We start from the raw sequence: 100511 nt of genomic DNA, 5'->3' as shown, positions 1-100511 counted from the left end.
CGACAACCCGCGCCCCTTCCGCTGGACCAAAACCGCAGACGAAATCCTGAAATCCCTCGCCGACTACCTCGCCAAAATCAACCCGACAACACCCCCAAACTAATCAACAACTTACTTGCCTGATTTCAGGCGCGACACACTAGTGCCGCGTCCGGGAACCTTTGCCCTGTTTCGTAGGTGACGCACCGGTGGAGATCCCTGTGTGGATCGTGTGGTGGGTTCAGGCTGTCGGGGTGGCAGAACGAGTTCGGGTCCGTGAGCTTGATGATGACGAGGGCCGCAGGCTGCTGCGGATCATCCGCAGGGGCACGGGGTCGGTGGTGACGTGGCGGCGTGCGCAGATTGTGCTGCTGTCGGGCCAGGGTATGCCGGTCGCCAGGATCGCCGAGGTGACCTTCACTTCAACACCGACGGATTCGCGTCGCTGTATCCGAAATACAAGGGCGGGCGGCCGAAAGCATTCACCCTGGCAGAGCGTCGCGAGATCAAGAAGATCGCCAAGTCCACGCTGGTCGAACACGGCCTGCCGTTCTCGACCTGGAGCCTGGCCAAGCTGGCCGACTTCCTGGTCGCCGAGGGGGTGGTCGACGACATCAGCCATGAGGGCCTTCGGGTCCTGCTCCGAGAGGAGGGCGTGTCGTTTCAACGCGTGAAGACCTGGAAGACCTCCCGCGATCCCGACTACGCGGTCAAGAAGGCGCGCGTCGAGCACCTTTACGCGATCGCTGACGGCGAGGTCGCACCCGACGACGGCGAGCCGAGGGTGATCTACTGCCTCGATGAGTTCGGACCGCTGAATCTGCAACCGCATCCGGGCAGGCAGTGGGCCGAACGCGGCGGCAAACACAAAGATCCCGACAGGGGGCCTCGGCCGCGGCGGCGCGCCACCTTCAACCGGCCGCATGGCGTGCGGCACCTGTTCGCCGCGTTCGACCTGCGAGCGGACAAGCTCTATGGCCACGTCAAGCCACGCAAGACCCGCACCCAGTTCCTCGAATTCTGCCGCTACCTGCGGACTCTGCACCCACCGCATGTGCCCATCGCCATCGTCTGCGACAACTTCGCACCGCATCTGAGCACCCGCATCGACAGCCGCGTCGGCGATTGGGCCGAGGTCAACAACGTCGAAATCGCCTACACCCCAACCAATTCCTCGTGGCTCAACCGCATCGAAGCCCAATTCACCGCCCTGCGGTACTTCGCCCTGGACGGTACCGACCACGCCAGCCGCCGAGAACAGGCCAGCATGATCCGCCGCTACATCATCTGGCGCAACAAGCACGCCACCGACCAACGACTACGACAGATCATAGACAAGGCGAACGTTGCCTGATGCGGCACTAGAGCGCGGTCGTGGGGTAGGTAGACCAGATGCCCCGCTGACTTGAAGATCGGTAAAGAACCTAGATGGATTCTGTCGGGGGCAACCGGAACCTGGTACCAGCCGGTGTCGCCAGCGCGCGTCGGCGGAGCGGATGGCACACCCCTGGCACCGGTGTTCGCTGCGGTGCGGGGTGGCACCACGCTTCGAGCCTGCTGGGCTCGGTTGATCGCCGCCGCTGCCATTCCGGTACTGCTGCTCGCCTGTGGTACGAGCTCGACCGCTCAACCGTCATGCAGCACCGCTCATTGTGAGCGGACGACAATCATCGGGACCTCCGCCGAATGCAGCAGGGCATTGCTGGTGGAGCCCAGCAGCATACTGGCGAATCCGCCACGGCCATGACTGCCGACGACAACGAGCTGGGTGTTCGCGGATTCGTCGAGAATCGAGCGAACCGGTCGGTCGGCCACCACTCTGCGCCGCACCAGAACATCTGGGTAGCGTTCGCCCCAGCCCGCGAGGCTCTCGGCGAGGTCTGCTTCAGCCGACTGTTTGGCGGCATCCCAGCCCGGGACCGGCACGTCGAGACCGCTGGTGTCGCTCCAGGCGTGTAGGGCGATCAGACCGACCTTGCGGCGGGAGGCTTCCTCGAACGCGAGTTCGACAGCGGGAACGCTGTTGCTGGTTCCATCGACACCGACCAGCACCGGTTGCATGGCGGACACCGCGTCGATCGCCGAGATGCCATGGATTACCGCGACCGGGCAGTGCGCATGATGGGTGGTCGCGGTGCTGACCGACCCGAGCAGCCCACGCTGGAACGCACCCAGGCCACGGCTGCCGACCACCAGCATCCGCACCTGTGTCGAACGCTCGATCAGTGTCGGAATGACCAGCTCGAACGTCATTTCGGTGGTTATCTCCGGGTCTTCGCCCGCCGCCGTGTGCGCCACTCGAGTGGCTTCGGCAAGAACCCGCTCCCCTTCTCCGCGCATCCACCCGATATCTGCCTCGCTCAACATCATCCCCGGTCCGAAGCTGGTCTGGACCGCCATCGAGGTGAGAATGTGCAGTGGGCAGCTGTGCAGCGCCGCCTCGACCGCGGCCCAAGCGGCCGCCTGATAGGAGCTGGCCGAGCCGTCGACGGCAACGAGGATCGGGGAGTTGAGTTGTTTTGAATGCGAAACACTTTCACCTACCACGGTCTGTCCTCTCTGACCGGACGGCTCATCTGCCGCCACTCGCTCGCCCAGGCGGCGCTGCGGCGCCGGTCGAGCAACCATCCGACGCCAGTCACCAGGCACCAGCCGCAGAGCCAGGTACCTGCCAGCGCAACGACACCGGCGCCGATCCCCGCCATCGCCGCATCGTCCCCGTCACGGGGTTCGGTGGTGGGCGCACCGTCGGGCCCGATCCAGACCGTGACGTGATCGCCGGGCCGAGCCCCACGCCGCACCGGCAACCGCGCGTCACCGGGCCGGCCGTTCTGGTTCCACTGCGTTGTCGCCTCGATGTGATATGGGCCGATTTGCACCGGTTCGTCTGTGATCACGGCCGTCACTGCGGATTTCGTCACGTTCTCCACGCGAATTCGCGCGGCGACCTCGATATAGGTCCTGGTCCCGAGCGCACCCGCGATCGGTACTGCGATCAAGGCTGCCAGCACGACCACGGCTATGACGGCGCCCTCCCAGCGATCCGACGTGCGCAACAGCGGATTGGAACTCCAGGGTCGCCGCGACCACAGGCGGGCCAGACGCGTCAACCACCCGAGGATCGGAATAGTCTCGGTATCGGACATCGCCAGGCACCTCTTCTCGATGGCGTGCATCCCTAATCGAGCATCTCCCCCGTGGCTGTGCTCGGGCAGAGCAGAAGGTCATCGTTCGTGGGGCCGAGGGGCTCGCTCGTCGGGCAGATCCTGCTTGACCCGCGCCATCGGCAACACGGTGCCGCACCTCGCCAACTCGTCGCGAACCGCCGTTCGGAGCGAGTCACGGCTCGCCTTATCTGATCGGCGATTTTCCCGGAACCCGGAAATAGACTGTGGCGAGGACCTTTCCACTGTGGCCGGGTCCCGCGCTGCTGTGCGACGACCACATGCGCAAGGAAATCGCCCGCACAGGCGAAGTAACACCGGATCGGCACCGACGGCGTCGGCCTGTGCTTCCCGCCGGCAAGGCGCGGATCGGCTCCGAGCTACTCGACCAGGCGAGGACGCTGCTGGTCGCCCGACGCCGTCGCGCTGGATATGGACCGGTCGACGAGATGGTGGCTGAGGCAATGCGCACCGGGCTTGTCCGAGCAGCATGGTCAGAGCGGCGGTCTGCAGATATCCACCGGCCCTGTCAAGGGGCTTCGGTCACGTTCCATCGTCGAGTTCGGCACGCTCGTCCCAAGGCCGTGCCGCCAACGGCAGGGAGGGTCGCGGAATGCGAGCGTCGTTGAGATCGGCTCGGCCGAGGCCGCCTGCGTGGGACGTGGCGCGAACCTACACATCGGCGATGACCTGCGGTCTTTCGGCCCGCAAGACCAGGACCAACGCCAGCAGTCGATCCGGTTCGAGGATTTCTACCGTACAGATGGCAGTCGACTTCTCGATTCCGAAGGGACAGCAACATGGATACGAAGCGCGAGAATCCGCATCTACAGACGACGGCCCCCGTGGTCGTTGGAGTCGATGGCTCCGAGGGCAGCGATCTGGCCGTCCGCTGGACCGCCGAAGTGGCCGCCCAGCGCGGCCGTTCATTGCGCATAGTGCATGGTCTCGATATCGCCGCGCTGCAATCAGTGCTCGGCTTCTATGACGTCATGGACACTTCGGCCATCGAAATCGCCCATCACCGTGGCACGGAAATCGTCGACGACTCGGCCAGGCTGGCCCGGGACGTCGTCTCGGAGCTCGACATCGCCACTGAAGTCTCCGACGATTCCCCCGCCCGCGTGTTGATCCATCACTCGAAAACCGCGCATTTCGTCGTGCTCGGCGCCACCGGCACTGCGGGTACCTTCGCCCACCTCGGTTCCACGCTGCTGGCGGTTGCCAGTCACGGGCACGGCTCGATCGTGGTGGTCCGCGATACCGGCACCGAGCAGCACATCCGCCGGGACGGACCGGTCGTGGTCGGTATCGATGGCAGTGCGGTGAGCGAGGTCGCCATCGCCGCAGCATTCGCCGAGGCAGCCGACCGCAGGGCCGAACTGGTCGCGCTGCATGCGTGGAGTGACTGGGACTTCGGCGAATTCGCCGGCAAACCCACCCCAGGCTTCGACACAACCGAGTTGGAGAAAGCCGAGTACGCGATCCTTGCCGAGCGCCTGGCAGGTTGGCAGGAGAAGTATCCCGACGTCCACGTCGCCCGCAAAGTACACGTGGCAGGGCCGACCGGGTTGCTGATGCAATGGTCGAAGTCCGCCCAGCTGATCGTCGTCGGCAGCCGCGGCCGCGGCGGTTTCACCGGACTGCTGCTCGGCTCCACCAGCAATTTCCTCGTCCAGCACGCCCACTGCCCAGTTCTGGTCGCACACCCCGCATAACCACGGTCCCCAACTACAACGGTCCACTCGTCTGGCGGGTAGACATTGCGCGTCAGCGTGCACTGGGCGGCTGCAGCGTCATCGAGACAGATCGCGACACATCCGCACGCGCGTCGACGTGCGGGCGCCCGGGCAACGGCGATCACCACTCCGACTGCTCGCTCAACCCGCTCGGCCCAGCAGTCTCGACCGCATTGGACAACCCGTCGGTGCGTCGGCGATGAGTTGTGGTGGAAGTTCGGGTGTACTCGCTGGTAATTCGGCGACCTGACGTGGAATACCCTCCACAGCGCGCATGAGGATGGTCCAGCGTCAGGCGATTTCCCGTCCGCACTCGACTCATCGAGGCACTACCCTTCCACGCGGGGCACCACGGCAGCTAGGGAGCTGTCGGCTGCGCGAATTCGCCCACGCCGCCATCGGATCCGTCTGCCTGCCCGAGCTCCCGGTACAGCTCGGCGATGGTCTCGCGCCGTCCCGGACCGGTGCCTGGGGTGGCAAGCGCCGCAGTCGCGGCGGCAATACCCAAGCGCACCGCGTCGGCCAATGCGTATCCCCGGGCCAACCCGACGGTGGTACCCCCGACCATCGCGTCACCGGCGCCGATCCCGCTGCGCACCCGCGCCCTGATCGGCCCGAACCACTCGTGCGATTCTCGGGTCACCACCAGCGCTCCAGCCGAACCGAGAGACAGCAGCACGATCTCGGTCAGCCCCGAGATGATCAGCCGGCGGGCCGCCGACAGCTGTTGCGCACGCTCGGGCAGCAGGTGACCGACGTAGTCACCGAGTTCCCGAACGCTCGGCTTGATCAGGTACACGCCGCGGTGCACCCCGCGCAGCGCGGCACCCGAGGTATCCAGCACCACTCGGATACCCAGGTCACCCATCAGGTCGGTGAGGATCTGGTAGAAGTCCGGGGACGCCCCCGGCGGCAGACTTCCGCTGGCGACGAGGTAAGACGCGCCGCGCACCGCTCGCTCCACCTCGACCAAGCAGCAGTGCTGTTCCGGATTTGTCAGCCGCGGACCAGGAAACACGAACCGGTACTGCTCTCCGGTCGCGGCGTCGGTGACCGCGAGACTCTCCCGTGTCGACTCGGCCACCGGAACCGGGCGCACCGGCACTCCCGCATCGCGCACCAACTGCTCGAGCCGCGAGCCGTTGGGCCCACCGGAGGGAAACACTGCTGTGACTTCCAGCCCGAGCGCGGCCACAGTGCGCGCGACGTTCAATCCTCCCCCACCGGGATCGAATCGCGGAGTCGCACAACGCATCTTGTCGACGGCCATGACTCTGTCGACCTGGGTCGAGAGATCGACCGCAGGGTTCATTGTCAAGGTAACGATAGGACCCATAGAATCCTCCTCGAACCGGCCCTGATCCAGCCTCTGCGGGGAGCGAAGCCGACCCTCTGGACCGCCTACTTCCACCGCCAGCGGTACGGTGTGGCGCTGGGCGACAATCGGTTGCGTCTCATCACCGCTGGTGCGCGGCGTCCTTGGCGATGGTCCGCTGTCCAGCGATCGGGACGGTCACGGTCAGGACGCCTTTGGCGCCCTTCACGTCGATGCCCTCGTTTTGCGCCGCCGCGCAGGGGGACGGTGTGATCGGCTCTGATGGTCAAGCACCCGTCCTGCGTGGAGACCCCGGTCTTTGTCCGCATCGACACCGGGGTTTTGCGTGCACCACGTAGTGGTCTGTCCTCGATGGTGTCCTTTACACGGATAAGGTGTCCGCCGACCCGGTATACCCGAGAAATTGATATGCCAGCCCATCGTCGCCCCTGTTGCCCGCAAGCTCGCTGATCGTCTGGCGTAGTCCGCCCGGCGGCCGCAATGCCACCAATACTGCCGAGGCACAAGCCCGGTGCCTCGTGCCAGGTGGTCACTCCGTTTCCGCGGGCTCGCCGATTCACTTCGTTCCATAACTCGAATTCTTCGCTCGGTGCCAGTCCTGTCCTAGAAGCGAAAGTCACCATTCCGGTAGCCACCGTGACCTGACAGCACTTTGCACAAGGCCGCGGGCGCAGGGGGTATTGTTCCCGAGCCAGGGGGTAGGACGTCGCGCACAAATCACTTCGCATTCGGTCACGCTGGACATGTGCCCTCGGACGAGGTCTCGTGTGTCGCTGTCTGCGCAACGAGGCGCGAGGTACGGAGTCCGTGCGACCGAAACGCGGTTACGCCGCGGGCCGACGCTGTCGCACGATGGCACCCTCCACGAGCACCCATCGGTGAGGTGATTGCGCTGCACACCTGACATCCTCAGCAGGCATGTCGTGACATGCAGCCCGAAACGCCGTTGAGTGAGGCTGACCGGGCGTGATTTCGCCGTACTCCCGATAGTCGACAAGCGTGACCGGGTGGTCGGCATGCTGTCCGAATCCGATCCGCTAATAGTTGGTCCCAGTATGACGACCGCCACCGTCGAAGCGGTGATGCCGGTAACGGTCGAGGCGATTCCGGTGGTGCAGGCCGTCGACGGTGTGCGAAGAGTCGAGGTAATCGATGAGGTCAGAGCCATGCCCCGTCGCCGAACCGCCGCATCAGGCGCTCAGCGGTCCTCGGTGAGGAAATCGACGCTGGAATGGATCGTCGAGAGCCGGGGGTAGTCACTCTCCTCGACCCGGCGGCACGCGTCGGAGAGACGCTCGACAAAGGTGAGAAAGTCGATCGAGTCCAGTTCCAGAGTGCTGCGCAGCGGTTCGTCTTCGCCGAGGGCCGCGATCTCGGCCTCGGTGGCGAATCCTCGCAGCGCGTCGCGGACGATGTCTTCGGCCATCTCGCGGGATATAGTGCGGGGCATCACGGTCACAACTCCTCTGGCTTCTGAAGAAGTTCGGAGACAATGGTGAGGAAGCGAGCACCCACCGTGCCGTCGCTGGCGCGATGATCAGCAGAGAGGGTCGCGGTCAGCTGCGGGCGTACTCCTAGAAGTCCGCCCACCGCACAGGGGTGGTCGGAGATGGCGCCGAAGCCTACGATCGCGACCTGCGGCGCAGCGATCACGCCGAAGACCGAATCCACGCCCTGGTCGCCGAGATTGGTCACCGTGATAGTGGCCGGAATGGCGTCCGAGGACCGTAGTCTGGCCGTGCGGGCCCGGGTGACCACTCCGCGCATCGCGTCCATCATCTCTGGCGGAGCCAGCGTGTCGGCGTCTGGAATGGTGGGCACCATGATGCCACTGCCGCGCACCGACACCACAACCCCGAGATGGACGGCTAACGCTGGTCGGAACTCGTCATCCAGCCAATGTCCATTCAGTTCCGATACCGTCTTCGCGGCCCGTGTTGTGGCGCACAGCAGCAGAGCCGCCGCCAAAATGCGGGCGGAAACAGGCGCCCGCCGGTTTTTCTCCGCCAGCCAGCGCAACGCAGCATCCATATCGAAGGTGCTCGACAAGTAGTAGTGTGGCACGGTCCGCTTCGAACGGGTCATGGCCGCGGCGATCAATTTCCGGATGGCGACCGGATCACGTTCCGGTACTTCGGAAGCTCTTTCACCAGGCTCACCGACCGGTTGGATGTGTGCGGATTTCTGTGCTGGAGAAATCGTTTCGCGATCGAAGCCTGCTGCACGCACGTCCTTGGCCTGTACGGCACCAGCAGGTCCGGTACCCGGGATACTCGATAAATCGACTCCCGATTCGGCGGCCAGCCGACGCGCATACCCGGAGGCGCGCGCCACATCCGTTGGCCGCGACGGTGCTTCGGACTTCTGGAGTTCGGCAGTTGCTTGGTGAGGCATTGTCGTCCTGCTGGCAGAAACTTCGACCTCGTGGTCGGCGATGGCGCCAGGGCCATGCAGCCCAGCATGGTCTCCGGCCGAGATCGTGTGCTCTACATCTGCGCGCACGATCCGTCCGCCGGGCCCCGATCCATGCAGTGTCGCCAAATCTATTCCGGCCTCTGCGGCCAGCTGCCGAATCAGCGGCGTCGCACGCGGATCGCCGTCCCTGGGACTATTCGCGTTCCGCGCCGGCGCGGTGGAAGCCGGTTCGAGGCGAGGCGGCCACCCGTTTTCGACCGCCGCGGGTTCAGCTCGAGGATGCTCACCGGGCTCGGTGTCGGACTCCCTGCGTCCGGATTCTGCGGTCGCCCCGCCTTCACCGGTGCGGCGATCCGTCTCCACGGTTGTTTCGATCGTCGCCAGCGCAGTGCCCACCGGTACCGTCGTGCCTTCTGGTACGAGAATCGTCCCGACGACGCCGTCGTCGAAGCATTCGACTTCGATCGCTGCCTTGGTGGTGTCCACCTCGGCGACGACGTCTCCTCTGTGCACCAGATCACCGGAATGCACGTGCCAGTGCAGCAGTGTGCCCTCGACCATGTCGGCACCGAGTGACGGCATCCGGAACTCGGCCACGTCAGCTCACCGCCTTGTGAACCGCGGCGGCGACGGCTTCCGGCTGCGGCAGCGCCGCCTCCTCCAACTGCCGCGCGTACGGAATCGGCACCTCTGCGGTACACACCCGGGCAATCGGGGCATCGAGTTCGTAGTACGCGTGTTCGGCCGCGCGGGCGGCGATTTCGGCCGCGATCCCGACGCTGCGCCAACCCTCGTCAACGATCACCAGGCGGTGCGTACGGGCCACCGATTCGAGCACCGTGGTCTCATCCAACGGCCGTAGGCTGCGCAGATCGATCACCTCTGCGGAGATTCCCTCGCCGGCTAGTCGTTCGGCGGCCGACTCGGCGATCGGCAGCGTCCCTCCCGAAGCGACAACAGTGACATCGGTTCCCGCTCGCCGCAGCACCGCTCGGTCTATGTCGACCGCACCCGAGTCCGGGGGCAGCTCGCCTTCGCTGTTGTACAACGCGATCGCTTCGAAGATCACCACCGGATCGGGATCCTGCAGCGCGGTCCACAACATACCGCGGGCATCGGCTACGGTGGCGGGTGATACCACCCGAAGCCCCGGAATATGCGCGTAGAAGGCTTCCAGGCTGTGCGAATGCTGGGCAGCCAACTGGCGGCCGGCGCCGGTCGCCATCCGAATCACCAAAGGCACTCCGAGCTGACCACCGGACATGTGCCGCAACGTTGCTGCGTTGTTGAGAATTTGGTCCAGCGCCAGCAAGCTGAAGTTGCCGGTCATGATTTCGACGATGGGACGCATACCGCCCAGCGCCGCGCCGATTCCGGCACCGACGAACGCCGATTCGCTCAATGGCGTGTCCCGGATCCGGTGCGGGCCGTACTCCTCGAGCAGCCCACGACTCACGCCGAAGCAGCCGCCATAGGCCCCGACGTCCTCGCCCATCAGGAATACACGTCCGTCACGATCCAGTGCTTCCCGCAGGGCTTCGCGCATCGCGTCGCGGTAGGTGATCATGGTCGTTCCGCGTAGACGTGACGGGTCAGATCGGCGACCGGCTCGCGCGGTCCCGCCTCAGCCTCGGCGATCGCATCGTCGAGTTCGGCCTCGGCGGCGGCCTCGAGGGCGGACAGGTCCTGCTCGTCCAGTTCTCCCGCCGCGCGCAGTTCGGTGGACAGCCGTGGGATGGGATCACGCGCTTTCCATCGTTCGACCTCGGCTTTGTCCCGATATCGGTCGGCGTCGTAGAGCGAATGCGCGCGGAACCGGTAGGTCCGCATTTCCAGGAAGCAAGGTCCGCTCCCACCCCGGATCGACTGCACCGCCCGCCGAGCGGCCGCCGCCACTGCCTCCGAGTCCATGCCGTCGACGGGCCACGCCATCAGCCCGTAGGTCGCGGCGCGCAGTGCCAGATCCGTGACCGCGTGCTCGCGGTGCAGCGCGGTGCCCATCGCGTAGCGGTTGTTCTCACACGCGAACAAGACCGGAAGCCGCCACAGCGCGGCCAGATTCAGGCATTCGTGGAATTCGCCCTCGGCGACGGCGCCGTCACCGAACAGGCATACCGTCACAGCCGGTCGGCTCTGTAGGGCGTCGGCCAAGGCGAGTCCGACCGCCAGCGGCAGCCCACCGGCGACGATCGCGTTCCCGCCGTAGAAGCGGCGTCCGGCGTCGAACAGGTGCATCGAACCGCCCCGGCCGCCACTGCATCCGGATGCCCGCCCGAACATCTCGGACATCAGTTCGGACATCGGAATGCCGCGGACCAGCGCGTGCCCGTGCTCTCGATAAGTCGACACAACGGCGTCCTCCGGCCCGATCTCACGCAGCAGCCCGGCCGCTACAGCCTCCTCGCCCACGTACAGGTGCAGGAAGCCGCGGATCTTCTCGGCGCTGTAGAGCCGAACACAGCGTTCCTCGAACCGCCGGATACGAATCATCTGCCGCAGCAACTCGACCCGCTCGGTGGGAGTGAGGGACACGCGATCACCGACCAGATCCGGCAGCTCGGTGGCGGTCATTGCGTGCCTTCCAAGGTCGATAGATCGCCTTCGGGCAATCCGAGTTCACGAGCCTTCAGCAGTCGTCGCATCACCTTGCCGCTGCGGGTGTGCGGCAAGTTTTCGGCGAACGCGATCTCTTTGGGCGCTACCGCACCAAGGGCCCGCCGGCCGAACACGATCAGGTCGTCGCGTAGCCGTTCAGAGGGAGCGTATTCCGGCCGCAGCAGCACGAACGCCTTCACCAGTTCACCAGCGACCGGATCCGGTGTGCCGATCACGCCCACCTCGGCCACCGCCGGGTGCGCCATCAGCACGCTCTCGACTTCGAACGGCCCGACGAGGTGACCAGCAGACTTGATTACGTCGTCGGTTCGACCGACGAACCAGTAGTAACCATCGGCGTCGCGGCGGGCCAAGTCGCCGGACAGATACCAGCCGGCGCAGAATGCCTTCGCGTACCTGCTGGCTTCACCCCAGTAGCCGCGGAACATCGAGGGCCAGTCCGCCCGCAGTGCGAGTTCACCCACCTCGTCGGTCTCAGCGTGTCGAACGGCCCCGTCGACGTCCGCTGCTCGGCCATCCGGTCCACGGCGCAGGATCGTGGCCTCGATGCCAGGCAGCGGCCGTCCCATCGAGCCGGGCCGCACCTCCTCCGCGGCGAGATTGGCGATCATGATCGCGCCGGTCTCGGTCTGCCACCAATTGTCGTGCACCGGTCTGCCCAATACCCGCTGGCCCCACACCACTACCTCGGGATTCAGTGGTTCGCCGACGCTGGCCACGAACCTCAGGCCCGACAGGTCTGTGCCGCGGGGTAGTTCGTCGCCGCGGCGCATCAGCATGCGTAGTGCCGTGGGCGCGGTGTACCACACCGAAACCCGTTCCGCAGTGAGGATGTCGTACCAGCGTCGGGCATCGAAATCGGCTTCGTCGCTGATCACGGTGGCGCCCAGGCTCAGCGGTGCGATCACTCCGTACGACATCCCGGTCACCCAGCCCGGGTCCGCCGTACACCAGAACACGTCGCCCGGCCGCAGATCCAACGCGTAGTGGGCGGTGATCCGGTGCGCGAGAACCGCACCGTGCACATGAACCGCGCCTTTCGGCTTTCCGGTCGTTCCGCTGGTGAAATACAACAGCGCCGGATCTTCTGGGCCGGTGCGCACGATCGGGAAATCGGCTTCGGCGGCGACCATGGCCAGCGACAAGTCGATGGTCCCGCCCGCCGGCTCGGCGTCGGGGACGGCGTCAGTGACCAGCACATGCCGCAGTGTCGGTAGCCCGTCGCGGATCGGTGCGACCTTGCGTCGATAGAAGTCCGTTGTGGTCACCAGCACGGTGGCCTCGGAGATGGCGAGGCGCTGTCGCACCGGTTCCGGCCCGAAGGCCGAGAACAGCGGCGACACCACACACCCGGCCTTCCATGCGCCGAGCGCGGACACATACAGTTCGGGAGTGCGGCCCAACAGAATGCACACCCGTTCGCCCGGGCGCACTCCCAGTCCGCGCAACACCCCCGCGAATCGGTTGCTCGTGGCGGCGAGGTCGGCATAGGTCAGGGTGGAGCGTCCACCCGCCGCGCGCAGTGAGCGCAATGCGATCGCGTCCGCGAGCGGGGTGCCCAGGTGCCGGTCGACCGTCTCGTGGGCGATGTTCACTCCCCCCGCCGGGCAGCCCCGCCACACTGACTCGCGCCGCTGCCCAATCGAATGTTTGACAGGACATTCGATAATCGGTCAGGTTCGCCCCGGCGCGGTCGGAGGGGGACTTCTCGATCGGCTGCCAGTGTGTTGGCACGTCATGGCTAACAGTTCGCATCGCGGCCTCCGTAGTCCAGCCAACGACGCACACCCGCTCACCGACAGGGCGCAAAGACCATCGTGGATAGTGACATCTGTCGTTTCCCGGGTCATGACGCCGATAGCGCCACATAGGCGGCCCTACGTTCCGGCAAAGGTCTGGGCCGCGGGCGATGGTCGCAATCGGTGCACTGGCCGGTGATTGCCGCTTCGCGGTGAACGACGCCGTGGTCTGTGTGCTAGCCGTGGTCTGGGTGCTACATAGACTGCCGCAGCGAACCCACTCGGCAGACCGCGCCACCGGCTCGGCTCAGCGCTGACGCACGACAATCATCGGGCACTCCACCGAATGCAGCAATGCGTCGCTGGTGGAACCGAGCAGCATGCCGGTGAACCCGCCACGGCCGTGGCTACCCACCACGAGCAGCTGGGCATGTTCCGATTGGTCGAGCAGAGACCGAACCGGCCTATCGCGCACCAGCACCCGCCGCACCGACACATCCGGGTAGCGTTCGCCGAAGCCGGCGAGATTTTCCGCGAGCAACACGTCCTCCCGCTCCCGTACGGCATCCCAGCCGGGTACAAGGTCGATTCCGCTGGCATCGCTCCACGCGTGCAGTGCGATCAGTCCCACCTTGCGTCGCGAAGCCTCCTCGAAAGCAAGTTCGATGGCGGGCACGCTGTTGGCGGTGCCGTCCACACCAACGAGTACCGGTTTGCCCGAAGAGAAGGCATCGGTCGCCGAAGTCGAGTGCACGACCGCGACCGGGCAATGTGCGTGCCGGGAGACCGCCGTGCTGACCGAGCCGAGTAGTCCGCGGAGGAACGCTCCGAGCCCGCGGCTCCCGACGACTAGTGTTCTGGCCCGTCGGGAGCAATCGATCAGGTGGGGAACGATCGGCTCGAAAATCAGTTCGGTGCTGATCGCCAGCGCCTCGCCGGACGCTACGGTCCGGCCTACCTGGGTGGCATCGGTCAGTACCCGCTCACCGTTCTTGCGCTCCCACGGCACATCGGCGTCGGTCAGCGCGGAACCAAGACCGATGCCGGACCGGATGGCGGCGGAGGTGACGATGTGCAGCCCACAGCGATGCACTGCTGCGTCCACTGCTGCCCACGCCACCGCGTGGTATGAGGTGGCCGACCCGTCGACAGCGGCAACGATCAGATGATCGGGCTGCCGGTCATGTGCGATCGCAGTCCCCGTCATCGTCACGAACCTGCCGTATCCAGTGGGTATAGGAACTCGTCGAGCGGTCGGCGCGGAGTGGCCGGCACCGGGTCGGCACTCGTCACCGCCCAACCGATCCGGACGATGATCTGCGGATATCCGGTGTTGTCCAGAACACGCGTGCGAATCCGGCTCCTGGTGTCGGTCAACTCCATCGGCTCGGTGAGCGGACAGGTCGCCAGACCGAGTGTCGTGGCGGTCAGCAGCACCGCGCTCGCGGCCTCGCCTGCCCGCAGTTGAGACAACCGATCATCGCTGCTGGTGCTCAGCAGCATCATCCGGTCCGCGGCGTCGATGTCGCGGACAACCGCCTGAGGCAGGCCCGGATCCGAGAACGGCCGCACGGTCGGATCGTCGGCAGGCAGTACCGCGTTGCGTGCGGGAACTCCCTGCGGAGCCGCGTGCCTGCCACTCCATTGCGCGAGTTCGACGCCGTAGGACAAATCGCGGGCATGTTCCCGCGCCGCCTGTTCGAATGCCCGCAGCAATTGTGTCCGAGCCGGTTCGGAATCCACATCGCGCACGAGTACTCCATGCGCGGCGCCGGCGGCGATGATGGCCTCGACATGTGCGTCCGGCACCTCCCAGGAGGTGTAGCGGCGCCGATCGGTGCGGCGCGCATTGATAGCGCGCGCCATTTGCTCGTCCTCCGGGGTGAATGTGGTGCGATGGAATTCGACGGCGGCGAGATGCTCGGGTACGGCCGGATCCGGCAACCGATGGATCAACACGTCCCATCCGAATGCGCGAGCTGCGACCTGTAGATGATGCAGTGCCGCACCACAACTCAGCATTAGATCGCGACTATCCGGGTCCGTGTGCTGCAGCTGTCGGCTCTGGTCGGCATACAGGTGCACCGACTCGTCACCGAGCCGCCATCGCCACGGCTGGGTGTTGTGTACCGAGGGCGCCCGCGCAGCCAAGGCAAGCGCGGATCGTAGAGTTTCGGGATCGGGGTGTGTTTTCGGCATGGAGTACCCCTATCGGGATTCGTTCGGAAGGCCAAGAACCTGACCGGCGGTGGCGCCGCCGTCGAGCACGAATTCCGAACCGGTCGAGTAGGTGGCCTCGGTGACCAAGAATCGCACCATCGCCGCGACCTCCTCGGGCTCACCGAAGCGGGCCAGTGGCTGGGCCGCCGCAAGGGGTTCGCCGGTGCCCTCGCTCGTCGGCGTATGGATGGGGCCGGGATGTATCGAACACACACGCACATTCGCCTGCCCGAGCTCCAAGGCAGCCGCCTTTGTCAGACCCCGCAAACCCCATTTGCTAGCCACATAGCCGCCGATACCCGCGTACCCGATGAGCCCGGCGGTGGATGAGATGTTGACGATCACCCCACCGCCCGCGGCGCGCATCCGCGGCGCCGCCAGATGCATGCCGAGCCATGCGCCGTAGAGATTGACACCGATGACATGCCGAAACATCGTCGGAGATTCGGATTCGACGCCACCGTATTCGATGATGCCGGCGTTATTGACCAACACTCCCAATGGACCGAACTCCGTCTCGGCGTCATCCAGGACCGCACGCCAGCTGGCCTCGTCGGTCACATCCAGTCGGCGGAAGATCACGCTCGGTCCCAGCGTATCGGCCAGCGCGGTGCCCTCACCTTCGAGCAGATCGCCGATCACAACGGAGATGTGCTCCTTCGCCAACATAGCCACCACGGCCGCGCCGATACCGTGCGCACCTCCGGTAACAACCGCGCTTCTGCCTCCGAATTCGGCCACGACAATCACCTCTCAGCCGTCTATCGCCGCACGCTTCGTGACTTCAGCATTGCGCGACGCAGGGGCGCAGATGACGGCCGAAAGTCACCGAATCCCGGGCCGTCCGGCCACGATAGGCCCACACAGGCCACCACCGCTCGATGTGGCGCCGCCGATTGACCCGCTGACGGTCGTGCCACTGTCTCGGACAGGATACGAACCGATGTCACAACCGTGTGTCTGATCTCGAGCCGCGGTCGACGACCGGCGTGGGTGCCAGCTGCTTCACCAACCAGTCGCGGGCAAGTTCGGCGACCTTCTCCAACGCGCCCGGCTCGGCGAACAGATGGGTGGCACCAGGTACCACCGCCAGCACGGTTTCGCAGGACATCCCCTGCGCCGCACTACGATTCAGCTCGAGCACGACATGGTCGTGGCCGCCGACGATCAGCAGCGTCGGTGCCCGCACCGCGGCCAGTTCGGCACCGGCCAGATCCGGCCGACCGCCACGAGACACCACTGCGGCGACATCCGCCTCCGGGTCAGCAGCCGCCCGAAGCGCCGCGGCAGCCCCCGTGCTCGCCCCGAAGTACCCGATCCGTAGGCCGGTGACATGTTCTTGGTGGGTCAACCAGCAGGTCACATCGACAAGCCGCCGCGACAGCAGCTCGATATCGAACACCCGCGCCCGATGGATCTCCTCATCCGGCGTGAGCAGATCGAAAAGCAATGTGGCCAGCCCGGCTAGATTCAGCACCCCTGCGACATAGCGGTTACGCGGGCTGTGGCGGCTGCTACCACTGCCGTGAGCGAATATCACCATTCCGATCGGATTCTCCGGAACGGTGAGATGCCCCGCCAGTTCCACCTTGTCTGCGAACACTCGCACCTCTTCGTCGCGCAGCGGTGGATCACCCGCGGGAGCCGGCTGCGGTTCGGGGAGATCTCCCGCGACCCGACTCAGCAGATCGGCGACCGCCGCGTCGGAGACCTGGCCGAATCGGCGATACCAGCAGCCGACGGCGCCGAACCACACAGGCACCTCCAGACAGATCACCTCGTCGGCGTCGTCCGCCAGTACCTCCAGCGTGTCGCGGGGTGCCACCGGAACGGCCAGCACGACGCGCTGCGCGCCCTGCGCCCGCGCCACCTGGCAGGCGGCGCGGGCGGTCGCCCCGGTAGCGATGCCATCGTCGACGACGACCACAGTGCGGCCCAATAGCGGGACACGCGGGTGCGTGCGCCGTAACCGGCCCGCACGCCGCGAGAGTTCCTCGCGCTCATGGTGTTCCACCGCCGCCATCTCCTCGCGGGCAAGCCGTACGTCTGCGACAACGACATCGTTGATCACCTGGACGTCGCCCTCGCCGATCGCGCCGAACGCGAGCTCCGGCTGGTGTGGGACGCCGAGCTTGCGCACCACGATCACATCCAGCGGCGCCCCCAGTGCACGCGCGACTTCGTAGGCGACCGGTACACCGCCGCGCGGCAGGCCGACCACGACAACGTTTTCGTCCCGGAGATACTTCAACCGCGCCGCCAGCCGGCGGCCGGCGTCACGGCGGTCATCGAACAGCATCGCAAACCTCCTCAGGGATCTTTCCAGTCTGGGCTGCGATACGGCATCGCGGCAGGACCGATCGTCGCCGAGTCGAGAGGAATTGGTCCCGGGCAGGCGTGCGAGAGACCGGTGGCGATAAACGCCCGGCAGAGTCGACACCACGGCCTGCCACCGTATGCGCCGGCAGGCCGTGGTGTCGACGGCGATACCTTCGTCGACGGTGAACGTGTCGCGGCACGCCAGTGGGCGCTGTGCAACCGCACTGAACTCCTCGTCGAAGCGATCCGGCGCGATGGCTCGCCCGCAGTATTCGGTCTTCAAATCCCGGTAAGGCTTGTCGGGCTTCTTCCTCTCGGCGACGAAGTGCCCAGCGGGTGGTGTCGTTCGGCTCTGTGAGAGCGGTGTGTGGGTGCGCATTCTGAAGGTGGGTAGTCGTCTCGCGCGGGTGTCCGCGTCGAGCGAGCCTTGGTGGTCGCTATGTAGGCATTCGGCGGCGGCACCGTCAACCACCTTCGTTTCGGATGCCGACGCGAGTTCGCGTCGGTGAGGAGAAGTCATGAACGCACTCGTGATTGCTTTCGCAGTGTTCATCGCGGCATTGATCGTGGCGTGGCTGTCGATTCGGGTGGTGACTCAGTACGAGAAAGGAGTGTTGTTCCGTCTCGGACGCGTGATCGCGGTCAGGGAACCTGGTCTGAGGGTCATCATTCCGGTGATCGATCGATTGCGGAAGGTGTCGATGCGTATCATCACGATGCCAATTCAATCCCAAGGCATCATCACCCGTGACAACGTCAGCGTAGATATTTCCGCTGTTGCCTACTTCCGTGTTGTCGATGCCGAGAAATCGGTCGTCGCCATCGAGAATGTCTATGCCGCCATCGATCAGATCGCCCAAACCACGCTCCGCAAGGTCGTCGGGCAGCACACCCTCGACCAAGCATTGGCCGACACCGACGCCATCAACGCCGACATTCGGCAGATTCTCGATACCACTACTCTGGAGTGGGGTGTCGAAGTAACCCTGGTCGAATTAAAGGACATCCAACTGCCCGAGACCATGAAACGGGCCATGGCCCGTCAAGCCGAAGCGGAACGGGAGAAGCGAGCCAAAATCATTGCTGCCGAGGGCGAATCCCTGGCGGCCGCAGCACTCGGTGACGCCTCCGACACCATGATGGCCCATCCGCTGGCTCTGCAATTGCGCAACCTGCAGACTCTGCTCGAACTGGGCGTCGACAAGAACACCACCGTGGTGTTCCCGGCGCCATTGATGAGTGCGATCGGTGATATCGGCGCGTTCTTCGCCCGCGAAAGCACCACCTCCGCGACCTTGACCCCCACGGCCAAGACGCCGCCGACGACCCCGCCGGTCTCGACACCGACCCACAACGGGACGGCGAGCACCGCAGTCGAGGTGCACACGCCGGATTGACCTGCCGCGGATCCTTCGGGTCTTGTGGACGAGGCAGTGTGGAAGATCCCGCCCCGGATATCGGGCGATGTCGATATTTTCCTTCTGAAAATATTCGCGATACACGTCGGCGTAGGAGTCGTGCGGCGGAACGACCGGATCGGACGGTGTCAAAAGTCCCGAAATCGACAGGCCGGTGACCCAGGCGTTCCGGACGTTGCGCCCTTCCGGCTGGATAGAGGCATCGGCGATTATCGAGTGGTGGTAGGTATGAACGCGGAACGGCCACCACAGCTCCGCTTTCCTGGTCTGTGGTGGCAGTCGACTCTGGTCGAGGGCCGCACCGCCCGATTCGCGGTCGGCGGGTCCGGTGCTGGGGTGCTGTTCCTGCACGGGTGGGGACTCGGCGGGTCAGCGTATGCCCGCCCGCTCGAGCAGCTCATCCGGATGGGAGTGCGCGTGTACATCCCGGCGCTTCCCGGGTTCGGCGGCACCGCCAGTCTGCCGGTCGAGCAGCGAACCCTTGCCGGATACGCGCGGTGGGTCGGCCGGTTCGCCGACGCGATCGACCTGGCCCGACCGGTGACCGTGGTCGGGCACTCCTTCGGCGGCGGCGTCGCGATCAAAGCCGCCCACGACCTGCCCGACCTCGCCGAGCGGCTCGTTCTCGTGAACTCCATCGGCGGCTCGGCGTGGACCGACGGCCGTGGAGTGCTACGCGCGCTGCGCGAACGTCCGTTGTGGGACTGGGGCCTGCACCTACAGGCCGACCTGCTCCTCGGTCGACAACTGACCCGGGTCCTGCCGGTGATCTTGCGCGATGCGGTGCCGAACATGCTGCGGAACCCGACCGCGATACGGGAAGTCGCCCACATCGCCCGAACTGCCGACCTGGCCCCCGAACTCGCTACCCTCGCCGAACGCCGGCTGCCCATCTTCGTGGTGTGGAGCAAGCGGGACACGGTCATCCCCGAAGCAACCTCGATGTCGTTGCAGACCGCCCTCGGTGACCCTCACACCATCACCGTGCCCGGCGGGCACACCTGGCTCATGGACGACCCCCACGCCTTCGGCGAACTCATCACCAACGTGATCGGCGAACCAGTTACCGGCCCCGACGCCACCACCGCCCGACCCGCAGCGCAACGATCAAGGACATCACGCCGTCCAGGCCCTGGTCCGGCGCCAGCGTCGGCTGACGACACCAGCAGCAGCAGACACCGCAGAACTTCACGGGGCGAGGTCTTCGGACCCTAGGACGACGGTGCAGACCTACCCGGTGCCCATCCCGAGGACCCTCGTCCCCGAGGGAATGACCGTCGGCCCTACTGCCGCGGCGCGGTGAGCGAGTGCAATCGAAGTGTCATCGTTTGTTCCCGTCTCGTTGGAGTTGACATGAGCACCCTTTCTCCCCACCGCCAACGCCAGTCCTGGTTGTCGAATCTGCCTGCCATGCCCGATTGGCCGGATCTGATGGCCAGACTCGAGTCGATGCCCCCGTGGACGTCGCTCGAGGGCCACATGATCCGCGTGGAAGAAGACGTCGAGAGCGGCCGTTACACCCTGCGCGCCGAACTACCCGGTGTGGACCCGACAAAGGACGTCGACGTCAGTGTCCGCGACGGACAACTCACGATCAAGGCCGAACGCAGCGAAGAAAAGAAAGAAGGCACCCGATCGGAATTCCGATACGGCAGCTTCTACCGCTCGATCCCGTTGCCCGCCGGAGCGAAGGAAGACGACATCGACGCCACCTACACCGACGGAATCCTCACCGTGTCGATGCCGATCACCGAACCGCAGACGGCCGAAAAGCACATCGAGGTACACCAAGTCACCGCACACCAATCGAAAGCCAAGGTCACCGGCAAGAAGTCCTGACGAGCCGTCGAGGAGATGAGCACATGTCGACACCCACGCACACCCCGATCCACACCCACCCCGATATCGTCGCGTTGCGTGAGCGCTACGACCAAGCAGCTGAACAACCCGTCGCGCAGGTCGCCGACGGGCTGATGCTGCTGTCCGGCTTGTATGCCGCGGCGTCGGCCTGGATCATCGGCTTTTCCGGCCAGACGTCGTTGACAATGACCAACCTGGTCTGCGGTATCGCGGTCGCATTGCTGGCATTGGCATTCGGGTCCGCATACGGCCGCACTCACGGTATGGCATTCGTCGCCCCGCTGCTCGGGGTCTGGATGATCGTTTCCCCGTGGATCGTCTCCGGTGTCGATACCACCACCGCGATGATCTGGTCCAACGTCGTCGTCGGTGCGGTGGTGTGCGTACTGGGCCTGGGCGCCGCTGCTGTGGGAATGCGGCGGCCCACCCGGCTGCAGCCACCACGATGACCGACCGCTCAGGGACAAGAGGTAGACCAGGCGCTGCTGGAGCCCAGCCCCCCGAATAGCATCCAGAACGTCCTCTTGTGGCTGGATACGCGCGGTCCTGAACACTTATCCGGCGTCCGCGGCGGGAGGCCATGCTCGATCTCGGCTATCGTGCGGTTGCATGGGGCGGACCGTGGCGCGCGACGGCCAACCCCGCGCAGTCCGGCGCACGATCAGCTCGTAGACGTCGACGATCGACGTGACCGATCGCGAAAGCGATGGCCTCGACGAAGGCCGAGGCCGGTATCGGCAGCTGCTGGGCACTAGCGGCGGCCTGGGCCTCGGCCGAGTCACCTTGGTCGGTCAGTTCGCTCTGTGTGCGACCGGGTCTGACCACTGTGAAGCGGACGTCGCGGCGCACCACGCGCAGGCCCGCGGAGCGCGCTGCCCCCGACGAACTGGGTGTCGCTGTAGATGCCGCAGTCGATTCCACCTGGTGCCCGGATACCGCGAAACACGTCGACAATGTGCCCGCCATACTGCTTCTTCGTCTGGGACAGCACCGTCGACTGAATTCCTGGTCGGCACGGAGTCGGCTGCCAACGGACGATCTGCAGGGGCTTTCGCCTCTAGCCGCGTCGGGAGCCGCGCAGTGAGATGAAGAAGGGAGGCTGGTCATGACGCAGAATCCGATGGTGACTCCGGCGAGCCTGAGCACATCCGTGTGTCTGGTCGATCGGTAGCACCACTCAGCTCGCTCGTCAGATTTGCCGATCCCTGGCACTTGGTTCCATCCTGGAGGTGAATCTCGTGTATGCCCGCGATATTTTCAGCCGACCGGTCGTTACGGCGCGGCCCGACACACCACTGCCCGAGGCTATTTCGCTACTGACCGAAGGCGGATTCGCTGCGCTACCGGTCGTCGATGAACAGGACCGTGTGATCGGCATGCTGTCGGAAGGTGATGCGCTGGCTGCCCGAATCGCGCACCGGACCGCGACCGTAGCGGCGGTGATGACGGTCCCGGCCGAGGTGATCCAGCCGGGTACGACCGTCTCTGCCATCGCCTCCCGGATGCTCACCGGAAACCTGCGGTCGATGCCGGTGGTCGAGGCGGGGGTGCTTGTCGGCATTGTCGCTCGTCGTGATCTACTGCGCGCCCTGGCCCGCAACACGATGGCAGTGGAAGCCGATATCCACGCCCTGCTCGACAACTACGTTGGTAGTAGACGGCAATGGTCGGTCGAGATCGCCGAGGGCCGGGCGATCATCCGGGGTCGCTTCGCCGACGAGGATGAGCAGCGCACCATCGCGGAGCTCGTGCGCACCGTCAACGGCGTCGATGACGTGGAGATCGTGGCCGACCCGCCTCTGTCGACGCGGCCGCCGACGATGCCGTTGACGGAATGGCTGCAGCACCGGGCAGACGACTCCATCGTGTAACCGAAACCGCCACTGTGGAGCGTCAGCCCTTCCCGTGGCGATCAACAGCCCCGGCCACGCTCTGATCTACTCTTACCGACGGCAGTCGCCCGATGTCGACCAAGCAGGGAGGAGACGGTCTGAGTCAGAACCGCACCGTGCCGCCTGCCTCGAGTCGGTAACGTTTGTTGCGGCATTCGATCTCAACGGCCTGCGCGTGATCGGGGTCGGAGGCCACTTCTACAGTGTCGGCGTCGATTCGGACCGTGAGCCGATGGCCGCGGTAGACGATCGGGAAACTCAGGGCTCCCAGGCTCTGTGGCCATCGTGGGTTGAAAATCAATCGCCCGCCGCGAATCTCCAGCCCGGTGAAGCAGCGCTGCAACAAGTCGACGCTGCCTGCCATGGCGGCCAAGTGAATACCTTCGGCGGTCGTGCCTCCTTGGATGTCTGCGATATCGGACTCCAGCACGGTTGCGAAGAAATCCATGGCGCGGTCGCGGTTGGCGCGTGCCAACACCCATGAGTGCACCACGGCGCTGAGTGTGGATCCGTGTGAGGTGCGAGCCCGGTAATAGTCGACGGTGCGGGGGATCATCTCGCCTGGCAGTTCATATCCCATTCCGCCCAGCAACTCTCGCAGTTCGTCCGCTGATAGGAGGTAGAACAGCATCACCACGTCGGCTTGCTTGGCGACGCGGTAGCGGTTCACGTCGTCCCCCTCGGCGTCGAGGATGCGGTCCAGACGTCCGATATCGCCGTAACGACGGCGATAGCCGTCCCAATCGAACTCGGCCAGTGCGTCGTATCCCGCGAATTGGCTGATCACCCCGTCGTGAAACGGTATGAACATCCGGTCGGCGATCTCCGCCCAGTGCGCTGGCTCCGACGGCGGGATCTGTAGCGACTCCAGCAGTTCGGCTCGAACACGCGGCGCGAGTTGTCGCAGCGCATCGTGGGCCCGACGAATCACCCATGCCGACATGACATTGGTGTAAGCGTTGTCATCGACCCCGTCGTCGGGCGCATGCGGATATCCGGAGTGGAACTCGTCGGGGCCGATCACGCCGCGAATGTGGTAGCGGTCGTCGCCGCGATCGTAAGTGGCGCTGCTTGCCCAGAATCGTGCGATCTCCACCAAGAGTTCGGCGCCGGATTCAGCGAGGAAACCGGTATCACCGGTCACCTGGTAGTACTGCCAGACATTGAAGGCGACCGCCACACCGGCGTGGTGGGCGCGGTTGCTCGAGTCCGGATTCCAGCGTCCGGACCGCGGATTCAGGTGCAATTGCTGGCTTTCCTCGCGGCCATCGCTGCCGGACTGCCACGGAAACAACGCACCGAGGCGCCCGAGTGCGCGGGCGCTACGCCGGGCCTCTGGCAGCCGACGATAGCGGTAGCGCAGCAGCGATCGGGTCAGGGTCGGAAAGTGAATGTTGAGCACGGGCAGCACGAACAGCTCATCCCAGAACACGTGGCCGCGATAGGCTTCGCCGTGCAAGCCGCGTGCTGGAACGCCGACGTCGAGGTCGATGGTGTGCGGAGACAGGGTCTGCACCAGGTGCAACAGATGCAGCCGGACGGTGCGCACGGCATCGGCGCTGCCGTCGAGGTCGATACGCATGCGTGCCCAGAGGTGCTCCCACACAGCGGTGTGGCTGGCCAGCAACTCAGTCCAGCCGCCGAGGTCGTCGAGGGTCCGCAGCGCCTGTTCACCAGGCGCCGACACCGCATGATCGCGGCTGGTGTAGATCGTGACGACCTTCTCCAGGGTGACTGTCTGCCCCACATCCATCTCGATACCGACATCGTGCCCGACCAGTCCCGCGCTCTCGACGTCATGCGTTGTAGTGGAGACGATTTCGCCACCCCTGCGCAGTGTGCTTCGAACTGCGGTGGCGATCTCGACGTGGGACTGGTTGGTCTCGACAACGGCCAGGACTGTGCGTGGAGATGGCCGGGTGAGAACGATCGGCGAGAGGTGGTCGCTGGACAGGTCTCGATAGCGGTCCACAAGCGTGTTGCCCACGGCAGCGTCGACACCGGAACGGAACGTCAGCCTGCCACGCCAGTTCTCGGCGGTCAGGGTCGTCTCCAGTGCGCAGATGTGAGGTGCGTGCATGGCCGCGAAGCGCCGTTGCACGACCGTGGTGATGCGGCCGACATCGTCACGACATCGGAATTCGCGGGTGAGAAGAGCGCACCGTAGGTCGAGTTGCTGACGGTAGCACTGCAGCTCGGTCGCGTCGATGTCGAACCAGGCACCGTCGTCGATGCGCCATGTCACCGGCAACCAGTTCGGCAGATTGACCATGCTCTCGTTGTCGACGGCACGTCCGGCGAACTCGTCACGCAGTCGGTTGTAGGTGCCCGCGACATACGTCCCTGGGTAATGCGCTGTGCCCGCTCGGCATTCGGGCGCGGCACCGCGAGTACCGATGTAGCCGTTTCCAACGGTGCACAGTGCTTCACGCAACTTTTCCGATCGGGGATCGTAGCCGTCGAAATTCAGCGTCCAGGATTCGGCGGTCGTGGAGGTGATTTCGCCGGACAGGAACTCGGCGAGCCGGCGCAGTAGATCTCGTACCCCCGCAGGACTGTCGACCGCATAGTGCGCGCCGGTAGGGCGATCACGGCTTTCCGCGTCGCGCACCACAATCGGGATGCCGTCGCTGGCGATCACGTCGAACGCGTCTTCGTCGGTGAGGTCATCGCCGACATAGATCGGCAGTGCCGGAACGCCGAGGCGGTCGAGTATCCAGTCCACGGCCGTGCCTTTGTCCCAGTCTACGTCAGGACGCAGTTCGGTGACCTTGCGACCGTTGTAGACGCGCAGACCAGCGTCTCGACCGACTTCATAAGCGGCGGCGACCACCGTCGCGATCCGCTGTTCGGCGACGTTGCGGTGGTGCACGGCCACTGCGAATCGTTTGCGTTCTATCAGGACTCCGGGGACGTCGCGCAAACGGTGGTCCAGTTCCCCGACCGCATGGGCGATGGCGGGCTCAGCCGACAAACCGCAGTCGGGAACATGCCGGCTCCCGTCGGGCGCGAGAAGTTCGAAGCCGTGGCAACCTGCGTACCAGATTCCAGGAAGGTCTACGCGGCTCAGCAGATCGTCGAGATCCCGGCCGCTGATGATCGCGACGGGGCACTGGCGTATCAGTCGCGCGAGAATCGCCTGCAAGCCGTCGACCAGGGAGGCGGCGGCTGGGTCGGCGACGATGTCGGCGAGGGTCCCGTCGAAGTCCAGCAGTACGGCGCTTTTGCCGACGTCGAGCAGGTCGTCGATTCGCAGCCAGTGGGCGATGGCGTCGGGGAGCTCGGACATCCTCCGGAAACCGGTGAACAACGCGATCTGCGCTGCGTCGGTGACCACCGCATCCGCTCCGCCGGTCCGCAAGCGGTCGGTGCGCCCGACTCGGTCGACGCCGATGACGAGCCCGAAGCCGCCGCGCCGACCAGCGGTTACGCCGGCTTCCGCGTTCTCGACGACCACTGTTCGTTCAGGGTCACAGCCGAGTTGACGGGTAGCCTCCAGCACGATCGCGGGATCGGGTCTGCCTGGGAGAGCGAGGCTCTCGGTGACAAGGCCATCGACGCGGACCCGAAACAGGTCATCGATCCCGGCCGCGTCGAGCACTTGGGCGCTGTGGCGGCTGGCGGAAAAGACCGCGGTGCGGATGCCCGCCGCGCGTAGTCGGCGGACCAAAGCGACGGTCGAGGCGAAAGAGGGAACTCCGTCGCGGGAGATCCGCCGAAGAAAGAGCTGATCCTCGCGGTTACCCAGACCACACACGGTCGCCGCGTCCACCGGATCCGTCGGCATTCCCCAAGGCAGCGCGATCCCACGAGAGGCCAGAAAGTCGGCGATTCCGCCGTCGCGCGGCTTGTCATCGAAAAACCGCTCGTAATCGGACTGGGTGAACGGGGACAGGTCGATCCCCACAGTCGGAGCCCGGGTGGCCAGGAAGGTGTCGAACAGCTGCCCCCACACGGAAGCGTGGATGGCGGCGCTGTCGGTGACCACACCATCCATGTCGAAGACCACCGCATCGTAGCGGCGCGAATCGATCCGCGGGCCCGCCGTTTGCCTGGCTTGCACCCTCCTAGTCTGTCCCCGGTATTACGCCGCCGGATAGGGACTCTGGTCCTCACTGGCACGACGCCATCGAGTACAGCGCGCGATGCAGACCAGTGCTTCATGCGGGTCCACGGTCAGTCGTCCACCGGCGGGGCTCGAGAGTGAAAAACCATCAACTCGCCGACCGGAGGGTCGAAATCTGGATGTCGATAAGTGGTCAGGATTCCGCCGTTGACAGGCATTTTAGGAATATGAATGAAGGCATTGTGGCGAAAGCGAGTTTTTTTTGTACTGATAGATGAAATCGACTTGATCACTGCATATGGAAATATCTTCGGCTAAGTGTTCGCATGCAATGATAAAGGTGTAGGCTTATTCTTTTCGGTGTCGACGGCATCGAAATGCTACCGAGTAGGTGGTAATAGGTGACGTCGACTGGATGTCATGGCGATCGAACGCCCCGCACCAGGTGATTGTCAACGGCACACAGCAACCGAGGAGCAGCATGATGACGGCGGTCCAGAACTTCATCGACGGCAAGCTCGTCGACTCGGTCGGGGGTGCGACCATGACGCTCGTCGACCCCACCAGTGGCGATCAGTACGGCACCGCCCCGGTGTCCGACGAAGCGGATGTGGACAATGCGTACGCGGCGGCGGCCAGGGCGTTCTGCGACTGGAAACGCACGACACCGTCGCACCGACAGAAGGCGCTGCTCGATTTCGCCGACGAGTTGGAGAATTCCGCCGACGCGCTGGTCGCGGCAGAAGGCCGAAACACCGGTAAGCCGAACCACGTCACCCTGGCCGCGGAGATCCCACAGATGCTGGACCAGACCCGGTTCTTCGCGGGGGCGGCACGGGTTCTCGAGGGTAAGTCGGCCTGCGAATACCGTGCGGGCCATACATCGTGGATCCGCCGGGAGCCGGTCGGCGTCATCGGGCAGGTGACGCCGTGGAATTACCCGATGATGATGGCGATCTGGAAGTTTGTTCCCGCGATCGCGGCAGGCAACACCGTGGTGATCAAGCCGAGCGATACCACCCCGGTGACGACAGTGCTGCTGGCCGAACTGGCCGCCGAGCACCTGCCGCCCGGCGTGCTCAACGTTGTCACCGGTGACCGGGTGACCGGTGCGGCGATGGTGGCGCATCCGACCCCGAGGATGGTGTCGATCACCGGTTCGGTGGCCGCAGGCCGTGCGGTCGCGGAGTCGGCCGGCGCCCGACTGAAGCGCACACATCTGGAATTGGGTGGCAAGGCGCCGGTAATCGTGTTCCCCGACGCCGATATCGGTGCTGCCGCCGAAGGTATCGCGGCCTCGGGCTATTTCAATGCCGGGCAGGATTGCACGGCGGCCACTCGGGTGCTCGGTCACGCGTCGGTGGCCGATGACTTGACCGCGGCGCTGGCCGAGCAGGCCGGCAGTGCGACAACGACCTTCGGCAAGGCCGTCGATGACGAGAACGCCTGGGTGCCACCGGTCAACAACGTCGACCAACTACAGCGGGTACTCGCCTTCCTCGATGAAGTGCCCGATCACGCTTCGGTCGTGATCGGCGGGCATCGGCAGGGCAACTGCGGGTATTACGTCGAGCCGACGGTCATCGGCGGGCTGCGCCAGTACGACCGGCTCAGCCAGAACGAGATTTTCGGCCCGGTGATCACGGTGCAGTCGTTCATCGACGAAGACGAGGCGATCCGATGGGCCAATGCCGTCGAATACGGGCTGGCATCCTCGTTGTGGACCAAGGACGTGTCGAGGGCGCTCCGCGTGTCGGCCGCGCTCGATTTCGGCTGTGTGTGGATCAACACCCACACCGCGCTGATCGCCGAGATGCCGCACGGTGGGTTCAAGTCGTCCGGGTACGGCAAAGATCTGTCGATGTACGGGTTGGAGGAGTACACCCGCGTCAAGCACGTGATGGCGAAGATCGACTGACTGCCGCTCTGGTGGCGGAGGGTGCCGACGGATACGATCGATTCGCGATGTCAGGTGCTCCAAGGATCGCGAGCGCCATCGGGTCAGGCGATAATTCCATCGGTCGGTTCGAGAAAGATATCGCTGGCAAAGTCCGGAAAATCGCCGGTCCGACCTCGAGTCTTATACGCTCCACACGGTCGAAGAAACATACGAGTATCCCGTTGTCGAGACCGAAATATCAATGCGTCGTCGAAGCCGTTGATTCTAGCCCCAGGAGTTCATCGACATTCGAGGGAGCATCCGATGACCGACTCCAGTCCCATCGATCTCAAGGCAAAGCATCGCGCAATGTGGGCACTGGGCGACTACCCCACCGTTGCCACCGAGGTGATCCCCGGACTGGGCCGACGCCTTGTTGAGGCACGCCGCATCGGTCCCGGTCAGCGGGTGCTCGACATTGCGGCCGGATCCGGCAACGCGGCGATCCCGGCTGCCGAGGCCGGTGCCGATGTCGTGGCGAGCGACCTCACCCCGGAGCTGTTCGAGGCGGGCCGGCGTCTCGCCGCCGCACGGGGCGTCACGCTGCAGTGGCAGGTAGCCGACGCCGAAGCATTGCCCTTCGCCGACGCGGAGTTCGACGCGGTCATCTCCTGTGTGGGTGTCATGTTCGCACCGTTCCATCAGGCGGCCGCAGACGAACTGGTGCGAGTCACCAAGCGGGGCGGGACGATCGGGCTCATCAACTGGACGCCCACCGGGTTCATCGGTCAGATGTTCGCCGCGATGAAACCGTTCGCTCCGCCACCGCCACCCGGTGCGCAGCCGCCACCGCTGTGGGGCGACGAGGCTCATGTCCGGTCACTTCTCGGCGATCGTGTCACCGATCTGGAGCTGCGGCGCGAGAAAGCGGTCATCGATCGTTTTTCCGACGGCATCGAATTCCGCGACTTCTTCAAAGCCAACTACGGGCCGACGGTCGCCGTGTACAAGGCCATCGCCGCAGAGCCCGGCCGGGTCGCGGATTTGGATCGGGACCTCGCCGATCTCGCTGTCCGGCACGACCTCGGCAACGGGCGGATGGAGTGGGAGTACCTCTTGGTCACCGCGCGCCGACGTTGAGCGACCGCATCTCGACGCGGTCGACCGTAGCGTCCGCAACCAGGCTCGCCTTCGGCCCTACCTCGGCAGTGCGTGAGACTGTTACCTGGGGAACTGCCACCTGCCCTGAATAGAACGGGTAGTCCGCGCGCGGGCAATAGCGGTGCACGGTCTAACGGTTGTGTGCTCGTCGACCGTGCACCGGCCGCGTGCGAGATCGATCGACAAAGGTGCGCTCGTTCTCGGCGATTCCCGAGCCGGGCGCGTACCTGACCGGCACGGGGCCGTTCAGGATCCCACCCGCTGGTGCGTCACCTGTAACCGCACCGTCGCGGCTCGCCCCACGGTGGTAGTGTGGCCGGGTGCTCATCGAGGTCGACAGACTGTAGCCGCCTGTTCGAAGGCGGCGATTCAGGGTCGCGTGTTCATCGAATCCGATGAACAGAATTTGCGTGGACATGTTCGCGTGAAATCACTGTCCGCCTGATGCCCGTCGCTCGAGACTTCGAATTCATCGCGCGGTATTCACCTGCGGCCTTCATCCTTGGAAAACACCACGGTGATAGTTGCTGCCCGCCGCCGCGCATGTAGCCCGCATTCACGGGCTTCCCCGCAAGCTTCCGCCACGGGCACAAGGAGATTCACCCATGCCGACATCCACGTATTCGCCGATCGCGCTGCACGACCTGTCCTTCGAGTGGCCCGACGGCGCCGTTGCTCTCTCGCAGCTCAACGGCGTATTCGGGACCGGGCGAACGGGCCTGGTCGGTCGTAACGGCGCAGGCAAGTCGACGCTGCTGCGGTTGATCGCAGGAACCCTGACACCCACCTCGGGTCGCGTCGAGGTCGCGGGCGAGGTCGGTTACCTACCTCAGACATTGCCCCTCGGGCGCCACACCACTCTGGCGGAGTTGCTCGGCATCGCCGGCACGCTCACGGCACTTCGCGCGATCGAAGCCGGAGACACCGACGAACGGCATTTCGAGGCGGTCGGTGACGACTGGGATATCGAAGCCCGCGCTGATGAGGCTCTGGGCGAAATCGGTTTCACCGCAGCCGATCTCGACCGCCGCACCGGAGAAATCTCTGGCGGGCAGGCCGTGCTCGCCGCCATCACCGGGCTGCGGATCCGCCGCACCCCGATCACCCTGCTCGACGAGCCGACCAACAATCTGGACCGGGCCACCCGCGCACAGCTGACCGCGTTCGTCGATACTTGGCCAGGCGTCCTCGTCGTCGTCAGCCATGACATCGAACTGCTCGAACACATGGACAGCACCGCCGCACTGCACTCGGCGGCACTGGAAGTGTTCGGCGGCCCCTACAGCGCCTGGAAACAACAGTTCGACCAGCAGCAGGCCGCGGCCGTGCAAGCGGCCCGCACCGCCGAACAAGCGCTCGCGACCGAGCGACGGCAACGGATCGAGGCAGAAACCAAACTCGCGCGCCGTGCGCGCACGGCGAGAGCAACGCAGCAGCACGGCGGCATCCCGCGCATTGTGGCCGGCAACCGCGCCAGCAAGGCTCAGGCCTCCGCGGGTGCGATGCGAACCGGCCTCGACGCGAAAGTCCGCACCGCCCAACAGCTTCTCGCCGACGCCGAGTCCCGCGTACGCCGCGAGGAACACATCCACCTCGATCTGCCCGATCCCGATGTGCCACGCGGTCGGCGCATCGCGGAACTGCGGGACGGAGACCACGCACTCGTCATCCAGGGCCCGGAACGGGTCGCGCTCGTCGGGCCCAACGGCGCCGGAAAGTCGACACTCATCGAGAATCTACTCGGCACCGGGACGTGCACGCCGAGACACGTGCGGGGCACGCTGTTCACCGACCGCGTCGGATATCTGCCGCAACGCCTGGACGGGCTCGCCGAGGACGTCGGCGCGGTCGACAACGTCCGCGCGGTCGCCACCAGTTCCCCGCCCTCCACCATCCGCAATCAGCTGGCCCGGCTGCTGCTGCGCGGCGACAGCGTGGACCGGCCCGTGTCGACGCTCTCGGGCGGTGAACGCTTCCGTGTCTGCCTGGCGCGGCTGCTGCTCGCCGACCCGCCCGCCCAGTTGCTGATTCTCGACGAGCCCACCAATAACCTCGACATCGCCAGCGTCGAGCAACTCATCGAGGCACTCGTCGACTACCGGGGCGCGATCCTGGTCATCAGCCACGACCACGCGTTCCTGCGGCGAATCGGAATCGACACCATCGTCGAACTCGGTGCGGACGGCCACCTGCGGCAGTACGGCACCCTCGAGGATCTCGGCCACTGAGGAATCGGGCAGGGCGCCGCCGGGAAACTACGTCAAGGCCAGCGTCAGGTGACGGATGTGTTTCGGGTGCGCTCTGGCCGACAGTTGAGTAGCACAACCTCCACCATGCTTGCGCGAAAGGCGAAACCGTATGGTCGAAATCCGACGTGGCCGCACTTGGCGGCGCATTGCCCGGGCGGTCACCGCAATCGCGGCCGGTGTTGCCGCCGGCAGCCTCGCCGTCGCTTGCACCGCGAGCATCACTACGCACCCCGGCCGCCCGACCGAGGACGCGCCGAGGCCGACGATCGTTCTTGGTTCACGGCGCGTCCGCCGATAGATCGAGCTCGCGCGACGTACTCGAGACGGTGCGTAAAGATCGGTACCCCCTCGTCGCAGCCTCTGACGTCGTCGAACAAGCAGTCCGTACTACCCCCTGACCCGAATTCCCCACCATCACAGGAGAGAACAATCGTGGATCTGAAACTGGAAGTCGTCGTCCTGCCCGTCGCCAACGTCCTGCGCGCCAAGGCGTTCTACGCCGAACAGCTCGAATTCCGCCTCGACGCCGAGTTCGTGGGGGACGACGGATACCACGTCGTCCAGGTCACCCCTCCCGGCTCGGAATGCTCGATCATCTTCGGCACCGGCGTCACGGTCGCCGCCCCTGGGACGCTGGACGGCCTGCACCTGATCGTCACCGACATCGAGAAAGCCGTCGCCGAGCTGGCCGGACGCGGTGTCGAGGTCGATGGACCGTTCCATGACACCAGCGGCGTCTTCCATCACGCCGGAACCGCCGAACGCGTCGCGGGCCCGGACCCGAGGCGTGCCAGCTACGGCTCCTTCGCTGCTTTCCAGGATCCGGACGGCAACAGCTGGTACCTGCAGGAAGTCACCGAGCGGGCTCCCGGGCGCTGAACCACCACCGAAAGCACACCCCATGTCCGACAAGAACTCTCAGACCTACGACGTTGTGGTCATCGGGGCCGGACCGGTCGGCGAGAACGTCGCCGACCGCACCAGCGCCGCCGGACTGCGCACCATCATCGTCGAATCCGAGCTGATCGGCGGCGAATGCTCGTACTGGGCCTGCGAACCAAGCAAAGCTCTGCTGCGCCCGGTGCTGCTGCACGCCGAAGCCGCACGATTTCCCGGCGTGGACAGTGCGGTCACCGGACCGCTCGATGCCCACGCAGTCCTGAAACACCGCGACCGCATGTCCGCCGACTGGAACGACAGCGGGCAGGTCGAATGGCTCGAATCCGCAGGTATCGCGCTGATCCGCGGGTACGGCCGACTCGCCGGGACGCGTCAGGTGACGGTCGAGACCCCTGACGGCGAGACGGTACGACTGACCGCACGGCACGCGGTAGCTGTGTGCACCGGCACGTCGGCGGCCCTCCCGCCACTGCCTGGACTCGACAGCGTGCGCCCTTGGACCAGCCGCGAAGCCACCAGCGCCCAAAAAGTGCCACAGCGGCTCGCCATCCTCGGCGCCGGTGTCGTAGCCACCGAAATGGCGACTGCCTGGCAGGCGCTGGGGTCCCAGGTGACGCTCATCGCCCGCGAGCCCCGGTTGCTCACCCGAGTCGAGTCCTTCGCCGCGGAACTGGTCGAGAGGCAACTACGGAAAGTCGGCGTCGATCTGCGATTCGACACCACCATCACCTCGGCCGACCGCGCGGGCGGGCCGGACGACGGCATCCATCTCACGCTCGGCGACGGCAGCCGGATCGTCGCTGACGAACTGCTGCTCGCGACCGGACGCGCGCCCCGCACCGAGGACGTCGGGCTCGATACCGTCGGTTTGACACCCGGGGAGTGGCTCACCACCGATGACACCTTCACCGTCACCGCGGTCGAAGGCGACTGGTTGTACGCCGTGGGCGACGTCAACCGCCGGGCCCTGCTCACTCATCAGGGCAAATACCAGGCACGGATCGCCGGCGCCGTTATCGCCGACCGAGCACGCGGGCTGGACCTCGACACCGGGCCGTGGGGACGGCACGCGGGTACCGCCGACCTCGTCGCGGTACCGCAGGTCATCTTCACCGACCCGGAAATCGCTGCCGTCGGCCTCACCACCGACGACGCCGCCCGCACCGGGCGGGCCGTCGACGTCGTCGACTACGACATCGGATCGGTCGCCGGGGCGATCCAGCACGACCCGTCGTATCAGGGCCGGGCACGCCTGCTCATCGACCCCGAGCGGCGCGTCGTCGTCGGGGCCACCTTCGCCGGGGCCGGAGTCGCCGAACTCCTGCATTCGGCCACCATCGCCATCACCGGCGAGATTCCCCTCGAACGGCTCTGGCACGCCGTGCCCTCCTTCCCCACCATCAGCGAAATCTGGCTTCGGCTGCTGGAAACCTATCGCGACGACCAGTACCCGCGCATAAACGCCGCGACTACAACCTACTGAAGCTCGACCGGCGCGTGCACGGCATCCACGTGCGCGCGCCGCAGGTCGGATTCGGGTTCGATGCCCGAGCGCAGCAGTAGTTGCGCAGAATCTATGGTCCCGGCGATCAGTGCGACTACGACCTCATATGTCGTTGTAGCACAATGTAATTCGCAGTCGGGTGGTGCTGCACGCCGGTGCGGCGGTGGCCCTCGAGGACGACTCGGCGAACCACATGCGTGACGAGCTTGTTTGGTTGGGCCGGCTCACGGCGGGCGCGAGGTAGGGGTCGGCCGCACTCTGCCGGAGACCATCGACGAGATCGAGGTTCACCGAAACGAATCTCTCTTCCGACCGTGCCCGCGGGGTCGTCTCGGAACGGGACTGATCGGGCTCTATGCCGGGCGGAGGGCGGCGACCAGACTCGGCAGGTCCTGGTGAGCGGGAAGCCCATGTCCAGGGACGAGGATCCGCGCCTGTTCGATGGCGAGCGAACGCGCACTGGCGAGGGTGCCGGATTCGTTGTGGTTGAACACTCTCGGCAGCAATTGTGGCCCGGTCTCGCGCAGCAGCGGGTGCCCGGTGACCAACGCATCGCCAGAGAACAGCACCCCTTCCGACGGCATGAAGTACGCGGTGTGACCGTCGGTGTGGCCCGGTGTCGGTAACGCCACGAAACCACCGGGCAGTGACGCGAGTGCCGACTCTTCTCCCACTGTGGCCGAGGGGATGCTGGTGCTGATATGTCCGACGACCGCGTGCAGCGTTTGTGTCACCCACCGGGCGCCGCGGTAGGTCGTCAATTGCTGAATCATCTGCATCGGGGTGATCTGCTGCAGATACTCGCGTCTGGCGTGACGAACCTCTTCCGCACCGGTATAGACAGGCATACCGACCTGCTCGACGAGGGTGGGGATCGCGCCGACGTGGTCGAGGTGCGCATGGGTCAGCAACACCGCGGCGATATCGGAGACCGCGTGACCGATTCGACGCACGGACGCCAGCACCGCCTCGGTGTCCCTCGGATAGCCGGCGTCGATCACCGTGACGCCGGAGCCGTCGCTGACCAGCGCCCAGTTGACATTCGTGCCGGCCACCACATACACCGAATCGGAAACCTGATTGATGTTCACATGCGTGTCCTTCCTCGATGACGAGTAGTTCCGCCGACTTCGGCGGCCCGGTTGCCGACAGCCCGGTCATCCAGCCACCGCGGGTGATATCGGGCGGCCCACGCGCGCTCGACGTAGCCCGTGCGCATGCCACGCCGCGCTTCCGGGTCCTGGTATGCCTTACCGATATGCCCGGCCAGGACAATCGAGATCGCCCACGCCAGGGCGTCGTGGACGAAGATCGCGCTGGTGCGGGAAAGGAACGGGAGCAAGCCCGTGATCCACATCAGCACGCCGGTGCACATCATCACCAGCACCGCACCGACGAACCAGCTCGCATACAGCTTCTGTCCCGCATTGAACTTCCCGGCCGGGCGCGAGCGTGTGCCGATGGCGCGCAGCCATTGCCAATCGTAGGCCGCAAAGCGGTTCAGCATCCGCAAGTCGGCGCGGAGGGCAGGTGAGAGCAGCCCGAGTAAGAGCGGTGCGGGCAGCAGAATTCCCGACCACACGTGCACGGCGACCATCAGGTGACGGCGGCCGACCAGTTGGGCCAGCGGCGCCAGGTAGAGGCAGGCGGCGGTCGTCAGACACAGCAGCATCAGTATCCCGGTCACCCGGTGCGTCATGCGTTCGGCGCGCGTGAACCGAGGCATCCCGCCATGGCGGTCACGTCGGTCCATCGGTCCGGTCCGCATCATCGAGCCAGCCGTCGACCGCATAACCGCGCTTTTCCCAGTAGCCGGGAATGACCCTGTCGGTGACCGATACGCCGGACAGCCACTTGGCCGACTTGTAGAAATACATGGGGGCCACATACAACCGAACGGGCCCACCGTGCTCATGGGTGATCGGCTCGTCCTGCATGCGCAGAGCCACGAGCACATCCGAACGCCGTGCCTGGCCGAGCGTGAGGCTCTCACTGTAGGCGCCATCGAAACATGTGAAGCGCAGAGCCTTCGCGCCGTTCACGACACCGGCCTCCGCGAGCAGGTCGGTCAATCTCACACCTTCGAACGGTGTCTTGTTCACCCGCCACCCGTCGGTGCACAGCACGTCGTGAACGATCCTCGTCTGCGGTATGGCGCGCAGATCGGCAAGCGTGTACGTCTTCGGGTGATCGACGAGTCCGTCGATGGTGAGTTCGTAGTCGGTCTCGTTCTTACGCGGGACCGATCCGACAATGCTGTAGTACCGGAATCCGGTCGGGCTGGGTAGCAGACCGGTGAGCCCGGTCGGGTCGTTCTGGGATGCCTTGGCGAGCGCTCCTTCCCAGCCGCGTTGCAGATAGGGCGCCGCGGCGAAGCCTGCTGCCCCGATGCCGAGCATTCCTAGCACGGTGCGCCGTCCGATCGGGGTGCCCTCCGGTCTTTTCTCCCTGTTCATCACGTCACACGCATCCGATGCGGTGGTCGTCAGAAATGGTCGACATCGATGATCGCCTGGGTGAATGGGTGCGGGGCTTCCTGCGGGACATTGTGTCCGATGCCGTTGAGGATCCGGTGTTCGTATTTGCCGGTGAACATGCCGCGGTAGGCGTTTCCGTCCTGGGCCGCGCCGTCGAAATCGCTGCTGATGGTGATGGCGGGCACGGAGATTGCCGGTCCAGTGGCGAGTTGCTGTTCGTAGGCGTCGTAGTGCGGCTCGCCGGGCGCCAGGCTCAGCCGCCAGCGGTAATTGGAGATGACGATGTCGACGTGGTCGGGATTGTCGAAGGCGGCGGCGCTGCGGTCGTAGGTGGCGTCGTCGAAGTTCCACTGTGGGGAGGCACGCCGCCAGATCAGTTTGTTGAAGTCGTGGCGGTTGCGCGTGTAGCCGAGACGGCCGCGTTCGGTGGCGAAGTAGTACTGATACCACCAGCCGAGTTCGGCCTCCGGCGGCAGCGGTTGCTGTTGCGCCGCTCGCTGGGTGACCAGGTATCCGCTCACCGAGACAATCGCTGTGCAGCGTTGCGGCCACAGTGCGGCGATGATGTCGACCGTCCGCGCGCCCCAGTCGTATCCGCCGAGGATGGCCTCGTCGATGTGCAGGGCGTCCATGAAGTCGACGATGTCGCGCGCGAACGCCGATTGCTGGCCGTTGCGGACGGTCTGAGCAGACAGAAAGGTGGTCGGGCCGTAGCCGCGCAGGAACGGAACGATCACTCGGTAGCCGGCGGCGGCCAGCAGTGGTCCGACGTCGGCGTAGCTATAGGCGTCATAGGGCCAGCCGTGTAGCAGGAGGACGGGTTGGCCTGTGCTGGGACCGAATTCGGCGTATCCGACGTCGAGTACACCGGCGTCGATGTGTTTGATCGGGCCGAGTGTGGTGTTGGCACCCGACCCTGCCCGCAGATCCGAACCCGGCGTCGTGGTCGCGGGTGCGGTGGTGGAGTCCGAGGAACACGCACCCAGCGACGCCACGGCCACCCCCGCGGCGCCCGCTGCGACTGCTCCCCCGAATAGTCGTCTGCTGATGTTCATGTGCGTCCTCCTGCGAAAATGTCGTCCAAGGGGCGATGGGCGGCGAGTCCGAGCACCTGGTTCGTGACGTCGCCGACCCTGCGCACCGACGCTAGGCGGCGCGCAGCGATCGCCGCGACCGTCGGATGACGTAATCACCGTCGGTCGGACGTACGTCACCCACTGGCGGGTCACCAGCAGCGACGACTGCCGATCTCAGGACGGACACGCCGTCTCGAACACCCGCGGGACCTCGGGTTCACGCCGGCGTGTCGTCCGCGGTCGGTAGTAGCGCCGCGAGATCGGTGCGCGAGCTGACGCCGAGTTTGGGGAAGATGCGGTGCAGGTGGGTGCTGACGGTCCGGTGCGACAGGTACAGCCGCTGTCCGATTTCGCGGTTGGTCAGGCCCTGAGCCGCCAGCTGCGCAATGCTCAACTCGTGCGGGGTGAGCCGCTCGCTCGCGTCCGGGCTGGGGTTCGGGCTCGATTCGCCGGCGCTGCGCAGTTCCAGACGCGCCCGTTCGCTCCAAGCGGCGAAACCGAGTGCGTCGAAAGTCTCTCTGGCCGTACGCAAATGGGTCCGTGATTCGACGACCCGGCGCTGCCGTCGCAGCCATTCGCCATAGGCGAGGTGCAAGCGGGCGCGTTCGGCCGGCCACCCGGTCAGGTCTGCCTCCAGCGCGCTGAGGAACTGCGCGTCGGCCGCCTCCGTGGCGAGGACGGCCTGCGCGTAGCGCAATCCGATGTGCAGGGCGGGCGAGGGGGTGGACGCTGCCGCTGGTGCCAGTCCGCGCAGCAGATCCCGCATGGCGTCCGTCTGCCCGGCCCGGACCGCGGCCTCGGCGAGTTCGGCGAGAAAATATGCGCGCAGGGCAGGGGCATAGGACGGATCACGAGGGTCGTGGATCCGGCTCAGATCGGCGAAGGCGTCCTCGAAACGGCCCTCGCCGAAGGCCGTGAGCCCGCGCGTGAGCTGAACAGTGGCGAGCACGGGTCGTGCGCCGGAGGCGAGCCCGATCCGTTCGGCGTCCGCCGTCAGGCCCGCGGCCCGCGGGTAATCCCCGTGCAGCGCCGCGATCTCGGCCTGTACTGCCTTGGCCAGCCCGTGCATGAACGGCTGGCCGGTTTCGCGGGCGAAGGCCGCGGCCTCGGCCGCGACCGGCGCCGCCACGGCGAGATCCCCGAGCCGGGCCAGGTTCCAGGCCTGGACCGCGAGTGCGCGGGGAAGCAACCCGAGCTGTCCGGCGGCGCGTAGCCCGGGTGCGGCGGCGGCGGAGAAGTGGGCGGCGAGGTCGAAGGCGCCTACCTGCAGTGACGCGCTGCCCAGGAAGCGGGCGGCCTCGGGGTCGCGCCCGCTGGTCGACGCCAGTGCCCGGAGGTGGCCGAGGACGTGGTCACCGCGTTCGAACGGTGCCACATACGCGGCGACCGCGACCAGACGGGGGTCATCGTCGGGAATGGGCAGTGCGTCGGCGACGGCGAGCAGCGCGCGGCGGGTGTCGGCTCCGGGCTCGATCCAGAAGCACCGCATGGCCGCACCCCACAGTATCCGCATCGCCGCATCGGCATACCCGTCGGCGGCAACAGATGCCGCCAGCGCGGCCAATTCGCCTATGTGCGAGGGATCCTCGCGCACTCCGTCCTCGAATCCGCTGAGCAACCAGGCTGCGGTGGCATCGTGCCGGGGCGTCAACGGAAGCGTGCGCGCGGTCTCTATCAGTCGTTCGGCGGTGTCGCGACGGCCGGAATCGACGGCCAGTTCGGCCGCCCGTAGTAGGCGGTCCGCTCGGCGGCCCTGGCCTTCGCTGAGGGCGGCGGCTCGTTCCAGCGCCGCGATCGCGCCCGCATGGTGTCGTGCCCGTTCGGCGGCGCCTTCCAGCTCGAGGGCCACTTGCTCGTCGGGTCCGAGGGCGGCCGCCGCGTGGTGCCATACGCGCCGATCCGGGCGCTTGCCGAGGGCGTCGGCGAGCGCGAGGTGGGCGCGCCGGCGTTCGTCACCTGTCGCCGTTGCCGTGGTTGCCGACCGCATCAGCGGATGCCGGAAGGTCACGGTGCCAGGACCGAGTGTGATCAGCCGGGCCTCGACCGCGGGTGCGAGGATTTCGGGCTCGACCGTGCTGCCGAGGAGAATGCCTGTGGCGGTGAGTGTTTCGGCGATCGAGTCGCTGTCGTTGAGCGCGGCGACGAGTAGCGCGGACCGGATACGCGAAGGAAGCGCCGCGCCGCGGGCAGTGAAGGTGCGTTCGAGCCGTTCGGTGAGCGGCAGCGTGCCGGTGAGTTCGTCGAAGTCACCCACCGCTGCCGGTAGCTCGGTCAGCGCCAACGGATTGCCCTGGGCTTCGGCGAGCAGGCGATCACGGATCGGCGCGGGAAGCTGTGGTGCCGTGAGGTCCAGTAGTGCCGCGGCGTGGTCGTCGGACAACCGCTCGAGGCGCATGAGGCTCAGCCCCGTGTCGGCGAACGGTGCGGTGATGTCATCGCGGAGGGTGGTGATCAGGGTGATGGGCTCGGTGTCGATGCGGCGGGCAAGGAAGGCGAGGACTTCGATGCTGGCTTGATCGAGCCAGTGCACGTCTTCGGCGACTATCAGCAGCGGCCGGTCGTCCGCTGCGTCGGACAGCAGCGTCAATGCGGCGAGCCCGACCAGATAGGCGCTCGGATCATCGCTGGTGTCCGCAAGCCCCAATGCGGTCGACAGCGCATCGTACTGGCGTGCCGGCAAACCATCGAGCCCCTGCCGCAGCGGGTACAGCAGGCGCTGCAGCCCGGCGTATGCATAGTTTTGTTCGGCTTCGACACCGGCGGTCCGCAGTACCCGTAGCCCCGCGATGGCCGCGGCGGCGACCGCCTCGTCCACCAGCGCCGACTTCCCGATGCCAGGTTGCCCCTGGATCAGAATTCCGCTGCGGTCCCGGGGGCCGTCGACGAGTGCACCCAGATCCTTCAGCTCGGCATCTCGCCCGAACAACAGCATGGTGTGGACTCCTCCTTCGGGTCTCTTGCAGATACCAGGCCCCGATGTGACCCTACCCAAACCGGCGGGACCCGCAGTCGAGGCGACTGAGGTACCGACCTGGCTTCGGTAACGCCGGTGACATGCTGCTCGGGGTCATCGCTGCCCTGGCCACACGGCGACGATCGGTGGCATCGCCTACCGAATCCATCCATATCGCCACATTGCCAGTGCCGCATGAGGTGCGCCGGCAGTGATCAACGGCACGGAGCGTCGGCAATGTCCTATCCTGATCATCAGCGGCAGTTCCTCGGCGAGGAGTTGCGCGCGCGGCGGTGGGGCCCGCCGTACCCGAACCGCGGCTGACGACGCCGCCAACGGTCCCTGCTTGTGATGACACGCGCCCGCACCGGGTGCTGCACGAGTAGGAGCCGCCCATGCCGATACCAGCTTCCGATAGCGAACAGCCCGACATCGATCCAGATGTGTTCGATCCCGCGCAACGTCGCGGTCAACTCGCCGAGCAGGCTCCGATCGTGGCTGTGATCGCGATCGGCGGGGCGCTGGGTGCGTGCGCCCGATACGGGGCAGGGTTGCTGTGGCCCACCGCTGCCGGGACGTTCCCGGTAACCACGCTGAGCGTCAATATCACCGGCTGCGCGATCATGGGCGTGTTCATGGTCTTGGTCACCGAGGTCTGGACCGCGCGCCGGTTGCTGCGGCCTTTCGTCGGCACCGGGATCCTCGGCGGCTACACCACCTTCTCCACCTATGCCGCCGACATCACCCATCTCGTCGGCACCGGCCACGCCGTCACCGGCCTCACGCTGCTGGTTACCACACCGGTCACGGCGCTGGCCGCGACCTGGAGCGCCGCTTCGCTCACCCACCGCATCATTACCGGGAGGACAGGATGACCAGCCTCAACGGGGCCGCGTTGCGGCTGACCGTGTTCATCGGCGAAAGCGACACGTGGCACCACAAACCACTGTTCACCGAGATCGTGCACCGCGCCCACCGGGCCGGCCTGGCCGGTGCCAGCGTTTTCCGTGGCATCGAAGGTTACGGCGCCTCCTCCCACATCCACACCACGCGACTGCTGTCTCTCAGTGAGGATCTACCAGTTGCGATCGTGATCGTCGACGCCGCCGACCGCATCCGCGCCTTTCTCCCGCAACTGGACGAACTCGTCAGCGAGGGACTGGCGATCCTCGACGAGGTCGATGTCATCCGATACGTCGGCCGCCCGGCTGGAGCGACGAAGTGACCTGGCTCCTGGTCATCTCCGGTGCCGCGATCGGCGCACCACTGAGATATCTGACCGATCGATTCATCCAAGCCAGGCACGACACCTTGTATCCCTGGGGCACCTTCGCCGTCAACGTCAGCGGCAGCCTTGTGCTCGGTGCCCTTACCGGCGCCGCCACCGCTGGTGTCGCCGACTCCTCCCTCCAGTTGCTCATCGGCACCGGATTCTGTGGCGCGCTGACAACCTACTCGACGTTTTCCTACGAAACCCTGCGGCTGGCCCAAACCGGCGCCCGCTTCTATGCGATGGCCAACGTGATCGCCAGTGTCAGTATCGGACTGGGTGCGTCCTTCGCCGGTTCGGCACTCGCGCAAGCGATCTGGTCCTGACACGCGCCGGCTGGAAGGCCATCGCGCGGCGTTTTCCGATCCGCCTGCCAGCGGCGCTCAGCGCCCACAGACGTTTGGCGACACGATGGTGCTGGACCAATGCGCATCGCGGGCGGTCTATTGCATCGGTCGATACGGGTGAACTCCAACCGATCTTGTGACTCGTCCAGTGAATCAGAACCCTCGGTAGCCTCACCCCGTGTGAGGGACTGCACTGTGCTGCTATCTTGCCTGAATTCAACTGAGCTATGGAGGCGCGATGGCCCTCAGTCGCAAATCAGACGTGAATCCGCCAGCACGGGATGGGGTGCCGCCGGGGACTTCCGCGCACGCGGGGCAGAAAGATCCCGCGGGCGCCGAATCCGGGCAGCCGGTACGGACCCTCCACAAGGGCGGGTTCCGGCAACGGCACCTGACGATGATCGCTCTCGGCGGAATCATCGGCGCCAGTCTGTTCGTCGGCAGCGGATCGGTCATTCACACCGCCGGTCCGGCGGCGGTACTGTCCTATGCTCTCGGCGGGGTGCTCGTCATCTTCGTCATGCGCATGCTCGGTGAGATGGCCACCGCCAAGCCCACTCTCGGTTCGTTCATGGAGTATGCGCGAGAGGCGCTCGGCGAACGCGCCGGCTTCGTCGTCGGGTGGTTGTACTGGTATTTCTGGGTTGGTGTGGTTGCCTTCGAAGCCGTCGTCGGTGGCAAACTCCTCGGCGGATGGTTCCACGCACCGGATTGGGTGTTCGCGCTGGTGCTCATGTTCATCCTGACGGCCACCAACTTGCTGTCGGCGCGCTCGTTCGGAGAGACCGAGTTCTGGCTCGCCTCGATCAAGGTTGCCACCATCATCGTATTCCTTTCCGTCGGTGCGCTTGTCGTCCTGGGACTCTGGCCGGGCTCGCAGCTGTCGGTGGCCGATATCGGTCGATACGGCTTCGTCGTCAACGGTGGATTCTCGATCCTGCAGGGTGTCGTGGTGGTGATCTTCTCCTACTTCGGCGCCGAGATCGTCACGATGGCGGCCGCCGAATCGGAGCACCCGGCCAAAGCGGTGGCCAAGGCCACCAACACCGTGCTGTGGCGGATCCTCATCTTCTATGTCGGATCCGTGGCGCTGTTGCTGATGATCACTCCCTGGACCGAGATTCCCAGCAACTCCAGCCCGTTCGCGGCGGCTTTCGACAAGTTCGGCCTTCCCGCGGCCGAGCAGATCATGAATATCGTCGTACTCACCGCGGCACTGTCGGTTCTCAACTCCGGCCTCTACACCGCCTCCCGGATGTTGTTCGCCCTCGCCAACCGCGGATGGGCACCGAACTGGACCAAAGACTGCAACTCGCGCGGGGTTCCCTGGAAGGCGATCCTGCTCAGCACGATCGTGGGCTATGTGGCGGTCGCCATGAACTACGTCTCACCAGATCGGGTGTTCTCGTTCATCATGAACTCCGCCGGGGCGGTCGCCCTGTTCGTCTATGTCATCATCGCCCTTTCCCAGTTGAGCCTGCGCTCGCGCATGACCGACGACGAGAGAACCATGCTGGGCCTGAAGATGTGGCTGCACCCGTGGCTCGGCATCGTCACCGTCGTCGGCATCGTCGTCATCATCTTCTCGATGAGCCTGATCGAGGCCACCAGGCCGCAGCTGTGGCTGAGCCTGGTCAGCCTAGGGGTGCTCCTGGTGGCCTATTCGGTCGCGCAGTGGGTGCGCCGGCGCGCACGAACCTCACCGTTGCGCTCCTGACGGCTTCGAGGACCGTACCCCCGCTGCCGCTGGCAGAGTTGCTCGCGGTCGGGCCGGGTCTCGCGCCGATCACCGTCGCCACGGACCTGGTCATGTCCGAATCTGCTGCAGCCGGGGAGGCTTTCGCCGTCCCCGCCACGCAATCGCCTATATCACCGCAACATCTACAATTCGGCTGCTGCGCGACACGCCCTCGAGAGGCGGTGGGGGTTCAGCCGAGCAGGTGCGGCGGCGTTTGAGTCGGACGCACCTTGTACACGAAGTTTCGCCTCCGCTCGTGATACGGCTCACCCGCGGTGAAGAAATTGCGGCGCATTTGGGCCAGCTCCGCGCTGCGGTAAGCGGCCAATGGTTTGGCCGCCTCGTCGGCGGCTCGGCGTTGTTTCTTCGTCACCAGGCGGTTCGCCAGATTCGGACTGCCGGCCAGTTCTGCCGCCGCCCGCCGTATCGAGACCCAGAAGGTCTCGGCGCTGCCGGGCAGGACGCGATCCACCAGCCCGAGCGCCGCGGCGTCTCGGGCGCCGAGCGGAAGGGCCTCTCGCGTCAGCCGTTCGGCCTCGGTCGCGCCGACACGCTGCGGCAGGGTGTAGGTCCAATACTCCGAGCCGTGCAGGCCCATCAGTCGGTAGTGCGGGTTCAGCACGACCGACTCCCGGCACCAGACCTCATCAGCGGCTAGCGCGAACATCACGCCGCCGGCCGCCGCATTTCCCGCCAAGGCCGAGATCACGAACTTGTCCGTGGTGGTGAGCACGGCCTCTACCAGGTCGTTCATTGCGTTGATGTTGAGCCAGGACTCTTCGGCGGGATCCTCGGCCGCCTCGATCACGTTCAGATGGATGCCGTTTGAAAAGAAGTCTCGGGCGGGGCCGAGCACGAGTACATCGACCGGCCGGGTAGCCGCCTGCTGGAAGGCCGCCAGCAGGTTGCGGCATTGGCGAGTACTCATCGCGCCGCCCGGAAAGGAGAACTCGAGGTAGCCGACGGTGCCCTCTTCCCGGTAGCGCAACTCGGACCAGGTCTCTCGGATGGCAGCCGAGGAAGGCGTGACGGGTACCTCCGGGATCGATGCGGGCAGGTCGAGCCCGAGCGCATCCGTCGCGGGCTGCTTGAACGTCGGCGGGCCGCCCGATACCCGACGGGGACGTAGCTGTGGCACCCACACCGCGCCATCGACGGTTGCCCGGCAGATCGCGCCGTCGCGGACGGCGATCACGGTGCCGGGGACACCCCGCAGTTGATCTTCGCCATGGCCGCCGTGCAGGTAGTATTCCCGCCCGTACAGCTCGTCCAGGACGCCCGGTTGAGAATCGGCGGCGCGCAACTTGCGCAGCACGACAGCTGTGTCGTCAGTGGACCAGTCGATCCGGCGGATCTGCTGATCGTGATAGGGCCGCAGTTGTCCCAGGACGTCCGGTCGGTGGTAGTCCAGCGGCTCGGGCTCGAATCCGTCCTCGTCGAATCGATCGACCGCGAGCAGCACGGCCTGCACCGCGGCGTCGGCGACCTCGTTGCGGTACAGCTCGCTTTTGCCGCAAGGTGCGACGGTGAACGACACCGAGGCCCAGATGGGTCCGGCATCCATCTCTTCCGCGGCCTGGAGCACTGTGACGCCCCACTCGGGTTCGCCCTCGTGGATGGCCCAGTCGAGGGATGAGGGGCCGCGGTCGCCCTTAGGTCCCGGATGCACGATCAGCACGGTGTGCGCGGACCAGATGTCTATCGGGATCGCCGTGGTGAGCATGGGCGCGAGGATCAGTTCCGGTCGAAAGGCCGCCACTCGCGCGCGCAGCAGGTCGTCGCCGAGGGCCAGTTCGATGCCGATGTGGTGGTCGCGCGCGCGTAGTGCGGTGTAGACGCGCTGAGTGAGACTGTTGAAGGCATTGGCGACCAGGAGAATGCGCACCATAGCCCCCTTTCATCCAATCTGAAACGATGATGCCTCGTGAAGATATCCGTACAGAGGTGAATCCGCACTTCGACGCGATCGTCGCACTTCGAGCCGACTGGGCTGGACCAGGCGGGTTGTCTCGCAGACCTTCGAGCGACCGGTAGGTATGTTGTCGTGGCGTAGTTCATCGATCCGAAATCGGGGCTGTCCCGCAGTGCTACATCATGACACTTCCCGCGGGAATCCATCCTATTCATGAGCAGTCGGCAGCATGCAGGCAAACGGATTCAGAAATTCCGGGAGCAGTTTGTTCACCAGGTCGAGCTTCTCCATCGGAGGTGCGCGCAGTGGTTACGGCAAGGCTCTGCCGGTAGCTGGTGGGGTCGACGTCGGCGATGAGCATGGGATCGGGGGCGGCGGATAGTTCGGTGGCGCCGGTGGCGTTCCAGCAGCGGCGCAGCGAACAAACGGCGAATGCGGCGATGGCGTGGTCAGCGCTATCGTCGGCGCGATTCGGCGCCTCGATGAGCCGTCACCCGGATTGTCGGAAATCCCTGAAATATCCGCATATCCGGACTTGCTCCCGTTGTTTCATGATGGTGAGCCATGTTGATTCACCCCGTCCTCATGTATCTTCACTCGGGTGCACGGGATGTCACGATGCCCGCCTTACGAAACCGTTCCCAACCATCCAGGTGTTCCTTATACCATTTCTCTGCGTACGACGAATATTTACCGCTCGCGGGGCGGCGATGTTGGAATGCTTCCGCGATCTTCTCTCTTGCGTCATCGCGTGAAATTTCTCCCCGCCAGTGTTGGTCACAAATATCTCGCAATTTGCCCGATGCGCGGATCGCGGCAGTAATTCCACGTGCATGGGCTTCCAGTGCGGCTTCGTCCACCGAGAGAGTGGCTTCTCCTTCCCCGAGGGCGCGATGCCGCTTTGCTATTTCATGCCACTGCAAAAATTCGTCCTCCATCTCCGGAAAAGGAATATCATCGGGGTACGATGCGTGACCGAATTCATGCGACAGGCTCCTCATCACCTCTTCGACATCGCCTTTGTACTTGCCGTCTATAGTGATCCGCTTTTGAGATTCGACGCTAGCAGAACCTCTCCCTTTCGGACCATATCGGATTGTCCACTCGTCCTCGAGTAGCGCTCTCGCCTTTGCCATGGTTTTCGGTGTTGCGGCAAGTCGAATATCGACATCCCGACCCAGTCCTGTGACAACAAGTTCTCCGGCCGGTTCTTGTACGGCACGCATCAGAGCACTCAGGTCGTCGAACTCGTCGAACTCGTCGAATGAGTCTCGGTTACGTATGTCTTGTGCCCCAAAAGTATGAGCCGAACTGTCTGCGGTAGAGCCGACTCCGCGGACTTTGCGCGACAGGGCAGTGCTCGCCTTCTTGATAGCCGCGCTCAATTGATTCCGAGCAGCGGACACTGCCTCTATCAATTGTCTGCTGATGGACAAAGTCGTGCCACCTCACCGCAGCGAAAGATTCGGCCGCGGCGCACGTTCAACAGGTCTTCGGCGCACTTGTGGGCCTTCATCAACCAGCCACAGATGGAGTCGTGAGCGAGACTCGGCGGCCACGGAGCCCTCCTGCCGAAGGCGTGCCGGCGGCGGCCCGCTCCGTGGTACGCGTCTGCAGTAGTTCCAAGAAACCGTGATTCGGCTTCCAGTCGTCGTTGTCACGCGCCCACCAATTCTCCGCGCCCGGTCGCATGCGCTTGCACACGGGAGAAGCTTACATATGAGGATCAATCCTGTGAACGAAAGCGATTGCCAACCCGCCGACTCGTCACTTATCTGGATCATGGCCCGACCCATTGAAGGTCACAATATGCTTGCTATAGCCAAAGTGGCTGTCTACCAGCGTGTTCGATTGTCTGCAGCATCCGAGAAGGGGTCCCTGCCGCCGCAGTACTTGCGCTGTATCGGCGCGTACACCGGCCGCCTACTCCCGCGCACACCCTCTGCCTGTCGCTTCTGGTGGGGTAGCGCGTCCACATGTCGTCGCCGTTGTAGGCCATACCAGCCCCTCCCACCTCACGACAGGCAGGACTCGGCGAAGCTTTCCATCATCTCGTAGGGCAGGTCGTAGGAGCCGACGTGCTGCAGCAGGATCCGTGTCGCACCCGCGTCGGTGGCGCGGGCTATTCCCGCCCGCACCTCGTCAGCAGTACCGAAGAGGCAGAATTCGCGTGCGTATTTCACTGCATCGCGGTCGCTGATCCATTCCCCGCATCGGTCTACGGCTGCATTCCAGTCCTCCGCGTGAATGAGGTCGGGATAGACCCCCTCGATGCGTTCAGGAACCTGAATGTCGATGTCGGCGATCTTCAGCGAGCGTGCGCCACCACGCTGCGCGATACCCGCGATAATCGGTTTGAGTGATCGCGCGTCCTTCTCGATGTCATCGGTGATCCGACAGAACGCCGATGCGGTGATCGGAATCGGAGCGCGTCCTGCGGCGCGCGCACCCTCGGTGACCAGGTTGACGCTGTCGGTCAATGCCGGAGTCGACACACCGCTGAGTACGATTGCGCCATCCGCTTCCGTCCCGGCGAACCTGAGGTTCTTCGGTCCGCTCGCCGCTACCACCACGGGAAAGCTCGTCGGCTCGCGCAGCCGTCCGCTCACCTCTCCGAAGTTGTATGTCTCTCCCCCGCTCAAGGCACGGATCATCGCTATGCCCTGCCGCAATTCCCGCTGCGAACTGGCGCGCAATCCGATCGGTTCCACCGAGCTGTCTCCGGTTCCGAGGCCCAGGGAAAAGCGCCCGGGCGCCTGTTCGGCAACGGTTCGCGCTGCCGACGCGACGACACTCGGATGCCTGGTCACCACGTTGGTGACGGCGGTGCCGACGCTGATCTCGCTGGTGGATGCGATGCACGCGCCCGCGACCATGAACGCATCGCGCCAGAGCAATTGCGAATCGGGAATCCAAATCTGGGCGAAACCGAGGTCCTCCGCGACGCGTGCCGCCTCGGCCATCGCCGGCACGGGAAGGCAAGCGGGCAGCCGTACGCCGACCTCGGTCCTGATCGTCATGCTCGTTCCTCGCGTGTGGGTCCGGTGGTGATCAAGACTGTCGTCCAGCGCGGAGCTGTGCCACAACCTGCGCGGTTCACTCAGAGGACCCGAACAGTGCACGCGACCTGAACCGTCCTGCGCTCGCTGCCGGCTCGACAGTCGAGACATCGCCGGCTCAGAGGTCAGGATTCGAACGCAGTAGGCGGCGTCGAACTCCCTCGGATGAGCCGTAGGCGGGGAAGCGGTCACTGTCGTTCCAACGCACGGCAGGTGATAGTCCGGGCGGAAGGCAAGGCGTTCGCGAGTAGCTCGGCATCCGACGTGGCATTCTCCCGGACTGAGAGGAGATCCGGGAGAATGCCTCCTCCAGTTTCGAGTTGCGATGCGGATCGAGCCTCGTGAAATAATTGCGAAAGCTCTTGACGATGTCAATCTGCAATGGCGTGAGATGTTGCCTACAATAGGCGTCCGATAGATTTATACTTTAACCGAGGCTTCGCCTTTGATATGTCGTGATCGTTTTGTAGGAAATCGGGTTGCGCGCGCCGCAGAGGCGGTTCCATCTACTTGCCAATCTTCGGGTGAATCTGTTGCTGTTGATCCGAATTTCATGCACAGCGGTGCCGGTGCGTGACCGCAGGCGTTATTTCGGCAGACACGGCCGGCCGGCTAGGCATCTGTGTACCGATGTCGGTTCGAGCCCTCGGGCGCGGCGCGCGGCGGTCGGGCGCACGCCGGAGGACGGGCGCGATGCCTACAGCGAGACGTCGGTAGCGGTGACTGTCATGCGGATCCCGGTCGTGGTCGAGGTGTCGAGCGGAGGTGGCACCTCCAAAATATATGCAAAGATAGTTGCATATATTTCTGTGTATGCAAATAGATTTGGCACGATCTAGGTGATCGGAACGCCCTAGCGGGAGCGCTCCCGGTTGGGCGCGACGCCGTCGGCGGAGGGGGCGCAGACCTTTGACGAACTGGCCCGCGACACCGAGATCGCGACACGACTAGCTGTCGCAGTCACAGCGAGAACTGGGCCAGCGGATGGTGAAATTGCTGGGATACATTGTATTCGAGTTGATTTCGAGGATAGTCATCGCGGTCGGCGTGAACGACGCGCGATAATCTGGTGCGCTGGAATCGCGTGGTTTCGGTGAACTCCCTCGCCGTCGCCGGCTGAATTCACTCGCGCACGGAGGTCGTGGCCTCGTTGCTCGAGAACCAGGAGCTGTAGAACGAACCCGTCGAAACCGCGGCGGGTCGCGCGCAGGCCTGCGCGGCGCTGGTGGGCCAACGGGTTTCGGCTCAGGGGGCCGATGGGGCTGCCGCCGGCGCTCGGCGCGCTCTGCTGGATTGCGTGGTGATGGGCTCGGCTATATGGCTCTGGACCGGCACCCAGAGCTACCGTCCGGCCCGAACGGGTGCGGTCACAGTCACACCATATTGGCTGCTGCGACAACGCCGATCGCTCCCCAGTAACGCTCGAATATGCCGGCGAATTCCTGGCTGCACGGCGGAAAGCGGCAACCGCCGACAGTGATGTCTCCCCCGGGATAGGTGTTCCGCGCAGGTGTCGATGGTTTCACGCGGTGGCAGTGAACTCCTGAACGACCTTCGCCAGCGAAGCGGAATCCTGCAGCATCGGCAGATGCCCGGTGGCCAGCTCACGACGGAATCCGGTGCCGAGTTCGGCCGCATACCGATATTGCGTCGCGGCGGACAACTGTCGGTCCGCCGTGGTCACGACATACCCGCTGCCCACCGGGAACGTTCTCCTGGACACCTTGTCCCGATACAGGTGCTGAGATTCCGGCTCGAACTCCGCGACAATGCGATCGGTGTCGCCTTCGTCGAGGCCGGCGCACAGCGCCGAGCGGATCGCTCGCTCGGGAGGACGAGTTCCCGCGACACGCATGACAAGGCCGACCGCAATACGCTGCGGCGCAGGTGATGCCGCAAGGAACGACGTTCCGGCAGCGGGGAACGACGCGGCGACCCCGAGCAGCCCGGCAACGCGCTCAGGTGCCTTCGCCATGATCTGACTTGCCACGACACCACCGATCGAATGGGCCACGATCGTGAACGAACCATCCGGAGCCTGCGCCAACACGGAGGACACATAGTCATCGAGACTTGCGTCGACGCGCTTCGGATACGCCGCCACAACCGACTCCACAGGCAGGTCCGCTCGGACCGCGTCCCAGATCCAGGCGGGAAGACCTGCTCCACTGAGGAACAGGATCGGCGTCGAGTGCAGATCCGGGTTCATGTCGTTCTCCTTGCGGGTTCAGGATGCGCTCGCAACAGTAGGCGAGGGGTCCGACAGCATCAGTCCGAACACTCCGCACAACTCCTACGCCCGGTGACCACCCGACCAAAAGTTCGTCGATCCAAGTCGATCAATCAGTCGGAATCGATACGATTCCTCCAGCGCGGAATGGCTCAGAAGTGCTGCGCTGCAGTGGATTCACCAGGTGACATCGCGAACTCGGTGGTCAGGAGTTTGTCTCCGCCGGTGTCCGAACGGCAATCTCGCCACCCAGTTCATATCCAGCAGAGAGCCGCAGTCGGTCTCCGCTCCAGAATCGTCCGGGGTCATACCAGTTGGGACTCCGGTGCTGCGGCAGCAGTCCCATCGCCTCATAGGTCACAGCCACGATCTCCGCGCAATACGCGCTTTCCAACTCTCGGGCGGCTGCCCGGCGCGGCTTGTGGCGCGGGAGGCGCGCCCGGCCGCGTAGCCAGCGCCCGGCGAGACCGGCGGTGGATGGGAACGGAGTTCCGTCGAGCCGGGCGATGGTGCGCAGTAGACTGTCGTCCATTTCGCGAGTGACCGGCTGGTTCAATTGTCGCAACCAAGCCTGCTGACCATAGCGGTGGGCCCACACCAACACGGCATCGCGCAGATTGTGCAACTGGACGCCACGGTGCGCGACTCCCGACCACATATCGGGGAGTGACCGGCCGAGTTCCGCATGCCAGATCAACGCAGGCAGATCATCGATCACGACCGACATCCCGACATGGTTCACCGGACTGTTCGTCGTCATCCGGATCGCCCGGTCGACCACCGAATGACCACGGAAAAGCCAAATGTCGCCGGTTCTGGTGAGTTCCAGCGCTCGATCCAGACTGATGCCCGTACCCGTCATGGCCGTAGCCTATGCGGTATGAGGTGGTGGAAGGCAGTGGGATTGGCGGGCGCGGCCGGTGTGGTCGCCACCGGTGTGGTCATTGTGCGCGCCGAGCGGCGCCGCCGTGCGTACACCCCGGACCAGGTCCGCGAACAACTGCACGTCCGATACGCCCAAGCGACGTCGGCCCCGGCAGCCGACGAAACCGCCGCTCCGGCACTGCGGGACGTCTTCGGTGTGCGCGGGCGCATCCGACGTTTGTTTCGGCGGCGCTGACCACTCGCGGTGGGCCTACGCGCTCAGCCGCTTGCGAAGTTCATGGCGCGCCAGCGAATTCTTGTGGGTCTCGTCGGGGCCGTCGGCGAACCGGAGCGACCTGATGTTGGCGTACGACGCCGCCAGCGGGAAGTCCTGCGAGAGGCCGCCCGCACCGTGGACCTGGATCGCCTTGTCGAGGATCCACTCGACAGTGCGCGGCGTCGCGATCTTGATCGCCTGAATCTCGGTGTGGGCGCCCTTGTTACCGACCGTGTCCATCAACCAGGCGGTCTTGAGCACAAGTAGCCGGAGCTGTTCGATGCGCACCCGTGACTCCGCGATCCAGTCGCGGATCACGCCCTGCTGAGCCAGCGGCTTGCCGAAGGCGACGCGCTGATTGGCCCGGTCGCACATCAGCTCCACCGCCCGCTCGGCCAGGCCGATCGAGCGCATACAGTGGTGAATGCGGCCGGGGCCGAGCCGGGCCTGTGCGATGGCGAAACCGTCGCCCTCTCCACCGATGAGATTCTCGACCGGGACGCGGACATCGTGAAACACGATCTCCGCGTGGCCACCGTGCTCGCGGTCGTCGTAGCCGAAGACCTGCATACCGCGCTTGAACTCGATGCCCGGCGTGTCCCTCGGGACAATGATCTGGCTCTGCTGGCGATGACGGTCCGCCTCCGGATCGGTCTTGCCCATCACGATCAGGATCTGCGCGTCAGGGTTCATGGCGCCGGTCGTCCACCATTTGCGCCCGTTGATCACGTAGCTGTCGCCGTCGCGCAGGATGCGAGTCGAAATGTTGGTCGCGTCCGACGAAGCCACGTCGGGCTCGGTCATGGCGAACCCCGACCGGATCTGCCCTGCCAGCAGCGGCTCCAGCCACCGTTGCTTCTGTTCGGGAGTGCCGAACATCTCCAGCACCTCGATGTTGCCGGTGTCGGGCGCCGCGCAGTTCATCGCTGGTGGAGCCAACTGAAGACTCCGTCCGCTGATCTCGGCGAGCGGCGCGTACTGGAGGTTGGTGAGACCGGCGCCGGACTGCCCGGGCAGGAACAGGTTCCAGAGCCCGCGCGAGCGCGCCTCGGCGCGCAGCCGGGCGATCACGGGGGTGCGTGTCCAAGCCCAGCGGTCCTCGAGCTGGTCCATCTCCGCGGCGAAGGTCTCCTCCGCCGGATGAACCTCCTCGTTCATGAACTCGAGCACCCTCGCGATGAGGTCCTTGGTCGTGCGGTCGTAGTCGAAGTGCATGTCAGTCGTCCTCCCGAAGTGTGCTGAGTCCGGCCTCGAGCAGCGGCTCGACCATAGCGCCGACCTTGTCGACACCCGGACCGGTGACCTGGCCGTTGAGGTAGCGCTGGTGGATGCCCGCGATGATGCCCGCCAGCTTGAACGACGCAAGTCCGAGGTAGAACCCGAACCGGTTCAAATCGCGTGCCGAGGACCGTTGGTAACGCTCGACGATCTCTTGTTCGGTGAGGAATCCTGGCGCCGACGATGCGGTGGGCACCACCATGCCCTCGGCGATTCTCGCAGTGCGCTGGTAGACGACGAGCAGTGCCAGGTCGGTGATCGTGTCGCCGCAGCTCGCCATTTCCCAGTCGATGACTGCGAGGGTGCGGTCGTCCGGTGCCACGAGCACGTTGTCGAGGCGGTAGTCGCCGTGCACGATTCCCGGCAGATTGTCCGCGGGCACCCGCTCTTCCAGCTGCCGGTGCACGGTGCGGGCCAGTGCGATCGCCGGGGTCTCGGACGCCTCGAGCTGCGCTGCCCAGCGGCGGACCTGCCGAGCGAGAAAGCCCTGGGGACGCCCGAGCGTGTCGAGTCCGACGGCCTGCACATCCACCGAGTGCACGAGGGCGAGGGTGTCCACCAGACTCTCCGAGATCGCGCGGGTGCGGGTGGGGCGCAGGGGCGCCAAGTCGGAGGCATCGCGGTAGGTCGTACCGACTACGTGCTCCATGACGTAGAACGGAGCGCCGAGTATCGCAGGGTCGGCACAGAGCCCGAATACCCGCGGCACCGGCACATCCGTGTCGGCGAGCGCCGCGAGCACTCGGTGCTCCCTGGCGACATCGTGGGCGGTCGCGAGTACCTCGCCCACTGGCGGGCGGCGGAGCACCCAGGAGTCGGTGCCGTCGGTGACCAGGTAGGTGAGATTCGACCGGCCTCCGGTCAGCGCTCGCGCGGTGAGTTCGCCGGATCGACCAGCGGGCAGCGTCCGGTCCAGCCAGCCGGACAGTCGGCCCAGGTCCAAGCCGGGCAGGTCGGCGGGACGCTCCGTCGGTAGCGAGTTCTGACCGATGTCACTCATCCTTCGTCCCGTGCGTAGCGCACCAGCACCTCGGCCACACAGGCCGGCCGGTCGCCGTTCTCGATCTCGATCGTCATCGCGATGCGGGCGTGGCGGGCGGCGCCCTTCGACTCGACGTCCAGCAACTCGCCACGGCCGCGCAGCTTGGCCTGGGACGGCACCGGGGCGGGGAACCGCACCCGATTGACACCGTAGTTGACTACATTGGTCGCGCCGTCCACGTGCAGCAACTCCTCCAGGAAGTGCGAGGCGTAGGACAGCGTCAGGTAGCCGTGCGCGATGGTGCGGCCGAACGGCCCCTGGGCGGCGCGGTCGGGGTCGACGTGGATCCACTGTGCGTCACGGGTGATGCGCGCGAACGAGTCGATATCGGACTGGGAGACCTCGATCCAGTCCGTGGCGCCGAGTGGTACGCCGTTCTGATCGTCCAGCTCGTCGAAGCTCAGTTGCAGCATGATTCCCTCCTGCGATGGTCGGCGGTCACATCGACAGCCCGCCGTCGACCGGGACGACGACGCCGGTGATGTAACCCGCTTCGTCGGACGAGAGGAACTGCACGGCCGCGCACATCTCGGACGGGTCGGCGAAGCGTCCCATCGGGATGCCGGCGGTGAGTTCGGCGCGCTTGGTCTCGGGGATGGAGGCGATCATCCGGGTCTCGGCGTTGGGGGAGATCGCGTTGACGGTGACCCCGAACCGAGCGAGTTCTTTGGCCGCCGTCTTCGTCATGCCGATGATCCCGGCCTTCGCGGTCGCGTAGTTGGCCTGGCCGATGTTGCCGTGCAGGCCGGTGTAGGAGGTGACGTTGACGACGCGACCGCGCCGCTGGGCTCGGAAGTGCGGTACCGCTGCCCGGAGGAACCGGTAGGTGCCGCCGACGTGGACGCCGAGAACCTGGTCCCAGTCCGCATCGGTGAGCTTCCACAGCACGTTGTCGCGCAGGATGCCGGCGTTGTTGACGACCACGTCGAGATGTCCGGTCTCGGCCACGACCTGCTCGACGGCAGCTTCCACCTGCTCAGTGCTGCTCACGTCCACCGCGAGTCCACGGACCCCGAGGTCGTCGGCGGCTGCTGCGACCTCGTCGGCATCCCGGTCGACGAGGTAGACGGTAGCCCCTGAGGCGTGGAAGGCGCGGCCGATCTCCCGACCGATGCCCCGCGCCGCGCCGGTGACGACCACCGTTCGGCCGGTGAAGTCGAAGGTGACATTGCCCGCCGTGTGGTTCTCGCCGCGGACGGCACTGCGGTCAGAGTTTGAGGTCACGGCCGATCAGCTCCTTCATGATCTCGTTGGAACCAGCCCAGATCTTCGTGACGCGGGCGTCGCGCCAGGCCCGGCCGACGCGGTACTCGTTCATGAACCCGTAGCCGCCGTACAACTGCACGCATGCGTCGAGCACGTCGTTCTGCACTTGCGCTGTCCACCACTTGGCTTTTGCGGCGTCGATGGGCGTCAGGTTGCCGTGCGCGTGCGCCAGAACACACTGATGCACATAGGCCTCGGTCACCTCGACACGGGTCACCAGATCGGCGATGAGGAATTTGTTGTACTGGAGGCTGCCGATCGACTGACCGAACGCGGTGCGCTCGCGCGCATACTGCACGGTTTCGTCGAGGATGTGCGCGGCGTGGGCGAGGTTGGTGACCGCCGACTGCAATCGCTCCTGGGGCAGGAAGTTCATCATGTGAATGAAGCCGTGGTCCACCTCCCCCACGACGTTCGCGTCGGGTACGCGCACGTCGTCGAAGAACAGTTCCGCCGTGTCGGACTCGTCCTGGCCGACCTTGTCCAGTTTGCGGCCGCGGGAGAAGCCTTCCCGGGTCGCCTCGACGGCGAACAGGGTGATGCCGCGGGCCTTCTTCTCGGGGCTGGTTCGGGCGGCGACCAGCACCAGGTCGGCGGAATAGCCGTTCGTGATGAAGGTCTTGGCCCCGTTGATCACCCACTCGTCGCCGTCGCGCACCGCCGTGGTGCGGAGCGCGGCGAGGTCGGAGCCACCCGAGGGCTCGGTCATGCCGACGGCGGTGAGCAGTTCGCCAGTGCACACGCCGGGTAGCCAGCGCTCGCGCTGCTCGGGCGTGGTCAGGCCGACGAGATACGGCGCGACGATGTCGGCGTGGATGCCCAGGCAGGAGGGCAGCGCCATGTTGACCCGCGAGAGTTCCTCGAACATCACCGCGTTGTAGCGGTAGTCGCGGGCGTCGGACCCGCCGTATTCCTCCGGCACCTCGAGACCGAGCAGGCCCTGCCGGCCTGCCTTCTTCCACAGTTCGCGCGGAAAGCCCTTCGCGGTGGCGTATTCGTCGAGGTGTGGGACGACCTCGCGGGCGAGGAACTCGCCCACGGCGGCCCGAAATGCCTCGTGGTCGTCGTCGTAGATGGACGAGAGCACCGATCCTCCTTGTCGTGGACTGCTGGTGCGGTGGAAGTGGGAGACGAAGCGTCAGGCGGACGGACGGGCGGTCAGACCGCGGTCCAGCCTCCGTCGACCGGGATCACGGAGCCGGTCACGTAACTGCTCGCGTCGCTGGCGAGGTAGAGCAGCGCACCGTCGAGCTCCCCCGCACGTCCACCACGGCCCATCGGCGTCAACTTGGCGACCCACGCCTCGCCCTTCGGGTCGTTGAAGAGAGCCTCGGTCATCTCCGAGGGGAAGAAACCCGGGGCGATGGCGTTCACCCGGACGCCGCTGCGCGCCCACTGCGCTGCCAGCTCACGCGTCAGGTTGACCACGCCGGCCTTACTCGCCGCGTAGCTCGCCTGGGGCATTCGTCCGAGCCCGACCATCCCGACGACCGAGGCGATGTTGACGATCGACCCCTGACCACGCTCGGCCATCAGCGTGCCGATGTGTCGACTCAGTGAATACGTCGCGACCAGGTTGACCTCGATCACACGGCGGAAATCCGCGACGGTCTCGTCCTCGACCCGCGCCGGCTTGCTGACCCCGGCGTTGTTGACGAGTACGTCGATGGCGCCATAGCGCTCCACTGTGGACGCCACGAGCCTGGCGCAGTCGTCCTCCGAGGTGACGTCACACTCGACGGCCAGTGCGTCGGGAAGTTCCGCCGCCAGCGTGTCGATCCGATCACGGCGGCGCGCGGCGAGAACCACTCGCGCGCCCTCTCCGGCCAGCCGGCGCGCGAAGTGCGCACCGAGCCCGCTCGAGGCTCCGGTGACCACGACTACGCGGCCCTTGAGGTCGAAGAGGTTGCCCTTCACGTTGTTGCCTTTCGTTCGATATGTGCGTAGTTCGGTCATGCGGCGGTGAGTCCGCCGTCGACCGAGAGCACGCAGCCGTTCACGTATGCGGAGTCCGGACCCGCGAGCCAGCTGATGGCCGCGCTGATCTCCTCGACTTGGGCAAACCGCCCCATCGGGTTGGCTCGGGACATCCGCGACAGCGCGGTCTCGGGAGAGTCTGCGTCGAAGGAGCGCGCGACTGCCTGCATGATCCGGGTATCGGTCGGGCCGGGGGCCACCGCGTTGACCCGCAGTTGCCTGCGGGCACCTTCGAGGGCCGCCGTCCTGGTCAGCCCGATGACCGCGTGCTTGGCCGCGGCGTACGGGCCGAACCGGGGAACGCCACGAAGTCCGGCATTGGAGGCCACGTTGACGACCGCTCCCCCGGGCACGGCGTGCCGCAGCGCCAGCCGAGTGCCCAGGAACGCGCTGCGGAGGTTGACGTCGATGACACGATCGAACTCCTCGACCTCGGTGTCGGCGATCCGGCCGCCCGCACCCTGGGCCCCGGCATTGTTCACCACCACCCGCAACGGACCGAGGTCCGCGGCGAGTGCCAGGGCACGCTGCCAGGTGTCCTCGTCGGTGACGTCCCCCGCGACCCAGGTCGCGTCGGACTCCCCCTTGTCGAGGTCGATTCCCACGACCGACCACCCTGCTGTCACCAACCGCTCGACCACCGAGGCGCCGATCCCCCGCGCTGCCCCGGAGACGATCGCCACGGGACGCGTGTCCTCACTCATCGGCCGTCTCCGATCCCTTGGGTCCGCCGCGGAAAATCGCGTCGGCCCACACCATGGAGATCTGCTCGACGACCTCCTCGATCGGGAGGGACGCGTAGCGGCCCTCGACGAAGCACGCGTAGGCGTACTGCTCGGTCATCCCGCCGAGCAGCATCGCGATGAAGTCGGGGTTCAGCTCCGGACCGGCGATACCCTTCTCCTGCGACCGCCGGATCATCCGCGCGATGCGCGTATAGAAGGCGTCGCGTGCGTCCCCCCACATCTGCCGCACTTGCGGGTCGGTCTGCGCGACCTCGATCAGCAGCGCGTAGAGGTCGGCGTTGTCCCGGTAGAACTCGAGGTACTTGCGGGTGGTCACCCGGACCGACCTCGCCGGGTCGGTGGCGCTCCAACTGTCGCGCGCGAACTCGACGACGTCGCGGAGGAGGTCCTCGAGCAAGTCGTGCAGCACCGCATCCTTGTCGGTGAAGTAGCGGTAGAAGCTGCCTTGAGAGAGTTTCGCCTGCGCCGTGATGTCAGAGATGCGGGCGTTGCCGTAGCCGCTGCGGCCGAACACCGTGCGTGCCGATGCCTTGAGCAGCGCCCGCGTGCGATTGCCCTTCTGCGTGCGCGGCTGCGAGGTCGACGACCCGCTGGCCAGGCCGTCATAGTTGGGGCGGCGTTTCTCGAGGAAGGCCAGGAGCCCCTCGGTGGCGTCGCGGGACGTGGTGGCGTATTCGTGCACCAACTCGACCTCGCGGGTGAGCCCCTCGTCGAGGTTGGCCTGGCGACCGGTGTCGATCAGCTGCTTGAGCGTGCGGTAGGCCAGCGGGCTGTGTTGGCCCGCCGCCGCCACCATAGCCAGCGACATGGACTCCAAGGTCTCGCTCTCGGTGACGAGGGAGACCAACCCGACGCGCTCGGCCTCACGTGCCGAGTAGAGGCGCCCGGACAGCATCCACTCCTTGGCTTTCTGCCAGCCGATCGCCCGGCCGAGGCGTTGGCTACCACCGGCTCCGGGCAGTTGTCCAGAGCCGAGGTGTCCGTCGCCGATCCGTGCCTGTTCCGCGATCGTCATGAAGTCGCAGGCCAGCGCGAGTTCGAGGCCGCCGGCCACGCAGGCGCCGTTGACCATGGCACACGTGACGAGCGGGCCACGCTCCAGCCGCTCGCACAGCTGCTTGAAGTCGGCGAGAAACGCGCTGAACTGCGCGGGGCGGGTGTAGAGGTCGACGTACTTGCGCAGGTCGCCGCCCGCGGAGAAGGCCGGGCCGGTGCCGGTCACGACGAAACCTCGAACTGTCGGATCCTGCTCGGCCTCGTCGAGGTGGCGTAGCAGGGCGCGCACGGTGTCGTGGTCGAGCGGGTTGCGCAACTCGGCTCTGTTGAGCCGGATCAGAACGCCCTTGGTGCCGTCGAGCTCCCACTCCTCGCGGACAGTGACCGGTGTCGATGCATTCATGCGGACTGGTTCCGTTCGATGTTGATGGACGAGGCCAACTCTGTCTTGCGGATCTTGCCGGTGGGCGTGCGTGGCAGCTCGGAGAGCACCTGGATGTACTGGGGCAGTTTGTACTTCGCCAGCTGCTTGGCTGCCAGGTAGTCCACGACATCTGCGAGCGTCGGCGATTCCCCGGGCTCGGGGACGAGGCAGACGCCGACGATCTCCCCTAAACGAATGTCCTGCACCCCGATCACGGCCACTTCACGCACACCCGGCATCCCGGCGAGCAGATCCTCGATCTCCCTGGGGGCGATATTGAGGCCACCGCGGATGATCGTCTCCTTCTTGCGTCCCGACACCGTCACGTACCCGTCGTCATCGACGAAGCCGAGGTCGCCCGACCTGAGCCAGCCGTCCGGCGTAAATGTGGCGGCGGTGCGTTCGGGGTCGTCGAAGAACCCGACGCAGACGTTGGGACCGCGGACCATCAGCTCGCCGACCTCGCCCGCAGGGAGTTCGCGGCCCTGCTCGTCCCAGACAGCGACTTCGGTGTGCTGTGGTGGGAGACCGTCGGTCTCCTCGCGCTTGTCCTGCGGCGCATCCGCCTGGTTCCACGAGATGATCAGGCCCTCGGTCGAGCCGTAGATGCGCAGCACGTGGATGCCGTGCGCGGCCGCCTCACGGACCAACTCTGCCGCGACCGGTCCCCCGCCGCACCCGAACGTGCGCATCGAACTCACGTCACGACCGTCCTCGCGCGCCGCACGCAGCAGATCGGCGAGGAATGTCGAGGCGGCCAGCGTGTAGGTACACCGGTTCTCCTCGATCAGGCGTGCTGCCTCGGCCGGCTGCCAGATGTCCTGGAGGACGACGGGCACGCCGGCGACCAGCGCCAGCCGGACGCCGAAGTTGAAGCCGGTCGAGTGCCCCACCGGCGAGGGCATCCACACGACGTCGTCGTCACCGAGGCCCAGGTGCGAGAGGGTGGCCTCGACGGAGTGGTTGACCGTCTCTTCGGTGTGCATCACAGCCTTGGGCAGCGACTCGGTCCCGGAGGTGAAGATCAGTTCACTGACCTGGTCCGGTTGCGCCGGAGGAAAAATGATCAGTGGTTCGTGGGCCAGCGCGTCGGCGAACGGAATGCCACCGAACTCGTGGCCGTCGTGGTCGACGACGAGGTGGGCGATCGTGCCGCCGAGTTCGGCGCACAGCTGCTCGGCGAGTGCGGCGTGATCGAACCGTCGGTAGGTCGAGGGAGTGACGAACACCCGGGCCTCGGAGACTCGCAAAAAGTGCTCGAGTTCGTTGCGGCGGTAGTTCGGCAGCAGCGGGTTCAGGCAGGCGCCCACCGACAGCGCGGCGACGTCCATGACCACGGTCTCGTAGCGGTTGGGCAGCTGCACCGAAATCCCGTCACCAGGCTGGACACCGCGGGCGACGAGCCACGCGGCTACGCGGGCACTGTCTTCGGCGAGCTGACGGTAGGTCACCCTACGGCCGTCGGTCCCGTCCACGACGGCGATCGCGTCCGGTCGCTGTGCGGCCCAGTGCCGTACCCGCTCGCCGAGCGTGTACTGGGGCCAGTGTCCTCGATCCCGGTAGCCGCGCTGTGCTTCATCGCTGTGCACGCCGACGGTCTTGACAGTCACGAGACTCCACTTTCTTCCGGCACGAAGACGATGGGTGGCCGCCCCGGATCCGAGGGGTAGATCGCCCGCAGCCGCACGTCGGCCTGCAGCGCTGCGAGGTCGATCCCCTCGACCCGCGCGAAGATTCGAGCTCCCTCATCGAGCTCGACCGCGCCGACGACGTAGGGCACCTGTCGCGCGAGATCCTCGTCGAACGTGTGGTGCACCACCACCCAGGTGTAGAGCGCACCGCGTCCCTCGGAGCGAATCAGTTCGGGTTCGCCCGCGCATTCCGGGCACGAGGGCAGTGGCAGCACGAAGCAGGCGCCGCAGTGTGTGCAGCGGCGCAACTGCAGCCCGCCGTCGGCGACCGCCGACCAGAAGCCGTCCGCGTCCGGGTCGTTCCCCGTGAGCTGTGCCTGTGCTGGTGCGGTGCTCATGCCGCCACCCGCCGCTGACGCGCGAGGACCAAGGCGGAACCGTCGGTGAGGGCACCCGAGGTGACTACGCACGTCTGCGCTCCTTCCACGGTTCGTACGCCGGCTCGGCCCTGCATCTGATAGACCGCCTCGGCGACGGTGTTCATGCCGTGCAGGTAGCCCTCGGCGAGCAGGCCGCCGTTGGTGTTGACCGGAAGACGCCCACCCGGTTGGGTGTGGCCCGCCCGGATCATGTCCGCCGCCTCGCCACGACCGGCGAGTCCGAGCCCTTCCATAGCCAGCAGCACACTGCTGGAGAAGCAGTCGTAGAGCTGGGCCATGTCGACGTCCGTCGCCGTCATGCCCGCGCTGTTCCACAACTCCTCGGCGATGATGCTCGTGTAGTTGCGGGTGAGGTCGGGCCACAGCATCGCGTCGCCGGCGTCCAGGCCCGATCGCTTTCCCGTGCCATAGGCCGCACCCTCGATCACGACCGGATCGTGGCGCAGGTCCATGGCCTGCGCGCGCGACGTGACCAGGACGGCGCAGGCGCCGTCGGCCTCGGTGGTGCAGTCGACCGCGCGGAACGGGTCGGCCACCATCGGCGACTCGAGGTATTGCTCGATGCTCAGCGGCTTACGCCGCAGCGCCCGATCATTGTCGACCGCCCAGGCACGCTGGGCCACGGCGACGGCACCGAGGTCGAGCTCCGACCCACCGGTTTCGATCAGGAAGCGCCGCGCCCACATGGCGATGAACTGGGGGTAGGCCGTGAGACCGTAGGGGTAGCGGAACGACGGCGCGAGGCCGGGAGCGCGGGTGCTGCCCACGCGCTGGCCGCTGCGCCCGTTGAGCGCGCGATAGACCAGCACGTTGCGGGCCATGCCCGATTCGATCGCCGCCGCCGCCTGCATGATCAAGAAGGCCGGCGCCTGTCCCCCGAGACTCACATCGACCAGGTAGCGCGGCGCGGGCAGCCCGAGCGCGGTGGCGACGGCCTGCGACGAGACCGAGTCGTTGTTGAAACTGAAGCTGAGTACACCGTCGATGTCGGCGAGACCGAGGCCGGCGTCGTCCGCGGCGCCTCGGCAGGCCTCTACCGCGAGCGCGAGGACCGAGCGTCCGGACGCCTTCGTCAACGCGGTCATCCCCACGCCGGCGAGGGCCGTGCGCCCGAGAAAACTCAGGCGCCGTCTGGGGTCGGACAAGGGTTCTCCTCTGATGGATGAGTGGTGGTAGTGGTCCGGGTACACCGCGCTGATGGGGCGCACCCGGTCCATCGTCAGCGAGTGAGGTCGACCTGCTCGGCCTTCGCGCCGTTCATCTTGTAGGTGACGAGGTAATCACCGGTGAACCCGTCGTGCCGGTTCTTGGTGAACTGGATCTTCGCGCCCTCCTTGCCGGAGGTCCCCTCGTACGGCGCGATGGAGTCGAGCGCGTCGGCCAACGCCTGGCCGCCCTTGCCCTTCGTCTTCCCGAGTGCGGAGGCGAGGATCATCAGCGCGTCGTAGGTCTGCGCCGGCTGTTCGGTGAGGTCCTCTGTGCCGTACTTGGCTTGGTACGCGGCCATGAACGCCTTCGTGGCTGCCTTTTTCTGGTCGAGGTTCTGCAGGGAGTAGACACCGGGCAGGTCGCTGTAGGCATTGCCCGCGATCTTGATGGCGTCGCTGACCAGAATCGGGCTGAAGCCCACCAGCGGCACGTCGAGCCCCTGCTCGAGCATGGTCTTGGCCACCAGGCCGTGATCGCTACCGGCCGAGCCACCGATCAGCACACCGTCCGGCTTGAGCCCGGACGCATTGGACACCTGCGCCGACACGTCGGTGCCGTTGATCGGGAACTCGATCGGAGCGCCGGCGAACGACACCCCCACCTTCGCGGCGCGCGCCTCGAACAGATCCTTCAGGAGTAGGCCCGCCGCGCCCGAGTCGTTGAGCACCGCCGGCTTGGTGAGGTTCAGTGCCTTGGCCGTGTCGACGACCCCGTTGGCGTAGTCGGTCAGCAGCGGCGCAATGCGGTAGGTGAACGTTGCGTCTTTGGTCACGGATTCGGCAGTGGCGGACGACGTGATGAACGGGACCTTGGAGCGCTGCGCGACCTCACGGATGGCGAGCGCTTCGCCGCTGCTCTGCGCGCCGACCACGGCGACGGCGCCGTCACGGGTGATGGCGCGCTGGGACTCCTTGGTGGCGTCCTCGGGGGTCAGCTTGTCGTCGTACACCTCAAGGGAGATGTTCTTGCCGTCGACACCGCCATCCTGGTTGATCTTCGCGACGGCGAGATTGGCGGCGTTCTCCATCTGCTTCGCCGTCTTGGCCGAGGCCCCGGTCAGGGGGATGATCAACGCCACTTTCACGGTGTCACCGCCGCCGCCACCTCCACCCGAGGCGGAGGAACCACAGGCCGACAGGGCGGCCATGGATGCAGCTGCCAAGGCGGCAACCAGCTTCTTGTTCATTGAACTACTCCTTAAAAGGTGTCGTGTCGGTGGAACTGGCCGCTTCCTCGTGACCGAAGTAGGCGGCACGGACAGCTCCTTCATCCGTGAGCGCTCCGGGTGCGGAGAGCGTCACGGACCCGAGACGGAGCACGTGCATCTGGTCGCACAGCCTGTTGAGCCGGCCGTAGTCCTGCTCGACGATCAGCATCGACAGGCCTGTCTGCTTGAGCTGGGCGAGCGACTCGTAGATTCGATCGATCACGACCGGGGCGAGCCCCAGCGACGGCTCGTCGAGCAGCAGGAGCCTCGGCTGGGACACCAGGGCCCGGCCGATACTCACCATCTGCTGCTCGCCTCCCGACAGCAGTCCTGCCAGCTGCTTGCGTCGCTCGTGCAGGATCGGGAAGAGTTCGTAGACCGTCGGCAGTGTGGCCGCCAGCCGGGTCTTGACACCGCGCGGCCAGGTCGAGATCGCGGCGAGGCGGAGGTTCTCCTCCACCGTCAGCTTGCGGATCACGCGGTGGCCCTCGGGAAGCAGGACGACCCCGCGGCGCAGCCTCGCCGCGGCGCTCTCGCTCGGGAGGTCGTTCCCGTCGAGTCGAAGGGTCCCGCCACGCGCCGGCTGGAGGCCCGCGAGCACCCGGAGCAGCGAACTCTTGCCTGCGCCGTTGGCGCCGATCACGCCGACCGCAGCTCCCTGTGGAACGTCCAATTCGATTTCGTGCAGCACGTCGGTAGCTGCGCCGTATCCCGCCCGGAGTCCGCGCACCTCGAGGAACGACATCACTCACCACCTCCGAAGTACGCCGCGACGACCTCGGGGCGGTCGAGGACCTCGCGAGGGGCTCCGGTGGCCAGGGTCCGGCCACCGTCCAGCACGTGCACGTGGTCCGCGACCGAAGCCACGAAGGACACGTTGTGGTCGATGAGCAGGATCCCGATCCCCGATTGGGCGAGCCTGCGGATGATGTCGGAGAGCGTTGCGCATTCGTGTTCGTTGAGACCCGCTCCTGGCTCGTCGAGCAGCAGGAAGGACGGGGAGCCTGCCAGGGCGCGGGCGATCTCGACCAGCTTCTGGGTGGAGTACGGTTGCGCTCCGACCGGCTCCCAGAGATCGGTGTTCACACCGAGGGCGTGCAGCAGCCCGACCGACTCTTCGAGGCTGTGCCGAGTGTCCGCTCGCGCCGTCGGTGAATCCAGGACCTCGCCGAAGTCGGTGGCGCGGGCGCCGGCGGCGAAACCGAGCGCCACGTTGCCGACGACGGATACCTCGGTCAGCAGCTTCGCCGTCTGGAAGGTGCGTACGACGCCCAGCCCCGCCACCTGCTCCGGACGACGGCCGTCGAGCCGCTCGGAGCCCATCACCACTCGTCCCGAGGTGGGGACGACGTGACCGGTCACGCAATTGACCAAGGTGGTCTTTCCCGCGCCGTTCGGCCCGATCAGACCGAGGACGTGACCGGGCTGGACCTCGAGCGAGACGGCGTCGAGCGCGTGCACCCCGCCGAATTCCACGCCGATGCCCTCGACGCGCAGTACATCGGTGTTCTCGACCACCGGGAAGGAGACCCGGGCGGGCGTGATCTCTGACGGACGTCGCCGCAGCCAGCGCCCTACCGTCAGGTTCAGCAGTCGGGCGACACCGCCCTGCCAGTACCCGAGCAGCACCACGATGGCGACACCGAGGATCAAGGTGTTGTAACCCGAGCTCGCGGCGCCCGCCTCGTCGATGAAGACTAGGGCCGCCACACCCACCACCGGTCCGAGCTGCGTGCCGGCGCCACCGATCAGCACCGCGAGGATGAGCAGGATCAGCCGCGGCAGCCCGAAGGACTCCGAGGCCACGAACAGCGCCTGATGGGCGAACAGCGACCCCGCGAGGCCGGCGAGCATGCCGGAGACCACGAAGGCCACCAGGCGCACCCGCCCCGGAGAGACCCCGACCGCGGCCAGCGCGACCGGGGACTCGCGGTGCGCGATGAACTTACGGCCCATGCCCGACGACGTGAGCCGCGCGGAGACCTCCCAGGCCACAATTGCGGCCACGGCGGCCAACCAGTAGTAGGACATCGAGTTGGCGGCAAGGTCGCTCCCGAACGCCGTGGCGAAGGGGATGCCGAGCAGTCCCTCGGCGCCTCCGGTCAGCGAGGTCCACTTGAGCATGAGCTCCTGCACGGTGACGGCGAGGCCGAGTGTGGCGATGGCGAGGAACAAGTCCCGCAGGTGGCGGGTCGGCAGCCACACCAGGATGGAGACCACCGCGCAGATCAGCATCGCCAGGAGCGTGGCCACCAGGAACGGGAGTCCGGCCTTCATCTCCAGCAACACGGCCGCGTAGGCGCCGATGCCGTAGACGGCGATGTGCGCGAGTGAGAAGACGCCGGCGTAGCCGTAAATCAGGTTGAAGCTGACGGTCAGGATGAATGCCGTCGCCGCGGTGATGGCCAGGTAGACATGGAAGCCGTCACCCTGCACGAACAGACCGATGAGCACGAGGACGACCGGGGCAACGAGCGTCTGCCACCAGGCGCGGGGCATCGAGAAGGCGCTGGACATCGGCGTCAGACCCTTTCCGCGTTGCGGGCGTTGACGAACAAACCCGCCGGTCGCAGTGCCAGAACGAGAAAGAGGAGTACGAAGACCATGCTCACCGAGTAGCGGGGGCTGATGAATTGAGAGAAGGCAGCCTGCACGCCGGCGACCGCCAGTGCGCCCACGACCGCGTTCCTGATGCTGCCGAGACCACCCACTACTGCCGCGGCGATGCCGTAGATGACGAGCGGGAGAGCGTTGTCCATCGAGACTGCCGAGATCGAACTCTGCAGGATGCCGGCCAGCCCGATCGCGCCTCCGGCGAGCGCCCACGCGACGCAGGCCACGACACCGGTACGGACGCCGTACATCCCGGCCAATTCACTGTCGGCAGCCGTCGCCTCCAGTGCGTTGCCGGCCATGGTTCGGTCGACGAAAACGAGGACGCCTGCGATGAAGACCGCGGCCAAGAGGACCGCGAGGACGCGCTCGGTGGCGAAGGTGGTGTCACCGATGGTGAGCGTGCCGTCGATCATGGCGTCGGCCGAGTAACCCTCGGTGGCCCAGACCCGCCCGGCGACGAAGTCCAGGACCATTCCGAAGCCGAGCAGCGCGAGCGACAGCGCGACGTGGTCGAGCTTGGTGCGCTGGCCCCACCAGGTCGACGCGAAGTACGCGACCACGCTGAGCAGCACGGCGACCAGCATCGTGAGGACGATGCCGACGATGTCGGCCGACATCTCGTTGACGTAGAAGATGCCCGCAATCGCCACCATGTAGCCGGCGCCGAAGTTGAGGATGCCGCTCGAGCGGTAGACCACGTTGAGCGAGACCGCGACCAGCGCGTAGATCGCCGCGTTGGACACGGCTGTGACGAGGAACTGGATCACGCTACTTCTCCTGCGCGACCGACCGGCGGGCGGGAATCGTAGGCGACGTAGCGGGCGATCAGCCCGTCCATGCCGACGAGTCCGACGGCGGACAGCAGTTCGGCGCCCGACTTCTCGGTAACCCGGCCCTCCACGTAGAACCGGTCACCGACCGTGTCGGCGCGGGAGGCGTGCGTCCAGTCGCGCGGACCACGTGCCTCGAAGAGACGCTCGATAGCCTGCCGGCCCGACGCTTCCATGCGGTGCGAGGCGGGTCCGGAGAGGTCTGGATCGCAGGCGGGGTGGGAGTAGAAGGCGTCTTCGGAGAAGCAGCGTGATGCTTCTGCGAAGCGGCCCGCGGTGAGGTACTCGAAGTATTCGATGGCGACAGCGGGCAAGCTCATCGCGTCCCCTTGGCAGTGATTCTCAGCACCCCGGGGGAGGTACTCGCGTGAGCCGCCGGGACGGCCTGTGTAACCATGGTCACATAAAACATGAACCTAACGTCACTGTCAATAATGGATAAAGATGGCATTGCGACCGCATTGCGGTCCGGTTGCTCCAGGGCCACCTCCCGTGCACATCAGGTGTCGCTGACGGGTCCCCCGCCGCTGCGGTTCCAGAAACATGAATCAGGCGTCAGTTCTCTGATCGGGGTCGGAACGGAACTGTCGGCCGACCGCAGCGCGTGAGTGGAATCCGGGCAACTCCGGCGCGCGTGACCACGTCAGGTGCTGATCGTCCGCAGCTTTCAGGGCGCGTCGCCGACTCGCTTCGGGTAACGGACCCGCCGGCGGCCCGGATTCCGGGAAGTGCACTCGAAGGGGTAAGGCGAATCGGCAGCCACCGGTTGGCGCGGCATCGATCTTGTCGGCCGGCCGTGTCCCGATCGGTTGCAACACGTGCCGGTAGCCCGTGTGCCGCATGTGCCCGAAGCGATTGTTTCGGTTTGGCGGCTGTGCTCGATCAGGTTCAATTGGTTTGCCGCATTTCGTCATTCGTCCTCTGAGCGCGTCGCGATGTGCGATGACGCGGTGTTCGAACTTCTCGATGCGTTGCTGTGCGCCGACGGTCCGGTCACCCAGCCGGCGCATCACCACGACGAATCGGTCACCTGGGTCCGTGACGAATCATGGTCGGACTCTCCGATATCGGAGAAGTTCATCGCTTTGGATTCAGCGACATACCCCAATGTCGTCCCTGTGGGCGAACTTCCGGCCCGTCTCGCCACTGCCTCGACACCCCCGCGAGGCCGATTCCTTCAATGACATCTTCGACCGGGCCGCCCCGAGTCGGTCCGTGATCTCGTCGACCACGGCTGCGACGCAATCCGCAGCCTCGCTCTTGAAGCCCAACATGCCGGCCGGGTCGGCTATTTCGCGGACGTCGTTGCTCTGCCAAGCCACTCGGCTCCGTCGGCGATCAAGCTGACGAAGACGAGAGCTGTTGTTACAGAGCCAATCCCGCGATTGTTTCCGATGCGGGGAACCAGTGGACATCGATCAGGGTTCGTGCCTGAATCGATGCCACTGAGTCCTCGGGCCCGTGAGTAGCACCGCTCTGGACGGCGCAGATCGAACTCCGACCAAAGTGGCAGGCGCGATCGACTCCCCGGGATGACGCAGATCCCAGCGACGGCTCTAGGCGCCGAGGTTGTTGACGGCGAGGTCCCTCATCGACGCGGTGTGACCGCACTGCTGGCGGCGTAGCCCATCTGAGCCCTTCGGCTCAACCGCGACAGAGTTGCCGGAATTCGGTACACCCAGGTTGTTCGTATTGTGCTGAATCGCGGTTCTGCGTGGTCCCGACTCCGGGTCGGGCGGTCCACCGCTCTGATCGGTCGCCGATTATCTCGACCAGTAGCCACTTCACTGGAGCTATTGGCTATCCCGTAGGGCGTCGAGCCGAAGTCATCGAGTTTGCGGAATATTAGCCATAGCGTCATGTCTGGCTTGGTACCGTAATCGTCAGCAACCGGAAGCTAGCTGAGTGTCTGTCGCTTGTTTTATTGCCGGATGTTTGTGGGTCCTACCTGGCCATTGCGTGCCACATACGCGTTGATTCTGGTAAAGCCCTGTCGGAGTGTGCGCTCTGGAAATTGTCTCAGGCGGCTTTTGCCCGCCGGAAGTGACAGGTTCCCGCGCGAGACGCCGGACTGGGCCGCGCTTCGGCTGCGGTAGAGCTGCGGTAGATACGCCCCTCGGGACGTTTCGCTGCAAATTTGCCCGAGATTCGTGCACTGTGCATCGGGCTCGCTGGTCCAACGAATGCTGCGAACTACGAACTACCCGTGGAGGTCTAGGTCGTGACTCGTCAGTTTCTTCTTTTCCGCGGCGTCCGGCGCGATCGTCGCGTCCGCATTCTCGCCGCGCTCGGCGGTGTTGCATTCGGGCTGTTGCTGGCGACGACGGCAACCGCGCAGCCGATTTATCCGTGGCCGGATCCCGACCCGTTCTACGGCGCTCCGGCGAATCTGGCGGCGCACCAGCCCGGTGATGTGCTCGATGCGCGAGGACTGCCGCCGCTGGGGATGTTTCCCGGTGCCAGTGTCACGCTGGTGAAGTTCCGGTCCACCAACTCGAACGGCGCTCCGATCGCGGCGACTACGACGGTGGTCACCCCGGCCGGTCATCAACCAGACGCGCCGCTGCTGTCGTATCAGCACTTCATCAATGCGCTCGGCACCAATTGCGCGGTATCGCATCAGCTGTACTCCGGCGATACGAACCTGCTGTCGACCGCACCTGCTCTCAATGCGGTACTCGCGCGGGGTTGGAGTGTGGCGCTGCCGGATCATCTCGGTCCGAACTTCGCTTTCGGGGCCGCGCGTTTGGGTGGCCAGATCGTCCTGGACGGCGTCCGGGCGGTGAAGAGGCTGCCCGAACTCGCCGGGCAGCACAGTCGGGTGGCGTTGGCCGGCTACTCCGGCGGCGGCATGGCCACTGCGTGGGCCGCTGCACTGCAGCCGTCATACGCACCAGAACTGGAGCTTGCCGGCGCGGCCGTCGGTGGTGCCCCGATGAACCTGGAGAAGATGGCGGAGGCATTGGGCTTCGATCCGCACCCGGCCTTCGGGTTGGCGATGGCGGCGGCGATCGGCCTGGAGCGCGAGTACCCGGACCGGCTGCCGATCAGCTCGTACCTCAACGAACGCGGACTCGCGGCCCGCGACGCCATGGCGAACAGTTGTACCGGCGAGATCCTCAATGTCGGCGCCGACGGCAGTGCCGGCGCATATCTGGCCGGCACTTCGGTCGTCGATATCCATGAGGCTCGGTCGGTGTTGAAGGAGAACAGCTTGGAACTCTACGACGGGGTGCCGAGAACGCCGGTGTTCGAATGGCATTCTTCGTCCGACCTGCTGATCCCGCTCGACGCGATCGACAACACCGCCGGACGTTGGTGTGCGGCCGGGGTGCCGGTGCAGAGGCTGCAAGTGTCCGCGCCCGAGCATGTATCGGGGGCAGTGCTGGGCAGCCTCGATGCGCTCAACTGGTTGGACGGCCGGGTGCGCGGTGTGCCGGCGCCCGCCTCCTGCTGACGATCGGCACCGGTAGCGGCGAAACACAGCAGGTGGGTCCGGTCGCCAACAGTTTGTGGTTGTCGTCACCAGCGCTTCGGCGAGCGCTGGTGACGACTCACCATTGCCTCCCGCGATGCCGATGAATCTCCGGCGAACCGAGATTCGGGGCGCGATCGCTGCTGGTGGTTTCAGAATCCGATGGCTTCGCGGAGCAGCAGGACAGTGCCGCGCCCGGACTGGGGTTCTGCCCGGAGAACGAGTAGGCGGTTGATGGCGCTGCGCTGCCCGTAGACCGCTTGGGCGCGGGCGCTTTCCAGTGGCAGAGCGTGGTTTTCGACGCGGCGTAGCGCGGCGTCCAGGTCGGGTACCACCTTCTGCGCTCCGACGATCCAGATCGCGCGGGCGGCGCCGCCGGAGTAGGCGGGTAATTGGCTTCCACTGGCCGAGACGACCACGAGGGAGCCGGTCTCGGTGAGCGCAGCTACGCTGCCGACGACGACGTCGGGGCTGGCGATCAGCCGCCGGATGTCGTCGGCGTGGGTGACACGGTCCATGCTCAGGACGCGTGGCTTCACGGCCTGGTATCGCCCGCTTGCGTTGATGTCGTCGTCGATGCCGGACAGGCGGAGGGTCTCGCTGGCCGCGGTGAACACGCTGGAGCCTTCGGGGATCAGACCTCTGATGCGCGCACGTGCGGCGGCGGCATCGTCGAGGATCTCGACGGCGAAACCGTGTGCCGTCAGCGCAGTGCCCGCCCGCTCCAGGCGCTGCGCGGACGCTGGGTCGGTGAACTGTGTTGTCGGATTCGGGGTAGTCATGGTGCCTCCTGGGCTCGTCGTGGGGTGGCGCAACTGATAGTCACTCGGGTCGATCAGCTGGTCGGCCAGCAGGCGCCTGCGCGGCGCGGGGCGCCGAGCCCGCCAGTGGAGTGGTGTCGAGGTATCTGACCTCGTAGACCCGTTCGGCGAACTTCCAGCCGTCGCCGGTGCGCTGGTAGCGGTCGTGGTAGATGGCGTAGTTCAGTCCCTGTCGGCCGTCGCGCGTGCGTGCGAGCTCTTGGATGTAGGCGCGGCCGGTCGCGGTGTCGCCATCGAGCTGGATCGTTCCCGCGTGTGTGGTCTGCACGAAGAAGTCCCACTGGCTCTGCAGCCGCTCGCCCCCGGCGCGGATCTCCTCTCGACCGACGAACGCGACGGGAATGTTCGGCATCCGCAGCGCGCCGTCGGGCAGGAACAGCGACGCGAGGCGGATGCGGTCGCGCATCATCGCCGCGTCGGTGAACTCGCCGCGCAGCGCCTCGATCTCGACCCGGTCTGCGACGGTCTGGAAGTCACTCACCTGAAACTCACTCATCGGTTTCCTCACTTGTCACGTCGAAGCCGGTGTCTGACGGCATCGGGGATGGTGTGTTCGTCTCAGTGGTCCGACGACACAACCCCGCGGATTGTGCGGCGGTGTGGTGACCTCACAGTTCGGTGCGGTGTTTCGTCGATCCTGTGAGGGCAGCAACGACCAAGAGAGGCGGGCGGCACCATGAGCACCCGATCCCAGTTAGGACGCGACCGGCCCGACCCCGGCCTGAGCGCAGTCATGAGCGAGCAGCGTCAGCTCATCAATCTCGCCTATCGGCTGCTGGGCTCCCTGGCCGATGCCGAGGACGCCGTGCACGAGACCTACACCCGCTGGTATGCCATGTCCCCGCGGCAACAGGCTGCCATCGAATCTCCCGGCGCCTGGCTGACAACGGTAGCCAGCCGCATCTGCCTGGACCTACTCGGCTCGGCACGGGCCAGACGTGAGCGATATGTGGGCGAATGGATCCCTGAGCCGCTGCCCGAGCCCACGGAGTGGATCAGCGGGCGGCCGGACGCCACCACCGTCGATCCGGCTGACCGAGTCACCCTCGACGAGTCGATCGCTATGGCCTTTCTCGTCGTACTCGAGTCGATGACCCCCGCCGAGCGCGTCGCGTTCATCCTGCATGACGTCTTCCGCTACTCCTTCGCCGAAGTCGCCGAGATCGTCGGCCGCACACCGGCGGCATGCCGACAGCTGGCCTGCTCGGCCCGCCGCCGCATCCGCGTGGCGCGGGCTCCCGCCGCCCCGACAGCCCAGCAGGCCGGCCTCGTGAGAAATTTCAAGCAGGCGTGGGCAGCCAAGGACGTCGACGCCCTGCTCGATCTCCTCGACCCCGGAGCCACCGCGATCGCCGACGGCGGCGGCCTTGCCACCGCCGCGCTGCGCCCGATCCGAGGCGGCGAGCAGATTGCCCGTTACCTGATCGATCTCGCCGACCGGACACCCCACGACGTGACGTTCCTGGAGCGTACGGTGAACGGTCGGCCCGGGCTGGTGGCTCAGCAAGATGGCGCCGCGGTGGCGGTGTACGCGTTCGACATCGCGGGCGACCGGATCACGCATATCTGGACAATCCGCAACCCTGACAAACTCGTCCGCTGGACGACGAACTGACGACGCCCCACCATCCGCAATACGGCCCGAAGAGTTGCCGTCGCGGGATCCCCACCCCGACGCGGTGGCTCAGCGGCATCTGCCAGTAGCCTGTGCCGGGTGGGGCGGATGGACTATGCACCGAGCACATCGGCGCGACCGGGCATTGCACTGGCGGCGGTTACTGCCGTTCTGTTCGTAACCTTCCTGGACACGACCGTCGTCAGCGTCGCGCTCGGTGACATCCGGCACGATCTGAGTACCGACGTGGTGCTGCTGCAGTGGGTGGTCAATTCCTACACAGTGGTCTTCGCCAGCCTCATGCTGGCGGGCGGATCACTCGGTGACCGCTGGGGTCGCAAGCGAGTCATGATCGTGGGATTGGTGATCTTCTGTGTCGGATCGGTGATTGCGGCGCTCGCGGCCAGTGTGTCGGTACTCATCGTCGGTCGCGCGATCATGGGCGTGGGCGCAGCCGCATCGGAACCAGGCACCCTGTCGGTATTGCGGCAGATCTTCCCGGATGAGCGGGTCCGCGCCCGGGCGCTCGGTGTGTGGGCAGCGGTGTCCGGACTGGCGCTGGCGGCCGGGCCGGTGCTCGGCGGAGTGCTGGTTCACGCGTGCGGGTGGCGCTCGATCTTCTGGTTCAACCTGGTGATCGGTGCGGTGGCGCTTGCTGCCGCGCTGTGGTCCGTCCCGGAAAGCGCCGATCCACGCCTGGGGCGTGTCGACTGGGCGGGATTCCTGCTCGGCGCAGCCTTTCTCGGGCCGGTGATATACGCCGCGACCCTCGGTGAGCAGCGGGGCTACACCGCGCCCTTGGTGATCGTGCTGTTTGTGCTCGGCGGTATCGCCTTCATCGGTTTCGTCGCCGTCGAAGCACGGGCGCACGCCCCGATGCTCGAGTTCCGATATCTGCGCCTGCCGACAGTGCGTGGTGCGCTGGTGGTCGCTTTCGCCGTCTACTTCGGCATTTTCTCGATTTTCTTCTTCACCGCGCTGTATCTGCAAGTGATGCAATCCTATTCGGGTGCACGCACGGCCACAGTCTTCGCACCGATGGCCGCCGCGATCGTCATCGGATCGCTGGCGACGGGCTTCTGGGTAGCGCGTCATGGCGCGCGCACTCCCATGATCGTCGGTTGTGTGGTCGGCGCCGGCGGAATCCTGCTGACCCGCCATACCCTCGCCGGCCCACTGCACGACCTCCCGCTGGCGGCTGCGATGGCGGTGGCAGGGTTCGGATTCGGGATCGCGGTAGTACCGTTGACGTCGGCCGTGCTGTCCGGGGTCCCGGCGGAGCACTCGGGTATGGCCGCCGCGGTGACGAACACGATGCGCCAGGTCGGTTCCGCGTTCGGTGTCGCCGTGCTCGGGGCACTGGTGAATTCGTTCCTCACGTCGGATCTGAAAGCACGGATGAACGAGCTGGGTTTGCCGGCCGCGCTACAGCCCGACGTCGTCGACGCCGTCGAACGTGGCCGCATACCGGAGGGCGTGGACATCACCCCGTATCTGCAATACCTGTCGAAGGTATCGGACGTGCTCAACACTGGAAAGACGGCATTCCACCACGGACTCGATGTGGCTTTGCTGGTTTCGGCGGTATTGATCCTGGCCGCGGCGGTATTCACGGCCGTCGATACGGCACGCCATCGAGCAGACATCACATAACGGGCAAGTACGGGTCCTCGTCCGGTATACGGTCCCTCACCTGATCGCGACGACCAATGCATCATTGATCGACCGCCACGCCACACCTGTCTCCAGGAAGCCGGCTTCTTGCAACCGTACGCAGTGCCAGCCGATCGGACGCTCTTCGCCTCCACTGTGTTTTTCGAAGATAGCGCGGCTGGCCGCGTATTCGTCGGCCAGACCTGGGTCGAGGGCCACCGCCGCCCACCACTGCTCCCAATCCTGCGCCCCCATGGCACGAGCCCGCCTCTGGTGCCGGGTCTGGATAACCTCGTCTATGGCTTTGAGCATTGGATTCTCCGGCTCGGGCATGTGATCGGCATTGACCAACACCCCGCCGGGCCGCACCAGCTTCGCCAGATCGGAATACAACCGCGCCAGCGCCTCGCACTTCATCCAGTGCAACGCCGTCGCGGTGAGCACGGCGTCGAACGTCTCGTCCGGTAACCGTTCCATCCAACCCGGCTCGGATAAATCGGCCGTCACGAAGGTAATCCGCGCATCCCCGTCGAATGATCCCCGAGCAATCGCCAAGAGCGTCGGATCCATATCGACCGCGACCGAGCTCGCTTTCGGCAACCGCGCGAACAACCGCCGACTGATACTCCCCGTCCCGCACGCAAGGTCCAGCACTCGCGGCGCCTGCCCCGCCACCGCCGCCAGCACATCCAGCATCACCCGAAACCGCTCTTCCCGGTCGGGTAAATACAGTTCTTGCTGCCGATCCCAACTACGCTGCCACGACTCCCAGTCCATCGCCCTCCGCGTCCGGTCACCCACCCGAAATCGCTGCCGACTGCCGCTGCGCACGAACCTCGGCGCGGCGCCGCGCTGTTGAACTACGACGGTCCCTTTTTCGAACCCGCGGCCGGACAGAAGCTGTTCCAGGCGGAAATGGATGTTCGGCTCGACAGAAAGACGCCGAAATGGGGCCCGATTCCGCCATTGCGCCGCACTGATCCAAGTCACCATACTGGCTTGTCGTCGCGACGATGTGGAACCACCGCGCCAGCGGTGTTTCGGGTGGGTCGAGTCGAGGGGCGATTCTCCGGCTCGGGTTGCGGGCGCTGTTGTCGGGGTTGGGTTGGGTGCCGACTGCATCCTCTCCCGCCCGATATCGCAGGTGACCTTGCCAGTCGGCTACTCGAGACGGCAGTGAGATCTGCTGCCGCAGACCGTTTCGAACTTACAGGCTGCTCGTCCGAGCATCATCGTTCGGCAGTAGGGCCCCGGAAGAGGCGAACGATTGCCCGATCACGTCGAGTCGGTGTGCGACGTACATTGTTGTCGCGGCGGGTAGAGCCGCCCCTGGCTGCCCTGGCCGATGCAGGCGACCCCGTCCAGGTCGCGTCGATCGGATTCGTGGATGTCTCGAGCAATCAGACCGGACCGTTGCCGTGTCCATGCGGTACGAGCTGGACTGACCGCTGTACTGGAGGGTGCGATCAGTAGTCCGTTGTAGCGGAGTCGGTCAGCGGCGTATGCGATCGTGCGGCGGTGTTCCATCATCGAGGAACGCTGAGGTTCTGCGACGTCGGTGGATCCCGCGGGGTCGACGACCCCATGCACGATCCGGCCGGCAACGTGCTCGATATTCCGGTGCACGGTGCCGAGGAACCTGTTCGACGGCTCGCGGCATGTCTTGACCGTTGTGAACCCGCGTGACGGGAACGGGCCGGTGTGGTGGGGTCTGCAGGACGGTCGGACATGGTTCACCCCGCCCCGTGAATACAGTGACTGGACCCGAACCATCCAGTACATACCGATAGCGGGGCACTTTCCCTGTGACTGCGCGCGAGGGACTCGCCCGGTAGGTCACCGGAACCTCGGCGCTGCGGGGTGCGACGGTGTTAACCGCGATCGATCGGATGGCCCGCGGTCGTCATGCATGCCGCTGCGTCGATCTCCGTCACGCCGAAATACTGCCCGTGCACCTCGGAAAATCGCCACTGCCATCGACCGCGTCATGGCAGTGTCCACGCCGGATGCGAGTTCGTTTCGGCCATCACAGAAATGACAGTGGTCACACTGCAACCGGCAACGTGTTAACGGAGCGATCATGCCCGGCGATTTACTTGTCGAATGGCCGGAATCGAAATCGACCGGTACATCCCGCGACGGAGGTTCCCTCATGCTTGTCAATTTTCTCAACCGGATGGTCTTCGCCTCGGCCGCCGAGACATCGGGTCCGACGGCCGCTGCGCTCGATGAAGATGCGGCGCTGCGCCGGAAGGAATCGGAGTATCAAAAATACTTGCTGACCAGGACCTTTGCTCGCATTACCAGTGGGGTGTAACGGACCGATCGCAGGTGGCGATTTCTCTATCGATTGTTTGGTCAGGGAATCGGTCGGCATATGCCGACCGACGGCTCGAATGCTCACCTGTGTTCGAACAATATTTAAGTAGACCTGCCTTTGATGTGGTCCGTTACCAGGCCGTGAGCCGTGACAGCGGAAAGTCGTCGGATACTGAAGCGTTGCAATAGCGGCGTACCGTAGCGCGGTCTCACATTCCACTTTCCGTCACCGCAGTCGAATTATCGTCATAGCTGGACTGCGTCTCGAAATTTCAACGAGTCCATAGCATCTCGCGAGTTCGGTCACCGACGTGCCGGAACTTCACGGAATTCGTGCGGCGTCGACGCCGGGCGAATCTGGCGCTGTTTCGACGCCATCGCCTCGAAGGTAAAGACGCTGCACGCCAACGCGGTCGGACATGGCGAGGTGCCCGGATTCGAGGCCGACAGTGCGACTCGGATCTTCGCCTGTCATCTCGACCAAGCCGGCACCGCCCCGGCCTGGCGTGACCGGTGTCGCGTTCCGCTTCGACCCGGCCGCCGATACCGTTGTCGCAACCCACGGTGCGCAATCATCAGCTGCGAGCGGACAGTCCTGTCGGTGCCGGATCGTCAGCGTGTCAGGAGTGGCGAACTACCCCTGCGGCCGGACCGCGATACCACGCCACGATTCGCAACAGTCAGCCATGCGAATCTGCCACGAAATCTGTTATGTGGTTCCAGATTCTCTCGTGCGGTGCACCATGTTCGGTCAGATCGCCCAGGTCTCGGATCATGTCCAGGACGATTCGTATGCGAGCGACTGCGACCGGGTCCTTCGTCCATTGTTCGTGGCCGACTCGGAGCGTCGCCACCAGCAGGTCGCCAGGAAAATAGTCGCCTGCAGCGAGCGGATTCCAATGCAGCTGGGTCAATGCGCGTGACAAGAGGACATCGACGCCGACATTCTGGCCCAGCAGGCACCGGACATCCTCGGTAGTCAGTCGTCCGATCGGCTTGCGCCGCAGTTCATGGACGGTGCGTAGCAGGCGGGTCGCGTCCGCGGGTATCGCGGGCCACTCGTCGTCTTCGAGCTGTTCCAGCGACAGGTCCTCGTCAGCATCCGCGCACAGCGTCCATCTCCCGACTTCGTGTCGGAAGAAGAGGGTAGCGAGATTATCGGGTGAGTGCGTTATTCGCGCGAGCGCGATGTCTCCGAAGAGACGGATTCCGGATACCTCGAAGGTAGGTTCACCGATCGGGTCCACGGCGTCGTCACAGTCGGGATCGGACACGTTGTCCAAGAACTGCTCGGCTTCGTCCGCACACATCAGTGCGGCGATCTCACGAGGAACCCCTCGCTCCACCGCCACCCAGAACTTGTTGATCAGCCCAAGGATCAGCGACTCGTCATCAACCGAAGACCGCATGCGAACATCATGCTCGCACTGCCGTTTTCGGATCCCGCCCTCCATGGGAAGGCGCCCGGCACCGAACTCGACCAACGATCGGCATAGTTAGCTGCAGTGAAGCCATTGGGCGGATCATGGCGCTGGCCGCGTGAACACCGAGGATCGGAAAGAACGTGCGGCGAGGGCAGTGGAGGTATCAACGTGGACTGGGAGAACAGCCGCATCCGGTCGGTGGTGACGCGGGGTTCTACTGCCGCTGCCGCACTGCGCGACGTGCGGAGACGTCTCGAGGCGACGCTGGGCCGAGCTGGTGCGAGCCTCAGTGGTACCGGGCACATTTTCGCGGATGTGATACGTGAAGCCGACCGGGCCTACCGTCTGTCGGATCGGGAGATGCGCCGAATCTTCGACGATTTCATCGTTCCGGAGCAACTCGGCGGCGCATCGGGATCCCTCCGACGACCCGAGCTCGTTGTCGTCACCGGTCAATCCGCAGCGGGGAAAACAACGGCTATCCGCGAGATCGCCGATACCTTCCACGACCGCAACGGCGCGGTCGTCCTGATCGCCGACAACTACATGCCGTACCATCCGTTGTTCCGCGAGCTGCAGGCCGACGACGACTTCACCGCCGGTGACCGTATCTATCCGATCGCGGAGAAATGGCTCGATATGGCAATCGACCATGTGATCGCGCACCGCAGCAATGCCATTCTCGAAGAGGGAGTAGGCGATCTCACCCGCGCCGCCGGCATCATCCGCCGCTTCGACCACGATGACTACGGATCGCGAATCGAGGCAGTCGCGGTACGCCGAGAGCAGAGTCGGCTGTCCAACCTCACCCGCTTCCTGGACGAGCACATGCGGCACGGCGCCGGTCGCTACGTTCCCTTGGACGCGCAGGACGCGTGTTTCACTGGCTCCGCTGATCTGGTCCGCATGTTCGAGTCCACCGGATCACCGGTATCGATCGACGGCCTGCGAGTGCGGTCGCGCACTGATGTGCTGTTCGACAACCACCGCCTGTCGTCAGGTGAATGGGCCCAGGCACCACAGGCCTCGGAAGTCATGGAGCAGGAGCGCCATCGACCGCTGCTGCCCGTGGAGCAGCGTGCCTATGCCGAACGGATGCAGGAATTGCGTGACGGTATCGCTGCCGGCCGACAACTGCAGCCTGACGACGAGCATGTCTGGGCGCGCCTGTCCAAGGAGGCCGATGAGCTCGAAGCCTTGGTAGGCCCCATACTCGGGCCCGGTCCATTCGGTGGTCCGTCGTAATGGACCACACGACCGGAGAGCTCGAGCTGCCCCCAGTGCGACCGCGTATGCCGTTATGCGGCTGCGGCTGATATCGCCAGGAGTTCCGGGCTTGTCGGGTTCAGGTCTAGGAGCGGAATCGACGGCGGCCGGTGGCGGCGAGGGCTCGTAGGGTGCGGCCGAGCAGGTTGGTGCGGAAGTCGGTGTAGGGATACCAGAGCAGCAACCGCTGGAGCGGGAGCGGGGCGCGGGGTTTGGTGACCGTCTGGGGGCGGCAGTATTTGACGATGCCGTCGGCGCCGCCGAGGCGGCTGCCCAACCCGGATTCTTTCCAACCGGCCATGGGTGCGGCGAAGAAGAATAGGTTGGCGTGGACATCGTTGATGTTCACCGCCCCCACGTCGAGCTGGGCGGCGACGCGTTCAGCGTGCCGGATATCGCGAGACCACACGCTGGCCGACAACCCGTAGGTGGTGGCATTGGCCAAGCGCACAGCCTCGCTTTCGTCGCCGACTCGGACGACAGGGATGAGTGGGCCGAAGGTCTCCTCACGCAGGCAAGTCATCGTGTGGTCGACGTCGACGAGCACGGTCGGTTCCACCCATCGCTCGGCGGGTTCTGTCCCACCCCCGGCAAGTACTCGGGCGCCGGAAGCTGTGGCGTCGGCGAGATGGCGGCTCACCACCTCGAACTGTTCGGCGGTCACCAAGGAACTGACGTCCAGGTCGCGGCGCAGCGAACGGACGTGCCCGGCGAGAGTTTCCACGAACGAGTCGTAGATCGGGTCCACGACGTACACCCGTTCGACCGAGGTGCACATCTGTCCGGCGTTGATCAGCGCACCCCAGGCGATGCCGTGCGCGGCCAGTTCCACATCGGCGTCGGCGAGCACGATCGCCGGATCCTTGCCGCCGAGTTCGAGTCCGCACGGGATCAGCCGCTCGGCACATCGCTGCGCGATCTTCCTGCCGGTCGCGGTGGACCCGGTGAACTGGACGTAGTCTGCTTCATCCACCAGTGCGCGCCCGGCATCGTCATCTCCTGCGATCACGGTGAACACCGCCGGCGCACCGATTTCGGCCCATCCTTCGACGGCCGCGACAACTGTGTGTGGAGTGGCCGGCGCAGGTTTGACCACCACTGCGGCCCCGGCCAGCAATGCGGGGATCGCATCGAGGAGGGACAATCCCAGGGGAAAGTTCCATGGGGTGATCACCGCGACCACCGGGTAGGGCCGGTGCACGACATCGACGCGTTTGACGGCGTTGAGCAGATTCGGGGGCGCGGGATGCCGAGTACGCAACGACTTTTCGGCTTGGCGACAGTAGTACTTGATGATATCGATCGGTACGGTGACTTCGACCTTCGCTTCTACCAAGGGTTTCCCGCATTCGGCGACGAGCAACTCGGTGAGAAGATCGGCGTTGTCCAGCAACCAGTTCGCGTATCGACGTACCCAGCGCACGCGACCGGTGACACCGAGAGATTCCCAATCGGATTGGACCACGCGCAGTTCGGAGACCCGCTTGGACACATCGATCAGTTCACTGGACATGTCAGTTCCTTTCAGTTGTGGATCATCGTCAGTGCGCGAAAGCCGAGTCGGTGCCGGCGAAATCGTCCGCCTCGATCCAGGAACAGTGGAAGCCCACCGGAATCCGGATCGGCAGTGCGATAGTGGCGACGGGTTCGCCGGCGAAGTCCGCTGCGTGCAACCAGACCAGCTTCGTGGTGTCGGCGTTCGGGTCATGCTCGTAGTACGCCACCCAGCCCTCGTCCTCGCCGGGCCGATCCGGATGGGGGACGAACACGGGTTCGGACGCGGCGTGGCCGGGTGGTAGTCGGCGGATCAGTGGTTCTCCGGTGCGGAAGTCGTGTCGCAGTAGCGCATGCGGATGGTAAACCGGCGCATCCGTTGCACCATCTACCGTGAGGGCGTAATAGTGGCGCATCGGTTGGCCGATCCGTCGTGGGTCGCTGCGCGGGAGTTCGTTCGGACGGTCACCGATCTGATCGGCGGTGGCGGTGCCACGGTTCAGGTCGACGGTCCAGCGCCACAGATGTCCGCGATTGGCGATCGGGTCCTCCTCGGCTCCGTCGAAGAGGCGGTCGTAACAGATCGCCGTGAGTTCGATCCGCGCCGGATCCGGCTCATGGGCGCCGACCATGTGGAAGACGAACCCATCCGGGATCTCGAACCAGCGCAACCCGCCCGCGACACCCGGCCTCGGCAGCACGCCCAACCGTGTCTGATGTCCGTCGTGCCAGGTGTAGGGCAGGGCACCGCGAACGGCGGCCCCGAGGCTGAACCGCACTGGCGTGTCGAAGAACAGAACGTAGCGGGGCGTGAGCGCGATATCGTGCACCATCGGTCGGCCGCCCAGCGGGACGCGCTGACGATGACAGACAGTGCTGTCGGGAGCGAGCACGAGGTATTCGGCCCATCGGCGCAGCGCCGAGTAGGCCAAAAGGTGCAACTCTCCGGTCGTCGGGTCGAGTTTCGGGTGAGCGGATACGCCGTGTTGCAGGCTGCCGCCGAGATCGGTGTACTCCATCGTCTCGAGCGTGCTGCCGAGGTGTACTGGCAGGCACCCGGTCTCCACGAGGGCGAGCAGGAGTCCGTTGTGGGCGATGATATTGGTGTTGACGGTGTCCATCGGAAAGTGCCGTGGTCCTGGTGGTCGGCGTTCGCCTAGAGCTTTGACCACGCGGCGGGAGCGTACCCATCGGTTACGGAACCAACAGGCGCCGCCGTCCTGAATACGCACGCCGCTCACCATCCCGTCTTGGGCGAAAAAGGAATATCGCTCGAGTGTCCGGTGCTTCGGTGGCTGTACGGGGTTGGGGCCGATCTGTGTGAACAGGCCGTCGAGTTCCGCGGGGATCCGCCCTTCGACCGGCAGGTCGAAGGCCGTGACCTCGCGGTCGACCGGAGTGAAGGCGCCCTGCAAGTAGGGACTGACCGAGTCGGCATGGCCGGTTGCGGTGGACACTGAGATAACTCCTCGGGGTGTCGGGCTCAAGCCCGAATAGTCTGCTGTGCGCGGCGTTTCGGACGTAGTGCCTGCAGGCGAGCGTGCGCGGCGGGGTCGGTGGTGAGTACCAGGGTGTTGGTCACCAGCAGCGAAGTGATGAGGAAGAACACGATCTCTTCGAACGGGAGTCCCAGGATCGCGAACCCATAGGTCGAGGCGGGTGAGATGTGCCAGACACCGGCACCGATGGCAATACGGTCCGTCACAGCCAGATAAGCAAGCAGCGGAATCAACATCCGCACTCGCGTCCGGCGATGGGACGTCAGAAGATCGGCCCCGACGGCGCACTGGAGAGCGAGCGGCGGGGCGAACCACAGCAGCGTGGCACCCAGGTACGTGCCGTGCCGATCCACCAGCACCAGGCCGAGTCCTGCCGCCGCGGCTGCTATCCACGCGACTGCGAACGACACCCGCCGGCCGAGCTGCGGCACACGAGGCGGCGGCTCGCCTGCGCGCGCGAGATTCCATATCGCCCACAGCCCCGCGACGCCAGCTTGAGCGGCCATGAAGACGAACTCCTCGTACGGCACGTGGAAGAGGGCGGCGACGAACCGCCCCTCCCCGTACGACCACACCCCGTTCTGGATGATCCAGCTGTCCCACGGAGCGGTCCACAGCCAGGCCATCGGGATGAGCAGCGCCAGGGTCGGTGGCCCGAACCGCCGCAGCGAGGTTCGGGGTTCTCGGTGCCGCAATGCGCGAACGGCCAGCGTCGCCGTGATTACCAGCGGCGGCACGAGGAAGAGGGCGAGGAACTCGAAATATGTCATGGGTGGGTCTCCCGGGTGCGCCAGGCCCGCGCTGCGATCCGGAGTCGTGCGGGGAGACCGACTGTGACCCGGAGTCCGGGATCGGCGATCTCTGCGGCGGCGCGGATACGGCGGTCGGTGCGATTCATCGGTGCCTTCCCGGCGCGATCCGGGCGACAGGCGCCGAGGGGCCCGTGATGCGTTCGGCGGCGAGTCGCCCGCTGATCAGGGCGGTAGGTACGCCGACGCCGGGGTGGGTGCCCGCCCCGGCGAGAACGATGTTGTCGCCGAGGATATTCCGGGTCCGGAATGGTCCGGTCTGCCGGAAGGTGTGGGCGGCACTGAACGGGGTGCCGACGGGACAGCCACGGGCCTGCCAATCCCGCGGCGTCAAAACATGTTCGGCCTGTGGCTGTTGGGCGAGGTTGGAAAAGCCGCGCTCGTCCAACGTTTTCAGTACATGTTCGCGATAGCGTGGGGCTTCGGAGTTCCAATCGTGTCGCCCGTGTGCGAGATTCGGCGTGGGGAACAGCACGTAGTAACTGTCGTGTCCGGGGGGCGCGAGCGTGGGGTCGGTCACCGTAGGGACGCTGACCAGGAACGATGGGTCGCTCATCAGGGCTCCGCGATCAATGATCTCATCGAAGCACCGACGCCACGAATTCCCGAAATGGATGTTGTGGTGCGCGATCCTGGGCACGGTGGTTGCCTCGTCACGCGCCGCTCCGGCCAGGAGTAGATAGCAGGACGGCGAAAACTTCATTCGATTCAGCCGCCGGGATGCCCGACCGAGCAGCTGGGGGAAGGCCAGGGCCGGATCTGCGGTCACCACTACCGCGTCGGCCGGGATGCGGTCACCGGCCGTGGTGATCACGGCTCGCGCCCGGCCGTGCGAAGTCATCTCGACTCGCTCGACGGTGGTGTTGTAACGGAAGGTGACCCCGTGATCGCGCGCCGCCGCCGCCAATGCCTGTGGCAGAGCGTGCATCCCTCCCCTGGGTAGGAATACACCGCCGACGGTGTCCATGTAGGAGATAACCGAGTACAGCGCCCGGGCCCGGTGCGGGGCCACGCCGGCATAGAGGGCCTGGAACGAGAACACACGGATCGTTCGCGGGTCCCGAAGGTACTGTCGAACCTTGGATTCCATGCCACGAAATGCGCCCAGTGCGACAAGCCGCGCCAGGTGCGGAAGCGGCAGATCGAACGGGCTGTCGATATTCCGGTTGATGAAGTGATCGAACTCGGCGTCGTACAGGCGTTGCAGGAATGCGGTGAAACGTCGATATCCGTCAGCCTCTCGCGCACCGCATATCCGGGCGATCTCCTCGGCCATCTCGTCCGTGTCGGTCAAGACATCCAGCGCGGATCCGTCATGGAAGTGCGCCCGGTAGGCAGGATGGACGCCGAGCAGTTCGAGCCGGTCGTCCATGTCCTCGTCGACCGCCGCGAAGGTCTCCCTGATGAGGTCGGGCATCGTCAAGACGGTCGGTCCGTTGTCGAAGGTATATCCGTCCCGGGTGAATACGCCGGCTTTACCGCCCGGGCCGGACGCCTGTTCGACCACGACGACCGCGCGTCCCGCCCCGGCGAGATGGAGAGCCGTGGACAAGCCGGCCAGACCCGCGCCGATGACCACGATGTCGGTGCTCGGCGTTACTGTTCGTGGCGAATACATACCCGCTCCTGGACGCATTTCCTGGTGGTGTGGCCGACGGATTCACGACCGGTCACCTGTCTCGAAGGGTGACCAGACGCGCCAACTGCTGGAGGTCTTCGGCCGTCGCATGAGCGGGGAGCACTTGCATCGCCGCTGTCAATCGGTGACGCGCGCAGTGCAGCGCGAGATCCAGCCCGCCGGCCTGATGGACCAAATCCGCCGCACGTTCCACCTGGTCGGAGGTCAGTGGCTCGGTCGATCGGTAGAGCGCCGCCAGTTCGACCGCGGCGTCGGTGCCTGATTCCAGCGCCGCGACCACCGGCAGCGTCTTCTTGCGGCTACGGAGGTCGCTGCCGACCGGCTTGCCGGACACGGCGGGGTCCCCGCAGATCCCGATGACATCGTCGACGAATTGGAATGCCAGCCCCAGCTCGCGGCCGAAGAAATCCATATCGGAAATGGTGGCTGTGTCCGCGCCCACGCAGAGTGCGCCCAGTGCACATGCACATCCCATGAGGGCTCCGGTCTTGCCCATCGCCATCGCGATGTAGTCGTCGATACCGACCTGTGGCCGGTTCTCGAACGCGCAGTCGTCGTATTGGCCTCGGCACAGCTCGAGTGCTGTCTTCTGCAACCAGGTGATCGCCTCGGCTGTGACATGTCCGGGCAGACGCGTCGACAATACGCCGACGGACAAGGCGTGGAAGGCATCTCCGAGCAGGATCGCATTGGTGACGCCCCAGACGCTCCACACCGTCCGGCGCCCCCGGCGCAGTGGATCCTCGTCCATGACATCGTCATGGACGAGCGAGAAGTTGTGCAGTAATTCGACCGCGGCGGCGGCGGGGACGGCCTCTGCCGCGTCGCCGCCGCAGACGGTGGCCGCGGTCAGTGTCAGGGCCGGCCGGAGAGCCTTTCCCGACGCGCCCGGTGTCGGGGTCCCCGCTGCGTCCCACCACCCGAGGTGGTAGCCCGCCATGCGACGCAGCGCATCGCCCAGCGAATCCACCGAAACCTGCAGCACTGGCTCGATCAGCGCGCGCGCTCGGACCAACACCTCCTGCGCCGGTAGTTCTCTGACCGGTGGCCCTGTTTCTGTGGCCGGCATTGCAATCACCTCCGGCTGCCGACCTTTTCGATCTTCGAGGGTGCGGCAGCAACCCGGATCTTAAGGCGTGTTTCCGGTCTCGAGCTGCCGGCGTGTGACACCCGAGATGTGAGTGAACTACTGGTGGCGGAGTGAAATAGAAATCGATCATGAACCGTGCGGGCGTACCGGAAGTTCCACGAGGCCGTGTATCAGCAAACTGCTCTGCCACTGCGGGGTGAAGGCCTGATCGGCGAGCTCGAGCTTCGGAAAGCGGTGCAGCAGCGCGGAGAAGGCGATCTGCGCCTCCAAGCGCGCGAGCGGGGCGCCCACGCAGAAGTGCACGCCATGGCCGAATGCCAGGTGTCCGCCGGCATCCGCCGCAACCTCGAGGCGATCGCCGCGGTCATAGCGGGCCGGATCGCGGTTGGCGGCGCCGAGAGCGACGTGGACGAGTTCGCCGGCGGGGATGTCGGCCTGGCCGATCCGGACCGGCTCGTGGGTGTATCGCACGGTGGCCCAACCGACTGGGCCGTCGTAGCGCATGAGTTCCTCCACTGCCGCGGGTATCCGGGTTGGATCCTCGCGCAGCGCCTGAAATTGCGTGGTGTCGCGCAACAGGGCGTACGTGCCGTTGCCGATCAGGTTCACCGTCGTCTCATGGCCGGCGAGCAGGAGCAGAAAAGCCATCGACACCAGTTCCGGTTCGGTAAGCCGATCGCCGTCGTCGCCGGGTTGCATCAGCCCGGACAGGAGATCCTCGCCAGGGCGCGTGCGCTTTTCCGTCATGAGTTCCTGCAGATAGCCGCCCATCTCGCGGCGGGCAGTATCGGCTTCGGTCATGTCGTGCGAGGTACCGACCAGCACCTTGGTCCAGGCCTGGAAGGCAGCGCGATCGGCGAACGGCACGCCCAGCAGTCCGCAGATCACCGTGACCGGCAACGGATTCGCGAACGCCTGCAGCAGGTCGACCTCGTCGTGGCCGGCCATCTCATCGAGCAGGCCGGCGGTGATCTCCTCGATGTGCGTTCGCGACTCCGCCACCCGGCGCGAGGTGAAGGCTTTGCTGACCAGCTTGCGCAGTCGGGTGTGATCAGGCGGATCACTGTTGAGCATATGCGCTGCCAGCGCCCGCAAATCCGCACTCTGCAGTGCCTTGCCGCCCGCGCGACGTAACGCGTCGGACACGCCGGCGACATTCTTGCGCAGTCGCGGATCCGCCAGGGCGGCACGGGCTTCCTCATAGCCCGTGACGACCCAGACCCGCATGCCGTTGGCGAGGCGCACTCGAAGGACCGGTCCCCGCTCTCGCCAGTGGTCGTAGTACCTGTGCGGGTCGGCAGGGAAATCATCACCCACGACTTCGATCAAGTCCGTGGTCTCGGTATCAACCATGTTGCCTCCTGGGCTGCGTCCGCGACCCGATTGCCGCTGCCGTCGATGCACCGGCACGGTGCCGACAGTGGTCAACTACCGATGCTCTCGACACGCAGAGTATCCATCGATGGACGGCATTCGGCAGAAGAAGAATCCGAAGGACAAGGCTGGACGGAAAGGTACGGACGGGCTTCATTCGGGGATGATCAGCACCTCGTCAGCTCGCTCGGTCTCGCCGAACGCGCACGCGGACAAAGCAAAACTGTGCCGCCGTCGACCTCGACAACGGCCATCATGCGTAGACGGTGCGGTCGGTTCAGCGGTCCACCGCGGTCATGTCCTCGTAGCGCGACCCGCTGGCCGCGCCTTTCGGTGCCGCCGCGTCGATCCGTTTCAGGTCCTCACGCGTAAGGGTGATCCCGAGCGCGGCCACATTCTCCTCCAGATATCGCGGGTGCTTGGTGCCAGGGATGGGAACGATGCCCTCCCCCTGGGCCAGGATCCACGCCAGAGCCAACTGGGCCGGCGTCGCCTGTTTCGCGGCGGCGATCTCCTTCACTCGCTCGACGAGTTCCAGATTCTTCTGGAAGTTCTCCCCTTGGAACCGCGGCCGCCGGCGACGCCAGTCATCCGTGGGCAGGTCCTCGAAACTGCGCAGTTGGCCGGTGAGGAAGCCGCGGCCGAGCGGGCTGTACGGGACGAAGCCGATCCCCAGTTCCCGGAGTGTGGGGATGAGTTCGTCCTCAGGGTCACGACTCCACAGCGAATACTCGGTCTGCAACGCGGAGATCGGGTGTACGGAATGCGCCCTGCGGACGGTTGCGGGCGCCGCCTCGGACAGGCCGAGGTAACGCACCTTTCCTTGCCCTACCAGTTCAGCCATGGCTCCGACGGTCTCTTCGATGGGGACTGCTGGATCGACGCGGTGTTGGTAATAGAGGTCGATGTGGTCGATCCCCAACCGTCGCAGCGAGCCGTCGCAGGCGTCGCGCACGTGTTCCGGACTGCCGTCGATACCCCGCCAACTGCGGTCCGCGCCGCGCACGAAGCCGAACTTGGTAGCCACTCGCACGTCGTCACGCCGACCGCGGATCGCCTTGCCGACCAGTTCCTCGTTGGTGAACGGGCCGTAGGCGTCCGATGTGTCGAAGAAATTGATCCCCAGTTCCAGAGCGCGGTGGATGGTCGCGACGGACTCGGCGTCGTCGGCGGGCCCGTAGGCATCGCTCATACCCATGCAGCCGAGTCCCAGTGTGGAGACGATCAAACCCTGCTCGCCCAGTCGTTGCGACTCCATGTGCTTCCTCCTCGTGTGAAGTGAACCCCTTTCGCCGGGATTTCCCAGGTGCGTCGACCACGTTATCCGGGACTTATCCCGGTTTATTCGGAATATGCACCGAACATCGGCCGAATTCGCATGCGTAAGAAAATGGCTGGCCCGGTGTGCTCACCGAGCGGGATATCGTCAACTCGTGGCCCCGGGCATCGGCAAGAACCGAAGCTAGGGCACCGCGATCGGCATCAGCGATGGCAACGCTCCGCCAGCGGACCACTCGCTACGAATGTTCCTCGCTGCCTGGACCAGATGGAGCCGAATTCGTGGCGGGGATCGGTACGAAGCTATCGCTTGCCTGCGCTTCACCGAACCAGCGTGCGGCGGTGCTTCGCGTGATGTTCGGCGGCTGACCGATGTCGTCGTTCCGCCCGAGTCGCCGCGCCGAGCAAGAGGATCGACTTCACCGCTACTACCACGACGAAGATCGTCACGGCAGCGAGTAATGCGATCGTGCTGGCCTGCCAGGCGAACGGGTGGAGCAGCCGCAACCATGTGATCGCGAGTGCTGCGACACTCGCCACGGGAAAAGTGAATGACCAGAAACTGACCGAGAACGGCAGTGCGCGGTATCGCGGTAACAACGGCACGTGGATCAACACCATGAACGCCGTCAGCGCTGTCAATCCGCCGAACACATCATCGGGTCGACCGCCGGAGATCGTCAGCCACGCGGCCGACGCTACGGCAGGGGGAGCAATCATGATCGCGAGTGTCGGAACAAGTGGGGCGGGCATGGCTGGACGGAGCGCGAGCCGGAGAAAGAAGAACGCGGAGATCACCAGCCAGAAGAAGATCCCGACCGCGAAGGTTCCGACAGCGAGCCAGTCGAGCCCCGTTTCTGCGGCGGCGAATGCACCGACCAGGCCGGCTGCGCTGGTGGGCAGGTAGTAGCCACCATGAACGGATTCGAGAGTCAGTTCCCCGCGCATCCAGAAACTCAGGATCCATGCGCCGAATGCGGCAGCGGCGGCGATGGAGACCAGCGCCAGCATGGTCCCGGCAAGTGGAATCGCGCGGTGCAGGCCCGCTCCGAGCAGCATCGCAGCGATGGGAAGCAATGCCGCAAGCGGGCCCTGCGCGAAATGCGTGAGCTGATGCGAGAGCGGTTGATCTGTGCGTGCGCCGCGATATCCATGCGCCACGATGGTCGAGATCCAGGCGATGGCTGCGATCAGCCAGAATGCTTGCGCTAGCTCGAACGGTGCGCCGAGCGCGGCGGTCGCCACGGACCACACCTGGGCGAGTCCGGCTATACTCAGCGGGATGGCGAGCGTGTTCAGTGGGACACGCGTGCGCACGGGGGGATGTGTGCAGCAGGCACTTGACGAGACATTGGGAATGTTTTCCTGGCAGGGGGTAGCGGGACCCCTACGCAGGACGAAGGGGAGTTATTGACCTGAAAGTACAATACCTTAGTGGTTACGCTGTTCTCGTGGGTAGGCCGATGCAGTTCGAGACGGGTGCGGCCGTCGACAAGGCGATGGACCTGTTCTGGCGGCAGGGGTACGCCGGAACGACGCCGCGGGAGTTGGCCAGTGCGATGGGGATAGGCAAGGGCAGTCTCTATAACACGTTCGAGAGCAAGCATGCGCTGTTTGTGAGTGCCCTCCGGCGCTACAGCGAGCGGCGACTCGAATACCTCACCGACTTGTTCTCAGCGCCGGGACCGATCGGACCGCGTCTCAAAAGCGCGATCGCCATCCTTGCCGGAGTCGGCGAGCATCGACGAGGGTGCGTCATGGTCAACGCTGCCGCGGAACTCGGCGCCGCCGACGCCGAGGTGAATCGCATCGCGGACGACCTCTTCACGCGGATCGAAGCGGTGTTTCGGCAAGCGATCGCGCGGGGGCAGGAGTCCGGGGAATTCGGCGCGCAGCGTGGTGCCGACGCTGCCGCTGGTCAACTACTCGCCTCCGTGGTCGGGCTCAGTGTGCTCGTCAAGGCCGGCGGGCCGTCGGAACGGTTCAACGCGGTCGTCGACGATGTCGTCGCCGCGTTATGACGTTCGAAGCGAATCCACGATGGGACCCGGCGAGGTCATTCGGAAGTAGCGAAGGGTTCGATGCCGGCCGCGACAGCGACTTCCCGGTACGCGTCCGCCAAGTCGGTGAGGCTTGCGTGTCTGTTCAAGCCGCTCGGGTTCGGGACAACCCAGACGGGGGCGCCGCCGACGGTATCCGGCTGACGTCCGACCCTCGCCCGCGGCTGGGCGAAGGCGGTTCGATAGGCGGTGATTCCCAACATCGCCATCACTGTTGGAGCGATGCGTTCGACGCGCTTGGACAGCGCTACGGCCCCGGTGATGAGTTGCTCTGCGGTGAGTTCGTCCGCGCGCGCCGACGCTCCTGCTACGAGCGAGGTGATACCGACGCCACGCTCTGTGAGGTGTGCGACGTCTTCGGGACGGAAGCCCGCAGAAGCATCTATCCGCCGATCGACGATGCCCGCACGGTAGAGCGCGGCAAAGAATCGATTGTTACCGCCGCCGAAGTGTGCCTGCACTGCGGCAGCGCGCAGACCGGGATTGATACCGACGAACAAGAGCTGGGTGTGATCCCCGAGTAGGTCCGGCAGAGTCCGGCCGCGGAACGATTCGAGCGCAGACCGGGTAAATCGCATCGGTCCACTGTAGGTCCGGCCTATTCCTGCGGTAGCCCGGTCCCCTACTCCGCTGAATCGTGGTCACCATCGCAAGTGAGTCACAGCCGAAGAAAGACCGTTCCAGAGCAATAACGATTACGCGTAGGCCTTTTCGCTGAAATCCCTGCTCAGCATGTGTTTTTCGGCAATTGTCGACCAGCTCACCCGATTGACCTTACTATTTCTTTACCTACAATTGACCTTGTCATTGGTAGCGCGACTGCGCACGGCGCTAGGGGCAACGGGGCCATGAGACAAGCTCTTTCAGGTCGGCACGCCGACGCGATCACACAGCAGCGAACGATGGACGCGGCACAGTCCGGCGAAGTCGCGAATCCCCACAGCCGGTGGCCCGCGATGTTCGCCATCCTGCTGGCCACTGCCACCGTGGCGACCGTAGCAGTCGTCGGCATAGAACCCGGTCGTCCGCAGAGCATCCGGAATCAGTCGGAAGGTCACCACGACCCGACCGGTTGGCACAGCATCGACCCCCGCGGCTACCACCACTCTGATCCCGACCAACGCCGGACCGCCGAACATCGCGACTATCTGCGCGAATACTTCAGGCAGCCACGCGATCCGGCCGAAACGCGACGAGACGACGGCGACGGCACCCAGGCCTGGACCCGAAGGGGGCGACCGAACGGGAACGGTTGGACGGTGTGCCCGCCCCAAGCGAGACACTGCTGAATCGATTCCAGCACCCGCGGCATCGACGATCAGGCCGACGCGTTCGTCGGGCCCGTAGTTGTTTCCGCTATCGACCGCGCAACGGGCACTGAGTGGACCCGCGGCACCTGACGAACCGGCACAGGCTCCGGCGTTCGAGGGTCGAGACGTGTCGAAGCGCGATAGCGGAATTGTCGTGTTCTAGTCGAACGGGATCGCGGCGGTGGGAAGCAGCGAACGGGGATTGTCCACGAGGAATTCCAGCGCCCCGCCGTGTTCGCTGCGCAGGACGAAGTCGTTGCCGGTGCGCGGTTCAACCCGCAGTTCCACCTGGGCGAGCTTGCTGTTGAGGCAATAGCGGGTGGGGGCGGCCGGATTCTGGTATGGCAGGATCACGAACTGCTCGCGGCGCGCGGTCATCGACAGCGTCGCCGTCCCCGCGGCGCCACGCATTCGTAGCCGCCAGTTCGGGAACGACGCGTCGACATGTTGCCTATGCAGGTCGAACAGTCGGTCGAAGCGGTACATCTGCGCACCATGGCGAACTGTCATCACCGAGAAATACGGACTCGTGCGGTTGGCGATGGCAACGCGAGCGCTGGCCGCCTCGACATAGGCGAAGGGTTGCCGGCCGGATTGCTCGGAGAACACGGCTTGGCCCCAGACGTACTGGCGACTATGTGCTGGACCCCAGTTGTGCCCCTGCATGCCGGACCACCCGTCCACCAGCCACGCCTTACCGCCGATCGTGACGGTGCCAGAGCAGTGCACGACGGGAAAGGGGGACACGACTTTGTTGGCGGGGAATCGCGATCGGCGCACCTTCGCCGCAGTCCCGATCAGGACCAAAGGGTCGGCAAGTTCGCTGTCGTCACGTTCGAAGGCGATGTCCCAGTGGACATCCTGCCCATCGCGGTCGAGGTGTCCGCGCAACGTACCGCCCGTGTCCGTGACGGTGAAGGCTGTGTCGCCGATGGTGATCCGGTGGCCTCCACCGGCGGTGGTCGCCGTCGCGTCACCGTAGTCGATGGTGCGCCATGCCGCGGTCGCGGTGTCACCGTCGAACACCGAGACCCACGCCTGGGCGAGGTTGCGTCCCGAAGTCGAGGTCAGGAAGGTTGCTTTGATCCAGATCGCGCGGGGTGTGGTAGGGCAGTTGGCACGAAAGAACCACGATTCGACTCGGTTGGTGCCCAATTCGGCGACTGGGTCGTTCAAGTCGAAGATGGTATGCATCCGGGAGTCTTAGTGCTTGGGGAAGTGGGCGAACATGGATGTGGCGGCCGATCGGATCCGAGGCGTCCACGTCTGACCGGCCAGCATTGTGCCTGCCACGGCCGCCGGTGAATGGTGGTCGGTCGTTCAGGACTCCGGCGGGAGTATCGTCGGCGCGAACACCTCCTCCAGCGGGATGGGGCCGATGTAGCGACGGCAGTGGCAGCCGACCCATTCCCGCAGGCCATGAGTGCCTTTTCGGGAGATCTCGGCGTGACACGCATCTGTGGCGCGGTCGTGCATCGCCAGGTCGTGACCGCAACCGCAGCGTGCGGGAAGTTTCTCACTTGTCCGCACTCGGTGGCGATGCGTGAACCGACCACATAACCAGCCGACACCTACCAGGGCGGCACCCACCGCGAGACTGAGCGGATCCAACATACTTGTAGGGTACGTAACGCCGATCTGTCCGTCGCGCGGCGACGCCGACCGACCTGTGCCGCCGACCGACCGCGCATCACCTCTTCGCACGGTGAAGCATTTCCGGTATTCCCGCCGCTCGGTTGCCCGGCATCGACGTGGATACCGAAGATGGGCGCTGCGCTGAAACGCGACGCCGCGGGCGGAGTTCCGGTTCATTCGACGCGGGGGTGCGTATGCTCGCGCCCATGCGACTGAGTACGCGCAACCAACTCGATGGCACCGTCCTCTCGGTCACCCGAGGCGAAGCGATGGCCGTCGTGCTTGTCCGGCTGACCGGCGGAGATCAGATCACTTCCTCTATCACGAGGGACGCCGCCGACGACCTCGGGCTCGCCGAGGGCACACCGGTCACGGTGCTGATCAAGTCGACCGAAGTCGCGCTCGGCGTCGACTGAGCGGTGGTGTACCGCCGCCACATCGGCCGCGGTCGTCAAAGGTCGTCAACTCCGCACTGGGGGTGGCCGTCGGTGTCCGGTGACGATGCGGTGGATCAGCCGTGCCGCGGTACGTGCGGTGCGGTGGTCGATATCGAACCCCGGGTTGAGTTCGGCGACATCGCAGACAGCGAGCTTGCCGCTCGCGGTGACCAGGTCGGCGACGAGCTGGATGCTCTCCAGTGGTACGCCGAAGGCCGCGGGGGCGCTGACGCCCGGTGCTATCGAGGCAGGCAGCACGTCGAGGTCGATAGTAAGATAGACGAGGTCGACTCCGGCGAGAAAGTCCAGCACGAACCCTTGGATGGCGGCGGTGTTTCCGACGCCGCATTCGTCGTCCAGGAGGTAGCGGACGCCGAGGTGGTCGGCGGTGTCGAACAATGCCGCCGTGTTGCTCGGTTGGCTGATGCCGACAACCGCGTACTCGACGGACGTGCCCGCTGCATTCGCCGCATCGAGGATCTGCCGGAATGGGGTACCAGAGCTGGGCACCTGGTCCGACCGCAGATCGAAGTGGGCGTCGCAGTTGAGGATTCCGACGCGTCGACGCGTGGTCGGCAACGTCGAATCGGCCAGACCACGATAGGTGCCGAAGGCCACCTCGTGGCCGCCGCCGAGAACAACCGGGAAGTGCCCGGCATCGAGCGCGCCGCACACTACCGCGCCCAGTGTGCGCTGGCCCGCATCCAGGTCGTCGTCAACCAGTACGGTGCCCGCGTCGAAAGCGCGGATCGGGCTGGCGAGCGCCATCGATGACAATGCCTGCCGCAGCGCGTACGGTCCCGCTGCGGCACCCCGGCGGCCCTTGTTCCGGTGCACACCTTCATCGCTGGCGAACCCGATGAAGACGCACGCGGCCGGATCGGACCGAGTGGCATACGGTTCCACCACGTGATGCCAGCGCACATGCTCGGCACCGCTGCCATCGTCCCGCCCGGTCCACGGCTCGTAGGCAGTCACCACGGGAATATGTCGCACGAGTGTCTCCTCGATCCTTATCGGTCGGCGGAATCGACCGCCGCACCAGCTCGCCATACCTGATGAATCAGTGGGACTCCCGGCCGGTAGGCGAGATGCACATAGGACGGTGCATCCAAGGCGATGGCATCCGCCTTCGCGCCTGGGCGTAGCACGCCGATGTCGTTACGCCGCAGCGCACGTGCCCCGCCAGCTGTCGCGGACCATACCGCCTCCTCGGGTGTCATGCGCATGTCTCGGACCGCGATGGCGATACAGAACGGCAGGCTCGTGGTGTACGACGTGCCCGGATTGCAGTCTGCGCCGAGCGCGACGGTGACACCGGCATCGATGAGCGCGCGTGCGTCCGGATACTTGTTACGGGTGGAAAAGTCCGCACCGGGAAGCAGTGTCGCCACTGTCGAGCTGTGTGCGAGCGCGTCGATGTCCGCTGCGGTGACGTAGGTGACGTGATCGACGGACGCGGCGCCCAGTTCCACCGCGAGCGCGACACCGGGTCCGGTCTGCAACTGGTTACCGTGCACGCGTGGCACCAGCCCTTTCGCCATGCCGGCGGTCAGCACCGCGTGCGCCTGATCGCGGTCGAAGGCCCCGCGCTCGCAGAACACATCGATCCACTTGGCGTGCGGTGCACACGCATCGATCATCTCGTCGCAGACCATGCGCACATAGTCGTCGACACGGCCCGCGAACTCCGGCGGTGGGACATGCGCGGCCAGCAGCGTGACTTCGTCGGTGAACTCGGCTGCGATCTTTGTGCTGCGCAGCTCGCTGTCCACCGACTGCCCGTACCCCGTCTTACATTCGACGGTCGTGCTACCCCCGCGCAACGATTCGCGCATCAACCGTCGGGTGTTGGCACGCAACTCGTCATCGGTGGCAGCCCGAGTCGCCGCGATCGTGGTACGAATGCCGCCGGCCGCATAGGGCGTTCCCGACATCCGTGCGCCGAACTCCTCGGCGCGTTCACCGGCGAACACGAGGTGCGAATGGCTCTCGACGAAGCCTGGCAACACCGCTCGCCCGCCGAGATCGTGCCCGCGATCGCCACTCGGCGCGGCACCGGACCTGCCCACCCACTCGACAATGCCGTCGTCGAAAACGACAGCAGCGTCACGGAGTATGCCGAGCCGGCCATCGCCGAGTTCGGGATCGTTCGTGACGAGGGTGCCGATCCCGGTGAGAACGGTGGAGGTCATGCTGTCAACCCTCGGCCATCGGCACGCGCACACCCCGCTCTTCGGCGACGTCGATAGCGTGCCGATAGCCCGCATCGGCATGCCGAATCACGCCCATACCAGGATCGTTGGTCAGCACCCGAGTCAGCTTCTCGGCGGCGAGCTCGGTGCCGTCCGCGATGCAGACTTGCCCGGCGTGGATCGAGCGGCCCATGCCCACCCCGCCGCCGTGGTGGATCGATACCCACGACGCACCGGATGCCGTGTTCACCAGGGCGTTCAACAGCGGCCAGTCCGCGATCGCGTCGGAACCGTCTGCCATCGACTCGGTCTCGCGATAGGGCGAGGCCACCGACCCCGAGTCCAGGTGGTCACGCCCGATCGCAATCGGCGCGGACAGCTCACCGGAGGCCACCATTTCGTTGAACTTCAGTCCGGCGCGGTGCCGCTCACCGTAGCCGAGCCAGCAGATGCGGGCGGGCAGACCTTCGAAAGCGACCTTCTCCCCCGCCATTTCGATCCAGCGCCGCAGGTGAGCGTTCTCCGGGAACAACTCCACGATTGCCTTGTCGGTGGCGGCGATATCCCTCGGATCACCCGACAGCGCCGCCCACCGAAACGGGCCGAGGCCTTCTTCGAATAGTGGTCGGATGTAGGCGGGAACAAAGCCTGGAAAGTCGAAAGCCCGGTCGTATCCGGCCTTTCGGGCCTCATCTCGGATCGAATTGCCATAATCGAAGACCTCGGCGCCACGGTCGAGGAACCCGACCATCGCCCGCACCTGGGCGGCCATCGCGGCCCGGGCGTCCTCGGTGAATTGGGCCGGATCCTTGTCCGCCATCGTCTTCATGTCGGCGAAGTCCATGCCGATCGGCAGGTACGCCAGCGGATCGTGCGCCGAGGTCTGATCGGTCACGATGTCGATCGGTGCCTGCAGCGCGAGTAATTGCGGGAACACCTCTGCCGCATTGCCCTCGAGTCCGATGGACAACGGACGATGGGCGTCCCTGGCCTCGATGGCCAGTCGCAACGCATCCGCGAGGTCGACGGCCTTGGTGTCGAGATACCGGTGGGCGATCCGGCGGTCGATGCGGGTCGCATCGCAGTCCACACAGATCGCGACACCACCGTTCATCGTCACCGCGAGCGGCTGCGCACCGCCCATCCCTCCGAGTCCGGCGGTCAGGGTGATCGTGCCGGCCAGGCTGCCGCCGCTGTTCGGGAACCGACCCGATGCCGCCAGCTTGCGCGCGACCGCGCCGAAGGTTTCGTACGTGCCCTGCAGGATGCCCTGGGTCCCGATGTAGATCCAGGAGCCCGCGGTCATCTGCCCGTACATGGTCAGGCCGAGTTCCTCCAGGCGCCGGAATTCCTCCCAGTTCGCCCAGTCGCCCACCAGATTCGAGTTGGCGATGAGTACGCGCGGCGCCCATTCGTTGGTGCGGAACACGCCGACCGGCTTGCCCGACTGCACCAGCATGGTCTCGTCGGATTTCAAGGTCTTCAGCGTGCGGACCATCGCGTCGAAGGCCTCCCAGGTGCGGGCGGCCTTACCGGTACCGCCGTAGACGACCAGCTCGTCCGGGTGTTCGGCGACCTCGGGATCGAGATTGTTCATCAGCATGCGCAGCGCGCCCTCTTGCTGCCAGCCGAGCGTGGTGAGTTCGGTGCCGCGTGGTGCGGACACGTGGCGCGCGCCGGAGGTAGCCGTGGGCCGTGCGGTCATCGAGTGCTCCTTGTGGTCGCTGGGTCGACGGGATAGATCATCGACGCGGGTGGATTGCTGGTGCGCCGCGCGAGGGGGTAGTACAGGGCCGCGGTGACGACGATGCCGATGATCCAGGAAATGTCGGCGCCGCCGAGCTGTTCGGTGATCGGTCCGGTGTAGAGCTTCTGGGCGAGGAACGGGATCTGGGCGAGTACACCGATCACATAGCACACGATGGCGGTGCTATTCCAGCGGCCGTAGCGCGCGTCGGGATCGTAGAGCGCGGGGACATCCACCCTCTCTTTCGAGATCAGGTAGTAGTCGGTGAGGTTGATGGCACTCCACGGCGTGAAGACCATCAGCAGCACCAGCACGAAGTTCTTGAAGTTGTTCAAGAAGTCGGCACTGGCGCCGACCGCGATAATCACCGACACCGCGGTGAAGCCGACGATGTAGGCGGTGCGAGCGGCGGTGGAAATCTTGGACTGCCCATTGAACGCGGTCACCGTGGTGAGGATCGACATGAAGCCGCCGTAGGCATTGAGGCAGTTGACGGTCAGTTTGCCGACGAGCACTACAAGGTAGATCAGCGTCGCGATGACGGCGGGTCCGGCGAGGTTGCCGACGAAACCGACCTGGTCACCCAGGAATGCCTTGCCCGCGACGGCGGCGACCAGCGCACCGAAGGTCATCGACCACTGCGACCCGATCACGCTGCCCGCGAAGGTCGACCAGAAGGTCGCACGAGCGTTCGTGGCGCGCGGCAGGTAGCGGGAGTAGTCCGCGACGTAGGGGCCGAAGGTCAACTGCCAGCCCGCGCCGAGAGAGATGGCGAGCAGGAAGGTGACGATGTCGAAGCCCTTGACCCCGATGACCGCCGAGACGTCATATTCGGCGAACAGCCTGACCGCCAGGTAGGTGAAGCCGATAACACCGAGGACCGTGGCGATGCGCCCGACGATGTGGATGAGCTTGTACCCGGTCACCGCCACGAACGCGGTGAGCACGCCGAAGATGACGATGCCGACGGTCGGACTATTGATGTGCAGGATCTTGTTGATCGCCTGGCCGGCGAGGACGCTGCCGGTGGCGGCGAACCCGAGATACATC

Annotated in this window: 80 protein-coding genes and 1 pseudogene (1 of these 81 only partly in view); 24 read left to right on the top strand and 57 right to left on the bottom strand. The window is 65.6% G+C overall.

Annotated elements, in window-relative coordinates; genetic code table 11:
- The first annotated feature begins 233 nt into the window (after window positions 1–233).
- Window positions 234–1333 (top strand): annotated as a pseudogene (locus AB0B25_RS15990) (IS630 family transposase).
- A gap of 293 nt (window positions 1334–1626) precedes the next feature.
- Here the strand turns inward: AB0B25_RS15990 and AB0B25_RS15985 are convergent.
- Together AB0B25_RS15985 and AB0B25_RS15980 are read right to left on the bottom strand one after the other, a co-directional pair.
- Entirely contained in the window at window positions 1627–2526 is a 900-nt protein-coding gene (locus AB0B25_RS15985) for a universal stress protein (RefSeq protein ID WP_357179345.1), read from the bottom strand.
- Window positions 2520–3125 carry a hypothetical protein gene (locus tag AB0B25_RS15980; protein ID WP_357179343.1) on the bottom strand — a complete coding sequence of 202 codons (606 nt, stop codon included), beginning with the start codon at window positions 3123–3125 and terminating at the stop codon, window positions 2520–2522. Before AB0B25_RS15980 ends, AB0B25_RS15985 begins: the two co-directional genes overlap by 7 nt.
- 818 nt (window positions 3126–3943) lie before the next feature.
- Between AB0B25_RS15980 and AB0B25_RS15975 the strand changes: the two genes are divergently transcribed.
- Window positions 3944–4861, top strand: coding sequence for a universal stress protein (locus AB0B25_RS15975; RefSeq protein ID WP_357179341.1), 918 nt, complete (start codon window positions 3944–3946; stop codon window positions 4859–4861).
- 379 nt (window positions 4862–5240) lie between these two features.
- Here the strand turns inward: AB0B25_RS15975 and AB0B25_RS15970 are convergent, their stop codons facing one another.
- From AB0B25_RS15970 to AB0B25_RS15925, 10 genes are all read right to left on the bottom strand, one after another.
- The gene (locus AB0B25_RS15970) at window positions 5241–6218 is read right to left on the bottom strand and encodes a 1-phosphofructokinase family hexose kinase (protein ID WP_357179338.1); all 978 of its coding nucleotides are present in this window, start codon (window positions 6216–6218) and stop codon (window positions 5241–5243) included.
- Between the two features lie 1198 nt (window positions 6219–7416).
- Window positions 7417–7668 (bottom strand): hypothetical protein, encoded by a 252-nt coding sequence (locus tag AB0B25_RS15965; protein WP_357179336.1) that lies wholly within the window; start codon window positions 7666–7668, stop codon window positions 7417–7419.
- Window positions 7669–7673: 5 nt separating this feature from the next.
- A complete protein-coding gene (locus AB0B25_RS15960; RefSeq protein WP_357179333.1) occupies window positions 7674–9230 on the bottom strand; it encodes a 2-oxo acid dehydrogenase subunit E2 in 1557 nt (518 codons plus the stop codon).
- A 1-nt stretch (window position 9231) separates the two neighbouring features.
- Window positions 9232–10200 carry a pyruvate dehydrogenase complex E1 component subunit beta gene (locus AB0B25_RS15955; protein ID WP_357179330.1) on the bottom strand — a complete coding sequence of 323 codons (969 nt, stop codon included), beginning with the start codon at window positions 10198–10200 and terminating at the stop codon, window positions 9232–9234.
- Window positions 10197–11204, bottom strand: coding sequence for a pyruvate dehydrogenase (acetyl-transferring) E1 component subunit alpha (pdhA, locus tag AB0B25_RS15950; RefSeq protein WP_357179327.1), 1008 nt, complete (start codon window positions 11202–11204; stop codon window positions 10197–10199). The genes AB0B25_RS15955 and pdhA overlap by 4 nt, the downstream gene beginning before the upstream one ends.
- Complete coding sequence (gene acsA / locus AB0B25_RS15945) at window positions 11201–12844, bottom strand: acetate--CoA ligase (protein WP_357179324.1); 1644 nt, start codon at window positions 12842–12844, stop codon at window positions 11201–11203. Before acsA ends, pdhA begins: the two co-directional genes overlap by 4 nt.
- Before the next feature lie 451 nt (window positions 12845–13295).
- Window positions 13296–14195, bottom strand: a complete 900-nt coding sequence (locus AB0B25_RS15940; RefSeq protein ID WP_357179321.1) for a universal stress protein — start codon at window positions 14193–14195, stop codon at window positions 13296–13298.
- A gap of 2 nt (window positions 14196–14197) precedes the next feature.
- A complete protein-coding gene (locus AB0B25_RS15935) occupies window positions 14198–15187 on the bottom strand; it encodes a nitroreductase family protein (RefSeq protein WP_357179318.1) in 990 nt (329 codons plus the stop codon).
- 9 nt (window positions 15188–15196) lie between these two features.
- A complete protein-coding gene (locus AB0B25_RS15930; RefSeq protein ID WP_357179314.1) occupies window positions 15197–15949 on the bottom strand; it encodes an SDR family oxidoreductase in 753 nt (250 codons plus the stop codon).
- Window positions 15950–16154: 205 nt separating this feature from the next.
- Window positions 16155–17507: a phosphoribosyltransferase family protein gene (locus AB0B25_RS15925; RefSeq protein ID WP_357179311.1), complete on the bottom strand. Its 1353-nt coding sequence runs from the start codon at window positions 17505–17507 to the stop codon at window positions 16155–16157.
- Window positions 17508–18045: 538 nt separating this feature from the next.
- Between AB0B25_RS15925 and AB0B25_RS15920 the strand changes: the two genes are divergently transcribed.
- The 5 genes from AB0B25_RS15920 (at window position 18046) to AB0B25_RS15900 (ending at window position 22676) form a co-directional block, all read left to right on the top strand.
- Entirely contained in the window at window positions 18046–18924 is an 879-nt protein-coding gene (locus AB0B25_RS15920; protein ID WP_357179308.1) for a slipin family protein, read from the top strand.
- A 249-nt stretch (window positions 18925–19173) separates the two neighbouring features.
- Window positions 19174–20160, top strand: coding sequence for an alpha/beta fold hydrolase (locus AB0B25_RS15915; protein WP_357179305.1), 987 nt, complete (start codon window positions 19174–19176; stop codon window positions 20158–20160).
- A 138-nt stretch (window positions 20161–20298) separates the two neighbouring features.
- A complete protein-coding gene (locus AB0B25_RS15910) occupies window positions 20299–20784 on the top strand; it encodes an Hsp20/alpha crystallin family protein (protein ID WP_357179302.1) in 486 nt (161 codons plus the stop codon).
- Window positions 20785–20807: 23 nt separating this feature from the next.
- Window positions 20808–21254: an SPW repeat protein gene (locus AB0B25_RS15905; protein ID WP_357179299.1), complete on the top strand. Its 447-nt coding sequence runs from the start codon at window positions 20808–20810 to the stop codon at window positions 21252–21254.
- A gap of 780 nt (window positions 21255–22034) precedes the next feature.
- Entirely contained in the window at window positions 22035–22676 is a 642-nt protein-coding gene (locus AB0B25_RS15900) for a CBS domain-containing protein (protein WP_357179297.1), read from the top strand.
- A 124-nt stretch (window positions 22677–22800) separates the two neighbouring features.
- On the opposite strand, the gene otsB is transcribed toward AB0B25_RS15900, so the two are convergent.
- Window positions 22801–26760, bottom strand: a complete 3960-nt coding sequence (gene otsB, locus AB0B25_RS15895; protein WP_357179294.1) for a trehalose-phosphatase — start codon at window positions 26758–26760, stop codon at window positions 22801–22803.
- A 487-nt stretch (window positions 26761–27247) separates the two neighbouring features.
- Between otsB and AB0B25_RS15890 the strand changes: the two genes are divergently transcribed.
- From AB0B25_RS15890 to AB0B25_RS15870, 5 genes are all read left to right on the top strand, one after another.
- On the top strand, window positions 27248–28681 hold the full coding sequence (locus tag AB0B25_RS15890; protein ID WP_357179348.1) for an aminobutyraldehyde dehydrogenase: 1434 nt from the start codon (window positions 27248–27250) through the stop codon (window positions 28679–28681).
- A gap of 285 nt (window positions 28682–28966) precedes the next feature.
- Window positions 28967–29782, top strand: a complete 816-nt coding sequence (locus AB0B25_RS15885) for a class I SAM-dependent methyltransferase (protein ID WP_357179291.1) — start codon at window positions 28967–28969, stop codon at window positions 29780–29782.
- A 626-nt stretch (window positions 29783–30408) separates the two neighbouring features.
- Window positions 30409–32031, top strand: coding sequence for an ATP-binding cassette domain-containing protein (locus tag AB0B25_RS15880; protein ID WP_357179288.1), 1623 nt, complete (start codon window positions 30409–30411; stop codon window positions 32029–32031).
- A gap of 453 nt (window positions 32032–32484) precedes the next feature.
- On the top strand, window positions 32485–32931 hold the full coding sequence (locus AB0B25_RS15875) for a VOC family protein (protein ID WP_357179285.1): 447 nt from the start codon (window positions 32485–32487) through the stop codon (window positions 32929–32931).
- Between the two features lie 22 nt (window positions 32932–32953).
- The gene (locus AB0B25_RS15870) at window positions 32954–34435 is read left to right on the top strand and encodes an NAD(P)/FAD-dependent oxidoreductase (RefSeq protein ID WP_357179283.1); all 1482 of its coding nucleotides are present in this window, start codon (window positions 32954–32956) and stop codon (window positions 34433–34435) included.
- A gap of 374 nt (window positions 34436–34809) precedes the next feature.
- Here the strand turns inward: AB0B25_RS15870 and AB0B25_RS15865 are convergent, their stop codons facing one another.
- The 5 genes from AB0B25_RS15865 to AB0B25_RS15845 form a co-directional block, all read right to left on the bottom strand.
- Window positions 34810–35547, bottom strand: a complete 738-nt coding sequence (locus tag AB0B25_RS15865) for an MBL fold metallo-hydrolase (protein WP_357179280.1) — start codon at window positions 35545–35547, stop codon at window positions 34810–34812.
- Complete coding sequence (locus AB0B25_RS15860; protein WP_357179277.1) at window positions 35544–36182, bottom strand: cytochrome b/b6 domain-containing protein; 639 nt, start codon at window positions 36180–36182, stop codon at window positions 35544–35546. Before AB0B25_RS15860 ends, AB0B25_RS15865 begins: the two co-directional genes overlap by 4 nt.
- Before the next feature lie 13 nt (window positions 36183–36195).
- A complete protein-coding gene (locus tag AB0B25_RS15855; RefSeq protein WP_357179274.1) occupies window positions 36196–36912 on the bottom strand; it encodes a molybdopterin-dependent oxidoreductase in 717 nt (238 codons plus the stop codon).
- Between the two features lie 29 nt (window positions 36913–36941).
- Window positions 36942–37988, bottom strand: coding sequence for an alpha/beta hydrolase (locus AB0B25_RS15850; RefSeq protein ID WP_357179271.1), 1047 nt, complete (start codon window positions 37986–37988; stop codon window positions 36942–36944).
- A gap of 238 nt (window positions 37989–38226) precedes the next feature.
- The gene (locus AB0B25_RS15845) at window positions 38227–40941 is read right to left on the bottom strand and encodes an AAA family ATPase (RefSeq protein ID WP_357179268.1); all 2715 of its coding nucleotides are present in this window, start codon (window positions 40939–40941) and stop codon (window positions 38227–38229) included.
- Window positions 40942–41357: 416 nt separating this feature from the next.
- Between AB0B25_RS15845 and AB0B25_RS15840 the strand changes: the two genes are divergently transcribed.
- From AB0B25_RS15840 to AB0B25_RS15825, 4 genes are all read left to right on the top strand, one after another.
- A complete protein-coding gene (locus tag AB0B25_RS15840) occupies window positions 41358–41837 on the top strand; it encodes a CrcB family protein (RefSeq protein WP_357179265.1) in 480 nt (159 codons plus the stop codon).
- Window positions 41834–42187, top strand: coding sequence for a DUF190 domain-containing protein (locus AB0B25_RS15835; protein ID WP_357179262.1), 354 nt, complete (start codon window positions 41834–41836; stop codon window positions 42185–42187). Before AB0B25_RS15840 ends, AB0B25_RS15835 begins: the two co-directional genes overlap by 4 nt.
- Entirely contained in the window at window positions 42184–42558 is a 375-nt protein-coding gene (gene crcB / locus AB0B25_RS15830; protein WP_357179260.1) for a fluoride efflux transporter CrcB, read from the top strand. Before AB0B25_RS15835 ends, crcB begins: the two co-directional genes overlap by 4 nt.
- A 259-nt stretch (window positions 42559–42817) precedes the next feature.
- The gene (locus AB0B25_RS15825) at window positions 42818–44296 is read left to right on the top strand and encodes an amino acid permease (RefSeq protein ID WP_357179258.1); all 1479 of its coding nucleotides are present in this window, start codon (window positions 42818–42820) and stop codon (window positions 44294–44296) included.
- 211 nt (window positions 44297–44507) lie between these two features.
- On the opposite strand, the gene AB0B25_RS15820 is transcribed toward AB0B25_RS15825, so the two are convergent.
- The 5 genes from AB0B25_RS15820 to AB0B25_RS15800 all read right to left on the bottom strand — a co-directional run bounded on the left by AB0B25_RS15820 (window position 44508) and on the right by AB0B25_RS15800 (window position 52380).
- Window positions 44508–46205, bottom strand: coding sequence for an enoyl-CoA hydratase-related protein (locus AB0B25_RS15820; protein ID WP_357179255.1), 1698 nt, complete (start codon window positions 46203–46205; stop codon window positions 44508–44510).
- A 617-nt stretch (window positions 46206–46822) separates the two neighbouring features.
- The gene (locus tag AB0B25_RS15815) at window positions 46823–47665 is read right to left on the bottom strand and encodes a hypothetical protein (RefSeq protein ID WP_357179253.1); all 843 of its coding nucleotides are present in this window, start codon (window positions 47663–47665) and stop codon (window positions 46823–46825) included.
- A gap of 579 nt (window positions 47666–48244) precedes the next feature.
- A complete protein-coding gene (locus AB0B25_RS15810) occupies window positions 48245–49249 on the bottom strand; it encodes an LLM class flavin-dependent oxidoreductase (protein WP_357179250.1) in 1005 nt (334 codons plus the stop codon).
- Window positions 49250–50810: 1561 nt separating this feature from the next.
- Complete coding sequence (locus AB0B25_RS15805) at window positions 50811–51497, bottom strand: alpha/beta hydrolase (RefSeq protein WP_357179247.1); 687 nt, start codon at window positions 51495–51497, stop codon at window positions 50811–50813.
- Window positions 51498–51723: 226 nt separating this feature from the next.
- Window positions 51724–52380, bottom strand: a complete 657-nt coding sequence (locus AB0B25_RS15800) for a hypothetical protein (RefSeq protein ID WP_357179245.1) — start codon at window positions 52378–52380, stop codon at window positions 51724–51726.
- Window positions 52381–52398: 18 nt separating this feature from the next.
- Here AB0B25_RS15800 and AB0B25_RS15795 point away from each other — a divergent pair, with 18 nt between their 5' ends.
- Window positions 52399–52638, top strand: coding sequence for a hypothetical protein (locus tag AB0B25_RS15795; RefSeq protein ID WP_357179242.1), 240 nt, complete (start codon window positions 52399–52401; stop codon window positions 52636–52638).
- A 15-nt stretch (window positions 52639–52653) separates the two neighbouring features.
- Here the strand turns inward: AB0B25_RS15795 and AB0B25_RS15790 are convergent, their stop codons facing one another.
- The 16 genes from AB0B25_RS15790 to AB0B25_RS15715 form a co-directional block, all read right to left on the bottom strand.
- Window positions 52654–53874 (bottom strand): acyl-CoA dehydrogenase family protein, encoded by a 1221-nt coding sequence (locus tag AB0B25_RS15790; protein WP_357179239.1) that lies wholly within the window; start codon window positions 53872–53874, stop codon window positions 52654–52656.
- Window position 53875: 1 nt separating this feature from the next.
- Window positions 53876–54937 carry a phosphotransferase family protein gene (locus tag AB0B25_RS15785; RefSeq protein ID WP_357179237.1) on the bottom strand — a complete coding sequence of 354 codons (1062 nt, stop codon included), beginning with the start codon at window positions 54935–54937 and terminating at the stop codon, window positions 53876–53878.
- Entirely contained in the window at window positions 54934–55392 is a 459-nt protein-coding gene (locus AB0B25_RS15780) for a MaoC family dehydratase (RefSeq protein ID WP_357179234.1), read from the bottom strand. Before AB0B25_RS15780 ends, AB0B25_RS15785 begins: the two co-directional genes overlap by 4 nt.
- A gap of 25 nt (window positions 55393–55417) precedes the next feature.
- A complete protein-coding gene (locus AB0B25_RS15775) occupies window positions 55418–56203 on the bottom strand; it encodes an SDR family NAD(P)-dependent oxidoreductase (RefSeq protein WP_357179231.1) in 786 nt (261 codons plus the stop codon).
- Window positions 56187–57332: an acyl-CoA dehydrogenase family protein gene (locus AB0B25_RS15770; protein ID WP_357179228.1), complete on the bottom strand. Its 1146-nt coding sequence runs from the start codon at window positions 57330–57332 to the stop codon at window positions 56187–56189. The genes AB0B25_RS15775 and AB0B25_RS15770 overlap by 17 nt, the downstream gene beginning before the upstream one ends.
- Window positions 57333–57403: 71 nt before the next feature.
- Entirely contained in the window at window positions 57404–58201 is a 798-nt protein-coding gene (locus tag AB0B25_RS15765) for a glucose 1-dehydrogenase (protein WP_357179226.1), read from the bottom strand.
- The gene (locus AB0B25_RS15760) at window positions 58198–58926 is read right to left on the bottom strand and encodes an SDR family oxidoreductase (protein WP_357179224.1); all 729 of its coding nucleotides are present in this window, start codon (window positions 58924–58926) and stop codon (window positions 58198–58200) included. Before AB0B25_RS15760 ends, AB0B25_RS15765 begins: the two co-directional genes overlap by 4 nt.
- Window positions 58919–60367, bottom strand: a complete 1449-nt coding sequence (locus tag AB0B25_RS15755) for an enoyl-CoA hydratase-related protein (protein WP_357179221.1) — start codon at window positions 60365–60367, stop codon at window positions 58919–58921. The genes AB0B25_RS15760 and AB0B25_RS15755 overlap by 8 nt, the downstream gene beginning before the upstream one ends.
- Window positions 60364–61998 (bottom strand): AMP-binding protein, encoded by a 1635-nt coding sequence (locus tag AB0B25_RS15750; RefSeq protein WP_357179220.1) that lies wholly within the window; start codon window positions 61996–61998, stop codon window positions 60364–60366. Before AB0B25_RS15750 ends, AB0B25_RS15755 begins: the two co-directional genes overlap by 4 nt.
- A complete protein-coding gene (locus AB0B25_RS15745) occupies window positions 61995–62417 on the bottom strand; it encodes an OB-fold domain-containing protein (RefSeq protein ID WP_357179217.1) in 423 nt (140 codons plus the stop codon). Before AB0B25_RS15745 ends, AB0B25_RS15750 begins: the two co-directional genes overlap by 4 nt.
- Window positions 62414–63604, bottom strand: coding sequence for a hypothetical protein (locus AB0B25_RS15740; RefSeq protein ID WP_357179214.1), 1191 nt, complete (start codon window positions 63602–63604; stop codon window positions 62414–62416). Before AB0B25_RS15740 ends, AB0B25_RS15745 begins: the two co-directional genes overlap by 4 nt.
- Before the next feature lie 74 nt (window positions 63605–63678).
- On the bottom strand, window positions 63679–64854 hold the full coding sequence (locus tag AB0B25_RS15735; protein WP_357179211.1) for an ABC transporter substrate-binding protein: 1176 nt from the start codon (window positions 64852–64854) through the stop codon (window positions 63679–63681).
- 4 nt (window positions 64855–64858) lie between these two features.
- A complete protein-coding gene (locus AB0B25_RS15730; protein WP_357179208.1) occupies window positions 64859–65620 on the bottom strand; it encodes an ABC transporter ATP-binding protein in 762 nt (253 codons plus the stop codon).
- Window positions 65620–67392: an ATP-binding cassette domain-containing protein gene (locus AB0B25_RS15725; RefSeq protein WP_357179205.1), complete on the bottom strand. Its 1773-nt coding sequence runs from the start codon at window positions 67390–67392 to the stop codon at window positions 65620–65622. The genes AB0B25_RS15730 and AB0B25_RS15725 overlap by 1 nt, the downstream gene beginning before the upstream one ends.
- A 5-nt stretch (window positions 67393–67397) precedes the next feature.
- Window positions 67398–68258 (bottom strand): branched-chain amino acid ABC transporter permease, encoded by an 861-nt coding sequence (locus tag AB0B25_RS15720; RefSeq protein ID WP_357179202.1) that lies wholly within the window; start codon window positions 68256–68258, stop codon window positions 67398–67400.
- On the bottom strand, window positions 68255–68641 hold the full coding sequence (locus tag AB0B25_RS15715; RefSeq protein WP_357179199.1) for a hypothetical protein: 387 nt from the start codon (window positions 68639–68641) through the stop codon (window positions 68255–68257). Before AB0B25_RS15715 ends, AB0B25_RS15720 begins: the two co-directional genes overlap by 4 nt.
- 1901 nt (window positions 68642–70542) lie before the next feature.
- Between AB0B25_RS15715 and AB0B25_RS15710 the strand changes: the two genes are divergently transcribed.
- Entirely contained in the window at window positions 70543–71778 is a 1236-nt protein-coding gene (locus tag AB0B25_RS15710; RefSeq protein WP_357179196.1) for a lipase family protein, read from the top strand.
- 170 nt (window positions 71779–71948) lie between these two features.
- Here AB0B25_RS15710 and AB0B25_RS15705 read toward each other — a convergent pair whose 3' ends face one another.
- Both AB0B25_RS15705 and AB0B25_RS15700 read right to left on the bottom strand, forming a co-directional pair.
- The gene (locus AB0B25_RS15705) at window positions 71949–72578 is read right to left on the bottom strand and encodes an LUD domain-containing protein (protein ID WP_357179193.1); all 630 of its coding nucleotides are present in this window, start codon (window positions 72576–72578) and stop codon (window positions 71949–71951) included.
- Window positions 72579–72618: 40 nt separating this feature from the next.
- Window positions 72619–73113: a nuclear transport factor 2 family protein gene (locus AB0B25_RS15700; RefSeq protein ID WP_357179191.1), complete on the bottom strand. Its 495-nt coding sequence runs from the start codon at window positions 73111–73113 to the stop codon at window positions 72619–72621.
- A gap of 180 nt (window positions 73114–73293) precedes the next feature.
- Between AB0B25_RS15700 and sigJ the strand changes: the two genes are divergently transcribed.
- Together sigJ and AB0B25_RS15690 are read left to right on the top strand one after the other, a co-directional pair.
- Window positions 73294–74232: an RNA polymerase sigma factor SigJ gene (gene sigJ / locus AB0B25_RS15695; protein WP_357179189.1), complete on the top strand. Its 939-nt coding sequence runs from the start codon at window positions 73294–73296 to the stop codon at window positions 74230–74232.
- A 108-nt stretch (window positions 74233–74340) separates the two neighbouring features.
- Window positions 74341–75885 (top strand): MFS transporter, encoded by a 1545-nt coding sequence (locus AB0B25_RS15690; protein WP_357179186.1) that lies wholly within the window; start codon window positions 74341–74343, stop codon window positions 75883–75885.
- 36 nt (window positions 75886–75921) lie between these two features.
- Here AB0B25_RS15690 and AB0B25_RS15685 read toward each other — a convergent pair whose 3' ends face one another.
- Complete coding sequence (locus tag AB0B25_RS15685) at window positions 75922–76662, bottom strand: class I SAM-dependent methyltransferase (RefSeq protein ID WP_357179184.1); 741 nt, start codon at window positions 76660–76662, stop codon at window positions 75922–75924.
- A 1303-nt stretch (window positions 76663–77965) separates the two neighbouring features.
- Between AB0B25_RS15685 and AB0B25_RS15680 the strand changes: the two genes are divergently transcribed.
- The gene (locus AB0B25_RS15680; protein ID WP_357179181.1) at window positions 77966–78202 is read left to right on the top strand and encodes a hypothetical protein; all 237 of its coding nucleotides are present in this window, start codon (window positions 77966–77968) and stop codon (window positions 78200–78202) included.
- Between the two features lie 682 nt (window positions 78203–78884).
- Here the strand turns inward: AB0B25_RS15680 and AB0B25_RS15675 are convergent.
- A complete protein-coding gene (locus AB0B25_RS15675) occupies window positions 78885–79613 on the bottom strand; it encodes a contact-dependent growth inhibition system immunity protein (protein WP_357179178.1) in 729 nt (242 codons plus the stop codon).
- Window positions 79614–79796: 183 nt separating this feature from the next.
- Between AB0B25_RS15675 and AB0B25_RS15670 the strand changes: the two genes are divergently transcribed.
- Entirely contained in the window at window positions 79797–80873 is a 1077-nt protein-coding gene (locus tag AB0B25_RS15670) for a zeta toxin family protein (protein ID WP_357179175.1), read from the top strand.
- 106 nt (window positions 80874–80979) lie between these two features.
- Here AB0B25_RS15670 and AB0B25_RS15665 read toward each other — a convergent pair whose 3' ends face one another.
- From AB0B25_RS15665 to AB0B25_RS15630, 8 genes are all read right to left on the bottom strand, one after another.
- Window positions 80980–82407 carry an aldehyde dehydrogenase family protein gene (locus tag AB0B25_RS15665; RefSeq protein ID WP_357179173.1) on the bottom strand — a complete coding sequence of 476 codons (1428 nt, stop codon included), beginning with the start codon at window positions 82405–82407 and terminating at the stop codon, window positions 80980–80982.
- Between the two features lie 28 nt (window positions 82408–82435).
- Window positions 82436–83845, bottom strand: coding sequence for a carotenoid oxygenase family protein (locus AB0B25_RS15660; RefSeq protein ID WP_357179170.1), 1410 nt, complete (start codon window positions 83843–83845; stop codon window positions 82436–82438).
- Between the two features lie 26 nt (window positions 83846–83871).
- A complete protein-coding gene (locus tag AB0B25_RS15655; RefSeq protein ID WP_357179168.1) occupies window positions 83872–84657 on the bottom strand; it encodes a lycopene cyclase domain-containing protein in 786 nt (261 codons plus the stop codon).
- A gap of 124 nt (window positions 84658–84781) precedes the next feature.
- A complete protein-coding gene (gene crtI, locus AB0B25_RS15650; RefSeq protein WP_357179165.1) occupies window positions 84782–86314 on the bottom strand; it encodes a phytoene desaturase family protein in 1533 nt (510 codons plus the stop codon).
- Window positions 86315–86366: 52 nt separating this feature from the next.
- Entirely contained in the window at window positions 86367–87404 is a 1038-nt protein-coding gene (locus AB0B25_RS15645; RefSeq protein ID WP_357179162.1) for a polyprenyl synthetase family protein, read from the bottom strand.
- A 147-nt stretch (window positions 87405–87551) separates the two neighbouring features.
- Entirely contained in the window at window positions 87552–88778 is a 1227-nt protein-coding gene (locus AB0B25_RS15640; RefSeq protein WP_357179160.1) for a cytochrome P450, read from the bottom strand.
- Between the two features lie 298 nt (window positions 88779–89076).
- Complete coding sequence (locus AB0B25_RS15635) at window positions 89077–90057, bottom strand: aldo/keto reductase (protein WP_357179158.1); 981 nt, start codon at window positions 90055–90057, stop codon at window positions 89077–89079.
- Window positions 90058–90398: 341 nt separating this feature from the next.
- Complete coding sequence (locus tag AB0B25_RS15630; protein ID WP_357179155.1) at window positions 90399–91394, bottom strand: potassium-tellurite ethidium and proflavin transporter; 996 nt, start codon at window positions 91392–91394, stop codon at window positions 90399–90401.
- 134 nt (window positions 91395–91528) lie between these two features.
- Between AB0B25_RS15630 and AB0B25_RS15625 the strand changes: the two genes are divergently transcribed.
- Window positions 91529–92098 (top strand): TetR/AcrR family transcriptional regulator, encoded by a 570-nt coding sequence (locus tag AB0B25_RS15625; protein ID WP_357179152.1) that lies wholly within the window; start codon window positions 91529–91531, stop codon window positions 92096–92098.
- Between the two features lie 35 nt (window positions 92099–92133).
- On the opposite strand, the gene AB0B25_RS15620 is transcribed toward AB0B25_RS15625, so the two are convergent.
- Complete coding sequence (locus tag AB0B25_RS15620) at window positions 92134–92715, bottom strand: mismatch-specific DNA-glycosylase (protein WP_357179149.1); 582 nt, start codon at window positions 92713–92715, stop codon at window positions 92134–92136.
- A gap of 891 nt (window positions 92716–93606) precedes the next feature.
- On the bottom strand, window positions 93607–94623 hold the full coding sequence (locus AB0B25_RS15615) for a hypothetical protein (protein WP_357179147.1): 1017 nt from the start codon (window positions 94621–94623) through the stop codon (window positions 93607–93609).
- Between the two features lie 665 nt (window positions 94624–95288).
- Between AB0B25_RS15615 and AB0B25_RS15610 the strand changes: the two genes are divergently transcribed.
- A complete protein-coding gene (locus AB0B25_RS15610; protein WP_357179144.1) occupies window positions 95289–95498 on the top strand; it encodes a TOBE domain-containing protein in 210 nt (69 codons plus the stop codon).
- A gap of 45 nt (window positions 95499–95543) precedes the next feature.
- Here AB0B25_RS15610 and hutG read toward each other — a convergent pair whose 3' ends face one another.
- The 4 genes in view from hutG to AB0B25_RS15590 are tightly spaced (at most 35 nt apart) and all read right to left on the bottom strand, a layout consistent with a single transcriptional unit that may run on beyond the window.
- Window positions 95544–96497, bottom strand: a complete 954-nt coding sequence (gene hutG / locus AB0B25_RS15605; RefSeq protein WP_357179141.1) for a formimidoylglutamase — start codon at window positions 96495–96497, stop codon at window positions 95544–95546.
- 35 nt (window positions 96498–96532) lie between these two features.
- Complete coding sequence (gene hutI / locus AB0B25_RS15600; protein WP_357179139.1) at window positions 96533–97714, bottom strand: imidazolonepropionase; 1182 nt, start codon at window positions 97712–97714, stop codon at window positions 96533–96535.
- A gap of 4 nt (window positions 97715–97718) precedes the next feature.
- On the bottom strand, window positions 97719–99419 hold the full coding sequence (hutU, locus tag AB0B25_RS15595) for a urocanate hydratase (RefSeq protein WP_357179136.1): 1701 nt from the start codon (window positions 99417–99419) through the stop codon (window positions 97719–97721).
- Window positions 99416–100511, bottom strand: the 3' portion of a protein-coding gene (locus tag AB0B25_RS15590) for a cytosine permease (RefSeq protein ID WP_357179133.1). Its footprint extends 341 nt past the window's final position; only the last 1096 of its 1437 coding nucleotides appear in the window; the start codon falls outside the window, past its right edge; its stop codon occupies window positions 99416–99418. The genes hutU and AB0B25_RS15590 overlap by 4 nt, the downstream gene beginning before the upstream one ends.

This window comes from Nocardia sp. NPDC049190, from assembly GCF_040648115.1.
Classification (GTDB): Bacteria; Actinomycetota; Actinomycetes; order Mycobacteriales; family Mycobacteriaceae; genus Nocardia.
The sequence above is the reverse complement of the archived record's forward strand: the minus strand, read 5'-3'. Positions and strand labels throughout refer to the sequence as shown.

What these genes read in the sequence shown, in the direction of transcription:
- AB0B25_RS15610 (WP_357179144.1), top strand. Translation starts at nt 95,289, where the DNA reads ATGCGACTGAGTACGCGCAACCAACTCGATGGCACCGTCCTCTCGGTC.
- AB0B25_RS15795 (WP_357179242.1), top strand. Translation starts at nt 52,399, where the DNA reads ATGAGGTGGTGGAAGGCAGTGGGATTGGCGGGCGCGGCCGGTGTGGTC.
- AB0B25_RS15905 (WP_357179299.1), top strand. Translation starts at nt 20,808, where the DNA reads ATGTCGACACCCACGCACACCCCGATCCACACCCACCCCGATATCGTC.
- AB0B25_RS15940 (WP_357179321.1), bottom strand. Translation starts at nt 14,195, where the DNA reads ATGACGGGGACTGCGATCGCACATGACCGGCAGCCCGATCATCTGATC.
- AB0B25_RS15840 (WP_357179265.1), top strand. Translation starts at nt 41,358, where the DNA reads ATGCCGATACCAGCTTCCGATAGCGAACAGCCCGACATCGATCCAGAT.
- AB0B25_RS15885 (WP_357179291.1), top strand. Translation starts at nt 28,967, where the DNA reads ATGACCGACTCCAGTCCCATCGATCTCAAGGCAAAGCATCGCGCAATG.
- AB0B25_RS15790 (WP_357179239.1), bottom strand. Translation starts at nt 53,874, where the DNA reads ATGCACTTCGACTACGACCGCACGACCAAGGACCTCATCGCGAGGGTG.
- crtI (WP_357179165.1), bottom strand. Translation starts at nt 86,314, where the DNA reads ATGTATTCGCCACGAACAGTAACGCCGAGCACCGACATCGTGGTCATC.
- sigJ (WP_357179189.1), top strand. Translation starts at nt 73,294, where the DNA reads ATGAGCACCCGATCCCAGTTAGGACGCGACCGGCCCGACCCCGGCCTG.
- AB0B25_RS15845 (WP_357179268.1), bottom strand. Translation starts at nt 40,941, where the DNA reads ATGCTGTTGTTCGGGCGAGATGCCGAGCTGAAGGATCTGGGTGCACTC.
- AB0B25_RS15785 (WP_357179237.1), bottom strand. Translation starts at nt 54,937, where the DNA reads ATGAGTGACATCGGTCAGAACTCGCTACCGACGGAGCGTCCCGCCGAC.
- AB0B25_RS15755 (WP_357179221.1), bottom strand. Translation starts at nt 60,367, where the DNA reads ATGAATGCATCGACACCGGTCACTGTCCGCGAGGAGTGGGAGCTCGAC.
- AB0B25_RS15760 (WP_357179224.1), bottom strand. Translation starts at nt 58,926, where the DNA reads ATGAGTGAGGACACGCGTCCCGTGGCGATCGTCTCCGGGGCAGCGCGG.
- AB0B25_RS15735 (WP_357179211.1), bottom strand. Translation starts at nt 64,854, where the DNA reads ATGAACAAGAAGCTGGTTGCCGCCTTGGCAGCTGCATCCATGGCCGCC.
- AB0B25_RS15810 (WP_357179250.1), bottom strand. Translation starts at nt 49,249, where the DNA reads ATGACGATCAGGACCGAGGTCGGCGTACGGCTGCCCGCTTGCCTTCCC.
- AB0B25_RS15915 (WP_357179305.1), top strand. Translation starts at nt 19,174, where the DNA reads ATGAACGCGGAACGGCCACCACAGCTCCGCTTTCCTGGTCTGTGGTGG.
- AB0B25_RS15965 (WP_357179336.1), bottom strand. Translation starts at nt 7,668, where the DNA reads ATGCCCCGCACTATATCCCGCGAGATGGCCGAAGACATCGTCCGCGAC.
- AB0B25_RS15835 (WP_357179262.1), top strand. Translation starts at nt 41,834, where the DNA reads ATGACCAGCCTCAACGGGGCCGCGTTGCGGCTGACCGTGTTCATCGGC.
- AB0B25_RS15680 (WP_357179181.1), top strand. Translation starts at nt 77,966, where the DNA reads ATGCCCGGCGATTTACTTGTCGAATGGCCGGAATCGAAATCGACCGGT.
- AB0B25_RS15975 (WP_357179341.1), top strand. Translation starts at nt 3,944, where the DNA reads ATGGATACGAAGCGCGAGAATCCGCATCTACAGACGACGGCCCCCGTG.
- AB0B25_RS15635 (WP_357179158.1), bottom strand. Translation starts at nt 90,057, where the DNA reads ATGGAGTCGCAACGACTGGGCGAGCAGGGTTTGATCGTCTCCACACTG.
- AB0B25_RS15620 (WP_357179149.1), bottom strand. Translation starts at nt 92,715, where the DNA reads ATGCGATTTACCCGGTCTGCGCTCGAATCGTTCCGCGGCCGGACTCTG.
- AB0B25_RS15890 (WP_357179348.1), top strand. Translation starts at nt 27,248, where the DNA reads ATGACGGCGGTCCAGAACTTCATCGACGGCAAGCTCGTCGACTCGGTC.
- hutI (WP_357179139.1), bottom strand. Translation starts at nt 97,714, where the DNA reads ATGACCTCCACCGTTCTCACCGGGATCGGCACCCTCGTCACGAACGAT.
- AB0B25_RS15935 (WP_357179318.1), bottom strand. Translation starts at nt 15,187, where the DNA reads ATGCCGAAAACACACCCCGATCCCGAAACTCTACGATCCGCGCTTGCC.
- AB0B25_RS15675 (WP_357179178.1), bottom strand. Translation starts at nt 79,613, where the DNA reads ATGCGGTCTTCGGTTGATGACGAGTCGCTGATCCTTGGGCTGATCAAC.
- AB0B25_RS15870 (WP_357179283.1), top strand. Translation starts at nt 32,954, where the DNA reads ATGTCCGACAAGAACTCTCAGACCTACGACGTTGTGGTCATCGGGGCC.
- AB0B25_RS15715 (WP_357179199.1), bottom strand. Translation starts at nt 68,641, where the DNA reads ATGAGCTTGCCCGCTGTCGCCATCGAATACTTCGAGTACCTCACCGCG.
- hutU (WP_357179136.1), bottom strand. Translation starts at nt 99,419, where the DNA reads ATGACCGCACGGCCCACGGCTACCTCCGGCGCGCGCCACGTGTCCGCA.
- AB0B25_RS15855 (WP_357179274.1), bottom strand. Translation starts at nt 36,912, where the DNA reads ATGAACAGGGAGAAAAGACCGGAGGGCACCCCGATCGGACGGCGCACC.
- AB0B25_RS15780 (WP_357179234.1), bottom strand. Translation starts at nt 55,392, where the DNA reads ATGCTGCAACTGAGCTTCGACGAGCTGGACGATCAGAACGGCGTACCA.
- AB0B25_RS15925 (WP_357179311.1), bottom strand. Translation starts at nt 17,507, where the DNA reads ATGCTGTTCGATGACCGCCGTGACGCCGGCCGCCGGCTGGCGGCGCGG.
- AB0B25_RS15800 (WP_357179245.1), bottom strand. Translation starts at nt 52,380, where the DNA reads ATGACGGGTACGGGCATCAGTCTGGATCGAGCGCTGGAACTCACCAGA.
- AB0B25_RS15745 (WP_357179217.1), bottom strand. Translation starts at nt 62,417, where the DNA reads ATGAGCACCGCACCAGCACAGGCACAGCTCACGGGGAACGACCCGGAC.
- AB0B25_RS15645 (WP_357179162.1), bottom strand. Translation starts at nt 87,404, where the DNA reads ATGCCGGCCACAGAAACAGGGCCACCGGTCAGAGAACTACCGGCGCAG.
- AB0B25_RS15805 (WP_357179247.1), bottom strand. Translation starts at nt 51,497, where the DNA reads ATGAACCCGGATCTGCACTCGACGCCGATCCTGTTCCTCAGTGGAGCA.
- AB0B25_RS15820 (WP_357179255.1), bottom strand. Translation starts at nt 46,205, where the DNA reads ATGGTGCGCATTCTCCTGGTCGCCAATGCCTTCAACAGTCTCACTCAG.
- AB0B25_RS15850 (WP_357179271.1), bottom strand. Translation starts at nt 37,988, where the DNA reads ATGAACATCAGCAGACGACTATTCGGGGGAGCAGTCGCAGCGGGCGCC.
- AB0B25_RS15700 (WP_357179191.1), bottom strand. Translation starts at nt 73,113, where the DNA reads ATGAGTGAGTTTCAGGTGAGTGACTTCCAGACCGTCGCAGACCGGGTC.
- AB0B25_RS15655 (WP_357179168.1), bottom strand. Translation starts at nt 84,657, where the DNA reads ATGACATATTTCGAGTTCCTCGCCCTCTTCCTCGTGCCGCCGCTGGTA.
- pdhA (WP_357179327.1), bottom strand. Translation starts at nt 11,204, where the DNA reads ATGACCGCCACCGAGCTGCCGGATCTGGTCGGTGATCGCGTGTCCCTC.
- AB0B25_RS15690 (WP_357179186.1), top strand. Translation starts at nt 74,341, where the DNA reads ATGGACTATGCACCGAGCACATCGGCGCGACCGGGCATTGCACTGGCG.
- AB0B25_RS15685 (WP_357179184.1), bottom strand. Translation starts at nt 76,662, where the DNA reads ATGGACTGGGAGTCGTGGCAGCGTAGTTGGGATCGGCAGCAAGAACTG.
- AB0B25_RS15665 (WP_357179173.1), bottom strand. Translation starts at nt 82,407, where the DNA reads ATGTCCAGTGAACTGATCGATGTGTCCAAGCGGGTCTCCGAACTGCGC.
- AB0B25_RS15640 (WP_357179160.1), bottom strand. Translation starts at nt 88,778, where the DNA reads ATGGTTGATACCGAGACCACGGACTTGATCGAAGTCGTGGGTGATGAT.
- AB0B25_RS15970 (WP_357179338.1), bottom strand. Translation starts at nt 6,218, where the DNA reads ATGGGTCCTATCGTTACCTTGACAATGAACCCTGCGGTCGATCTCTCG.
- AB0B25_RS15705 (WP_357179193.1), bottom strand. Translation starts at nt 72,578, where the DNA reads ATGACTACCCCGAATCCGACAACACAGTTCACCGACCCAGCGTCCGCG.
- AB0B25_RS15880 (WP_357179288.1), top strand. Translation starts at nt 30,409, where the DNA reads ATGCCGACATCCACGTATTCGCCGATCGCGCTGCACGACCTGTCCTTC.
- AB0B25_RS15920 (WP_357179308.1), top strand. Translation starts at nt 18,046, where the DNA reads ATGAACGCACTCGTGATTGCTTTCGCAGTGTTCATCGCGGCATTGATC.
- AB0B25_RS15765 (WP_357179226.1), bottom strand. Translation starts at nt 58,201, where the DNA reads ATGACCGAACTACGCACATATCGAACGAAAGGCAACAACGTGAAGGGC.
- AB0B25_RS15730 (WP_357179208.1), bottom strand. Translation starts at nt 65,620, where the DNA reads ATGTCGTTCCTCGAGGTGCGCGGACTCCGGGCGGGATACGGCGCAGCT.
- AB0B25_RS15980 (WP_357179343.1), bottom strand. Translation starts at nt 3,125, where the DNA reads ATGTCCGATACCGAGACTATTCCGATCCTCGGGTGGTTGACGCGTCTG.
- AB0B25_RS15860 (WP_357179277.1), bottom strand. Translation starts at nt 36,182, where the DNA reads ATGCCTCGGTTCACGCGCGCCGAACGCATGACGCACCGGGTGACCGGG.
- AB0B25_RS15725 (WP_357179205.1), bottom strand. Translation starts at nt 67,392, where the DNA reads ATGTCCAGCGCCTTCTCGATGCCCCGCGCCTGGTGGCAGACGCTCGTT.
- AB0B25_RS15910 (WP_357179302.1), top strand. Translation starts at nt 20,299, where the DNA reads ATGAGCACCCTTTCTCCCCACCGCCAACGCCAGTCCTGGTTGTCGAAT.
- AB0B25_RS15825 (WP_357179258.1), top strand. Translation starts at nt 42,818, where the DNA reads ATGGCCCTCAGTCGCAAATCAGACGTGAATCCGCCAGCACGGGATGGG.
- AB0B25_RS15955 (WP_357179330.1), bottom strand. Translation starts at nt 10,200, where the DNA reads ATGATCACCTACCGCGACGCGATGCGCGAAGCCCTGCGGGAAGCACTG.